The sequence below is a fragment of the Nocardiopsis sp. NPDC057823 genome (genome assembly GCF_042797335.1).
GTDB classification, from domain to species: Bacteria; Actinomycetota; Actinomycetes; order Streptosporangiales; family Streptosporangiaceae; genus Nocardiopsis; species Nocardiopsis changdeensis.
Genome location: NZ_JBHVLR010000006.1, coordinates 226,078 through 311,264, shown reverse-complemented (window position 1 = coordinate 311,264; position 85,187 = coordinate 226,078). Strand labels below are relative to the sequence as shown.

Below are 85,187 nucleotides of genomic sequence, written 5' to 3'. Positions count from 1 at the left end.
CCCGAAGGGCCTTACCGCTCGACTTGCATGTGTTAAGCACGCCGCCAGCGTTCGTCCTGAGCCAGGATCAAACTCTCCATAAAGGTCTTGCACCAAGCCGCTGTGGGCTTGGAAACCTAGAAGAAATCCTGACCGAACCATCTCTGGCTCAATCAAAGGAACCTCGCACACTCGAATCTCACCGATTCTCGTGTGACGGGGCCAAAACAAACTTGGCTGTAAAAATCGAACACGCGCTGTTGAGTTCTCAAGAAGCAACCGCCCTTCCCGTACAAGCCCGGAACCCTGGGTCCCGTGTGCTCTTCCGTGGAAGGCGTCTGCGTTTCCGCTTTGTTGTGTCTTCACTTTATCAGTGTTCCCGTTCCCCGCCAAATCGGCGTTTTCCGGGTCCTTCTGATTTCAGTGAAGGCGTGTGCCTCTTTCGAGGCGACCCGACCGAGTTTACATGGTCGAAGCAGTGCTTCGAACCGCTCACTTCGGAAGGGAGGTTTCGACCGGCCCGTCCGCCCTGATCCCTGGGGATCGGCGTCCGTCTCGCTCGGTCTTCGACAACACTACCCCCGTCCGGGAGTGCTCGTGACGTGTTTGCCGATCCTTGCCCGTGTCGTGTCTTACAGGCGACGGACAAAAACGACGAAGGCCCACAGAACACCGTCTGTGGGCCCTCCGGGCCGGTGTCAGGTCGCGGTCACAGCTTCTCGATCGGCGCGTACTTGACCATCAGGTCCTTCTCCCCGATGTCCGCGCCGAAGTCGATGCGGGCCTTGGTGCGGTCGCCCGTCCCGTCGACCAGTTGGACGCGGCCCATGCCGAACTTGTCGTGGTTGACCAGGTCCCCCACGCTCAGGGTCGGCGCCTCGGCCTTCTGCCGGCTCCGGCCGAAGGTGCCGCCGAAGCCCTCGCCGCCGAAGGAGCGGCCCGACGGGCCGCGGCGCAGGGCGGGCGGGGCGCTCAGTACCGGGGACTCCCCGCGGCGCCAGTCGACGAGGGACGAGGGGACCTCGTCCAGGAAGCGGGAGGGCGGGTTGTACGACGGGCTCCCCCACGCGCTGCGCACCGCGGCGCGGCTCACGTAGAGCAGGCGCTCGGCGCGGGTCAGCCCCACGTACGCCAGCCGGCGCTCCTCCTCCAGCTGGGTCTTGTCGCCCAGGGTGCGCATGTGCGGGAACACCCCGTCCTCCAGCCCCGTCAGGAACACCACCGGGAACTCCAGCCCCTTCGCCGAGTGCAGGGTCATCAGCGTGACCACCCCGCCCTCGTCGTCGGCGTCCGGGAGCTGGTCGGTGTCGGCGACCAGGGAGATCCGCTCCAGGAAGTCCACCAGCGTGGGCTCGGCGCCCTCCTCGACGACCTCCTCCCCCTCCAGGGCCGCCTCGTCCTCCAGCAGGGCCGTGAAGGTGTTCTCGAACTCCCGCGCCACGTCCACGAACTCCTCCAGGTTCTCCACCCGGCTCTCGTCCTGGATGTCCTTGGACTCGGCGAGCTCGGACAGGTACCCGGTCTTGTCGAGGACGGCCTCCACCAGCTGCGACGGGCTGGACGCCTCCACCAGCGCCGCCAGCTCGTCGAGCAGGGCGGTGAAGTTGCGGACGGCGTTCACCGAGCGGGTCGCCATCGCCGGGACCTCGTCGACCCGGCGCAGCGCCTGGGCGAACGTGATGCGCTCGCGGGCGGCGAACAGCTCCAGGGACTCCTCGGCCCGGGCGCCGATGCCGCGCTTGGGCACGTTGATGATGCGGCGCAGGCTGACGGTGTCCTCGGGGTTGGCGAGCACGCGCAGGTAGGCCAGCACGTCGCGGATCTCCTTGCGCTCGTAGAAGCGCACCCCGCCGACGATCTTGTACGGCAGGCCCATCCGGATGAACACGTCCTCGAACACCCGGGACTGGGCGTTGGTCCGGTAGAACACCGCCACCTCGCCCGGGGTGATCGCCCCGTCGTCGGTGAGCTTGTCGATCTCCCCCACCACGAACGCGGCCTCGTCGTGCTCGTTGTCGGCGACGTAGCCGACGATGGGCGTCCCCTCGCCCTGCTCCGACCACAGGTTCTTGGCGGGCCGGCCCTCGTTGCGCTCGATGACGGCGTTGGCGGCCGACAGGATCGTCTGGGTGGAGCGGTAGTTCTGCTCCAGCAGGATCGTGCGCGCGTCGGGGAAGTCGCGCTCGAACTCCAGGATGTTGCGGATGGTCGCGCCGCGGAACGCGTAGATGGACTGGTCGGCGTCGCCGACCACGCACAGCTCCGAGGGCGGGACGACCGGCGCCTCCTGCTCCGCCCCGACGAGTTCGCGGATGAACACGTACTGGGCGTGGTTGGTGTCCTGGTACTCGTCGACCATGACGTGCCGGAAGCGGCGCCGGTAGTGCTCCGCGACGTCGGGGAACATCTGGAGCAGGTTGACGGTGACCATGATCAGGTCGTCGAAGTCCATGGCGCCGGCCTCGTGCAGGCGGCGCTGGTACAGCCGGTACGCCTCGGCGAGCTTCTTCTCCTGCTCGGTCTGGGCCTGCTCGGCGAACGTGTCGTAGTCGACCAGCTCGTTCTTGAGGTTGGAGATCTGGGCGGAGAAGGACTTGGGCGGGAACCGCTTGGGGTCCAGGTCCATCTCCTTGCAGACCAGCTGCATGAGCCGTGCGGAGTCGGCGGAGTCGTAGATGGTGAAGCCGCTCGGGTACCCGAGGCGGTGGGCCTCCCGTCGCAGGATGCGCACGCACGCCGAGTGGAACGTCATGATCCACATGCTGGCGGCGGCGCGCGCGCCGAGCAGGGCCTGGATGCGTTCGCGCATCTCGGCGGCGGCCTTGTTGGTGAACGTGATCGCGAGGATCTCCCCGGGGCGCACCCCCCGCGCGGCCATCAGGTACGCGATGCGGTGGGTGAGGACACGGGTCTTGCCCGAACCGGCTCCCGCGACGATGAGGAGCGGGCCGCCGCCGTGGGTGACCGCCTCGCGCTGGGGACCGTTCAGACCTTCGAGAAGCTGCTCTTGGGAGGACACGGATCCAGGTTACGGCCGGTCGGAGACAGGGCCCGCCGGGCGCGGTGCTTCACAACCCGATCGGATGTTCGTCCCGTTTAGGCTGTTCCTCTGATGACTCTGGGCCTCCGCACGGGCGGGGGCCGTCGCTCGTGTTCGGGGGTTCTTGTCATGCGCGTGTTCGTCGACTGCGATCCGGGGATCGACGACGCGGTCGCGCTCGCCTATCTGGCGGCGCGGCCGGAGGTGGAGATCGTCGGGGTCGGCGCGGTCTTCGGCAACGGCGGTGTGGACGTGACGGCGGACAACGCCCTGCGTCTGCTGGAGCTGTACGGGCGGCCGGAGGTGCCCGTGGCGGTGGGCGCGTCCCGGCCGCTGGTGCAGGAGCCGAGGCTGGCCCCGCACGTCCACGGCGACAACGGGCTGGGCGGGGTGGAGCTGCCCGAGCCGGCCGGGGCCCCGGTGGACGGGAGCGCCGCGGAGCTGCTGGTGCGGCTGGCCCGCGAGTACCCCGGCGAGCTGGACGTGCTGGCGGTGGGCCCGCTGACCAACCTGGCGATCGCCCTGGGCCTGGAGCCGCGGCTGCCGGAGCTGGTGCGCAGACTCGTGGTGATGGGCGGCGCGGTGCGGGTGCCGGGCAACGTGTCCTCGCACGCCGAGGCCAACATCAACAACGACCCGGAGGCGGCCGAGGCCGTGTTCGGCGCCGGGTTCGACCTGGACCTGGTGGCGCTGGACATCACCATGGAGACGGTGGCCACCGGCGGGTGGCTGGAGGAGCTGAAGGCGGTGCCGGGTGTGCGGGCCGCGCGCACCTCGGAGTTCCTGGACTTCTACGCCGACTTCTACAAGGGCATCTTCGGGGTGCGCCAGTGCGCGATGCACGACCCGCTGGCGGCGGCGGTGCTGGTGGACCCGCACCTGGTGACGGAGGCCGTCGAGGTGCCGGTGCGGGTGGAGCTGTCCGGGTCGCTGACCCGCGGCATGACGGTGGCGGACCTGCGGCTGCGCCCCGGCGGGGACGGCCGGCGGCCGGTGCGGGTGGTCACGGCCGTGGCCGGCGAGGAGTTCCTCGGCCGGATGCTCGACGCGCTGCGCTGATCCCGCCCCCCGGGTCCGCCGGGCCCGGGGGCGTCAGACGAGCCGGCGGGCGGTGGCCCAGCGGCTGAGCTCGTGCCGGTTGGAGAGCTGGAGCTTGCGCAGCACCGACGACACGTGGGTCTCCACGGTCTTGACGGAGATGAACAGCTCCTTGGCGACCTCCTTGTAGGCGTAGCCCCGGGCGATGTGCCGCAGCACCTCGCGTTCGCGCTGGGTGAGGCGGTCCAGCTCGGGGTCCACGGGCGGGGCGTCGGTCGCCGAGAAGGCGTCCAGGACGAACCCGGCCAGGCGCGGGGAGAACACGGCGTCGCCGTCGGCGACGCGCACGATGGCGTCGGCGAGCTCCTTGCCGGAGATGGTCTTGGTGACGTAGCCGCGGGCTCCGCCGCGGACCACGCCGATCACGTCCTCGGCGGCGTCGGACACCGACAGCGCCAGGAAGCGGATCTGCGGGTGGCGGGCCAGGACGCGGCGCAGGACCTCCACACCGCCGCCGCCGGGCAGGTGGACGTCGAGCAGGACGAGGTCGGGCTGCGCCCGCTCGATCACCTGCACGGCGGAGTCCACGTCGCCCGCCTCGCCGACCACGTCGACGGCGTCGCCGAGTTCTCCCCGGACCCCGCTGCGGAACAGGCGGTGGTCGTCCACGATCACGACGCGGGGTGGCGCGCCGCCGTCACTGAAGGTCGTGCTGCTGTCGTCTCCCACAACGGGAACTCTACCCACGGCCCGGCCCGCTCCACATCCCGGTCCCTCCTCCGCCGTGCCTTTCCGGTGCGTCCGCAACGCCCTACACCTCGGGGATGCGCGGCATGCGCAGCTGGACCTCGGTGCCCTCGCCCGGGGCGGTGCGGATGCGCGCGGAGCCGCCGTGGCGGTCCATGCGGCCCAGGATGGAGCCGCGCACGCCCATGCGGTCCTCGGGGATGGAGTCGAGGTCGAACCCGGCGCCCCGGTCGCGCACGAACACCAGCACCTCCTCGGGCTCGACCTCCCCGAACACGGAGATGGCGTCGGTGCCCGCGTACTTGGACGCGTTGACCATGGCCTCGCGGGCGGAGCGCAGCATGGCGTGCAGGCCGTCGTCCACCGGGCAGTCGCCGACGCAGACCACCTCGATGGGGATGCCGTGCTCCTCCTCGACCTCGGCGGCGACGCGCTCCAGGGCCGGGGAGACGGTGGTCTCGGCGTCGGCGGGGCGCTGGTAGAGCCAGCTGCGCAGGGCGCGCTCCTGCACCCGGGCCAGGCGCTGCACCTCGCGGGGGTCCTCGGCGCGGCGCTGGATGAGGGTGAGGGTGTGCAGCACGGAGTCGTGGATGTGGGCGGCCAGCTCGGCGCGCTCGGCGTTACGGATGCGCTCGCGGCGCTCGGCGTCGCGTTCGCGGACCAGGCCGACGATCCACGGGGCGACGATCAGGGCGACGCCCGCGAGCAGGGTGAACGCGAAGGTCAGCCCGGCGCGGGCGTTCTGGAGCTGCTCCTGGAAGACGAGGAACCCGATGACCCCGACGACGACCAGGAGGACTCCGGCCAGGGCGCGCATGAGCCCCTTGCCGCGGCCGACCGTGCTGGTCATCCACTCGTCGCGCTGGCCGGGGTTGGCCTGCTGCCACAGGATGACGGCGCCCAGGGTGCCGAACACCACGAACCACAGCAACGGGTCGAAGACGCCGCCGAACAGCAGGAACAGGAAGCCGAGCCCGGCGGCCAGGCCGACGTAGGCGACGAGCTGGGAGATGTCGCGGCCCTTGCGGCGGCCGTCGGCGGCGCGCGCCTCGTCGTCCTCCCCGCGTCCGGTGTCCTCGGCGGGGACGAAGAAGAAGAGGGCGACGTACACGGCGATCCCGATGCCGCCGACGGAGAGCGCCATGAAGGCGAGGCGGACCACGACGGGGTCCACCCCCAGGTGGCGGGCGAGCCCCGCGGCGACACCGCCCAGCAGTCTCCCGTCGGCCGCCCGGGTGAGCCTGGGGGTGTCGTCCGCGACCGGTGTCACCCGGTCGCCGCTTGCTTTGTCCATGTCTTCCGTCCGTGCGCGTTGCCGGTCCGGGGCGCACGGGTGCCCCCCGTCGACTCCAGCATGCACCGGGCCGCGGGCATCGGGCATCGGGGTGGAGCCCCCGGATGTGCCGGGGCGGGCGGTCAGGGTGGGGTCAGGGTCGTCCCGGATTCCCCTGATCACCGCCGGCGGGTGACCATGGGTGTGTGAGGAGAGTGCGGTGAGCGACCATGAGTGAGGATTCGGCCCCCACGGGATCCGACGCGCCCGCGGCCGGGACGGTTCCCGTCCCGGAACGGGAGCTGCGCAAGGCGGACGACGACCGGGTCCTGGCCGGCGTGTGCTCCGGGCTGGGGCGCTATACGCGGACCGACCCGGTGGTGTGGCGGGCGGCCTTCGCGCTGACCTCGTTCGCCGGGGGCACCGGACTGCTGCTGTACCTGGTCGCGTGGATGCTCATGCGGGACGCGCGGGGCGGGCCGGCGACGATCGAGCAGATGCTGAACCGGAGCATCCCGCCGCGGACGGTGCTGAAGCTGCTCGCGGTGGGGCTGGCGGTGGCGACGGCGTTCAGCCTGGTCGGTGGTTTCGGCTGGTCGACTCTGGTGCTGGCGGTGCCGCTGGTGCTGGGGGTGCTGGCCGCGCGCGGCCGCGGGGTGGACCTGCGGTCCGCGTTCACCGGTCTGGGCGAGGAGCTGCGGGCCAAGGCGCCGCCGCCGGAGACGCCGGTCGCGGGTCCGAGCCCGAGCTACTACAACCCGGCGCAGCCGTGGGCGTCGGCCCCCACCGGGCCGGTGGACCTGGCGGTGGTGGCCGAGCGGACGATGGGCGGCGACCGCTCGGACGGCGGGGACGGGGACGAGGGCCCCGGCCACGGGGACCATGACGGCGGGGACCGCGGTCCCGGCGGGGGCCGTGGGAAGGCGAAGTCCCGGCGCGGGGCGCCGTTGGCGGTCATGGCGCTGTGGACGCTGCTGGCCGTCGCGGTGGTGGCGCCGGTCGTGGCGTTCGGCGGGGACTCGTCGGTGTGGAGCGCCGACACGGCGCGGCTGCTGCTGGGCCCCGAGACCGGCGTGTACTTCCTGGCCGGCGCGCTGGGGCTGGTCGGGCTGCTCGCGGTGGTGGGCACCTGGGCGGGGAACCCGCGGGGGCTGGGCTTCCTGGGCCTGGTGCTGACACTGGCCCTGGTGCTGGTGTCCGCGGTGGACGTGACCCGGGTGCGGATCGGCGAGGACGTGTGGCGGCCGACCACGGTCGCGCAGGCGGAGGCCGGGGGCGCCCCCCGGTTCACGGTGGGCGACCTCACGGTGGACCTGACCGCGATCGGGGACCTGGAGCCCGGGGAGACCGTGGACGTGCGGGCGGGGATCGGCCGGGGGCGGCTGGTCCTGCTGCTGCCCGAACAGGCCCGGGCCCAGGTGCGGGCGGACGTCGGCCTCGGGGCCCTGGTACCGCTCGGCGGGAACGGGGAGAAGGAGGAGCAGTTCGGCATCACCCGGGAGTTGAGCGAGGTGTTCGAGCCGGTCGGCGGGGCCGGGGACGACGAGGTCCCCCTGATCAGAGTGGACACCGACATCCGCGTCGGGACTGTGGAGGTACGGCATGGCGAAGCGTAGAACGGACTGGGGGTCGCTGGTCGCGGGGCTGCTGTTCCTCGGACTCGCCGTCGCGTTCGTCGTGCGGGGCACCGGGGAGTGGGAGTTCGGTGTCTGGTGGGCGGTGCCGGTGGTGCTGGCGGGGCTGGTGCTGGCCGGGGTGGTCCGCGCGGTACAGCGTTCGCGGGCCCGCGCCAGGGAACGGGCCCGGGACCGCGCCGAGGCGGCCGGGACGGCCGTCTCCGACGGGGGCGGGGACAGGGACGACGGCCCGCCCCGGGGGTGAGGCCGGGGACACCGAGGGGGCGCGGCGGATGCCGCGCCCCCTCGTGCGTGTCCGCCGGTCAGCCGTCCGCGGCCGGGCGGTGCTCGGCGATGGCCGCGAAGTCCTCCACCCGCAGGGACTCCCCGCGGGCGCCGGGGTCGACCCCGGCGGCGCGCAGCGCCCGCTCGGCGGCCGGGGCCGAGCCGGCCCAGCCGGCCAGGGCGGCGCGCAGGGTCTTGCGGCGCTGGGCGAAGGCCGCGTCGATCACCCGGAAGACCTCCTCGCGGGTGGCCCGCGTCTCGGGCGGGGTGCGGCGGACCAGCTCCACCAGCCCGGAGTCGACGTTGGGGGCGGGCCAGAACACGTTGCGGCCCACCGCCCCGGCCCGGCGGGCCGCGGCGTACCAGGCGACCTTGGCCGAGGGCACCCCGTAGATGCGGCCGCCCGGGGCGGCGGTGATCCGGTCGGCGACCTCCGACTGGACCATCACCAGGACCCGTTCCAGGCTCGGCAGCAGTTCGAGCAGGTGGAGCAGGACGGGGACGGACACGTTGTAGGGCAGGTTGGCGACCAGCGCGGTGGGGGCCGGGCCGGGCACCTCGGCGACGCGCATCGCGTCGTCGCGGACGACCGTGAGCCGGTCGGCGAGCTCGGGCGCGTGCTCGGCGACGGTGCCGGGCAGCGCCTCGGCGAGCACCGGGTCGATCTCGATGGCGGTGACACGGCGCACGTGCGGGAGCAGCGCCAGGGTCAGGGAGCCCAGGCCCGGCCCGACCTCGACCACGACGTCGTCCTCGCCGACCCCCGCGACCCGGACGATGCGGCGCACGGTGCCGTGGTCGATCACGAAGTTCTGCCCGAGGGTCTTGGTGGGCCGGACTCCGAGCCGCTCGGCGAGCACCCGCACGTCGGCGGGGGTGAGCAGGCGGGATCGGTCATCGGGTGCGGGTGTCTGTGTCACCCCCACATCTTGCCAGCCCGGCGGGGGTGGGGGCCGCGGCCGCGGGGCCCGCTCACTCGAAGAGGTGGACGCCGCAGTGCGGCCACTGGCTCTGCCAGTTCCCCCCGACCGCGTCGTAGAGCCGCTGGGCGCGCTGCGTCTGCTCCTGGGCGCTGGCCTCGGAGGGCAGCCCGGTACCGCCGACCGAGTTCCAGGTCGGGACGCTGAACTGGTAGAGGCCGTAGTAGCCGCCCGCGGAGTTGACGGCGGCCGGGTTCCCGCCGGACTCGCACTGGGCGAGGCCGGCCCAGTTGAGGCCGGCGGCCGCGCCGCCGCCCGCCGGGGCGGGGTCCTCGGGCACCTTGGTGCCGATCTCCACCACTCCCTCGACGGGCTCGGTGACGACCTCCTCCTCCAGGACCTTCTCGACCTCCTCGCCGTGGTGCAGGACGGTGGCGGTGGTCACCCGTTTGACGCCGTCCTCGGGCTCGGTGACGACCTCGCGCTCCCCCTCGGGCAGGTCGGGGTTCTCGCGTTCGGTGGTCTTGGCCTCGATGGGGACCTCCTCGGTGACGGGTTCGCCGATGACCGGGGTGATCCGGACGGTCATGTCGGGGACGGCGGGCTCGTCGGGGGCCGGGGAGACGAGGTCGTGCTCGCCGGGGTCGACCCCGGCGGCGGCCAGGACGTCGGCGACGGTCTCACCGGTGGAACGGGTCTCGGTGCGGACGGTGTCGCGCAGGACGACCATGCGCGGGGCGCGTTCGGCGGTGACGGTGAGCCCGTCGGCGGGGATGGGGGTGTCGTGCCCGGCGGAGAGGGAGACCCCGTCGGGGTCGAGGCCGAGCTGGTGCAGGGCCTCGCCCAGGGTGGCGGCGTTGACGCTGCGGGCCAGCGGGTGGCCGTCGAGTTCGACGGTGATGTCGCGCGGGGAGCGGACCAGGACGTGCTCGCCGGAGGCGACGGGGGCGTCCGGCGCGGGGGCCACGAGGTCGCCGTCGGCGAGGGTGACGCCCGCGGCGTCGAGGGCGTCGGCGACGGTGCCTCCGAAGGTGTGGACGGTGCGCTCGGTGCCGTTGACGTCCACGACGACGGCCCGGTGGGCGGCCAGGGCGGTGCCGCCCGCGGTGAGGGCGAGGAGTCCGGCGGCGGCCGCGGCGAGCAGGGGCAGCGGGGCCCGGCGCCGCGCGCGGCGCCGGCCGCGGGAACGGCGGGGGGAGGTGGTCCTACGGGGCATGGCGGTTCCTGGGATCACACGGAGGAAAGGGGATGCCCGGGGCGCGGTCGGGCACTCCCCGCTTTTCCGGCACCGGCATAGCGGCAGGTCGCCGCGGGTGCGCGGCCCGTCGGGCATCGGACACATTAGCACCGGGCCATTGTTCAATTTTTGGACTCGCCGAAAAAGGAGGTATCCGAAAACGGAAAGGTGGTCTTTTTCCGCATTATCCTTTTCGACCCGCGAGCGCCCCGGGCACCGCCCCCGGAGCGCCGCCCTGGTGCCGCACCGCCCGACCCGGCACAATGAACCCGAACGTCGTTCTAATCCACCCCTCCTGGAGGCCTTGCACATGGGACCCCTCAACGGAATCCGCGTCGTCGAGTTCACCGGCATCGGGCCGGCTCCGATGGCCGCCATGCTCCTGGCCGACCTGGGCGCCGACGTCGTCCGCCTCGACCGCCCGCAGGCCGCCGAGGCGATGAACGCCGGGCTCCCCGGCCCGCACATGAGCGAGGGCCGCACCGTGCTGGGCGCCGACCTGAAGTCCGAGGAGGGCCGCGCCCTGGCCCGCGACCTCGTCGAGCGCGCCGACGTCCTGCTGGAGGGATTCCGCCCCGGGGTCATGGAGCGGCTGGGCCTGGGCCCCGACACGTGCCTGGAGCTCAACCCCCGGCTGGTCTACGCCCGCGTCACCGGCTGGGGCCAGGACGGCCCCCTGGCGAGGACCGCCGGGCACGACATGAACTACATCTCCGTCAACGGCGCCCTGCACGCCATCGGCCGCGCGGACGGCCCGCCGGTACCGCCGGCCAACCTGCTCGGGGACTTCGCGGGCGGCACCATGTTCACGGTCACCGGCATCCTGGCCGCCCTGGTGGAGCGCGGCGCCTCCGGGCGCGGACAGGTCGTGGACGCCGCCATGGTCGACGGGTCGGCGCTGCTGATGTCGATGATCCACGAGGACCGGGCGCGCGGGTCCTGGAGCGACGAGCGCGGCACCAACTACCTGGACACCGGCGCCCCCTGGTACGACGTCTACGAGTGCGCCGACGGCCGGTACGTGTCCGTGGGCTGCATCGAGCCGCAGTTCTACGCCGCCTTCCTGGCGGGCACCGGCCTCGACGGGGAGGACCTGCCCGATCAGTGGGACCGCTCGGGCTGGCCGGTGCTGCGGGAGCGGTTCGCCGAGGTGCTGCGCACCCGCGGCCGCGACGAGTGGGCGGCGGTGTTCGAGGGTGTGGACGCCTGCGTGATGCCGGTCCTGTCCCTGGAGGAGGCGCCCGACCACCCGCACGTGCGCGCGCGGGGCACGCTGGTCCGCGAGGGCGGCCGCGTGGTCCCGGGCCCGGCGCCCCGCTTCTCGCGCACCCCGGGCGGGGTGACCCGGGGGCGGCCGCAGCCGGACACCGCCGAGGTCCTCAAGGGATGGGGCCTGGGCACCTGAACCGGTCCGTCCGATACCCGGCTCCCGGGCCCGCGGGAACGGAGATCCGAAGGGGGATCCCCCGGCGGATTCGGACGGGTCGGGCGAGTATCCCCCGATGGGCGCTCCGGGGTCGCTAGGGTGGCGAGCTCAGGTCGAGCGCGCGACGGGGGGTCCGCGATGCCACGACGGTTCGTCAGTGCGGTATCGGCGCTTCGGGGGGCGGCCGGAGCCGCGGGGGCGGCGCACCGGAGGGCGGCCGGCACGGTGCCGGCGCGCTGGTGCGCAGTGGTGGTGGCGGTCGCCGCCCTGCTGTGCGCCGCCCCGTCCTCGTGGGCGGACCCGGGCCCGACCGGCTCGGGGGCGCCCGTCCGGCAGCCGGACGTGCCGGTCCCGGCCGGGGAGCCCCTGGTGCTGGTCGGGGTGCCGGGCCTGCTGTGGGAGGACATCACCCCCGGGCACACGCCCACCCTGTGGGAGATGGCGGAGCGGTCGGCCATCGGGAACATGTCGATCCGCACCGCGACCTCGCGCACCTGCCCCACCGACGGATGGCTGTCGGTGTCGGCGGGCGACCGCGCCCTGGCCGCACGGGAGGACTTCGGGGTCTGCGAGCCCGCGCCCCGGCCCGAGCGCACCGGGTCCGGCGCCGTCGTCCCCGGGTTCGACTCGTACGTGCGCCAGAACGCCGAATCGCAGTTCGCGGCGCGGGTGGGGCTGCTCGGCGACACCGTGCAGCGGTACGGCGGGTCCACGCTGGCCGTGGGCCCGGGGGCGGCGCTGGGCGTCGCCGACGGTCAGGGGCGGGTCGACCACTACCTGGCGGGGGTGGGCGACCTCGACACCGAACGCCTGGAGGGCGTGGCCCTGGCCGCGGTGGAGCTGCCCGACCTCACCCGCCTGTACCCCGAGGACGACCCCTTCTCGACCGACCCCGACGGCCCCGACCGGGACGACGTCCCGCAGGTGGACCGCGAGGAGGCGCTGGAGATGCTGGACGGGCGGCTGCGCACGCTCGTCTCGATGCTGCCCACCGGGTCCTCGCTCATGGTGGTGGGCGTGTCCATGGACAGCGCGCCCTCCCAGCTCACCGCGGCGCTGAGCGCGCAGGTGGCGCAGGAGGGCCCGGCCGGGCCCATCGGGTTCCTGGCCTCGGAGTCGACCCGGCGGCGGGGGCTGGTGGTGCTCACCGACGTCACCGCCACCGTCCTGGCCGAACTGCGGATGGACCCGCAGGCGGCGGTCGCCGGGCGGGCCTGGCACGTGACGAACCGCCCCGCGGACACCGGGGAGTCCGTGCAGCGGCTGATGGACTTCAACACGGCCGCCGTGGTGGTCGGGGCGGCCATCCCCGGATTCTTCAGCGGGCTGGTGGCGGTCCAGCTGCTGATCTACGCGGCCGCCGCCTACGCCCTGCACCGCTACTCCGACGGGCAGCGCGGCAAGCGGGTCCTCGTGCTGTCGGTGACCCGGATCGTGGCCCTGGCCGGGGCGGCGTTCCCGGTCGCCAGCTACCTGGCCAACCTCATCCCGTGGTGGGCGGCCGAATCACCGCCCACGGCGCTGCTGCTGTGCGTGCTGGCGGCGGACGCGCTGGTGGTGGTGCTGGCGGTGGCCGGCCCCTGGCGGCGCACGGTCCTGGGACCGATGACGGTGGTGGCGGGGGCGACCACGGCGGTGCTGTTCCTCGACCTGTGCTTCGGCGCGCACCTGCAGATGAACTCGCCCACCGGGTACTCGCCGATCGTCGGCGGCCGGTTCTACGGGATCGGCAACATCGCCTTCGCCACCTTCGCCACCGGCATGCTCATGGCGGTGGCCGGGATCGCCCACGGGCTCATCGTGCGGGGGCGCCGGCGCGCCGCCGTGGCGGTGGCCCTGGTGGTGGGGGCGGCGTCGGTGGCGATCATCGGCTGGCCCGGCCTGGGCACCGACTTCGGCGGGGTGATCGCGCTGGTGCCGGGCCTGGCGGTGACGACGATGATGATCGCCGGGGTGCGGGTGACGTTCCTGCGGCTGTCGGCCGTGGTCGCGGCGGCGGTCGCGGCGATCACGCTGCTGTCGTGGCTGGACTACCTGCGCCCGCCCCAGGAGCGCAGCCACTTCGGGGCGTTCGCCGCCCAGGTGCTCAACGGGGAGGCGGGCACGGTGGTGGCCCGCAAGCTCGGGGCGATGCTGGGCACGCTCGGCAACTGGCAGCTGACCCTGCTCGCGGCCTGCGCCCTGGTGTTCCTGTTCGCGGTGCTCTACCGGCCCACCAACTGGCGGATCGGCGCGCTCCAGCGGGCCTACGAGTACGCGCCGACGCTGCGGGCCGGCCTGACCGGGTCGCTGGTGACCGCGCTGGTGGGGTTCGCCGTCAACGACTCGGGCGTGGCGATCCCGGCGATCGCGCTGACGGTCGCGGTACCGCTCACGCTGTCGGCGTGCGTGTGGGCGCTCGAGCAGGAGGACGAGGACCCGGCGCCGGACCCCGAACCCACCGAGAACGCCCACTGCCTGTGACGCTTACCTCATCGACGCCACGCGGTGCAAACGGCAACGAACACGACCTTGCGTCGCTCACGTCACGAAACGGCCACGGCACTGTGGTAAAGTCCGAGGCTGAGCGGCTGATGCGAGGGACAGCCGGGACCCCGAGGGGGCCGGGCGGTCACCGTCTCCCGAAGATCCCGGCCACCGATCCGGCCGCCGCACCTCCCCCAGGGAGGGAATGACCGCCCCCAGGGGCGGGTTCTTGTTGTCGTGAAGGGTGCGGGAGTCACCCGGCACGGCACGCCGCCGATCTCCGGTCCCGGTGACCCGCGGACCGCCGGGGAACTTCCGACCCGCACTCGGACGTTCCCAGGGTGGCCGCGCTCCGCGCAGGCCCCGTTGCGGAGGAGAAGGCGTCACATCCCCGGCCCCGTACCACCGGGGCGGCACGCGAGGACATGATGAACCATCAGCTTGGCTACCGCGGTAACGCACTGAACGTACCGGTCGACGCCCGCGCCCGGCGCGGGATGCGGCCCGCCTCGCCTGCGCGGCGGGCACGTCCCGACTACGCCGGAGTCGCCATGCCCGCACTCACCATCTCGTCCACCCTGCACGACAGCGGCCGGGTGCTGGCGCTGGACGGCGAGATCGACCTGGCCACCGAGGGCCGGTTCCAGGACGCGGTCACCGAGGCGCTCGTCACGCAGCCGCGCGGGCGCGTCGTCCTGGACTGCACCGACCTGCGCTTCATCGACTCCAGCGGGCTGCGCGTGCTCATCCGCGCGCACAAGACCGCCCGGGAGCAGCGCGCGGTGCTGGCGATCGCCGCGCCGGCCCAGCGGATCATGCAGACCCTGCGGATCACCGCGCTGGACACCCGCATCCCGGTGTTCGGCACCGTCCCCGAGGCGCTGGCCGCGCCCCGGGCCGACAACGGCTGAGGCCGCGGGCCGGGCACGGCCACGACGGACACAAGGAAGGGGCGCGACCGCACGGGTCGCGCCCCTTCTTCCGTGCGCCGGGGGCCGGGGGCGGCGTCAGGCCAGGAGCAGCATCCACACGCCCAGGCCGGTGACGGCGAGGTTGACCAGGCCGAACACGACCACCCACAGGGTGCCGGGCAGGCCGGTGAGCCGGGCCAGCTGGTCGGCGTCGGAGTGCGGGGAGGGCTGGCGCACGCGCTGGCGCTGGAGCTCGAACACCGGGCGGATGCCGGCGAACAGCAGGAACCAGATGAACAGGTAGGCGAAGGCCGCCTGGACCTCGCTGGGGGTGAACCAGCTGATCCCGAACACGACCGCGCCGGTGCCCACCACCGAGAGCACGCCGTAGAGGTTGCGGATCATCAGGAGCATCGCGGCCAGCACCACCAGGCTCAGCCACAGCAGCGCGGTGATGTGGTCGGTCATGAGCACGACGATGCCGAGCAGGCCGATGACCGACGAGGCGACGTACCCGGCGAAGACCGTCAGGATCATGCCGACGCCGGTCGGCTTGCCGCGCGAGACGGTGACACCCGAGGTGTCGGAGTGCAGGCGGATCGCCGTGAGCTGGCGTCCGCTGAGCAGCGCCACCAGGGCGTGGCCGCCCTCGTGGGCGATGGTGACGACGTTGCGGGCCACCCGCCACACGGGGTTGAACAGCACGGCCGCCAGGGCGAGCACCGCGGCGCCGATGACGATCCACTGCTCCGGCTCGGGTTGGGTGGTCAGCACCTCCTGCCAGACGTCACCGAAGGTCGTTTCCACCAGTGGTCCCCCAACTGCGTCTCGACGGCTCTCCCGGCCCGGACGGGCCGGGGCACTGCCCGAACTCTAGCGATCCGCCGGGACGGGCCCGAACGGCGCGGATCGGTGCGGAATGTGAGACGGCCGCGGCGGGTCGGCGGTTCGTCCGGACGCCCGAAAGCGGCGGACGGGAACGGACGCGTGCCACGCTTCGTCGGAGATGTGTCCCGAACCGGGGCGATGAACTGGCCAAACCACTCCGCGCGACCTACAGTCGCAACCGTTGGCTATTGACCAACTACTAAGAGTGAGGATCTTCCGTGAAACGGATCGCTGGAATCGCCCTGATGACGCTCACCGCCGGTGCGGCCCTCGGCCTCGCCGCGGCGCCCGCCTCGGCCGGCGGCCACGACGGCTACGGGTACGACCACGAGCGTCCCGCCCTGGCCCAGGGCCACGAGGGCTACGGCTACGACCTCGAGCGTCCCGCCCTGCTCCAGGGCCACGGCCACGAGGGCTACCCCGGCTACGGCGACATGCGTCCCGCCCTGCTCCAGGGCCACGGCCACGAGGGCTACCCCGGCTACTACTAGCCGCACCGGTGGCAGAAGGCGCGGCCCGGCTCCGGCCGGGACCGCGCCCCCTCCGGTCATCCGCGCTCGGCCAGGTCCTTCAGGCGCACCAGGGTCGCCTCGATGCCCCGGGCGTTGCGCGCGGGCATCCCGCCCAGCACGTAGAACAGCGGGAACCCCCTGGAGTAGTCGAAGGTCTCGGTCACCCGCGTCCCGCCCCCGGGCAGCTCCTCCAGCTCGTAGCGCCACCGGTGCGGGCCGAAGTGCCGCCAGGCGATGAGGCGGTCCTTCTCGTACTCCACCACCCGGTTGGTCATCCTGTACGGCAGGCCGAACATCTTCATGTCCATGCCGAACCGCGCGTCCTGGACCAGCTCCGGCGGACCGAAGAGGCTGCCGCGCACGGTCCCCGATCCGTCGATCTCCGGGTGCCGGGCGGGCGACGCGAGGATCTCGAAGATCCGGGCGGCGGGAGCGTCGACCACCACGCTCCGGGAAACCTTGTATTCAGCCATGCGGCCATCATGGCAGCACGCCCTGAAGGGATCCTTCCCGCCTCCCGGGCCACACCTATCCCCGGACCGCGTGCCTCTCCACGCCGGCCAGCTCCCCGGCGGCCACGTGGACCACCCAGAACGACCCCTTGCGCAGTCCCAGCTGCTGGGTGATCGGCGCCCCCAGCCGAGTGAGCGCCTCCTCCATCAGGTCCGGGATCAGCTCCCCGTGCGTGCACACCACCGTGGGCCGCCCCGCGCCGAGAATCTCGGCGAACGCCTCGCGGGCGCCCTTGACGTCGTAGGGCGGGGTGCCCTCCCGGACCGTGAAGGCCCGTTCGGTGCGCATCTGCACGTCCGCCTCCACCGTGTACGGCAGCATCGACTCGGTGCAGCGAGCCGCCGCCGACGACACCACTTCGGGCCGCCCGTAGGCGCTCAGCACCCGCGGCAGGGCCAGGGCGTCGGCCCGGCCGACCTCGTCCAGGGGGCGCAGCAGGTCGCTGTCGTCCCAGGTGCGCTTCTCCCCCGCCGACAGGTGCCGGAGCAGGATGACCGGGAAGGTCGCCGCGGGTCCGGCCCGGAAGTTGTCCAGGACCTCCACGTCGTGGTCGTAGGTGAGGCGTTCGCGCGCCTCCCCCACCGGGACCCACTCGACCCGGTCGACCTCCTCGTTGGCCTGGTAGTCGATGGCCCCGCCGGCTTCGGCGGGGGTCGCCGCCCACCACTCGACCTGCTTGGGCCAGCCGTCCTTGAGGTAGCGCTGCGGGGGCAGGCGGCGGCCCAGCACGGGGTTCAGGCCGGTCTCCTCCTGCACCTCGCGGACCGCGCCGATGATGGGGTGCTCACCGTTCTTGAGCTTGCCCTTGGGCAGGGTCCAGTCGTCGCGGGCGGGCCGCCGGATGAGGACGACCTCGGTCCCGGCCTCCCCCTCGCGCCACAGCAGGGTGCCGCCCGCCCGGATGGGCTCCAGGTAGCCGCCGACCGCCGCGGTGCGGGGCGGGAAGGCGCTGGTCACCCTGACCTCGCCGGCCCCCTCCGCGGGGGTGTCGCCCTCCGCGCTCATCCGCCCTCCACCACTCGCAGGTGGCGGTCGCCGCGCAGGCTGTCCTGGAGGTCCACCAGGGGCTGCCCGTCGGGGGCGTGGGTGACCCGGTCCCAGATGCCGTCGGGCTGCAGGCGCCACGAGGACGTGTCGTCGGACATCGCCAGGTCCATCAGGCCGATGAGCCTGCGGCACTGCTCCCCGTCGGAGATGCGGACCAGCGCCTCCACCCGGCGGTCGAGGTTGCGGGGCATGAGGTCGGCGCTGCCGATCCACACCTGGGGGCGCCAGCCGTTGGCGAACACGAAGATCCGCGAGTGCTCCAGGAAGCGGCCCAGGATGCTGCGGACCCGGATGTTGTCCGAGAGGCCGGGCACCCCGGCGCGCAGGACGCAGCTGCCGCGCACCCACAGGTCGACGCTGACCCCGGCCTGGGAGGCGCGGTAGAGGGCGTCGATGATCTCCTCGTCGACCAGCGAGTTGACCTTGATGCGGATGTGCGCGGGCTCGCCCTTGAGGGCGTTGTCGGTCTCGACGGAGATCTGCTGGAGCAGGCCCTCGCGCAGGGCCGCGGGCGCCACCAGCAGCCTGCGGTAGTGCTTCTTGCGGGAGAACCCGGTGAGGCTGTTGAACAGGTCGCTGACGTCCTCGCCCACCTCGGAGGAGGCGCTGAACAGGCCGAAGTCCTCGTAGATGCGGGCGGTGCTGGGGTTGTAGTTGCCGGTGCCGACGTGGCAGTAGCGGCGCAGCAGCCCGTCGTCGTCCTTGCGGATGACCATGGACAGCTTGCAGTGGGTCTTGAGGCCGACCACGCCGTAGACGACGTGGCAGCCCGCGTGTTCGAGCTTGCGGGCCCACTGGATGTTGTTCTGCTCGTCGAAGCGGGCCTTGATCTCGACCAGGACCACGACCTCCTTGCCCTCGCGGGCCGCCTCGATGAGCGACTCCACGATGGGCGAGTCGCCGCTGGTGCGGTAGAGGGTCTGCTTGATCGCGACGACCTTGGGGTCGCCGGCGGCCAGGGCGAGGAACCGCTCCGTGGTGGTGGCGAAGGACTCGTAGGGGTGGTGGACCAGCACCTCGCGCTCGCGGATGGTGGCGAACAGGTCCCCGGAGGTGAGCGCGCGCGGCTCGACCGGGACCATCGGCGTGTAGTGCAGCTCGGGGCGGTCCAGGTCGGCGATCTGGGCCAGGCCCGCCAGGTTCAGCGGGCCGGGGACCCGGTAGATCTCCTCCTCCTCGGCGCCCAGTTCCTCGACGAGGATCGCCAGCGTGTCGTCGCTGATGTCCTCCTCGACCTCCAGGCGCACCAGCGGCCCGAAGCGGCGGCGCAGCAGCTCGTTCTCCAGGGAGGTGACGAGGTCGTCGGTCTCGTCCTCGTCGACCTCCAGGTCGGAGTTGCGGGTGACCCGGAAGGCGTGGTGGTCCACGACCTCCATGCCCTCGAAGAGCTGGGGCAGGTGGGCGGCGATGATGTCCTCGACCGGCACGAAGCGGCCGCCGCCCTTGGTGCTCAGCTCGATGAACCGGGGCAGCGAGCCGGGCACCTTGACGCGGGCGAACATGCGGCGCTCGTCGCGCGGGTCGCGGACGGTCACGGCCAGGTTGAGCGACCGGCCGGAGATGTAGGGGAAGGGGTGGGCCGAGTCCACCGCGAACGGCGTGACCAGCGGGTAGATGGAGCGGCGGAAGTACCCGTGCAGGTACTCGCGTTCGGCGGCGTCGAGGTCGTTCCAGCGCACGATGCGGATCCCGACCTCGCGCAGGGCGGGGGCGACGCTGTTCTGGAAGCAGGCGGTCTGCCGCAGCATGAGGTCGTGGGTGAACTCGGAGATCCGTTCGAGCAGGTCGCGGGGGTGGTGTCCGCTCGACGAGGCGACGGAGAGCCCGGTGGCGAGCCGGCGCTTGAGGCCGGCGACGCGGACCATGAAGAACTCGTCGAGGTTGCTGGAGAAGATGGCCAGGAAGCGGGCGCGCTCCAGCAGGGGGATGTCCTTGTCCTCCGCCAGTTCGAGGACCCGCTGGTTGAAGCGGAGCCAACCCTCCTCGCGGTCCATGAAACGATCGGCGGGGAGGCCTCGGGGCTCGGTGGTGCTGGGACCGGCTGGCGTCGATACGGGTTCCGTGCTCACAGCTGGCAGACTCCCCCCTTTTCATGACCGGCCGGTGACATCCCCGTGAGGGGGAAATGACCGCGACACGACCGCTATGGACCTTCTGTACCCAGATGCACACGAACACCTGCACTTACCGAGCATAGATTGCGCAGGTTTCGGCCCATGCACGTGACAACGGCCGGAATAGGGAAGAAAAGGCGAGCCGACACACCGGACCGCCGACCGGGCATTCGGACTTTTCGGACCTCAGGGGTGATTTCGCCCTACACCATCATGGGCTCCAAGTCGGGGGGCGTGAGGATGAGGAACACGCCGATCCGCAGCAGCACGTTGAGCCAGGTGTTGCGGAAGCACAGCCACAGGTAGCCGTAGAGCAGGCTCGCCGTGCCGTAGGTGAGCAGGGCCAGGCCCAGGTCGTAGACCAGGCCGTCCCCGGGGAGCTGGGCCACCGGGTCGTAGGGCTGGATGATCGCGTACATGAGGGCGAAGAGGATCGAGGTGGCCACGATCCCTCCCCACGGCCCCATGATGATCTCCAGCCTCGTCTGCACCATCCCGCGGAAGAAGATCTCCTCGCACACGGAGATCAGCGCGAACGCCAGCACGAACCCGAAGAGCGGGAACGACGGCTCGGGCAGGCCGTTGGCGGGCACCAGGATGTAGCCGACCAGCGCCAGCACGAGGACGACCGGGACCAGGCCCAGCCACCGCCAGGGCTGCTCGACCTTGAGGGCGATGGAGGGCATGGCGGTCCCGCGGCCGTCCAGGACCACCCCCGAACGGTCCATGACCAGCAACGGCAGCGTGAACAGGAACAGCAGCCGCGACACCAGGGACGACGACATCTCGAGGTCGGCCCCGATCTCCGACCCGTACAGGTGCAGGATGGTGCTGAGCACGACCATGCACAGCACGAACCCCACCAGGAAGAGGGCCAGCCAGCCGAGTTCGCGGTTGATGGGGTGGGTCTGCATGGCGGCGGCGATGCGCCGGTCCAGTTCCGCCCGCCGGCCGAACGCCCCGACCAGCCCCCAGGCCACCAGGCCCCCCAGGAGCATCGGCCCCCAGGAGATCAGGAACACGACCGGGGTTCCGAAGGTGTCGTGGCGCAGGCCGGGGTCGACGGCCATGGTCACCGCGATGACCAGGAGGGCCGCCGCCGTCCACCCGGCCAGCCCCCATCTTCGCACCATGGTCACAAGAGTCCCCCCTGCCTCAGAACACCCATTCTGCCCAGGAGGAAACTAAAAGCTACTTTACGACTACGGTATGTCGCCATCGAAGGCCCCGGGGGCGGGGGGGGGGGGGGCCCCCCCCCCCCCCCCCCCGCCCCCGGGGAACGGCGCTCCGGTCAGTGCCCGTTGTCCAGCACCGAACGGAGGAACTCCTTGGTGCGGTCCTCCCTGGGGTCGCCGAAGATCTCGTCCGGCGTCCCCTCCTCGGCGATCCGGCCCTTGTCGAACATGAGCACCCGGTGCGACACGTCCCGCGCGAACCCCATCTCGTGGGTCACGCACAGCATCGTGATGTCCGTGGTCTCGGCGACCGTGCGCAGCACGTCGAGCACCCCGGCCACCAGCTCCGGGTCCAGCGCCGAGGTCACCTCGTCCAGCAGCAGGATCTCCGGCCGCATCGCCAGCGCGCGGGCGATCGCCACCCGCTGCTGCTGGCCGCCGGAGAGCTGGGAGGGGTGGGCGTCGATCTTGTCCGAGAGCCCCACCAGGTCCAGCAGCTCCTCGGCCCGGGCGTCCGCCTCCCCTCGGGACAGGCCCAGCACGTGGACCGGGGCCTCGGTGAGGTTCTTGCGGACCGTCATGTTCGGGAACAGGTTGAACTGCTGGAACACCATCCCGATCCGCTTGCGGCGCGGGCGCAGGTAGGCCTCGTTGGCCGGGACCAGCCGGCCCCCGCGGGACATGTGGCTGAACGGCTCGCCGTCCACCTCGATCAGGCCGTCGGTCACCTTCTCCAGGGTCATGAGCAGGCGCAGGATGGTCGTCTTCCCCGAGCCGCTCGGCCCGATCAGGGTGACCCTCTCGCCGGGGGCGACCGAGAAGTCCAGGTGGTCCAGCACGGTGAGGTCGCCGAAGCGCTTGACCACCTGGTCGAAGTTGATCAGCGCCGAAGTGTCAGACGGCGGCATAACGTCGCTCCAGTCGTCGGATGATGATCGCGGAGGGGATGCTGACCAGGAGGAACAGGAACCCGACCACGGTGTAGGCCTCCACGATGCGGAAGTCCGCGCTGCCGACCTGGCGCGCGGTGGCGAGCAGCTCGACCACGGTGATCGCCAGCAGCAGCGGGGTGTCCTTGAACATGGCGATGAGGTAGTTGCCCAGCGCCGGGATGACCTTGCGGATCGCCTGGGGCAGCACCACCGCGCCCCAGGTGCGCGAGGCGGGCAGGCTGAGCGCCCGGGCCGCCTCCCACTGGCCCTTGGCCACGCCCTCGATCCCGGAGCGGTACACCTCGGCGGTGTAGGCCGCGTAGTGCACGCCCAGTACCACGATGCCCACGGTCAGCGCCGACACCGTGGAGGGCGCCAGCGCGAACACGAACACCAGCTGGACCAGCAGCGGGGTGGTGCGGACGAACTCCATGACGGCGTGCACGGCGGTCCCGACCACCGGCACCCGGCGGACCATCGCGATGGCCAGCCCCAGCACCAGGGCGATGAGGTAGCCCAGCAGGGTCGCCTGGACGGTGACCGCCAGGCCCCGCATGAGGTCGGGCAGGACCCGGAAGGTCCATTCGAAGTCCCAGAACATCTACTTCGCACCCCCCGACGCGGTCAGCGCGGGCGGCCGCAGCAGGCCCAGGACCCCCCGGCCACCCGGCGGGACGCGCCCCAGCCGGTGGTTGGCCCGGCGCTCCAGCAGGCGCACGCCGAAGATGAGCACCTGGGCGATGAGGAAGTACAGGACCAGCGCGCCGCTGAAGGCGAGCACCGTCTCCCCCGTCGCCTGGCGCATCCGCTCGGCGATGGCGCTGATGTCGGCGACACCGATGAGGTAGGACACGGCGGTGGCCTTCATCAGCTCGATGGACAGGTTGCCGAAGGTCGGCAGCATCTGCGCCCAGGCCTGCGGCAGGATCACCAGGCGCATGCGCTGGAACCAGGTCATGTCCAGGGCGACGGTCGCCTCGAACTGGGCCTTGGGCACGGCCTTGATCGCACCGCGCACGACCTCGGCGCCGTAGGCGCCGACGTTGAGGCCCACCGCGACGATCGCCGCGAACCGGCCGTCCAGCTGGTAGCCGGTGAGGACGGGCAGCGCGTACGCCATCCAGAACATCAGCACCAGCGCGGAGACCCCGCGGAAGACCTCGACGTAGGTCGTGGCCACGGCCCGCGGCAGCCACTCGGGGCGGGTGCCCAGGATGCCGAAGAACATGGCGAGGACGAACGCCAGCGCGATTCCGCCGGCGGTCAGCTGGATGGTGACCCAGGCGCCGTCCAGGTAGATCGGCAACCGCTCGATGAGGAAATCCACGAGGGATCAGCCCTCACAGAGCTCGGCGGTGGTGGTGCCGTCGGGCAGGTCGGCCTCGGTGAAGCCCCACTCCTCGCCCAGCTCCAGCAGGCGGCCGCTCTCGGTGAACTCGGCGATGACCCGGTTCATCTCCTCCAGCAGCCCCTGCTCGGCGGGGCGCACGCACAGGCCGCCCCAGCCCTTCTCCTCGCGGCCGTCGATCTCCGGGAAGAAGGGCTCGGTGACGTCGAAGTCGCCGCCCCGGTCCTGGAGCAGGTAGTGGTGGGAGACGCTCAGCATGGAGACGGCGTCGACCCGGCCCGACTCCAGCAGCTCGTAGCCGGTGGTCTGGTCGGGGATCAGCTCCATCTGGCCCGCCGGGACGCCGAAGTGCTCCGCGTAGCCCTGCTCCACCGAGGCGTTGAGCACCGCGAGCCGCAGGTCGGAGTTGTCCACGAAGTCCGTGAAGTGGCTGATGTCGTGCGGGTTGCCGGACTCCACCATGAACGCCTCGGGCGAGGTGGCGGTGGGCTCGGTGAAGGCGACCTGTTCGCAGCGCTCCGGGGTGATGAACATGCCCGCGGCGATCACGTCGAACTGGCTGGCCTGGAGGCCCGGGATGAGCCCGTCCCAGGCGACCGGGTTGGCCCGGATCTCGGGGACGCCCAGCTCCTCGAAGACCGCCTGGGCGACCGCCGGGGACTGGCCCGCCGGGTTGTTGTCGCCGTCCACGAAGCCGAACGGGATCTCGTTGGCCAGCCCGACGTTGACGAAGCCCTGCTCGCGCAGCCTGTCCAGGAGTCCGGTGTCGGCCTGTCCGCCGCCGCCGGCGCCCCCTCCTCCGCCGTTCTCGACGCGTGTGCACGCGGCGAGCCCGAGGGTGATCGCCCCCACGCCGGCCAGGCGGAACGCGTCCCGGCGCCCGGGGGCCCGTCGACTGTTCGCTGATACCTGCATCTTCACTCTCACTCCTCGCATCGCTCGCGCGGTCCGTCGCGCTCCGCGGGTGGTCCCGCTCGGCGCCGCGCCGTGGAGTCGCGGCCCCGCCGCTGGTCGGCGGCCGGACCGGCTCCGGTACGGGGGTCTCCCTCCCCGAGGCCCTCCGGAGGTAACGACCCCCGGGTGGTCCGTTATGTACTGGTTATTCAATGGGCGGTACAACGATCACGGATGCACCGGTATCTACCCCGTCGCAGCACACCCGTCACCCCGGGTGACGGAAAGCGGGAGCGGTCCCGGGCGGACCCGGGACCGCTCCCGCGGGGGCCTCCCTGCCGGGAGGGCCCGGTCAGTCCGTTTCCACGACCAGCGGGTAGACGCCGTTCTCATCGTGGACCTCGCGGCCGGTCACCGGCGGGTTGAACACGCACAGCACCCGGAAGTCGGTCTTGGGGCGAACGGTGTGCCGCTCGTGGCCGTTGAGGAGGTAGAGGGTGCCGGGGGTGATGATGTGCTTCTCCCCCGTCTCCTCGTTGGTCAGCTCGGCCTCGCCCTCGATGCAGTGGACCAGCTCGACGTGGTTGGCGTACCAGAACGTCGACTCGGTACCGGCGTAGAGCACGGTCTCGTGGAAGGAGAAGCCGACCTTTTCCTTGGCCAGGACGATGCGGCGACTGCGCCAGTTCTCCGTCTTGATGTCCGCCTCGGTGTCGGTGATCTCGTCCAGGCTGCGAACGATCACGGGATTCTCCTCCTCATCGGTGCGCTCGTGTGCGCACATGGCTGTCGTGTACGGCACGGGGCCGGCCGGCCACCCCCACGGGCGGCCGACCGACCCCGAGCGGTGTCCGTGTGTCAGGCGGGCTGGGCGACCTTGACGGCGGCGCGCGCCGCGTCGGCCATGATGTCCAGGCCCGCCGTCAGCTCCTCCTCCGTCATGGTGAGCGGGGGCAGGAGCTTGGCGACCTCGTCCTCGGGACCGGAGGTCTCCAGCAGCAGGCCGCGCTCGAAGGACTCGGCGGCGACCCGCTTGGCCACGGAGGTGTCGGTGAACGCCAGCCCCCGGGCCAGGCCCCGGCCGCGCACGTGCGCGCCCAGGTCGACGTGCTCGGCGGCCATCTCGTCCAGGCGGGCGGCCACGAGGTCGCCCTTGGCCTTGGTCGCGGCGCTGAAGGCGTCGTCCGTCCAGAAGCGGCGCAGCGCCTCGGTGCCGGTGACCATGGCCGGGTTGAAGCCGCGGAAGGTGCCGTTGTGCTCCCCGGGCTCCCAGACGTCGAGCTCGCGCTTGAACAGCGTCAGGGCCATGGGGAGACCGTAACCGCTGATGGACTTCGACAGGGTGACGATGTCCGGAACGATGCCGGCCTCTTCGAAGCTGAAGAAGTCGCCGGTGCGCCCGCAGCCCATCTGGATGTCGTCGACGATCATGAGCATGTCGTGCTCGCGGCACAGCTCCGAGAGCTCGCGCAGCCACTGGGCGCCGGCCACGTTGATGCCGCCCTCGCCCTGGACGGTCTCGACGATCACCGCGGCGGGCTTGTCCAGGCCGCTGCCGCTGTCCTCCAGCAGGCTGCGCAACCACAGGAAGTCCGGGGTGCGCCCGTCCATGTAGTTGTCGAACGGCATGGTGGCCACGTGGCCCAGCGGCACGCCCGCGCCGCCGCGCTTCATCGAGTTCCCGGTGACGGCCAGGGCCCCCAGGGTCATGCCGTGGAAGCCGTTGGTGAAGTTGACGATCGTCTCGCGGCCGGTGTACTTGCGGGCCAGCTTGAGCGCGGCCTCGACGGCGTTGTTGCCCGCCGGGCCGGGGAACTGGACCTTGTAGTCCAGGCCGCGCGGCCGGAGGACGACCTCCTCGAAGGTCGCGAGGAAGTCGCGTTTGGCGACGCTGTAGGCGTCCAGGCTGTGGACGATGCGGTCCTCGGTCAGGTAGCGGATGAGCGCGGTCTTCAGCTCCGGGTTGTTGTGCCCGTAGTTGAGCGATCCGGCTCCCGCGAAGAAGTCCAGGTAGGGACGGCCCGACTCGTCGTAGACATGGCTTCCGACGGCCCGGTCGAAGACCGCCGGCCAGTTCCGGCAGTATCCGCGGACTTCGGATTCCAGGCGCTCGAAGGTCTCCATCGTGGGTTCCTCGGTTCCTTTCCCCAGGTTCGTGGGCTCATGGCGTGGCCGCTCGATGGGTTGGTCGACGCGGTGCGGATGGCCGGTCACACGTGTGCTTCGTCGGGGAGACCCAGGGGTCCGATGCGCACGAGGTCTTCGGGCTCGTGTGAGTCTCCATTCTCCTTCGGGAAGTGCTCCTCGGAGAAGAGTGCGGACCATGTGATCCGGGCCCGGCGGTCGCGCGCGAACGATGCGAAGAGCGCTCGCGACGCGGTGTTGTCCGGGGTGACGGTCGCCTCCAGGTGGTCGATGCCCCGTTCGACGATCCGGTCACCGATGAAGTCGAGCATGAGTCGGGCCAGTCGGCGGCCCCGGTGGGCCGGGTCCACGGCGACCTGCCACAGGAAGTAGGTGTCCGGGCTGTCAGGTCGCACGTAACCGGTGACGTAGGCGATGGGACGACCGGCCTCGTCGCGGGCGACGACGCTGGTCGCGGCGAAATCCCGGCACCAGAGGGCGTAGGCGTACGGGGAGTTGACGTCCATCCCCGCCTCCCGCGCCAGGGCCCACATGTGCGGGCCGTCCTCGGGGCCGGGATGTGCCAGGCGCACGTCCCCACGGCCCGCGGCCCCGGCGCTCTGCGCGGAGCCGTGGGCTCCCTCGTCGGTTCGGTCGCGGGCTTGGAGATTCGTTCGTAGATGCGGCACGTCGATTGAAACTAGCGAACGAAAGTCAATGGGATGACGAGATGGTCCGCCGCGGATGTTTCATCGAAAGGCGACCGGGTAGGGCTTGTTTCTTTAACCCGATTCCAAGGCCGTGACCAGGGCTTTCGCGGACCGCGCGATGGAGCGCGCAAAGTCGGCGCACACGCCGCCCAGCAGGGGATTCGGTACCACCTCCGCGCGGCGGCCGCGTGTCGGCGCCGTGCCGGGGCGCCGCGGGCGGAAGAATGCGCGTGGTGGTCGTCAGGGTCAAACATAGAGCCTGGACGAGCAATATTAAGCGTGCGTTAAGTCACATCAATTCGGTGGAAACCTCGCGACATAACGTCTTCCCGACGCGGGGGAGGCGACGCCCGGATGTCACGCCCCCGTAACGCGGATGTCACGGAGACCGCCCCGGGTTCGGCGAAAGCCGCTCTGCGCAGGGGGTTCGCCCCGGCGCGGGAACGGGGCCGCCGCGCCCCGGCCGTGACCCTGACCCGGCCGCCGCCGGGCCCCGTGCGCCCCGGAATCCGACCAAGGTCCCTGGAGAAAAGGCGGAGTTCCAGGAAGACCCCCTGTAGTACGACCCGATGTAGTACTACACTTAGTCGCATCGCTTCGCCGCAGTTCCGGAGCGGCCGGACACCCTACGGCCGTCCCCGGTGCTCCGACCTTCGGAGCCGCGGCACGGCGCGAGACTTCCGCCGACCCGGCCGTGGAGGACACGGCGCGGGCCACCGGCCACGGACCGACAGCCACGGATCGGAGGCGCCCGTGAACCGCCTGTACCACGAGAGCGAGGACTGGGTCACGCAGGGACGTTGCCGTGCGTACGACCCCGAGATCTTCTTCCCGGTGAGCTCCACCGGTATCGGCAGGGCCGATACCGAGCAGGCCCTCGCCGTCTGCCGCAGCTGTACTGTTCGCCCGGAATGCCTGCGGTGGGCGCTGCGATCCGGGGAGGCCCACGGAGTCTGGGGTGGGACCACCCCGGAGGAGCGGCGCTACATGCGCCGCGAGTTGGCCCCCGCGGTCTGAGACCGGCCCGGGAAGAAGGACCCGTCCCACGACGGGGAGGCCGCCGGATGCGCGGGGGATCGCATCCGGCGGCCCGTCGTGCCCTTGCGGGCGAATCGGACAGGATCTAGGTTTTCTCACGTGCGACCCGCCCATGGCACACTCCGTCTGCTGCGCACGGCCTCCCTGGCCGGTGCGTGCACGGGGCTCGCCTGGGTCGGGCACAACCTGTGGGCCGCCGAGCCCGCGGGGGCGGCCGGGTTCGCCCTGGCGACCGCCTTCCTCACCCCCGTGCTGTGGCACTTCACCCGCATGATGCGCGGCTTCGGCGAGATCCTCGCCGTCATGGCCTGCGCCCAGGTCGTCCTGCACTTGATCCTCCAGGGGTCGGCCGACCCCGCCTTCGCGACCTTCGACACCGGCGCCGACCATTCCGGCCACGGGGTGCTCGCGCACGCCTTCGGCCTCGCCCCCGGCATGCTGCTGGCGCACCTGTGGGCGGCGCTGCTGGCATCGGCGCTGCTGGCGCGCGGGGAGGCGGCGCTGTGGTTCCTGGCCGCCCTGCTCTCGCGCGCGCTGCCCCCGGCGAGCGCCCGCGACCTCTCCCTTCCTCCCGCTCCCGCGGCCGTCGCACCCGCCCCCGCGGCGGCGCCGGCCGCACCCGCGCTCACGGCGCACCCGCCGCGCGGCCCGCCCGCCCCTCCCCCGCCGCACGAGTCCCGGGACCCCGCGTCCCGCGGACTCCGGGCGGCCTAGGAGACGAGACCGGGAGGCGCCGCCGCGCGGCCGCCCCGGTGCGGAACGAGCCCGAGAGAAGAAGAGAAGAATGACCCGCAACCACACCTCCCCCCTGCGGCGCGCCCTGGTCCCGGCCGCCGTGCTGGCCGCCGCCCTGGTCGCGGCGCCCGCGCCCGCGCTGGCCCACGACGTTCTGACCGGGTCGAACCCGGAGGACGGCGCGACCCTGGACACCGCTCCCGAGGAGGTCGTGCTCTCGTTCAACAACGCGCCCATGGAGGGCGGCTCCGGCAGCGCCGTGGTCGTCACCGGCCCGGACGGGGAGACCACCTACGAGGACGGCGACCTGGTGTTCGACGGGCTGGACGTGTCCGTGGGCCTGTCGCCGCTGGACGAGGCGGGCGAGTACACGATCGGGTACCGGGTGGTGTCCTCCGACGGCCACCCGATCCAGGGCAGCCTGACCTTCACGGCGACCGAGGAGGCCGTCGCGGCCGCCGCCCCGGCCGAGGAGTCCGCGGAGCCGACCGAGGACGCCGGCGCGTCCGCCGCGGAGGAGTCCCCCGCCGAGGTCGAGGCCTCCGAGGCCGCGGCCGAGGACGAGGGCGGGAGCTCCCTGCCGGTGGGCCTCATCGCCATCGTCGCGGTGGGAGTGATCGCGATCGCCGCCGTCGCGGTGGTCGCCCTGCGCCTGCGCAAGGGCTCCTCCTCCCAGTAGGGGTCGGAACCGGAAGGGCCCGCACACCGGTCGGTGTGCGGGCCCTTCCGGCGTTGCGGGATACGGGGCGGCGGCCGTCAGACGCGGCGGGCGAGCAGGATGCTGATGTTGTCCTTGCCGCCCGCCTCCATGGCGGCCTGCCACAGGGCGTGGACGGCGGCCTCGTCGCTGCCGGCCTCGGCGATCATCCGCTCCATCTCCTCCGGGAGCACCAGGTCGGAGAGGCCGTCGCTGCACATCAGCCAGGCGCTGGGGTCGGCGGCGTCGTCGCGGCCCACGTGCGGGACCATGCTGCCGCCCGAGCTCCCGCCCAGGGACTGGGTGATGAAGTTGGTGGTGACGGGGCGGCCGTCCTCGGAGGGGGGCAGCGCCGGGGAGTCGTCCTCGGAGAGCTGCACCAGGCGGCGCCCGTCCAGGCGGTAGGTGCGGGAGTCGCCGACGTTGAACCAGAAGTTGCCGTCGCTGTTGAGCAGCACGCCCGCGACGGTGGTCCCCATCCCGGCGAACTCGGTGTGCTGGAGCGCGTGGTCCTTGATCTCCTCGTCGATGTTGCTCAGCAGCTGGGCGATCTCGTCCGGGCCGCCGAGCCGCGGCCCCATCTCCGCCATGCGGTGCACGGCGTGCTCGGAGGCGATCTCACCGGCCGCCTGGCCGCCGATGCCGTCGGCGACCGCCAGGATGACGGGTTCGCTCACCGGCAGCACGCAGCGGACCGGAGAGGTCATGTTCGCACTGGCGACGGTCAGGGCCCCCATGACGATGGCGTCCTCGTTGGCGGGACGGATAGCGCCCCGGTGCGTGAGGGCCGTGACGATGACTTCCCCACCAGCGACACCCATACGCCCTTCCTCCCGTTTCGTCGGCCGTGGCCGCTGCCCGACTCGTGCGCCGGACCCTTGGTCGAATCCCGTTCAACGTCTGGATTCTGCAACCGTACCGAGCCACTGCCGGGGTAGGTCAAAATCCGGGTACATCATGACGGAAAACACCCGGATATGCAGTTCCAGCACGGGATTCGAGTGCCGAAAGCGCTGCCCGGAGTACGTGTTGCTCCGCATTGACAGTAGCGGCCGCGGCGGGTGTCCGGCAGGGCCCCCCGTACCCTGCTTCACGGGCGGCCGCGATCCTTCGGTTCGCGGTGTCCGACAGCGGCCGGGAGCCCTCCTCCGGTTGTCCCCGGCGGCGGAGTCTGGCACAATGACCTCGTTGGGTGTCTAAGACGCAGACACACACGACCACCACTGTGCATCCACATACGGTCACGCACGGTGGCGAACGGTATCCCTTCGAACAGGTCGTCTGGTGTGGTTCCCGTGCGTCTGCCCTTCTCCTTCCTTTCTCTTTTCCCCCTCCCCTTCGACGGGTGCCCCGCACCCGTCCCCCGGGCCGTCGGGCATCCACCGCCGGGCGCCCTCCTTCGGCGTGCCCGCCGACGGTGAGCCGACCGCCCTTCGAACCATCCGCCCGTCCCGGGGGACTCCGACCCCGCTCCGGAGTCCCCCGGGCATCCCGACGGGCACCCGCCCTCGCCTAGGAGTCCAGCCTCGTGAAGATCGCGATGATCGCCGAACACGCCAATCCTCTCCCCGCCCACCGGGGCGAACCGGCCTGCCCCGCGAGCCTGCACCTGTGCGCCCTCACCCGACAGCTGGCCAAACGCGGCCACAAGGTCACCGTCTACGTCCGCCGCAGCGACCCGGACCAGCCCGAGGGGCGCACCCGGATGGCGCGCGGCGTCTCCGTGACCCACCTCGACGCGGGCCCGGCCAGGCCGCTGCACGAGCAGGAGCACGCCGAGCACACCGGCGCGTTCGGGACCGCCCTCGCCGCCGTCCTCGACGAGGACCGTCCCGACGTCCTGCACGCCATCGGCTGGACCAGCGGCCTGGCCGCCCTGCACGCCCAGGCGCACAGCGAGCGCGACCAGAGCTCGATCCCCCTGGTGCAGACCTTCCACTCGCTCAACGCCGGGGAGCAGCGCTCCGGCCTGGACAGCGACCCCCAGCGCGCCCGGATGGAGTCCATCCTGGCGTCCCGCGCCGACCGTGTGCTGGTCGGCTCCACCGACCAGCAGAACGAGCTGGCCCGCCTGGGCGTGCCCCGCCACCACGTGAGCGTCGTGCCGTTCGGCGTGGACACCGACCACTTCACCGTGGAGGGCGGCACCTCCTCCGAGCACTGGCGGTCCTCGCGCGGCGAGCGCCCCCGCCTGGTGGCGGTCACCTCCCCGGACCGCGCCGGCGGAGCCGAGCGCCTGGTGGACTCCCTGCTGCGGCTCCCCGAGGCCGAGCTGCTGCTGGTCTCCACCACCGCCCACACGAACGTCTCCCTGGACGAGGACGCCCGACGACTCGAACTCCGGGCCAAGGAGGCGGGCGTCGACGACCGCCTGCACCTGGTCGGCCCGGTGGAGCGCAAGGAGCTCCCGCGCCTGCTGCGCTCGGCGGACGTGTACGTGTCCGCCTCCTCCTACGACCCCTACGGAGGGGCCGTCCTGGAGGCCATGGCGTGCGGCCTGCCCGTGGTGGCCACCGCGACCGGAGCCGTCCCCGGCGCGGTCCTGCACCGCACCAGCGGCGTACTGATGCGGTTCGGCCACCCCGACGAGGTCGCCCGGGCCGTGCGCTCGGTGCTCGGCACCCCCACCATGAGCACCGCGTACGGCATCGCCGCGGTGGACCGAGCCCGTTCCCGGTTCACCTGGCAACGGATCGCGATCGAGACCGAGATCGCCTACGACCGCGCCCGGCCCCGTCCTGCCGAGCGCGACGAACTCGACGGGGAAGCGGACGGCCTCGTGCTGTCCGCCGCCGCGCACTGACCCTCGTGGCCCGCCTCGCTCCGCGTCCGCGTTACCGGCCCCCCGGTGTTCTCCCCGGGGGGCCGCAGCGGGTACATCTCGGACGGCGGTTCCCGCGCCCGGGAGCCGTGACCCCCGACCCGCCGACCACGGACCCATGACCTTCGAACACCAGGGCCTCCTCTTCCGCCGCGACCGGTGGTTCCGCGAAACGGTGACCGGGCTGCTCCGCGACGCCGGGGACGCCCGCACCCTCCTCGCCGTCTCCGACGAGCGCGCCGACGCGCTGCTGTCCGCGCTGCCGGAGGACGCCCGCGCGCGCGTGCGCGCCGTGGACCGCGCCCGCCTGTACGCCTCCCCCGGGCGCGCCCTGGCGGCGCTGCACCGGCTCGCCTCGGCGCACCCGGAGGGCGTCCTCGTCATCGCCGAGCCCCCGGCCGTCCACGGGACCCTGGAGACCCGCGAGTGGCGGCGCTGGGAGTCGGTGCTGTGCACGGCCCTGGCCCCCGTGCGGATGCGCCTGGTGTGCGCGCACGACGAGCGCGCGCTGACGCCACGCGACCGGGCCGCGGTGCTCGCCACCCACCCGGTGCTCATCGGCGCCGACGGGCCGTACCCGAACCCGTCGTACCAGGGGACGGCCGCGTTCGGCACGCGGCCGCGCGCCCCGGAGCCGCTCCCGGTGCACGGGGCCGTCCACCGGCTGGAGATCGGCCCGTCGCTGCCGCGCCTGCGCCGGGAGCTGGCCGCGCTGGGCGAGGCCGAGGGGATGGACGCCGACCAGGTGGAGCGCCTGGTGACGGCGGTCAACGAGCTGGCCGCGAACGTGCTGGAGCACGGCGCGGGCAAGGGCGGCGTGCGGGTGTGGCGGACCGGGGACCGCTGGGTGTGCGACGTCTCCGACGAACGCGGCGGGCCGACCGACCCGCTGACCGGCTACCGGCCCTCGGACGGGCTGCGCCCCCGGGGCTACGGGCTGTGGATCACCCGGCAGATCTGCGACTTCCTGGAGATCACCGGCCGCGGCGAGGGGTCGTCGGTGCGCCTGCACTTCCTGGACCGCCGGGTGGAGGACGTCCCGCTCGACGGGGCGTGGGGGGAGAAGGACCGCGAGGGCGTCCGCTGAGGGCGGTCCTCAGTCCTGGAGGTCCTCGACGGCCCCGCCGACGGTCTCGGCGATCGGGATGACCTGGTCGATCCCGGCGATCATGAACAGGCGCATCACCTGGCGCTGCGGTTCGGCGACCACCAGGCCCAGCCCCAGGTCGCGGGCCTGGCGGTAGGCGGCGACCAGGACTCCGATGCACCGGGAGTCGCAGAACCCGACCTTGGTGAAGTCGACGACCACGCCGTGCGGCGGGTCCGGCGACAGGATCCCGTCCAGCACCTCGGCGAGCGCGGGCGAGGTCACCGCGTCCATCTCCCCCACGGGGGTCACGACGACGATCCCGTCCTCGCGACGGATCGAGATGTCTGATGACGTCACGCTCGCCACTCCTTGCCGTCGGATCGGCCGGTCACGGCACCCGGCCCCTGCCCATCATGGCGTCTTTCGATCACGCTCGGGACTCGTCCGCCCCCGCGGAGGGTTCGGGACACCGCTCCGGGTCCCCCGGCTCACTCACCCGAGGGGGCGGAGGGCCTGGCGCCCGCGTTCTCGGCGACGAGGTCGCGGGCGACGTCCACGACCCGCTTGCGGTTGCGCTGGGCGACCTCGCGCAGCGCCGCGAAAGCGGTGTCGGCGTCGCAGCCCCGGGCGTGCATGATGATGCCCTTGGCCTGGTCGATGACGGTGCGCGCGGACATGGCGCGGCGCATGTGCGCGCTCTGGCGCGCCTCGTCGGTACGCCGCCCCACGTTGGCCAGCGACGCGGCGGCGTGCTCGGCGAGCAGCGCGGTCAGCGGGGCGACCACCCCCTCGTCGAAGGCGTCCGGGCGCACGGAGTGCACCCCGAACGTGACCACCCGGTCCGCGTCGGCGCCGTCTCCGGGCAGCGGGCTGGGCAGGGTGAGGGAGGAGCGGTCCCCGCACTGCACGGCCATGCTGGTGTAGCGCGGCCAGCGGTGGGACTCGCGCAGCACGTCGCCCACCCGCACCTGGCGCATCTCGCGCACCGCCTCCACGGCCGGCCCCTGGTCGGTGGTGTACTGGTGCTCGAAGGCCGCGGCCAGGTCGGCGTGGGAGGCGCCGTAGTCGACGACGACGTGGCGCACCGAGCCGTCGGGCCCCGCCACCTCCCGCCAGACCACCACCAGCGCCGCCGAGCACCCGGGCACGCCGAGCGCGGCGGACCGGCCCATCTGGTCCAGAGCGCGTTCGAGGGTCGTGCCCTCGCTGTGCCCCAGCGCGCCGATGTCGCGGGCCAGGCGCTCGATCCACACGATCCGGCCTCCTTGCTTCTCCCAGGACCACGGTAGCCCCGTGCCGCCGCGGGAGGGCACATCCGTTAGCGTCGTGATGGTCATGGCCGACCGCGACGACAGGGAGTGCCCGCGTGCACCTGGCGGAGCTGCAACGAGAGATCACCGCTCTGGGCGAGCGCATCGCGGCCCTGCGCGATACGCACACCATGTACCCGGACGACGGGCAGAGCACGGCCGAGGCCGCGCTCGCCGAGCTGGAGTACGCCGAGCGCCTGCTCGGCGAGGCCGGCGGCCGACTGGCGCAGGCGCACGCCGAACCGCCCGAACAGCGCCGCCAGGGCGACGACGGCGACCGGGCGCTGCTGCGGGCCATGTTCACCGAGCTGAGCGTGCCGGTCGTGCTGCTCGACCACGAGGGGTACATCCGGCGGATCAACCACGCCGGCGCGACCCGGCTGGGCAGCGGCCCCGGGTACCTGACCGGCAAGCCGTTCGTGCACTTCGTGGACCTGCGGCGGCGGGCCGCGATGCGGTCGTGGCTGGCGGCGGTGGTGCGCGGGGACGGCGACGCCGACCTGGAGTCCCGGCTGGCCCAGCGCGGCTGGGCCGAGGACGTGCACCTCACCCTGACCCGGGTGGAGCTGCCCACCGAGCCGAACCCGCTGGTCCTGGTGGCGATGTCGCCGCCGATGAACGGAGGCGAGGAGGAGGGCCCCGCCCCGCTGGAGCCGGAGGTGGAGGACCAGGTGGTGGTGCTGGCCGCGCGCCGGCTGGACGTGCTCACCCGGATGACCCGGCTGCTGCTGCGCTCGGCCGGCCCGGGCGGGGCCGGGAAGCCGCTGGCGCTGGCCGACGCCGCCGAGCTGCTCGCCGACTCCTACGCCGACTGGGTGATCGTGGACGTGTGCGACCTGCCGGACCCGCGGGCGGCGCGCCGCGCCGTGGTGGCCGGCCCGCCCGACGCCACCGACGAGCAGCGGGAGGAGGTGTCCGGGGCGGTGCCGGAGGACGCCGACATCCCCGGCGAGGTGCTGGGGCGGGGCCAGTCGCTGCTGTTCCCCTTGATCGAGGAGGAGGGCGTGCTGGGCCGCGCCTCCTCGGGGGCGCCGCTGCTGTCGGTGCTCGGCGCCGGCTCGCTGCTGTCGGTGCCGCTGCGCGGCAGCCGGGGCGTGCGCGGGGCGCTCACCCTGATCCGGCGCAGCAACCGGGGCAGCTTCCGCCTGGCCGACCTCGGCCTGATCGAGGAGATCGGCGAGCACATCGGCCTGGCGCTCCCGCCCCGGCCGCGGTAGCCCGGCGGCGGTGGCCGGGGCGGCGGGCGCCCCGGCGCCGGGCCGGGGTCAGTCCTCGGGGCCGTGGAGGGTGTCGATGAGGGTGGACAGGCGGGAGAACGCGCGGTCCACCCGGCGCACCCCGTCCACCAGCGGCTGGTCGGTGTCCTGGTAGGCGTCGACGATGTGGCGGCGCAGCTCGGCCAGTTCCTCCTGCACCTGCCCGGAGCGCTGGGCGAGCTGCTCGGCCAGGACCTTGCCGGGCTCCCCGGTCTCCTGGCCCAGGTCGCGCTGGAGGGTGCGGGCCTGCTCGCGCATCTGCGCCTTGAGCTGGTGCAGCTCGACGAACACCTCCACCTTGGAGCGCAGCACCCACGGGTCGAACGGCTTGAGCAGGAAGTCGACCGCGCGCGAGGCGTAGCCGCGGAAGACCTGGTGCCGGTCGATCTCCTGGGCCGTCAGGAAGATGATCGGCACGTCCTTGGTCTTCTCGCGCTGCTTGATGTGCGCGGCCGTCTCGAAGCCGTCCATCCCCGGCATGACCACGTCCAGCAGGATGACCGCGAAGTCCGTGCCCAGAAGGTGTTTGAGCGCCTCCTCCCCGGATCCGGCGCGGATCAGGTTCTGGTCCAGGGACGTGAGGGCCGCCTCCAGCGCGATGAGGTTCTCGTCGCGGTCGTCCACGAGGAGGATGTTGGCCTTCTGGGTCACGGCGGTCACTCCAGGTCTTCGGTCGGGTCGTTGCCGGTGTTCCCCGTGGGGCCGGTGTCATCCCCGAGACTGCTGCGGCTGCTGTCTCCTTCCGCGCCATTGTGCCGGTTCACGGCGCCCACCGCCGCCGCGGCCCCGGGGTCGGTGGCGGATCCGGGCGTGCTGTCCGCCGGGTCGACGGTCAGCCAGTGCCGCATGACGTCCAGCAGGTGGTCCAGGTCCACGGGCTTGGTGACGTAATCGGAGGCGCCCGCCTCCAGGCTGCGCTCGCGGTCGCCCTGCATGGCCTTGGCCGTCAGCGAGATGATCGGCAGGTCCGCGAACTGGGGCATCTGCCGGATGCGCTCGGTGGTCTGGTTGCCGTCCAGGTCGGGCATCATCACGTCCATGAGGACGAGGGAGATGTCCTCGTTGGCCTCCAGCTTGGCGATGCCCTCGTGGCCGTTGTCGGCGTACAGGACCTCCAGGCCCTGGGCCTCCAGGGCGCTGGTCAGCGCGAACACGTTGCGCACGTCGTCGTCGACGATGAGGACCCGGCGGCCGGCCAGCACGGCGCGGCGCTCGGGATCGGTGCGGGGCTCGCCCTGCCGCTCCGACTCGGACCCGCCGGAGGCCGCCTGCGACTCCGCGGCGGGTTCGGGCGCCTTGAGCACGGGCACGGCGGGCAGCGCCTCGGTGCCCGGGTCGGTCAGCGCCGCCACCGCCGCGTCGAACTCCTCCGGGGGCATCCCGAAGTCGTCGTCGCGGCCGGACTCCAGGGCGGGCACCGAGTCCAGCCCGGTGTCCTCCCCGGCGCGCTCGGCGGCGTCCTCGGGCAGCCGCACCGGCAGCAGCAGGGTGAAGGTCGAGCCCTGGTTGGGGACGCTCTGCACCCGGATCTCGCCGCCGAGCAGGCGGGCGAAGTTGCGGCTGATGGACAGGCCCAGCCCGGTGCCGCCGAACCGGCGGGAGGTGCCGCCGTCGCCCTGGTGGAACGCCTCGAAGATCACCTGGAGCTTGTCCTCGGCGATCCCGATGCCGGTGTCGGCGACGGTGAACGCGATGATCTCCTCGTTCTCGACGAACATCTCCAGGTCGGCGTCGTCCAGCGCCCACGCGGGCTCGATGAGCAGCCGCACCTCGCCCTGCGGGGTGAACTTGACCGCGTTCGACAGCAGGTTGCGCAGGATCTGCTGGAGCCGCTGCTCGTCGGTCCACAGGACGTCGGGGATGTCCGGGGAGACGTCCACCGCGAACGCCAGCCCCTGGTCGCTGGTGACCGGCCGGAACGTCGCCTCCACGTAGTCGACGAGCTGGTCGATGGAGACCTCGCTGGGCGAGACCTCGGCCCGGCCCGCCTCGACCTTGGACAGGTCGAGGATCTCGTCGATGAGCAGCAGCAGGTCGCTGCCCGCCTTGTGGATGGTCTGGGCGAACTCCACCTGCTTGGGGGTGAGGTTCTGCTCGGCGTTGTCGGCCAGCAGCCGGGCCAGGATCAGCAGGCTGTTGAGCGGCGTGCGCAGCTCGTGCGACATGTTCGCCAGGAACTCCGACTTGTACTTGGAGGAGACCTGGAGCTGGTGGGCGCGCTCCTCCAGGGCGTTGCGGGAGCGCTGGATCTGCTGGTTCTGGAGCTCGATGGCCCGGTTCTGGTTGGCCAGCTGGGTGGCCTTCTGGCGCAGCTCGGCGTTCTTGTTGCGCAGCTCCTCCTGCTGGCGCTGCAGCTCGTTGGAGCGCTCGCGCAGCTGGTTGGTGAGCTGCTGGGACTGCTCCAGCAGGTCCTCGGTGCGCTTGTTGGCCAGGATCGTGTTGATCGTGGTGCCCAGCAGGGCGACCAGCTGGCGCAGGAAGTTCTTGTGGATCTCGCGGAACTCGTCGTAGGAGGCGAACTCCAGGACGCCCAGCGCCCGCTCCTCCGACACGATCGGCAGGATGTACAGGTGGCGCGGCTGCGCGCCGCCCAGGCCGGAGTCGATGGTGACGTAGCCGTCGGGGATGTTGCCGACCTCGAGCTCGATCTGCTGGTCCAGGGCCTCCCCCGCCAGGCCGACGCCCTTGCGGATGCGGCGGCGCGCCTCGGAGGGCTCGAACCCGAACCCGGCGTAGAACAGGAACGCCTCCTGGTCGTCCATGTCCTCGGGCAGGTAGCAGGCGGCGTGCTGGGCGTTCATCAGCGGCGTCACCTCGGTCATGATGAGGCGGGCCAGCTCGTGCAGGTCGCGGTGCCCCTGGATGTGGCCGGAGATGCGGGCCAGGTTGGACTTGAGCCAGTCGGCGTCGCGCTGGGTGGCGGTGGTCTCGCGCAGGTTGGACACCATCAGGTTGATGTTGTCCTTGAGCTGCTCCATCTCGCCGCGGGCGTCGACCTGGATGTTGCGGGTCAGGTCGCCCTTGGCGACGGCGTTGGCGACCTCGGCGATGGCGCGCACCTGGGTGGTGAGGTTGCCGGCCAGCCCGTTGACGCTGTCGGTGAGCTGCATCCACGTGCCCGAGACGCCCTCGACCTTGGCCTGGCCGCCCAGCTGGCCCTGGCTGCCCACCTCGTGGGCCACGCGGGTGACCTCGGTGGCGAACGCAGACAGCTGGTCCACCATCGTGTTGACCGTCGTCTTCACCTCCAGGATCTCGCCCTGGGCGTTGACGTCGATCTTCTTGGTGAGGTCGCCGGCCGCGACCGCGGTGGTGACCTCGGAGATGTTGCGCACCTGCGTGGTGAGGTTGTGCGACATCGAGTTGACGTTCTCGGTGAGGTCCTTCCACATGCCCGAGACGCCCTTGACGTCGGCGCGGCCGCCCAGCTTGCCCTCGGTGCCCACCTCGCGGGCCACGCGCGTGACCTCGTCGGCGAACGCCGACAGCTGGTCGACCATCACGTTGATGGTCTCCTTGAGCTCCAGGATCTCGCCCTTGGCGTTGACCGTGACCTTCTTGGTGAGGTCGCCGGCCGCGACGGCGCGGGTGACCATGGAGATCTGCCGCACCTGGTAGGTGAGGTTGTTGGCCATGGAGTTGACGTTGTCGGTCAGGTCCTTCCAGACCCCGGACACGTCGCGCACGTGCGCCTGGCCGGCCAGCTTGCCCTCGGTGCCCACCTCGCGGGCCACACGGGTCACCTCGTCGGCGAACGCGGACAGCTGGTCCACCATCTTGTTGATGGTGTCCTTCAGCTCCAGCATCTCGCCCTGGGCGTCCACGGTGATCTTCTTGGTGAGGTCGCCGGCCGCCACCGCCGTCGTCACCTGCGAGATGTTGCGCACCTGGTAGGTGAGGCTGTTGGCCATGGAGTTGACGTTGTCGGTCAGGTCCTTCCAGATGCCCGACACGCCCTTGACGTTCGCGCGGCCGCCCAGCTTGCCCTCGCTGCCGACCTCGCGGGCCACGCGGGTGACCTCGTCGGCGAAGGAGTCGAGCTGGTCGACCATGGTGTTCACGGTGTTCTTGAGGGCGAGCATCTCGCCCTGGACGTCCACCTGGACCTTCTGGGTGAGGTCGCCGCGGGCCACCGACGTCGTCACCTGGGAGATGTCCCGCACCTGGTTGGTGAGGTTGTCCGCCATGGAGTTGACGTTGTCGGTCAGGTCCTTCCAGATGCCCTGGACGCCGCGCACGTTGGCCCGGCCGCCGAGCTTGCCCTCGGTGCCCACCTCGCGGGCCACGCGCGTGACCTCGTCGGCGAACGTGGAGAGCTGGTCCACCATCGTGTTGACGGTGTCCTTCAGCTCCAGCATCTCGCCCTGGACGTCGATGGTGATCTTCTTGCTGAGGTCGCCGCGGGCGACCGCGGTGGTGACCTCCGAGATGTCGCGCACCTGCACGGTGAGGCGGGAGGCCATCTGGTTGACCGCCTCGGTGACCTCGCGCCAGGAGCCGGAGACGCCCTCGACGCGGGCGCTGCCGCCGAGCTTGCCCTCGGTGCCCACCTCGCGGGCCACACGGGTGACCTCCTGGGTGAAGCCGCTCATCTGGTCGGCCATCCGGTTCACGGTGGTGGCCAGGCGCAGCAGGTCGCCCTTGAGGTCGCCCCGCCTGCCCTGGGTGGAGGCGCGCATGGTCAGCTGGCCGGCGGCGACCGCGTCCAGGACCCGGGCTACGTCGGTGACCGGCTCGGCCACCTCGTCCAGGAGGGTGTTGAGGGCGGTGGCGCTCTCCGCCCACGCGCCCCGGGAGGGGTTGACGTTGATGCGCTCGTTGAGCCTGCCCTCGTTGCGGACGACCCCGCCGACCCGCTTGAGCTCGCTGCTGAGCTGTTCGCTGTGGTCGACGACCTCGTTGAACACCGAGGCGATCTCCCGGATCGTCCCGCTGCCGCGTTTGCGCAGACGCACACTGAAGTCCCCGTCGCGCATCCGGTAGAGAGCGCGCAGGATCTCGTCCAGCTGGTCGTCGGCCACTGCACCGACCGCCTCGGGCATCGAACCCCTCCTCCGTGACCCTGGCATCGGCCACCATCGGGCTGTGAGCGGACGTATCGACTTACACTAACCGCCCGAGTCGACCCGCACAGGAGGGTTCGCCATGTCGATCCCGCCACGGACCTGCCCGGGTACGGGGCCGTACGGACCGGCCCGGGCGGCCGGGTCCGCGTATCGTGTCAGTGTCCACCCCTCTCCCGAGTCCGTATCCAGCGACGAATCCAGCGATGAAGGACCTGACGGTTTGCCGGCACATGACACCTTGAAGGTCGCTCGACGGGAGTTCCCGCCCGCGCCCGAGACCGCGGCGGCGGCCCGCGAGTTCGTCCACGACACCCTGCTGTCCTGGGGGGTGCCCCATCCGTTCGACGACGTGATCCTGTTGGTCAGCGAGCTGGTGACCAACGCGGTCATCCATGCCCGCTCGTCCCTGGAGGTGACGGTGCGCCGCCTGGAGGGCACCGTCGAGGTGATGGTGACCGACTCCGCGCCCGAGCGCGCGGTGCCCCAGGCCGGCCCCCTCGCCGTGGACGCCTCCCCCTCCCGCGGCGAGGAGCGCAGCGGCGGGCTGGGACTGGCCCTGGCCTCGGCGATCGCGTCCAGCTGGGGCGTGAGCTACGGGCGCACGGACAAGGCGGTGTGGTTCCGCATCGACGACGCGGGCGACGGGGTGTCGGCCCTGGAGGCCCCGGCCGCGGTGCGCCGCACCCCCAGCCGCCCCACCCGGCCCGCGCCGTGGTCGTCGCTGGACGCCGCGCTGGGCTCCCGGCTGAGCCTTCCCCAGCTGCTGGAGCGGACGGTCGAGTACGCCGCGACGGCGCTGGGCGGCGACGCCGCCTACATCGCGCTGGCCACCTCCGACGAGACCATGTGGGAGGTGCGCTCCGCGGTGGGGCTCACCTCCGGCGGCGCGCCGTGGCGGCCGCTGCGCATCCGCACCGAGGAGGCGTTCCCGTCGGCCGCGCCCGAGCCCGGCGCGGTGATCAACGACGACCTGATGATCGCCCGCGCCCACCGGGGCCGGCTGTCGCGGGCCGGGATGCGGTCGCTGGTGACCGCCCCGCTCATCGTGGACGGCCGGGTCACCGGTCTGCTCGGGGTGGCCTCGCGGCGGGCCCGGCACTTCGCCGCGGCCGCCGCCAAGCGGCTCCAGGAGGGCGCCGACCTGATCGCCCTGCCCGTGGAGCGCGCCCGGCTGGCCGAGGTGGAGCTCAACCGGCGGGCCTCGCTCAGCTTCCTGGCCGAGGCCAGCGACCTGCTGGCGGGCACCCTGGACGAGCGGATGACGGGGGCTCTGGCCGCGCAGCTGATCACGTCCCGGCTGGGCCGCTGGTGCGCCATCCACACCATCAACGAGCTGGGCGTGCCGCGGCTGACGCACGTCATGCACGGCAACGAGAACTACAACGACGTCCTGCGCGAGCTGCTCGCCGGTGAGCCGCCGCGCGAGCAGCGCGACCCGCACCCGCTGTGGGGCCCGGCCGACTTCACCGGCACGGACGGCGAGGAGATCGACGACGGGCTGGTGCGCGAGCTGGTGCGCGGCCCGGCGATCAGCATCCCGCTGGTGGCGCACGGGCGCGAGCTGGGCCGGATGACCATCGGCAAGAACGAGTCGGACGACTTCACCCGCGAGGAGGTGGACGTCGCCGACGACCTGAGCCGCCGGGTGGCCTCCGCGATGGAGAACGCCCGCCTGCACGAGCGGCAGGCCTCCATGAGCGTGGCGCTGCAGCGCAGCCTGCTGCCCGCCAAGGAGAAGGAGCCGACGATCCCGCACGTGGACCACGCGGTGTTCTACCGTCCGGCGGACGAGAAGAACGTGGTCGGCGGCGACTTCTACGACGTGTTCGCGGCCAGCGGCCGGTGGTGCTTCGCCATCGGCGACGTGTGCGGGACCGGCCCGGAGGCCGCGGCGGTGACCGGCCTGGCCCGGCACACGCTGCGCGCGCTGGCCAAGGAGGGGTTCACCCCCTCGCACATCATGCAGCGGCTGAACATGGCGATCCTGGACGAGAACACCTCGACCCGGTTCCTGACGATGCTGTACGGGGAGATGACCCCGGCCACCGACGGCGGGGGCGGGATGCGGGTGCGCATGGTGTGCGCCGGGCACCCGCTGCCGCTGCGGCTCAACCCCAAGGGCGAGGTGGAGCAGTTCGGCACCTCGCAGCCGCTGCTGGGGGCGTTCGAGGACGTCGGTTTCACCACCGAGAACGTGGACATCCGCCCGGGCGAGGTGGTGCTGGCGGTCACCGACGGTGTGACCGAGCGCCGCAGCAACTCCGACATGCTCGGCGACACCGGCCTGGAGCGGATCTTCTCCGGCTGCTCGGGCCTGTCGGCCCAGGCGGTCATCAGCCGCATCGACCGGGAGCTGGAGGAGTACGCCCCCGGCGGCCACACCGACGACACCGCCATGCTGGTCCTGCGCTTCCTCTGAGGGCCCCGGCCCCGGCCCGGTGCCCCGGGCGGGGCCCGGGCGGGCGCGCCCTCAGAGCCAGCCCATGTCCTGCGCGGTGCGGATGGCGGCCATGCGGTTGTCGGCGCCGACCTTGCCTATGGCGTTGGAGAGGTAGTTGCGGACGGTGCCCTCGCTGAGGTGGAGGGCGGCGGCGATGCGGGCGACGGTGGCGCCGTCGGCGGCGGCGCGCAGCACCTCGGTCTCGCGCTCGGTGAGGGGGCTCTCGCCGCCGACCATGGCGGCGGCGGCCAGGTCGGTGTCGATGTAGCGGCCGCCCTCGTGGACGCGGCGGATCGCCCCGGCGAGCTGGTCGACGGGCGCGTCCTTGGCGAGGAACCCGCGGGCGCCCGCGGACAGCGCGCGGCGCAGGTAGCCGGGCCGGCCGAAGCTGGTGAGGATGACGACGCCGCAGCCGGGGGCGGACTCCTTGAGCCGGGCGGCGACCTCCAGCCCGGTGGCCCCGGGCATCTCGATGTCCAGCACGGCGACGTCGGCGCCGTGCTCGCCGACGGCCCCGGCGACGAGGTCGCCCCGCCCGACCTCGGCGACGACCTCCAGGTCGTCCTCCAGGCTCAGCAGGGCGGCGATCGCCCCTCTGACCAGGTGCTCGTCATCGGCCAGCACGATCTTGATCAAGGTCGGCCCTTCGGTCTGTGTCGGTTCGGTCGCGGCGCGGTAGTGTTCCGGACATCTCGGTGCATAGGCCACAGGGGCCACCGATCCGGGCAAGGGGGTGTCCTCTTCGAGGGCTCTCCGGAGGAGAACGGACTCGAAACCCCGGTATATCGGGCTCTCACCCTGTTCTAACCCATGCGCCGCATGATGGAGCACAAGAGATCGGAACATCGTCCCGCCAGCCGGAGGATGAGTTGAACCCCAACGAACCCACACCAGGTACCGAACCCGACGCCTCGGAGAACCTGCCCGGGACCGACGCCGCCGGGCCGGTGGGGGACGCCTCGGGCGAGCACGGGACCTCCGGTCCGCAGGGGCCGGAGCCCTCCGACGGCCGGGGCGCGGGGGCCCCCGGACCTGCGGAGGGCACCGGCCCCAGGTTCGCGCCGCACGACGTGCCGCAGGACCGGACGCCGCGCTGGGCCACCGGCCCCAACGAGGCCGACCGGGTCGCCTTCTCCTTCCCGCCCGAGGGCGGGGAGGGCGTGCGGCCGGGCGGGCCCGAGCCCGGCCCGGTGCCGCACGCCGCCGCCCAGGGGGGGTTCGCGGCTCCCGGCGGGCAGGCTCCGCAGGGGCCGCCCGCGCAGGGGCAGGCGCCGCACGGCCTGCCGCCGCAGGCCCCGCACGGGCACGCTCCGCACGGCCAGGGCCCGCAGGGCCCCGGCGGACCCCAGGGCCCCGGCGGGCCGCAGGGTCCGTTCGGCTCCCCGCACTTCCCGGGCGGGCAGCCGCCCTACGGCGGGCACGGCGCCGCTCCGGCCGCGCCGCAGCCCGAGCGCAAGAAGGGCTCGGGCCGGGTCGTCGGCATCGCCGCGGTCACGGCCCTGGTCACCAGCCTCATCGTCGGACCGGCCGCCGCGCTGGGCACCGCCGCGCTCTTCCCCGACGGCCTGAGCGGCCCGGTCAGCTCCCTCACCGGTGAGCAGGGCGGGACCGCCACCGAGGGGGAGGTCGGCGAGGTCGCCGAGACGGTGCTGCCGAGCGTGGTGTCCATCCAGACCGCCAACGGCGGCGGCAGCGGTGTGGTCATCTCGTCCGACGGCCAGATCCTCACCAACGCGCACGTGGTGGACGCCGCCCAGGGCGGGCCGCTGGAGGTGCTGTTCAACGACGGCACCTCGGCGCCGGCCGAGATCCTGGGCTCGGACCCGGTGTCCGACATCGCCATCGTCCAGGCCGAGGGCGCCAGTGGACTCCAGCCCGCCGTGCTGGGCGACTCCGACCAGGTCGGGGTGGGCGCCGACGTGGTCGCGATCGGCTCCCCGCTGGGGCTGTCCGGCACCGTGACCACGGGTGTGGTCAGCGCGCTGAACCGGCCGGTCAACACCGGGGCCACCGAGAGCGGCAACGGGCAGACCTCGACGGTGATCAACGCCATCCAGACCGACGCGGCGATCAACCCCGGCAACTCGGGCGGCCCGTTGGTGAACATGGCGGGCGAGGTCATCGGCATCAACACCGCGATCGCCGGCCTGTCCCAGGAGAGCGGTTCGGTGGGCCTGGGCTTCGCCATCCCGATCAACCAGGCCAAGCCGATCGCCGAGCAGCTGGTCGCCGAGGGCAGCGCGAGCTACCCGGCGATCGAGGCCACCATCACCAACAGCCCCGACGGCGGCGCCGCCATCGTCGAGGTGACCGAGGGCGGCGCGGCCGACGAGGCCGGGCTGCGCGCGGACGACGTGGTCGTGTCCGTCGACGGGACGCAGGTCACGACGCCGGACCAGCTCATCGCGCAGATCCGCTCGCACCGCCCGGGCGACGAGATCACGCTGGGTGTGCGGCCCGGGGGCACCGGGCAGCCGCGGGAGGTCACGGTGACCCTGGGCGAGCAGAGCTCGGCCTCGGTCGAGCAGGAGGCCGAGGAGGACTGACCCCGGAGGGAGGGGTTCTCTGGAAGGACACGGACACGGGAAGACCGCGGGGCGGGGCCGTACGGCCCCGCCTCGCCGTGTGTCCGGGCCCGGAGTGGGGATGGCACCACCGCCGGGGGCGGGGCAGCGCCACCGCGGCCGTGGTGTGCGCCTCCTCGTACCGCGCGGCGGGCCGGATTACCGTCGGTCGTGACAGGTGGGGACCGCGCCGCGGTCGTCCGAGGGGGCGGGACGGCCGGCGGGAGGAGGACCGGCGGGATCACCGGTCGGCAACGGCGCGGTGATGAAGAGTACACAGAAGATCACTCAGGGTATCGTTCCCTGCGTCGTGTGCTCGTCCGTCGCCACTCCGTCACCCGGAGGTCGGCGGTGGTCAACGCGGGTGCCCCACACTCGTGCGTACACGGCGACCCGATGTGCACCGGCTCAGGAGACACCCCGATATGACCACCTCGTTCCTTCCCGAATCCCCTCCGGCGGCCGAGGTCCGGACGGCCGCCGCGGGGCACCGCACGACCGTGCTCATCGGCACGGACACCTACCCGCCCGACGTGAACGGCGCCGCCTACTTCACCGCCCGGCTGGCCAGGGGCCTGGTGCGGCGCGGGGTGGCCGTGCACGTGGTGTGCGCCTCCCCCGACGGGCGCCCGCACGTGGTGGAGCGCGGCGGGGTGGTCGAGCACCGGCTGCGGTCGATGTCGTCCCTGGTCCACGACAGCGTCCGGCTGGCCCTGCCGCTGGGGGTGCGCGGCCACCTGGACCGGCTGCTGGAGCGGCTGCGCCCCGACGCCGTCCACATCCAGAACCACTTCCTCATCGGGCGGATGCTGGCCTCCGCGGCCCGGGCGCACGGCGTCCCGGTCGTGGCCACCAACCACTTCATGCCGGAGAACCTCTTCGACTACGTGCACGTCCCCGGCCCGCTGCGCCCGTACGCCGCCCGGATGGCCTGGCGGGACCTGGGCGCGGTGCTGTCCCGGGTGGACCACGTCACCACGCCGACCCCCGCGGCCGCCCGGCTGCTGTGGGAGCAGGGGTTCACCCGTCCGGTGGAACCCGTCTCCTGCGGGATAGACCTGGCGCGGTTCCGGCCCGTGGAGGGCGGGGAGGAGCGGCGCGAGCGCATCCGGGCCCGGCTGGGCGTACCCGACCGGACCACGGTGGTGTTCGTGGGCCGGTTGGACGAGGAGAAGCGGGCGGACGAGCTGATCCGGGCCGTGGCGCGGACCGAGGCGGACGTCCAGCTGGTGCTGGCCGGGCACGGCGCCTACCGCAGGAGGCTGGAGGACCTGGCCGCGGCCGAGGGGGTCGCCGACCGGGTCGTGTTCCTGGGGTTCGTCGCCCACGAGGACCTGCCGGACGTATACCGGGCCGCCGACGTGTTCGCCATCGCGGGCATCGCCGAGCTCCAGAGCATCGCCACCCTGGAGGCCATGGCCTCCGGGCTGCCGGTGGTGGCCGCCGACGCCATGGCCCTGCCCCACCTGGTGGAGGAGGGCGCCAACGGGTTCCTGTACCCGCCGGGGTCGCCGGAGGCGCTGGCCGCCCGGCTGGACGAGGTGGTCGCCGACGAGGCGCGGCGGCGCGCCATGGGCGCGCACAGCAGGGAGATGGCCTCCGCGCACCGGCTGGAGGACTCCCTGGCCCGGTTCGAGCGGATCTACCGGGAGGCGGCCGCCGAGGGCGTGTCCCTGCCCGTGGGCGGGCTCGCCGTCAGCCGGTAGGCGGTCCGGCCGGCCCGGGTGGTCCCGGCGGCCCGGCCGGCCCCGGGGGCGGCGGTGCGGCGGGTGGCGGTGCCGCGGGTGCGATCACCGGGAGCGTGAAGCCGATGGCGGCCCCGCCGCCCTCCCGGTTGCGGGCGAACACGTCGCCGCCGTGGGCGCGGGCGATCTCCCGGACCATGGACAGCCCCAGGCCCGAGCCCGGCAGCCCGCGGGCCGAGGTGGCCCGGTAGAAGCGCTCGAAGATCCGCCCCGTCTCGGCCGGGTCGATGCCCGGCCCCCGGTCCAGCACCTCCACGGTGCCGTTGCGGATGCGGATCGCGATGGGCGCGGAGCCGTCGGGATCGAACTTCGCCGAGTTCTCCACCGGGTTGGCCATCGCACGTTCCAGCGCGCTCGGGCGCCCGTGCACGGTGCTGTCGTCGGCGTCCACGACGATCTCCCGGCCGGTGCGCCGCCGGGTGCGGGCCGCCACCTTCTCCGCCACGTCGGCCAGGCGCACCGGGCTCGGTGTCTCGTCCTCGTGGTCGCCGGTGGCCAGCCCCACCAGCTCGTTGACCAGGGTCGTCAGCTCCCGGGTCTCCCCGCGCAGGTCGTCGATGAGGCTGGAGCGCGCCTCCGGCGTGAGCCGGTCGGCCCTGCCCAGCACCTGGATGTTGGTGTAGAGGCTGGTCAGCGGTGTGCGCAGCTCGTGGGCGGCGTCCTGGACCAGGCGCCGCTGCTCCTCCTGGGAGCGGGCCAGCCGGGCCAGCATCGCGTTGAAGGCGTCGCCGAGGCGGTCCACCTCGTCGTGCCCGCCCTCCCCGGCGGAGGAGTCCCGGTGCCCGGCCAGCGGGTCGAGGCGGCCGGTGGAGCTGACGTATTCGGCGGTGTCGGTGAGCCGGGCCAGGCGGCCGGTGGTGCGGTGGCCGATCAGCCACCCCGCGCAGGCCGCGAACAGGGCGACGAGCAGGCCCACCCACAGGATCTGGGTGGCCAGGCGGTCGAGCATCCGCTCGGTGGGCGACATCTGCTGGATGACCTGGAGGGCGCCCGCGCCCTGGCCCAGGGACACCGTCGCCACCCGGTAGGCCTGGCCGTTCACGGCCTGCTCGCGGGTGGCCACCTCGCCGGGGCCGTCGGCCATGACCATTTCCATGTCCTCGTCGCTGGGAGCGAAGAGCACCACCTCGGAGGTGGCCGACACCTCGACCTGGCGTCCGCCGTCCGGGGTCAGCAGGTGGATCTGGAGGTCCTTGCCCGCCAGGATCGGACTGCTGACCGACGCGGCGGCACCGGTCCGGCTCTCGCGCAGCGAGACGATCTGGTCGGACAGGGCGGTGACGACCCGGTCGAACTCGTCGCGGACGTCGGCGCGGATGAGGGCGGCCGCCGTGGTGTAGGCCAGGGTGCCGACCAGGGCGATGGTGACCGCCACGACCAGCGCGAACATCACGGCGAACCGGGTGCCCAGGCGCCAGCCGCTCGGGTGGAGGAGCATGCGGGGCGGGGTCCGGCCCTCGGACACGGCCCTCACCCCTGCGGACGCAGCGTGTACCCGACACCGCGCACGGTCTGGATGAGCGGCGGCCCGCCGTCCTCCAGCTTGCGGCGCAGGTAGCTGATGTAGACGGCGAGGTTCTTGGACTCCGGACCGAAGTCGTAGCCCCAGATGCGGTCGTAGATGGTGGCGTGGTCCAGCACGATGCCCGCGTTGCGGACCAGCAGTTCGAGCAGGTCGAACTCGGTCTTGGACAGCTCGATCTCGCGGTCGCCCCGCCACACCCGGCGGGCGCGCGGGTCCAGGGCCAGCTCGCCGACGCGCAGCGTCCCGCCCTCCGGGTCGCCCGGGACCGGGGCGGCGCGGCGCAGCAGCGCGCGCAGCCGGGCCAGCAGCTCGTCCAGCTCGAAGGGCTTGGCCAGGTAGTCGTCGGCGCCCGCGTCCAGGCCCGCGACCCGGTCGGGGGTCTCCACGCGGGCGGTGAGCATGAGGATCGGGGTGCGGTCGTGCTCGGCCCGCAGCACCCGGGCCACGCCCAGCCCGTCCACGCCCGGCATCATCACGTCGAGGATGAGCAGGTCGACGGGGTCGGAGTGGACGGCGGCGAGCGCCTGGACCCCGTCGGCGACGGTCCGGACCGTGTAGCCCTCCAGCTGGAGCGCGCGCTCCAGCGACTCCCTGATGGCGCGGTCGTCGTCGGCGACCAGCACGGTGGCGGTGGTGGCGTCCATGGGCCTCATGCTGCCGTATCCGGGTGAGAGGCCGGTAAGAGGCGGTTCGGGCGCGTGTCAGAGCCGCGGCCGCGTCCTCCCCGGCCGGGCGCCGTGCCCTCCCGGCCGGGCTCCGGCCCGGGGCCGGTTCGGGCGCGTGTCAGGCGGGCGGGGTGAAGGAGCGGGTGCGGGCGAGCCCCGCGGCCCGGCCCTTGCCCGCGATGACCAGGGCCATCTTGCGGGACGCCTCGTCCAGCATCTCCTCGCCGAGCATGACGGCGCCGCGCCGCTCCACCTCGGTGGCGTGGGCGTAGGCGTCCAGGATGAGCTCGGCGTGGTCGTAGTCCTCCTGGGAGGGGGCGAAGGCCTCGTTCGCGGCCTCGACCTGGAGCGGGTGCAGCACCCACTTGCCGTCGAAGCCCAGGGCTGCGGTGCGCCCGGCGGCGCGGCGGAACGCGTCCACGTCGCGGATCTGGAGGTAGGGCCCGTCGATGGCCTGCAACCCGTGGGCGCGGGCGGCGGTGAGGATGCGCATGAGGACGTAGTGGTAGGCGTCACCGGTGTCGTAGCCCGGCGGCTGCTCGCCCACGACCAGGGTCTTCATGTTGAGGGAGGCCATGAAGTCGGCCGGCCCGTACACCAGGGTCTCCAGGCGCGGGGAGGCGGCGGCGATCTCCTCCACACAGGTCAGGCCGCCCGCGTCCTCGATCTGGGCCTCGATGCCGATCCGCCCCACCGGCAGGCCGACGGCGCGCTCGATCTGGGTGAGGAGGGTGTCCAGCCACTGGACGTCGCGGGCGGCGGTGACCTTGGGCAGCACCAGGGCGTCCAGGTTCGCGCCCGCGCCCTCCACCACCTCGATGACGTCGCGGTAGGCCCAGGCGGTGGTGGCGTCGTTGACCCGCACCGTGCGGACCCTGTCCCTCCAGCCGCCGTCGTTGAGGGCGGCGACCACGGTGGCGCGGGCGGCCTCCTTCTCGGCGGGGGCGACCGCGTCCTCCAGGTCGAGGAAGAAGGCGTCCGTGTCCAGGCCGCGCGCCTTCTCCACGAACCGGGGGTTGGACCCCGGCACCGCGAGCACCGACCGTCGCGCCCTGAGCCCGCCCATACCGCTCCCCCTGTCGTCCCGCACGTCCCACCTGGTGCCGGGCCCATCATGGCATCACCGCGTGCATAGAGTGGGACGGGGCCCCGTGGGTCCCCAGAACCGGGAGGAGCCGCCGATGTCCACCACGTCGTACCCGACCAGCGCCCACTGGGGCAGCTACCGGGTCCTGGTCCGCGACGACCGGGTGGTGGGGGTACGGCCGGACCCGGACGACCCGGCGCCGTCCCCCGTCATGGAGAACACGCCCGCCGCCCAGCACCACGGGTCGCGCGTGGCCCGGCCCGCCGTGCGGCGGCGCTGGCTGGAGCACGGGCCCGGGCCCGACCCGCGCCGGGGCGACCCCGACGACGAGTACGTCGAGGTGGGCTGGGACCGGGTGCTGGACCTGCTCGCCGGGGAGCTGGACCGGGTGCGCACCGCGCACGGGAACGCGGCGATCTACGGCGGTTCCTACGGCTGGGGCAGCTCCGGGCGGGTGCACCACGCGCAGAGCCAGCTGCACCGGTTCCTCAACAGCATCGGCGGTTACACGCGCTCGCGCACGACCTACAGCCACGGCGCGGTGGAGACCCTGTTCCCGCGCATCATCGGCACCCCGGCCGCCAACCGGCTGCTGCACCGGGCCCCCTCCTGGGAGGTCATCCGGGAGCACACCGACCTGGTGGTGACCTTCGGCGGGCTGCGGGTCTCCAACATGTGGATGACCTCGGGCGGGCGGGCCGCGCAGACCGCCGGGCCGTCGATGCGGGCGGCCTCCGACGCGGGGGTGGGGTTCGTGTCGCTGTCGCCGCTGCGCGACGACACCCCCGACGACGTGAAGGCCGAGTGGGTGCCGCTGCGGCCGGGCACCGACACGGCGGTGCTGCTGGCGCTCATGCACGTGCTGTTCACCGAGGGCCTCGCCGACACGGCGTTCCTGGACCGGTACACCGAGGGCGCCGACGTGGTGCGCTCCTACGTGCTGGGCGGGCGCGACGAGCGCGGGAACCGCCCCGGCCTGCCCCGCACCCCCGAGTGGGCGGAGCGGATCAGCGGGGTGCCCGCCGACGACATCCGGGATCTGGCCCGGCGGATGGCGCGGGGCCGGACCCTGGTCAACGTGGGCTGGTCGGTGCAGCGCGCGCGGTACGGCGAGCAGCCGCTGTGGGCGGGGCTGGCGCTGGCCTGCTGCCTGGGCCAGGTGGGCCTGCCGGGCGCCGGGTTCGCGTCCGGGTACGGGTCCATGGGCAACTACGGCGGCGGGTCGACGCCGCTGGGGCTGCCGGTGATGCCGCAGGGCGACAACGCGGTCAAGGACTTCATCCCGGTGGCGCGCGTGTCGGACATGCTGCTGAACCCGGGCGGGACCTACCACTACGACGGCGAGGAGCGCCGCTACCCGGACATCCGGCTCGTCTACTGGGCGGGCGGCAACCCGTTCCACCACCACCAGGACCTGGCCCGGCTGACCCGGGCGTTCGGGCGGCCGGAGACCGTGGTGGTGCACGAGACGCACTGGACGGCGACCGCCCGGCACGCCGACATCGTCATCCCGTCCACGACGGTGCTGGAGCGCGACGACCTGACCGCCAGCCGGGGCGACCTCAGCCTGCGGGCGATGCCCCGCGCGGTACCGCCGCACGGGGAGGCGCGCGACGAGTACGACACCTACGCCGACCTGGCCGAGCGCCTGGGCGTGCGGGAGGAGTTCACGGAGGGCCGCACCTCGGCCGACTGGATGCGGGAGATCTACCGGCGGTGGCGGTCGCTGGTGACGCGGCGCGGGATCGAGGTCCCGGACTTCGACGCGTTCTGGGCGGCGGGCCGGGTGGCGATGCCGGGCCGGGTCGAGGACGAGGCGCTGCTGGGCGGGTTCCGCGCCGACCCGGAGAAGAACGCGCTGCGCACGCCGAGCGGGCGGATCGAGCTGTACTCGGAGACGATCGCGTCGTTCGGGTACGAGGACTGCCCGGGTCACCCGGTGTGGCTGCCCGGCCCGGTGCTGTCGGACCGCGGCGGCGAGTTCCCGCTGGTGCTGGTGGCCAACCAGCCGACCGGGCGCCTGCACGGGCAGCAGGACATGGGCGCGCACAGCATGCGCGAGAAGGTCGGCGGCCGCGCGCCCGTCCGCCTGCACCCGGCCGACGCCGCCGCCCTGGGGATCACCGGCGGCGACCTCGTGCGCGTGGTCGGCCCGCGCGGCTCCTGCCTGGCCGGCGCGGTGCTCAGCGACGCGCTGATGCCGGGGGTGGTCCAGCTGTCGACGGGCGCCTGGTACGACCCGTCCTCGGCGGAGGCGACCTGCGTCCACGGCAACCCGAACGCCCTCATCGCCGACGAGGGCACCTCGTCCCTGAGCCAGGGCTGCACGGGGCAGCTGGCCCGGGTCCGGGTGGAGCGCTTCGACGGCACCCCGCCGCCGGTCCGCGCCTTCGTCCCGCCCTGCGGCACCACCCCGGCCTGACGGGGGGCGGGCCGGGCGCCCCGGCGATACGGGTGGACGCCCGGCCCTCCCCCGTCTAGGGTTCCTGGGATGAAGCTCAGACCAGGCGGTCCCGACGACCTCTCCACCGTTCTCGGCATGCTGGACGGCGCCGTCGAATGGCTCGTCGCCCACGGGCGCACCGGGCAGTGGGGCACCGAGCCCTGGTCCTCCCGGCCCCGGTCCGTCGAACGGATCAGGAAGATGCTCACCGAGGCCGAGCCCTGGATCGCCGAGGCCGACGGCGGGCCCGCGGGCGCCCTCGTGCTCGACGGCGCCCCCGGCCCCGAGCTCCCGCCCGCCGACGAGCCCGAGGTCTACGTGCGCCTCCTGGTCACCGACCGGCGCTTCGCCGGCCGCGGCGTGGGCGCCGCCCTCCTGGAGCACGCCGCCGAGGAGGCCCGCCGCCGGGACGTCTCCCTCCTGCGCGTGGACTGCTTCGCGGGTGGCGGGGGCCGCCTGGTCGCCTACTACACCGGCCAGGGCTTCACCCCCACCGAGACCTTCACCGTCGGCGACTGGCAGGGCCAGGTCCTCGCCAGGCGCGTCGGACCGCACCCGGCCGGGGAGGCCCCGGCCGGCCGGTAGCCGACCCCCGGCGGAGGCGTCCGCCCCGCGAGGGCGCGGCGGGCGCCCTCGCGGGGCGGCGGCTCCGCGGACGGGTCGGCGGGGCTCAGTACTCGAGCTCCGGCCGCAGCGGCCCGCCCACCCGGTGCAGGTGGCGCAGCACCTCGGCGTAGGAGCGCAACAGCCCCGTCTCGTGGTACTCCAGCCCGAACCGCCCGCACGCGGCCCGCACCAGCGGCCGCACACGGCGCAGGTTGGGCCGGGGCATGGACGGGAACAGGTGGTGCTCGATCTGGTAGTTCAGCCCGCCCATCAGCAGGTCGACCACCGGGCCTCCCCGGATGTTCCGCGAGGTGAGGACCTGGCGGCGCAGGAACCCCGACCTCGTCCCCTCCGCGATCACCGGCATCCCCTTGTGGTTCGGGGCGAAGGAACACCCCATGTACAGCCCGAACACCCCCTGGTGCACCAGCACGAAGCACAGCGCCTGCAACGGGGTGAGCGTCGTCAGCACGACCGCCAGGTACCCGCCGAAGTGCACCGCCAGCAGCGCTCCCTCGACGGCCCGGGTCCGCGGCGGCAGGCCGGTGCGCCGCGCGACCCCGGCGACCGAGGCGAAGTGCAGGTGGAAGGCCTCCAGGAGCAGCATCGGGAAGAACAGCCACGCCTGGCTCCGGGCGAGCCACCTCCCCGGCCACCGGCGGCGCCTCAGGGCCTGCTCGCGGCTGAACGCCAGGGCCGCCCCCGCGATGTCGGGGTCCCTGCCCTCGTGGTTGGGGTGGGCGTGGTGCCGGTCGTGCTTGTCGACCCACCACCCGTACGCCAGCCCCACCAGCAGGTCCCCGTGGATCCACCCGATGACCCGGTTGGCCCGCTCGCCCTCGGCGATCTGGCCGTGCCCCGCGTCGTGCCCGATGAAGGCCGTCTGGGTGAAGAGCAGGCCGAGCACCACCGCCGTGACCAGCTGCCACCACGACGGCCCGACCAGCACGAAGACCGCCCACGCCGCCAGCAGCAGGGACAGCGTGACGGTGATCCGCACCGCGTAGTGTCCTCGGCGCCTGCGCAGCAGCCCGTGTTCGCCCACCTCCCGGGACAGGACCGCGAAGTCGCTCCCCCTGCGCTGTCCCGGGAGGACCCCGTCGGCCCGGCTCATCCGGCCATCGCCTCCTCCACCGTCGCGTGGAAGGGCGGGAGGCCGTGCGTTCCGGTGAGCTCGATGAGCCTGGTGATCCGGTCCGGGGGCGCGGCCAGGCGGAGGTCGGTCCCCGCCCGTTCCGCCCGGGCCCGGACCTCGGCCAGGAGGGAGAGCCCGGCGGCCCCGAAGAAGGTCACCCCGGACAGGTCGACGACCACCCTGTCGCCGCTGTCCCCGCGGGCGCGCAGCACCTCGAACAGCCGTGTCCGGTACCCCGGGGCCGTGACCAGGTCGATGTCGCCGGAGATCCGGACGAGTGTCCCGCGGGGGTGCCTCCGCCACGACACCGCGCCGCGGTGTGAGACGTGAACGGTCCCCTCGGCCTTTTCGTAGAGTCCGCCCCCCTCGGACTCCCAGTCCGTTTCCGGGGGCGTGCGGGGCGGCGGCGCGAGCAGGGAGGCCACGTCCATGATCTCGGCGGCCTGTTTCGTGTTCGTGGACAGGATGGCCAGGTCGAGCGCGGACCAGGCGGAGAACGCCGTCACACCGGGCGGTACGACCAGCAGGCGGGTGCGCGCACCGTTCTCGCCGACCGCGACCAGGAGGTCCGGCGGGGTCTCCAGCGACCAGGAGAGGCGGACCGCGCGACCGGCCACCGCGAGGAGCCCGGGCCGGCGCGACCAGCCGGTGACGCCGAGTTCGACCAGGTGGACCGGGCCCCGCCGGTCGTCGATGGCCAGGATGAGCCCGGGCAGTTCGGCGACGGGGTCGCCCGACCTGGGCCACCACCCGCCGTCCAGGACTGCGCCGTGGTGCGGGATGGGATTGAGCCTCAGCCGGGGGACCGACGGAGGGGTGTCGGAGACGGCGGGCGGGTGAGGTGTGAAGAAGGCCATGGTGGACTGCTCTGCGATCCCCGGCCCGGGGAGTCCTGCTCGTCCCGGTCCGGATGGGAGCGCGGCGCGGAGAGCGCGCCGCGCGCGGCGGGAGAGGGGCAGGTTCCAGACCTGCACCGAAGTGGCATGGCAACGCGGAACGGAGGTTCCGAGTCCTGCCCTGTCGTCACACCCTCGTCCCGGCGTACCGGGCTCTCTCGGAACGGGACGTTGTCCCCGTTCCCCTCCAGTCTACGCCCCCGTCCGCCGCCGTGCAGGGTGTCCGCTCCCGCCCGCCGGCTCAGCGGACGAGGAGGCGGTCGGCGGACCGGGGCAGCAGCAGGCCCGCGAGGCCGACGGCCGCGTACACCACCTGCCCCGGCGCGAGCATGCCCAGGACCGCCCCGCCGTTGGCCGAGGGCGAGCGCAGGAAGTCCCGCATGTCCGGGTGGGCGCGCGGCACCCCGTTCCCCGACACCAGCAGGAGCAGCACCGCGCACAGCAGCACCGCCGCCCACACCGCGTCGAACGCCGACAGCCCCCCGAACCAGGTCTGGAACCGCTCCAGCGCCAGCAGCGCGTACCCCGGCTCCCCCGCCGGGACACCCGGCGCGGCCACCGGGACCACGGCGACCGCCACCGCCGCCGCGCCCGCCATCGCGGTGACCCCGCCCGTGGCCGCCAGCCCCAGGCGCCTCGCCAGCTCCCGCGCGGTCCGGGTCAGGTCCTCCTGCGACGGGTGGTGCCGCCACGGCCGCCCCGCCGACCGGGCCTCCCCCATGGCGTTCGCCCGCCGCTGCCGCAGGAACCTCCAGGTGTCCCCCAGCACGGCCGGCCCGCGCCGCGCCGCGATGGTGCACGCCGCCAGCTCGTGCACGATCATCGCCAGCGTCGTCGTCAGCGTGACCGGCAGCTCCGCCCAGGCCAGCGCCGCCCGGCGGAACCCCGTCGCGATGTCCCCCGGCACCCGCACCCGCGTCGCCACCGCGCGTCCGCGCGCCCGCCGGCGCAGCCCCGCCAGCGGCGGCAGCCCCGGCAGCGGCGGGGTGCTCTCCGCCGCCGTCGCGATGAGCCGGTAGTCCAGCGCCACCGCGCACAGCACCAGTACCACCAGGAGGAACGGCGTCAGCCTCCCCCCGCCGAGCAGCCCCAGCACCACGCCCGACGCCGGGTGCAGCGCCGCGCCGGCCAGGACCGCGTTCAGGTTCAGGTGCTCCAGGAACGCCAGCAGCACCGCCAGCGGGGGCAGCGCCCACAGCCACCGCCCCCGTCCCACGACCGCCAGCCCCAGCGCCGCCCCGACCAGGCCCGTGGTCACCGCGTGCCCGGAGAACACCGCGACCACGGCCCCGGTCCCCCGGTCCACGAGCTCGCTGCCGCCCGGCAGGAACCACCCGCCGCCGCCGGAGCCGCCGACCGCGAGCGCGGTGACCAGGTGCTCGGCCAGCTGGAACCCCGCCCCCGACGCGGCCGCCAGCAGCGCGAAGTCCACCGCCGCGAGCCTGCGCGCCCGGCGCGGCGCCACCAGCGTCAGCAGGAGCAGCGGCAGCAGCTTGCCGACCTCCTCCACCGTCACCGCCACGTAGGTGTACGGGACCACGTCGTAGGTGTCCGCGCCCAGCGCCCCCGCGACCGCCCGCTCGGCCAGCCCCATCGGCCACAGCAGCAGCGCCCCCAGCGCCGCGACCCGCAGCAGGGAGGCGAAGGCCACCGTGCGGGACCGCGCGAGCAGCGCCAGCTGGAACAGCACGGCGAAGAGCGTGACCACCGCCGGCAGGACCGGGGCCGCCACGGCGGAGACCGCCAGCGGTGCGATGGCCGCCACCGCCAGCGCCGTCCAGCCCGCCGCCCCGCGCAGCGCCCGCAGGCCGCGGGCGGCCCGCCCGCTCCGGACGCGGTCGGCCCCGGCGGCGACGCGTTCGTAGAGGTCGGGGCCCGGGGCGCGCCGGGGCCCCGCGCCGGAGCACCGGTACAGCGCCGCGGCCCGCACCAGGTCCGGGGTCTTCTCGATCTCCGCCCGCGACGCGAAGTGCGCCCGGGCCTGGGGGATGTCCGCCCCCACCAGTTCGCGCACGAAGTCCGCCGGGCCCGCCGCCACCGTCAGGTCGTCCGCGGTGATGAGCACCGCCGCCGAGAAGTCCTCCACGCACACCAGGAAGTCGGTGGGGTCGGGCCCCCACCCGCGCACCAGGTCGATGAGGGTGTCGGTGTGCAGCGGGATCTCGGTGACGGGCTCGTAGGAGAACTCGGGCCGGGTGCGGCACACCAGCAGCCGCTCCACCCCCATGGACCGGCCGGCGGCGATGACGGCGCGCACGAGGTTGCGGTCGCGCGGCACGAGGAACGGCGTGGTGACCTTGCCGTCGGCCCGGATCCACTGCGGGTCGAGCTCGGTCGCTCCGGCGCACACGCGCAGGACCAGGTCCCGCGCGAGCATGGCCTGTTCTTCCATCTGGGGATCCTCGGCCGTCTGGGGGTGGGGAGGTCGGGGCCGGGCGCCCGCGGGGCCCGCGGCCCCGCGGCGTTCCGGCCCGACCGAGCATAACGGCGGGACCCCGGCCCGTCAGGGGGCGGGCTCGGGCGCGGAGCCGGGCACCCGGGCGGGCCGCGGACCGGCCCCGAAGGCGTCGGCGGACAGCTGCGCGAAGTGCCGCACCCCGGGCAGGTCCAGCGCCCAGCCGGTGAACGCCCAGCCCAGGTGGAGGTGGTCGAGCGCGCGGGCCAGGGCGGGCACCCCGCTCCAGCGGACCCCCTCCGGGTTCTCGTAGGTGAGCCGGTACAGGACCTCGGAGTGTTCGTGCGCGTCCCGGATCCGGAGCGCCACCGGCGACCGCGCCTCGATCCACGCCCGCAGCCCCTGACACAGCGAGCAGTCGGCGGCCACGTACAGGGTCCCGGCGGCCCGGTGCGGCCAGGGCCTCCAGCGGGGCAGCCAGGCCCGCACCCCGGAGCGGTAGCGGTCCCACTCGGGGCCGAAGGACTCGCGCAGCCGCTCGCCCTCGTGCCAGGCCGCGAACCCGGCGCCGTAGGCGAACGCGACGAGGGCCCCGTACAGCGGCCGCGGGTCGGCCAGGACAGCGGCCAGGACCAGGTAGACGGCGACGACGGTGGTCTGCATGGGGTTGCTCAGGTAGGCGTAGGGACCGCTGGTGACCAGGCGCTCGGGCGGGTCGTAGGGCAGCGGGGTGCCGCCGCCGACCCGGGCGAACTCGCGGGCGGCGGCCAGCCCGGGCAGCGCGGCGAACCCCAGCAGTTGCAGGGCCGCGGGGAGGCCCCCGGGTACGGCGAACCCGTCGCCGGGCAGGATGCCCAGGGCCGTGACCGGCAGCACCACCATCAGCCCGAAGGACAGCACCGCCTGCGCCCACATGCGCGCCCGCACGGCCTGGCCCCGGCGGGTCCAGTGCGCGAGCACCAGCGCGGGGATCAGGCACAGCGCCGACCCGGCGAACTCGCCGAGCAGCCAGGTGCCGTGGAGGACGACGACGGGCTCGGCCAGCGGCATGGCGATGATGTCCGCCCACACCAGCAGCGCGGTGAGCAGCGGCACCGGCAGGAACCGGAGCAGCACCGCGGGCAGGGCGCCCCACAGCAGCGCCCAGGCGAGCAGCAGGTCGACCGGGATGCCCGCCCACACGGCGCCCTCGGCGTGGAAGGACCACCAGCCCGCGTGCAGGGCGTAGAGGTTGAGCGGGATGAGGGTGAGCAGCGCCCAGGCGGTGGAGACGATCATGGCGGCGGTCTCGCGCGGCCGGGGCGGCCGCCACAGGCACAGGGCCACGAGCGGCAGGACGGGGACCGAGAGGCCGACGCCGCGGACGAGGAGGGCGGGGAGCTCGGGGCCCATCACCGGTCCTCCGCCGTGGACGCGGCGGCCCCCGCGCCGACGGTGAAGGTCTCCGCGAGGTAGGACGCGGCCAGGTCGGTGGCGTAGGCCTGGATCGGCCCGAAGTACCAGGACGGCTCGTAGGTGCGGTCGTAGTCGATGGCCCAGTCCATGCGGGTGCCGTCCCCCTCGGCGGTCCAGGTGGCGGTGGCGCGGTGCATGTCCATCCACTTGGCGAACGCCGCGTCCTCGGTGACCTCGAACACGACCCGGCCGCCGTCGGCGCGGACCTCGCTCTCGACCACCTCCAGCTCCATGTGGCGGGGGGTGGGCTCGGAGCCGATCTGGAGGGTGGTGCGCGGGGTGAACTCGATGCGGCGGGTGTCGCCGACCTCCAGGCCGGTCCCGGTGGCGGCGACCGGTTCGGGGAAGGGGACGGCGCGCAGGAACACGGCCTCGAAGGGCCCGTAGGCGGGCGGGGCCGACAGCGCGGCGGCGACCTCGGCGGGGTCCGCGCCGGTGGAGGCGCCGCCCTCCCCCCGGTCGGCGCGGGGCAGGAAGGAGATCCCGGCGACGCCCTCCAGGGTGAGGACGAACAGCAGCGGGACGGCGAAGAGGGCCTGGTGGGACCGGGGGCCGCCGCGGGCGATGGCGGTGGCGACCGCGGTGACGAGGGCGACCACCCCGTAGAGCAGGGGCGCGGCGATGACCAGGCAGACCATGCCCTCGCCGAGGATGACGGCGGACATGGCCAGGACCACGGTGAGGACCGCCATGGAGACGCCCATGGCGCTGCGGGGCCGGGCCGTGAACACCACGAGCAGGGCGATGCCGGTGGGCAGGCCGAGGTAGAAGAGGGCGGTCTGGTCGAGGGCTCCCCAGTGGGTCAGCCGGATCGCGACGACCGCCACCGGCAGGACCAGGACCAGGGCCGCGAGCAGCCAGCGGGACCCGCTGGCCAGGGGGTTCTCGGACACGGCGATCTCCTTCATCGTTCGGTTGAATCAACCGGTTTAATCACTTGATTAAACCGTATGATGAAGAGGATCGGCAACGGCGGAGGAGCGAGGGCATGGCCAGGAGCGGCGGCGCGGGGCGGCGGACCAGCGAGGAGACCCGGGAGAAACTGATCGCGGCGGCGGCGGAGACGCTCCGCGAGGAGGGGTACGCCGGGGCGTCGGCCCGGGCCATCGCCACGCGGGCCGAGGCCAACTCGGCGCTGGTCTTCTACCACTTCGGGGGCGTGGACCAGCTGCTGCTGGCCGCGCTGGACCGGTCCAGCGCCGAGCGCATGGCCATGTACCGGGAGCTCACCGCGCCCGCGCGCACCCTGGAGGAGCTGGTGGAGGCGGCCGTCCGGATCTACCGCACCGACCTGGAGCGGGGCTACATCACCGAGTTCTCCGAGCTGGTCGCGGCGGCGGTCACCAAGCCCGAGCTGCGCGATGAGATCCGAGACCGCGCCGAGCCGTGGATCGCGTTCATCGAGCAGGAGTGGGAGCGGGTGCTGGGCGGCTCCCCGCTGGCCCGGCTGCTGCCCGCCCGGGAGGTGGCCTACGGGGCGATCACGTTCTACCTGGGGGTCAACCTGTTCTCGGTGCTGGACGAGGACCACTCGCGCACCGAGGGGGTGTTCGAGCTGGCCGGGCGGCTCGCCCCGCGGGCGAAGCTGCTCACCCTGCGGCTGCCGCGCCGCGGTCGGGGTGCGGCGGAACCCCCGGAGCCCGAGGGGGCCGAGGACGCGGGCGGGGCCGAGGACGACCGGATGGAGTGACCCGGACCGTGGGGAGCGGACGCCGTCGGCTCCGGGGCCGAGGAGACCCGCGGGGACTCGGCGACCTCGCGAACGGGGACCGGACGGCCGGCGAAGGTGAACGTCCGAGCCGCCCGGAGGGAGCCGGAGGTCGGGAGGCCTCCGGTCAGGGCGGCACGGCCGAGCGCCCCGGGAAAGGGAGCGACCACGGGACGTTGCACGGCCGACCCGCCCTCCCCCGAAGGCGGGGGCGGCCGAAAGGCCGAGGGGGAAGATCATCCGGAAGGCCGAGGTCGGCGGCACCGGCGGACCATAAGGTGGAACCCACAGTCGAGCACGGGAGAGCCATGACGCACGGGATCGACGACATCGAGGTGGCGCCGGGGATCGTCTTCCCCGACACCTCCGACGGACGCACCCACGTGGCGGGCGCGATCATCGCCGCCCCGGACGGGCGGATCTTCGCCCAGCGGCGGTCCCCGCACCGCAAGGTGTTCCCGCACTGCTGGGACATCGTCGGCGGGCACGTCGAGCCCGGCGAGACCATGCTGGCCGGCCTGGTCCGCGAGGTCGAGGAGGAGACCGGCTGGCGGCTGCGCCGGGTGGAGGCGGAGCTGTTCCGCCTCGACTGGGACCCGGGCGACGGGCTCACCCGGCACGAGGTGGACTACCTGGTGCGGGTGGACGGCGACCTGGAGGCGCCGCGGCTGGAGGCGGACAAGCACACCGAGTTCATGTGGGTGGACGAGGAGAAGGTGCCGCTGCTGCGCGACGCCCGCGACCCGGGCGACTACTTCATCACCGACATCGTCAAACTCGGCCTGGACGCCGCCCGCCCACGCTGACCCGGGCCCCCGGGCGAGGCCCGGGACGACCCGCCCCCGAGGACGGCCAGGGCCGCGAGGCCGGCGCCGGCCCGGGCCGGGCCGGGATCAATCGGTGATCCGCACGCTGGTGGGGTCCTCCGGGTCCCACTCGACGGGAACACCACCCCGGGCGTAGTCGCCTGGAACCTCCTCGACATAGGGCAGACCGTCGACCGCATAGGTGATGGTGAGGTAGGTGGTGCATGATGCGCCCCGCCCCCGGGGCTCGCAGCGCACGTCGACGATCTCGGCGGTACCCGCCTCCCAGCGCTCGAGGCGGTCGGCCACCGGGGAGGCGAGGCCCCACAACGTCGTGGCCGCGCACACCGCGAGCGCAGGGAGCCAGAACCAACCGGGACTCAGCAGGCGGAACGGGCGCGGTGGACGGGGCGCGGAGACGAGTTCGGCCCACCGGTAGGCGGCGCGGACCGCCACCGTTCCGGCACCGACGACGCACACCGTGGCGGGCACCAGCAGGATGAGTCCGGCAGGATCCGCCGCCAATCCGGGGAGGTCGCCCAAGAAGACGGGAAGCGCGGCAAAAGCCGCGGCCGACACGAGCAACACGGCCGCGCCCGCCGCCGGGCGGAGCAGGGTACGACGGGTCCACCCGCCCGGTCCGGGCCCCTTGACATGGGTTCTCGCCCTCCGCCAGACCCATCCGCCGCGGATCCCGGTCGGCGCCCACCGGGCATGCACGGCGAACGCCGCCGCGGCCCCGGCCACCAGCACCCACCAGGGAGCCCAGCGGTGATCGGCCATGGCCACCGCTCCAGGATCTTCGATCAGATATCGGGCGCCGACCTCGCGGGGCCCGCCGCGGCGGTACTCGCCGTGGGCCACCGCCGTGACCTCCTCGCCCGCGGCGGTGGTGAAGGCGACCACGGGGTCGCCGTGGCGGATCTGGACCACGGTCGCCGTGACGGCGTGCGACCGGTGCTCGAAGGCGGCCCGGCGCACAAAGTCGGCAGTAGTGAGGTACACCGAGGCGCCGAGCAGCCCGCCCAGGACCACGACGGCGACGAAGGCGAGGAAGGGATGGGCCCGGGGGCCGCGGGGATGCCACAGGGCAGGCCCCGTTCACGCTTGAGGCGCTCCAGGAAGTCGACCAGGTCGGCCCGCTCCGTGGTCATCGCACCCACTCCACGTACTCGGGGGCACCGGCGGCCCACCGCACATCGATCTCACCCGCCGCTTCCAGCACCCGCAGGTCCGCACACTCCACGTGCAAGGTCGTCCGGTAGGGAAGCCCCACTGCCGTGTACCCCACCAGCGCCCGCCCCAGGCACGCACCGCTGCGGGACTCCGCAGACCAAACGTCGACGACCTCGGCGGTGCCCGCCTCGACCGGGCCGACAGGCGGGCGTGGCTCCGCGAACGCGGCGATTCCGCCCGCGAACCCGACGACCAGCGCGGCGGCCCGGAGCAACAGCACGGCGCGGCGCGGGAGCACCCGGACACGGGCCGGAGGGCGGACGTTCACCGGTGCGCGTTCCGCGTACCGGTACAGGGTGTGGACCGCGAGCACGGCACCGGCGGGGACCAGCAGCCAGGCGAGACACAGGAGCAGCAGGGGGCCGGCGACCGGCCACCCCGGGGAGACGACACCGCCGAGGGCACTGCCGAGCACCCCCGCGGCCGAACCGGCGACCAGGCACATGGCGGCCGCGCCCGCCCGCAGCGTGACCGGGACCCAGAGTTCGGCGCCCCGGACCCGCCCGCGGCGGGGATGGGTCCGCCGCCTGCGCAGCCATGAGGCACGCAGGCCCTTCGGAGCCCACACCGCGAGAACGGCCAGGCAGAGCAGGACCGCCAGGGCGACCAGGAGCCCCGGCGGGACATGGTCCCCCATGACCGCGGCCTCGGGCACGAACGGGGGATGCCGGACGGTGACCTCCAGGGGGTCGCCCGGCGTGTGAGACCCGTGGGCCACCACCCGGAGGGGCTCCCCGGAGCCGCCATCGACCACCACGACCGGGTTCCCGTCTTCTATGGCCACGACCCGCCCCGCCCGGGGCACCACCGCGAACCAGCGCCCGGTCCACGGCACGGCGAAGAAGCTCAGGACGCTGAAGAACACGGCAGCCCCGACCGTGTAGCCCACGACGGGCCATAGGCTCCGGGACGCCAGTGAACCCCCCGCACTCGCGGCCTCCGCGCGCAGGATCTCCCGCACCGAGCGCTGCGGAACCGGGCGAGGGCCGCTGGGACGCCCCCGCCGCTGGTCGCGCTTGCGGCTCACCGAACGCCCTCCACGCGGACCAGGGTCGGGTCGTCGGCGTCCCAGGCCACCAGGGCCTCGTCGCCGGGGGCGAAGTCGAAGCCCACGTCGTCCGTGGTCTGGGTGTAGCGCAGGCCGTCGACCTCGTACTCCAGGGCTACCAGGTCCCGGCACCCCCGGGAGTTGCCGATCACGTCGCCGCAGCCCGCGGCCACCACCCGGGCGGTGCCCTCCTCGGGGGTCTCCACGTCGGCCGCGACGGACACGAACACCAGCAGGACGATCGGTGCCGTGCAGGCCACGCCGAGAAGGCCCATGTACAGGCCGCCGTGGAACAGCCGGGGCGGAACCGGCTCGCGCCTGCCGGGAACGCGCTCCAGGTAGCGCAACCGCCCCTGGAAGAGCATGTCGAGGCCGGGCGGCAGCAGGGCCGCGCCGATCAGGCCGAGCACGGGGAACAGCTGGCCGTCGTCCCAGGTGTCGAACCCGTACAGGGAGGCCGCGATGAGGGCCAGGGCGCAAACCGTGAAGACGGTCCCGGAGACCGACCAGAGGACCACCGGCGGGCCGAACGCCCCCTCCGGCGGGCGGCCGTGTTGCCGGGCGCGGACCCGGGCCCGGTAGGCCCGGGCGCGGGGCCCGTTCGGGTGGCGCAGGAAGAGGAGGACGGCGACCGGGAGGAGGGGCAGCGCGAAGAAGAGCGGGGGCACCCACAGGGCGTCGCCGACCGTCGCCTCCCAGGGGTCGTGGGACAGGTAGCGGACCGTGACGCCGAGGGGGTCGCCGCGCCGGTACTCGCCTCGCGCGGTGGCGGTCACCTCGGTCCCGTCCGCGGTGGTGAAGACCACGACGGGCCGTCCGCGTTCGACCTCCACGACGGTGCCGGAAGCGGTCGCCGAGTCCGTCTCGTAGGCCAGCCGGGTGACCACGTCCCCGGCACCGAGGGCGCCGAGGAGGGCGAGGGCGACGCCGAGGAACGGCATGAAGACGAAGATCCGCGCGAAGACCGCACCGGGCTTCGGGGTCTCTTCCACGGGGGCGGGGTGGGGGTTCAGGGGCGGGCCTCCTCGTCCACTCGACCGAAAGCAGGGGGCAATGCATCCGTTTCGTCCTTATTCGTGGACGCACCGGCCATCGGAACGGTTTCCTTGCCGTTCGGAAAGCCCGCGGGCCCCAGGGGCACCGGCCGTCGGCGGTCGGCGCCCGAACAGCGGCAACGAGGAACCATGGCCGACGTGAAGGCATGGTCGGCACGGCACTGTCCGTCACCGCCCCTGCGGATCACAACGGGCCCTCCAGCAGGACCAGGCTCGGGTCCTCGGCGTCCCAGACCACGCGCACCTCCTCGCCGGGTTCCAGGGCCAGGCCCAGCATGTCGGCGGTCGCGGTGTGGGGGAGGCCGTCGACCTCGTAGGCGAGCGCCACCCCGTCCTCGCAGCCGCGGCCGTTACCGATGACGTCGCCGCAGCCCGCGGCGACCACCGTCGCGGTGCCCTCCTCGGGGTCGTCGACCTCCCCTTCCGCCACGGACCAGGCCACGAGCAGCGTCAGCGGGACCACGAGGAAGGCCAGGCCGATCATGACCGCGTACGCCTCCGTGCTCCAGAGCCTCGGCGGGGCCGGAACGGGGCGGGAGGGGCCGCGCTCCAACCGGAGCAGCCTCCCCCGGAACAGCAGGTCCAGCCCGGGCGGGAACAGGGCGGCGCCGACCACCGCCAGCGCGGGGAAGAGGTCGGAGGACCGCCAGGACTCGAAGGCGGCCAGCGCTACGACGACCAGCGCCGCCCCGCCGACGGTGAGGAGCGCACCCGAAAAGAGGAGGGGGGTGAGGCCGGGGGGCCGCTCCGCCGGCTCGGCGCCTGCGAGGCCCCGGAGCCGGGCCCGGTACAGGGCCGCGCGGGGACCGTGCGGATGGCGTAGCACCAGAAGCACGAGGAGCGGGGCCGCCGGAAGGAAGAACAGGATCGGCGGAATCCAAGAGGAGCCGTCCAGCATGGCCTCGGTCGGCCGCTCGGGGAGGTAGCGGACCGTGACGTCGATGGGGTCGCCGCGGCGGTGGTCGCCGCGGACCTCGGTGGTGACCTCGGTCCCGTCCGCCGTGGTGAAGGCGACGACGGGCCTCCCCTCGCGGATCTCCTGGACGGTGCCGGGAGCGGTCGCGGAACCGGTGGCGTAGTGGAGGCGCGTGACCGCGTCCCCCACCCCGAAGGAGAGTACGAGGGCCGTCAGCAGGCCGAGGAAGGGCAGGACGACACAGGTCCTGAACAGCGCGCGCCACCGGGTGCGGCCGTCGCTGTGCCCATCGGACCGCCTCCGCGCGTTGGGGGAACGGGTCACCGGCCTCCCTCCAAGAAGACCTTTACATCCTTTTCGTCCTTTTCAAGGACGCGCCGGGGACCGGAACGGTTTCCTTGTCGTTCGGGAACCCCGGCGCCCGGTGAGCACGGTGCTCCGAGGCCGAGCGCCGGAGCACTCCCCCTTCCGGGGCCGGGTCCCTGCGCCTCACCCCCCGAGGACGGCCAGGGCCACGAGGCCGGCTCCGGCCCAGGCGAGGGACAGGTCCAGCGGGAACGTGCGCTCCCGTTCGGGGCGGCGGCCGCCGATGCCCGCGGTGGCCGGGCGGGCGCGGGCGGCGAAGTCGCGCACCCGGTCGGCGGTCCACCGGCGGCGGCCCGGGGCGCGCGCCCAGGTGGTCGAGGAGACCTCGGTGCCGTCGGTGAGGTGCACGGTGATGCCGCGCCGCCCCGGTTCGACGCGGGCCACGTGCTCGACCGGGACGACCGCGGTCCCGCGGCCCCCGTACAGGTAGAGGTGCGTGCCGTCCAGGAGGATGCGCGGGAGCAGCAGCCCCTGTGCGACCGCCCCGCCCGCGGCGGCCAGGACGACGATCGCCACCGCTGCGGGCCATCCGCCGACGAGGGCCCCGGCGACCGTGGCCGCGACCAGTACGGCGAGCAGGACGCTCCCGGCCGCCCGGCGTCCGCGGTCGGCGAGCATGCGCGAGGGCAGCGGGCGGGGTTCGGGGCGGCCGCCCGGCCCGAGGCCGGAGCGCAGGCGGCGCAGCCGCCGGTCGACGGACGGGGAACCGAACGCCGCGAGGACCACGGGCACGGCCAGGGCCGGGTATCCGGGCACCGGCCCCAGGACCCACATCGCCGCCACCCCCAGGTAGAAGCGCGCGCAGGAACGCGCTAGCGGCACGGATCTCAACAACAGGAGGCCCATCCGGCCCACGGGCAGACCGGAGAGCGCGCGGTCCCCACGGATGATCCACGCCTCCACCGCCAGGGCCGCCGCGAGCCCGAGAAGGAAGAGGGCGGCACCGATCAGGGTGGGGGCGGCAGGCATGGGGGATCCGTTCCGTCGGTCGTCGACCCCCATCGTGCCAGGACGGGGCGGGCCGGCCGGAGCCGCGCGGTGCCGGTCCCCCGAGCCCCGTACGCCGGGGCGGAGGTCAGGGGGTGGCGGAGGCCCGGATGGCGAGGAGGGCGGCGGGGATGCCGTCGAGGAGGTCCGAGGCGCTGACGGGGGCGCCCGCGCGGACCAGGGTGGCGGCGCGCCCGTGCAGGTGGGCGCCGCAGACGGCGGCCTCCGTGGCGGGCAGGCCCGCCGCCATGAGCGCCCCGACGATCCCCGACAGGACGTCGCCGGAGCCCGCGGTGGCCAGCAGCGGGGTCCCCGTCGCGTTGACGGCGACCGGCGAGCCCGGGTGGGCGACGAGGGTCGTCGAGCCCTTGAGCAGCACCGTGCAGTCCAGTTCGCGCGCCGCCCGGGTGGCGTGCTCCAGGCGCCGCGCCTCCACCTCCTCGCGGTCGGTGCCCAGCAGCCGGGACAGCTCGCCCGCGTGCGGGGTGACCAGGGTCGGCGCCGTGCGCTCGCGCACCAGGTCCGCCAGGGCGTCATCGGCCAGGAGCGTGATGGCATCGGCGTCCGCGAGGACCGGCAGGTCGCTCTCCAGCACCACGCGGAGCTCGTCGGCGTTGCCTGGCCGGGTCCCGCGCCCCGGGCCGATGACGGCCGCCGCGGCCCGGCCCGGGTCCAGGCGGGTGCTGCTCAGCGGGTCGTTGACCTCGGCGACGACCTCGGGCCAGCGGGCGAGCACCTGGTCGACGACCGGCTCGGCCCCCGCGTAGCGGACCATGCCCACCCCGGTGCGCAGCGCCCCGCCGACGGTGAGGACGGCGGCGCCCCGGTAGGGGGCCGAGCCCGCCCGGACGGCGAGGACGCCGCGCCGGTACTTGTCGGACTCCGGCCCCGGGGCGGGGAGCAGCGCGGCGACGTCGGCGTCGTCGAAGGACAGCAGGGCCGGGCCCGGCAGCTCGGGCCCCAGGCCGATGTCCACCGGGTGCACGCGCCCCGCGCGGGCGGCCCCCGGGTCGACGAGCAGGCCCGGCTTGTGGGTGCCGAACGTGACGGTGACGTCGGCGCGGACGGCGGCCCCGGCCACCTCGCCGGTGTCGGCGTCCACCCCGCTGGGCAGGTCGACGGCGACCACCGGCGCCGGGGCGTTGGCGGCCAGCACCGCGAGGGCGGCGAACGGGGGCCGCAGCCCGCCGCGGCCGCCGATGCCGAGCAGGCCGTCGACGATGAGGTCGGCGTCGAACAGGGTGTCCTCGGCGCGGTCGGCCGGGACGACGCGCCCGCCCGCCGCCCGCAGGGCGGCCAGGCCCCCCTCGTGGGCGCGCCCGGCGGCCGGGAAGGCGCGGATGGCGGCTCCCCGGGCGGCCAGGTCGGCGCCCGCGTAGAGGGCGTCGCCGCCGTTGTCGCCCGGGCCGACGAGCAGCACGACGCGCGCCCCGTACACGCGCGGGAGGAGGCGGGCGCATTCCACCGCGAGGCCGGCGGCGGCGCGGCGCATGAGCGCCCCGCCGGGCAGCCGGGCCATGAGCGCGGCCTCGGCCTCGCGGACGACGCCGACGGTGTGTGCGTAGCGCACGGGCGGACCTCCCGGGAAGGTGGCGGAAGCACCATCGTGCCGTATGGGGGCGGTGGGGCACAGGGGGCGCCACGCGGGGGATTTTCCGACCGGATATCACCATTCCGCTACACAACGGAGTGTCTTCTTGACACACTGGAGTCATGCCACGACCGAGCAAGTACGTCTCCCGGTCCGACCTCGGCTGGGGTCCCTCTCCCGCCGGGCACGCCGATCCCAAGAGCGGCCTGGTCGTCCACTACGACAGCGTCGACCAGAACCTCGCCAACAGGGACCACTCGGCCTGCATCGCCTATTGGAAGAGCACCCGCCGCTTCCACACCGGCCCGAGCAGGGGCTGGGCGGACATCGGCTACTGCGTGGACGAGGACACGCAGATCCTCACCGAGGACGGGTGGCGCCCCTTCGACGCCATCGCCCCCGGCGACCTCGTCCTGACCCTGGACCACACCACCGGCCTGTCCCGCTGGCAGCCCCTGCTGGCGGTGAACGTCTTCCCCGCGGTGCCGCGCGAGCTCCTCCTCATGGAGGGCCGCGGCCACTCCTCCCTCAGCACCCCGGGCCACCGCTGGCCGGTGGAGCGCAGGACCGGCAGACCGGGTCGCGACCCGCGGCCCGGCAGCGGGTTCGCCCCCGCCTGGACGACCAGCGGGGAGCTGACCGTCCGCGACCGCATCCGCACCGCCGCCCCCTGCGCGGACCTGCCCGGCCAGGCCAAGTGGTCCGACGCCCTGGTGGAGCTGGTGGCCTGGGCGTGGTCGGTGCCGGGTCCGGGAACGGTGATCCGGCGTCCGCTGCGGCGCGGCACCGAGGACGCGGCCCGGGTGCGCGCCCTGCTGCACGGCCTGTTCGGCGCCGCGGCCGCGGGCGCCCCCGAGTGGTCGGACGCGGTGGCCTGGTGGGAGGAGCACACCTCGGCGGAGGCGGTGTTCCGGCTGTCGGCGGGCGCCGAGGGGGCGCTGGCCGAGCAGATGCCGGGGGGTGTGCCCTCGCACGGGTTCCTGAGGTCGCTGACCCGGGCCCAGCTCGACCTGTTCCTGCGGGTCGTCATGGCCTCGGCCGGCCGGGACGACCGGTTCCTGGACCTGCCGGACGAGGCGGGCGCCGAGGCGTTCCGCTTCGCGGCGGTCCTGGCCGGGCGGACGGCGTCGGTGCGCGGCGTCCCGCTCGGGGGGTGGCGGGTGGAGCTGTCGGCGGAGCAGACCTTCAGCCCCAGGGCGGTGGCGGCCCGCACCGACGGGTTCACGGTCGAACGCGTCCGCCACACGGGCCGGATCTGGTGCCCCACCACCCCGGACGGCACCTGGCTGGCCCGGCGGGCGGGCACCGCCTACTTCACCGGGAACTCGTTCATGGCCTGCCCGCACGGCCATGTGCTGGAGGGCCGCGGGCTGTACCGCGTCCAGGCCGCCCAGCCCGGCGGCAACTCCTCGCACTACAGCGTCACCCTGGCCACCGGCCCCAAGGACCCCGTCACCCCGGAGCAGATCGAGGCGGTCCGGCAGCTGCGGCAGTGGCTGATGGAGCCGGACACCTCCATCTCCGGGAAGGTCCTGGGGCACCGGGACTTCATCGCCACCTCCTGCCCCGGAGACAAGGCCTACCGGATGGTCCGGGACGGCACCTTCAGCAAGCCCCCGAGCGGATCCGAAGGAGACGACGACATGCCCAGGCACCGCAGGTTCGAGAAGGACAGCGCCCAGGAGCTTCCCGCCGGGACGTGGACGTCCCTGAAGTTCGACCGGCTCCACGACGGGCGCACCGGGGAGCTGTACTCGCTGGTGGGCGTGGACGAGCCGGACGGCGCCCTGTACGACCTGTCGGTGGGGGTGGTGCTGGAGGACCTGCCGGCGGGCACCGAGGTGCAGCTGCGCGCCACCGAGTACGAGCAGGACGGGGACGGCGGCTGGAAGGTGGCCCGCAACCGGCCGATCGACTCCCCCCTCCAGGCGGCGGGGTTCGGGCACTTCACCTACACGTGGAAGGGGAACCTGGCGGCGGGCCGCCGGGTCCGGGTGCGCGTGGCCCAGTACGGCGAGCGGCCGGCGCGGATCAAGGAGGCCACCGCCGAGGTCTTCTACTGGCCCAAGTGACACGGGCGCGGGGTGGTTGATCGGTGACCCCCGGGGCCGGATGCTGGACCCGACCGGCGACCGGCCCCGAGGAGTCCGCATGCCCGAGCACCACCGTTTCACGAAGGACACCCGCGTCACCCTGGCCCCGGCGACCTGGCACGACATCGGGTTCGACCACCGCGGGGACGGGACGGCGGACGTCCGGGTGCTGGCGCTGGAGGGGCGCTACGACCTTTCGGTGGGGGTGACCCTGATGGGGGTCACCCCGGGCACCGAGGTGCAGCTGCGCGCGGTCGAGTTCGACGCGGGCGGCGGCGCGCTCTCCGAGCGGCCGGCGGGCAGCGCCGTGCACGCCATCGGCCGGGGCCGGTTCGCGTACTCGTGGAAGGGCACCGTCCCCGAGGGCGGCTGGGTGGGGGTGCGGGTGATCCAGTTCGGCCAGTCCGACGCCCACCTGGTGTCCGCCGAGGCCGACGTCTTCACCTGGCCCACCTGACCCCGGGCGCCACTCGCGGCCGCCCCGTCGCCGTCCCGGTCCGGGTGCCCCCTGGCCCGGGCCCCCGCGCCGGACGGGCACCGCGGTTCCGGTGGTACCCGGGGGCTCCGCACCAGGCACCCGCGTCCGCCCCGCACGGGAACGCCCCCGCCGCCTGTCGGCGGACGGCCCCGCACGCGAAGGCCGCCGCTCCCCGCGCCGGCGGCGGGCACGGGGACGCCCCCCGCCCGAGGGGAACGGGGGGCGTCCGCGGGGAGGGGCGGGGGCCTACAGCCGGTCCCAGGCCTCGGTGAGGACCTTGCGCAGGATCGACTCGATCTCCACGAAGTGCTCCGGGCCGCAGGTGAGCGGCGGGGAGAGCTGGATGACCGGCTCGCCTCGGTCGTCGGCGCGGCAGATGAGCCCGGCGTCGAACAGCGCGCCCGACAGGAAGCCCTTGAGGAGGCGGTGCGACTCCTCGTCGCTGAACGTCTCCTTGGTCTCCTTGTCCTTCACCAGCTCGATGCCGTAGAAGTACCCGTCGCCGCGCACGTCGCCCACGATCGGCAGGTCCAGCAGCTTCTCCAGGGTCGCCCGGAACACCGGGGCGTTGCGGCGGACGTTGTCGAGGATGCCCTCGCTCTCGAACAGGTCGAGGTTGGCCAGCGCCGCCGCGGCCGCCACCGGGTGGCCGGCGAAGGTGATGCCGTGCAGGAAGGAGGACCCCTTCTCCTTGAACGGCTCCATGAGCTTCTCGCGGGCGATCATGCCGCCCAGCGGGACGTACCCGCTGGTGGCGCCCTTGGCGAAGGTGATCATGTCCGGCACGTAGCCGTACCTGGTGGCGCCGAAGTACTCGCCCAGGCGGCCGAACGCGCAGATGACCTCGTCGGACACCATGAGCACGCCGTACCGGTCGCAGATCTCGCGGACCCGCCGGAGGTACCCGGGCGGCGGCGGGAAGCAGCCGCCGGAGTTCTGGACGGGCTCCACGTAGACCGCGGCGATGGTGTCCGGGTCGTTCTGGACGATCGCCTCCTCGATCTGGTCGGCGGCCCAGCGGCCGAACGCCTCGATGTCGTCGCCGTGCCGGGGCGCCCGGTAGAAGTTGGTGTTCGGCACCTGGAGGGTGCTGGGGACCAGCGGCTCGAACGGGGTCTTGATGCCCTGGAGGCCGGTGATGGACAGGGCGCCCATGCTGGTGCCGTGGTAGGCGATGCGCCGGCTGATCACCTTGTGCCGGGTGGGTTCGCCGATCGCCTTGAAGTACTGGCGGGCCAGCTTCCAGGCGGACTCCACGGCCTCGGAACCGCTGGTGGTGAAGAAGACGCGGTTCAGGTCGCCGGGCGCCAGGGAGGCGATCCGCTCGGCGAGCTCGACGGCCTTGGGGTGCGCGTACGTCCAGATGGGGAAGTACGCCAGCTCGCGGGCCTGCTCGGCGATGGCGTCGGCGATCTCGGCGCGGCCGTGGCCGACCTGGCTGACGAAGAGTCCCGCGAGCCCGTCGAGGTACCGCTTGCCCTTGTCGTCGTAGACGTACACGCCCTCGCCGCGGCTGATGACGGGGACGTCGGCGTCGTTGTAGGCGGCCATCTCCGTGAAGTGCATCCACAGGTGGTCCTTGGCGGCCTGCTGGAGGTGCTCAGGACTCATGTGCGCTGCCACTTGATGCTCCAAGCTCGTCGGTAACGCGGGGACCACGCTCGGGTCGACCCGGGGGTCACATGCTCGACCCTCTCAATAGAAATAGTCGCACCGTTCCATGTTCTGTCAAGTATCCGTTGGGAAATCTAATCTTTACAACGGAATCCATTGGCAGATCTTGATCTCGCCGTTGCCGGATGGCAGTGTGACAGATCACAGCGCTATGCGCGCGCGCATCAACAGCCAGTCGGCGCACCGACGCGCCCGACCGACCCGGGAGCAGAGCACCGTGACCCAAGACCTGCGCAACTTCGTCAACGGCGAGTACGTGGACACGGCCGACGGGATCCGCAGCGACCTCGTCGACCCGGCCACCGGGAAGGTCTTCGCCACCGCCCCGGTCTCCACCGCCGAGGACGTCGACGCGGCGTTCCAGGCCGCCCGCACCGCCTTCGAGAAGGGCTGGCGCGACTGGACCCCGGCCGAACGGCAGATCGCCCTCAACAGGTTCGCGGACCGGGTGGAGGAGCGCGCGGACGAACTCGTCGCCGCCGAGGTCCGGAACTGCGGCAAGCCCGTCGAGCTCACCAAGAGCGAGGAGATCGCGCAGGTGCTGGACGCCCTGCGCTTCTTCGCGGGCGCCACCCGCAACCTGGAGGGCCGCGCCGCCGGGGAGTACCTCGCCGACCACACCTCCTGGATCCGCCGCGAGCCCATCGGCGTCGTCGGCCAGATCACCCCGTGGAACTACCCGATGGCCATGGCGGCCTGGAAGATCGGCCCCGCCCTGGCCGCGGGCAACACCATCGTCCTCAAGCCCTCCGACACCACCCCGGTCTCCACCCTGCTGCTGGCGGAGATCGCCGCCGAGTTCCTGCCGCCGGGCGTGTTCAACGTGGTCGCGGGCGACCGCGACACCGGCCGCGCCCTGGTCGAGCACCCGGTCCCGGGCCTGATCTCCCTCACCGGCTCCACCCGGGCCGGGTACGAGGTGGCGCAGTCCGGGTCCAAGGACCTCAAGCGCCTGCACCTGGAGCTGGGCGGCAAGGCCCCGGTCATCGTCTTCGACGACGCCGACATCGAGCGGGCCGCCGCGGGCATCGCCGAGGCGGGGTACTTCAACGCCGGCCAGGACTGCACCGCCGCCACCCGGGTGCTGGCCGCGCCGGGCGTCCACGACGACCTGGCAGCCGCCCTGGCCGAGCAGGCCCGCAACACCGTCACCGGCCCGCCGAGCAACACCGACGCCGCGTTCGGCCCGGTCAACAACGCCAACCAGCTGGCGCGGGTGAGCGGCTTCCTGGACCGGGCGCCCGACCACGCCGAGGTGCTGGCGGGCGGCTCCCGGGTGGGCGACGAGGGCTACTTCTACGCCCCGACCGTCGTCTCGGGCCTGCGCCAGGGCGACGAGCTGGTCACCGACGAGATCTTCGGACCGGTCATCACGGTGCAAAGGTTCACCGATGAGGACACCGCGGTCGCGTGGGCCAACTCGGTGGAGTACGGGCTCGCCTCCAGTGTGTGGACCAGGGACCACGCCCGGGCCCTGCGGGTCTCCCGCCGCCTCGACTTCGGGTGCGTGTGGATCAACACCCACATCCCGATCACCGCCGAGATGCCGCACGGCGGCTTCAAGCACTCGGGGTACGGCAAGGACCTGTCCATGTACTCCTTCGACGAGTACACCCGCGTCAAGCACGTCATGAGCTACATCGGCGAGTGACACGCCCCGGCCGGTCCGCCCGGGCGGACCGGCCGCCTCCCGGTACGGCAACGAGCAAGCGACAGGACCACCCCCACCATGGCCACTACCAGCACCACAGCACCGGAGACGCCCGACGTGGAGACCGCAGCCGCGCGGCAGCCCGCGATCAGCCTGGAGGGGGTGTCCAAGTCCTTCCGCTCCGGCTCCGAGACCGTGAACGCCGTCGACGGCGTCGACCTGGCCATCGAACAGGGCGAGTTCTTCTCCCTGTTGGGCCCCTCCGGCTGCGGCAAGACCACCACCATGAGGATGATCGCGGGTTTCGAGGAGCCCACCCGGGGCGTCGTCCGGCTCAACGGGCAGGACGTCACCGGGGTCCCCGCCAACCGCCGCGACGTCAACATGGTCTTCCAGAGCTACGCGCTGTTCCCGCACATGAGCGTCGCGGACAACGTCGCCTTCGGCCTCAGGCGCAGGGGCGTCGCCAAGGACGAGATCAGGCGGCGCGTCGGCGAGATGCTCGAACTGGTCGAACTCGGGCACCGGGCCAAGCACCGGCCGTCCCAGCTCTCCGGCGGGCAGCAGCAGCGGGTGGCCCTGGCCCGCGCCCTGGTCAACCAGCCCGCCGCCCTGCTGCTCGACGAGCCCCTGGGCGCCCTGGACCTCAAGCTCCGCCAGGCGATGCAGGTGGAGCTCAAGCGCATCCAGCGCGAGGTCGGCATCACCTTCGTCTACGTCACCCACGACCAGGGGGAGGCGCTGACCATGTCCGACCGGATCGCGGTGATGAACCACGGCCGGGTCGAGCAGCTGGGCACCCCGGCGCAGGTGTACGAGCGGCCGGCCACCCGGTTCGTGGCCGACTTCATCGGCACCAGCAACCTCATCAAGGGCACGGTGCTCGGCGGGGCCGACGGCGCGTGGCGGGTGGAGGTCGCCGACGGCGCCACCGCCCTGCTCGCGGAGCTGCCCGCGGCGCTGGCCGCGCAGGGGTCGGAGGCGGCCGGATCCGCGGTCTGCCTGACCGTGCGCCCGGAGAAGATCCGCATCGGCGCCGAACGGCCGGACGAGGGTGTCAGCGCCGTTCCCGGCACCGTCACCGAGACCGTCTACCTGGGGTCGGCCACCCACTACCAGGTGGATATCGGCGGCGGCGAGACCGTCACGGTGTACCTGCAGAACTCCTCCGACTCCACCCTGGCCGCCGACCGCGGCGACCGCGTGTGGCTGTCCTGGCCCGCCCACCACTCCTACCCCCTGCTGGCCTGACCTCTGCGGCCCCACTCCCCCGAGGCGCCGACCGGGACCGGCGCCACCGGCCACGAACCCCCCGCTCTCCCCGGCGGAACACCGGAAGACCAAGGAACGACCCATGAACAACCGCTCGCGCGCCGGCATCGACCCCGCACTCCTCCGCGGCCTCACCCGGGCACGCCGCAGCCCCCTCGGGCCGCCCGGCCTGACCCGGCGGCGCACCCTCCAGGCCGGCGGAGCGGCGGCCGCCGCCCTCGCCCTGTCCGCGTGCGGGGTCGGGGGACAGCAGCGCGACCCCGCCGCCGACGCGAACTTCTGGGAGGGCAAGGAGCGCACCGGCAACCTGCGCTGGGCCAACTGGCCGCTGTACATGGACTCCGAGCGCACCCAGATCCAGCAGTTCACCGAGGCCACCGGCATCGAGGTCGAGTACAAGGAGGACGTGCAGGAGGCGGCCTCGTTCTTCGGCCAGATCCAGCCCAAGCTCGCCAGCGAGGACGACCTCGGCTACGACCTGATCGTGCTGCCCAACGGGTTCGAGCTGGCCAAGCTCATCGAGCTGGGGTACCTGATCCAGCTCGACCACTCGCAGCTGCCGAACTTCGCCGAGTACGCGGGCGAGATCTACAAGAACAGCGCCTTCGACCCGGGCAACAAGTACACGGTCCCCTACGCCTCCGGCATCACCGGCATCGCGTACAACCCCGAGTTCATCGACCGGGAGATCACCAGCGTCCAGGACCTGTGGGACCCGGCCTTCGAGGGCAAGGTCGGCATGTTCTCCGACCCCCAGGAGATCGCCAACTTCGGTCTGCTGGCCACCGGCGTCACACCGGCCGACTCCACCTCCGCGGACTGGGAGGCGGCCGCCGACAGGCTCCGCGAGCAGCGCGACTCCGGCATCGTGCGCGCCTACTACGACCAGGACTTCATCCAGCCGCTCACCAACGGCGACCTGTGGATCACCATGGCCTGGTCCGGCGACATCTACCAGCAGAACTCCGAGGAGGGGACGAACCTGAAGTTCGTCATCCCCGAGGAGGGCGCCACCCTGTGGACCGACAACCTCATGATCCCGTACACCACCCAGGCCCCGGTGGACGCGATCGAGCTGATGAACTTCCTGTACGAGCCGGAGATCGCCACCGGCCTCACCGAGTACATCGCCTACATCTCCCCGGTCCCCCACGCCCAGGAGGTCATGCTGGAGTGGGCGGCGGCCGAGGGCGACAGCGACCGCGGCGCGGCGCTGACCGAGATGGCCGAGAGCCCCCTGGTGTTCCCCACCGAGGAGGACTACCAGAGGCTGCACAACTTCGTCGTCCTGCCGACCGAGGAGCAGGACGGGTTCTCGTCCCTGTTCCAGGCCGTCACGCAGAGCTGACACCGAGCGATCCCGAGTCTCCCCATGAGAAACCGCAAGCTGACGCCCTACGTGCTGGTGCTCCCGGCGTGGACCTGGTTGGCGCTGTTCTTCGTGGTCCCCATCGGCGGGATGCTGTCGCTGTCGCTGACCACGGGCAACGTGATCACCGGCTTCCAGCAGACCTTCGAGGTGGGCAACTACGCCGAAGCCATCGGGACCTACTGGGAGCAGATCCTGCGCTCCCTGTTCTACGGCGGCTGCGCCACCCTGGTGTGCATCGCCGTCGGCTACCCGATGGCCTACTGGATCGCCTTCCGCGGCGGTGCCTACAAGTCCACGTACCTGCTACTGCTCCTGCTGCCGTTCTTCGTGTCGTTCGTGCTGCGGACGATCTCGTGGCGGTTCTTCCTGTCCGACAACGGCGTGGTGCTGGGGCCCCTCAAGGACCTGGGGCTGCTCCCGGACGGGTTCGCGGTGCTCAACACGGCGCCCGCCGTGATCCTGGGGCTGGCCTACAACTTCCTGCCGTTCATGGTGCTGCCGATCTACGCCGTGCTGGAGCGGATGGACCCGCACCTGGTGGAGGCGGCGCACGACCTGTACTCGAACCGGCTGCGGGCGTTCGCGCACGTGATCCTGCCGGTGTCGCTGCCGGGCGTGTTCGCCGGCGTGCTGATGACCTTCATCCCGACCAGCGCCGACTACGTCAACGCGTCGGTGCTGGGCGGCACGCACAACACGATGATCGGCAACGTCATCCGGACCCAGTACCTGGTCAACAACAACTACCCGATCGCCGCGTCGATCACCTTCGTGCTCATGGGGCTGCTGCTCGTCGGCATCTTCAGCTACGCCAGGGCTCTGGGCACCGAACGGGTCATGGAGGTGCACACGTCGTGAGCGCCACGTTCGAGACCGAGGGCCGGACCGGCTCCGCGCCGCGGCCCCCCGCACCCGCGGTCCGGCGCCGGACCGACTGGGGCCGCTGGTACACGTGGGCCGTGCTGGCCTGGCTGTTCGTGCCGATCCTGTTCATGATCGTGTTCAGCTTCAACGACCCGGCCGGCCGGCACAACATCACCTGGCAGGGGTTCACCCTGGAGTGGTACGCGAACGCGTTCGCCTACCCCGACCTCAACGAGGCGATGTTCAACTCGGTGACCATCGCGCTGCTGACGATGGTCATCGCCGGGGCGCTGGGCACCCTGCTGGGGATCGCGCTGGGGCGGTTCACGTTCCGCGGCAAGCAGCTCACCAACCTGGTGATGTTCGCGGCGATCAGCGCGCCCGAGGTGGTGCTGGGCGCGGCCCTGCTGTCCACGTTCCTGATGCTGAACATCACCACCGGGTACTGGACGACGGTCATCGCGCACGTGATGTTCTGCGTGTCGTTCGTCGCCATCACGGTGCGGGCGCGGGTGATCACCCTGGACCCGAGCCTGGAGGAGGCCGCTCGCGACCTGGGCGCCGGGCCGTGGGAGACGTTCCGGCTGGTGACGCTGCCGATGCTGTTCCCCGCGGTGATGGCGGGCGGGCTGCTGGCGTTCGCCCTGTCCATCGACGACTACATCATCACCACGTTCGTGAGCGGCGACGTGAACACGTTCCCCCTGTGGATCTGGGGCGCCACGCGCGTCGGAATCCCCCCGCAGGTGAACGTCATGGGCACGCTGTTGTTCGCGGTCGGGCTCACCATGGCCGTCATCAACATCATCGCGGCCAGGCGCCGGGCCTGACGTCCGTCCCCGGGGCACCGGTCGGGCGCTCTCGCCCGGCCGGTGCCCCGTTCCGTATCCGAGTCCTTTCCCACGACCGACGAAAAGTGTGTGATACCCATGGCCGACGCGGTCACCGCAGGGGCCCGCGAGGCGCTGAAGGGCGCCCGCCCCCGGGTCTTCTGGCTCGATCCCGACGTGCCCGGGCACGATGTGCCCGAGGCCGCCCCGGCGCTGGAGGGCGACGCCTTCGCCGACCTGGCCGTGGTCGGCGGCGGGTTCAGCGGGCTGTGGACGGCGCTCATCGCCAAGGAGCGCGACCCCGGCCGGGACGTGGTCCTGGTGGAGGCGCGCACCGCCGGGTGGGCGGCCTCCGGGCGCAACGGCGGGTTCTGCGCCGCCAGCCTCACCCACGGGTACGACAACGGCGCCGAGCGGTGGCCGGAGGAGATCGCGGAGCTGGAGCGCCAGGGGTACGCCAACCTGGACGCCATCGGCGAGGCGGTGGAGAAGTACGGGATCGACTGCGAGTTCGAGCGCACCGGCGAGCTGCTGGTGGCCACCGCGCCCTGGCAGGCCGAGGGGTTCGCGGAGTCCGCCGCGGCGATCACCGCCCTGGGGCACCGGGCCGAGGTGTGGGACGCCGCGCGGACCCGGGCCGAGATCGACTCCCCCACCTACGTGGGGGCGCTGTACGAGCCCGACGGGGTGGCGATGCTGCACCCCGCCAAGCTGGCCTGGGGGCTGCGGGCGGCGTGCCTGCGGCTGGGGGTGCGGATCTTCGAGAACACCCCCGTGCGGGCGATCCGGTCCACCCCGGCGGGGCTGCGGCTGGAGGCGCGCGGCGGGTCGGTGCACGCGCCCCGGGTGGCCTGGGGCACCGGTGCCTTCCCCGGGCCGCTGCGGCGGCTCAAGCACTACCTGGCCCCGGTGTACGACTACGCGCTGATGACCGAGCCGCTGAACGGGGCGCAGATGGAGTCGCTGGGGTGGAGGGGGCGCCAGGGGGTGGGGGACGCGGCGAACTTCTTCCACTACTACCGGCTGACCGCGGACGACCGGATCCTGTGGGGCGGGTACGACGCGGTCCACCACTACGGCGGGAAGGTGCGGCCGGAGTACGACCAGCGGCCGGAGACGTTCCGGACGCTCGCCGAGCACTTCTTCGAGACGTTCCCGCAGCTGGCGGGGGTGCGCTTCACCCATTCCTGGGGCGGGGTGATCGACACGTGCAGCCGGTTCTCGGCGTTCTTCGGGACCGGGTACGGGGGCAGGCTGGCCTACGCCGCCGGGTACACCGGGCTGGGCGTGGGGGCGACGCGGTTCGGCGCCCAGGTGATGCTGGACCGGCTCGACGGGCTGGACACCGAGCGGACCCGGCTGCGGATGGTGCGGGAGAAGCCGCTGCCGTTCCCGCCCGAGCCGGTGCGCTCGATCGGCATCGGCCTGACGCTGCGGGCCACCGCCGCCGCCGACCGCAACGAGGGCAGGCGCAACCTGTGGCTGCGGACCCTGGACGCGCTGGGCATGGGCTTCGACAGCTGACGTTATGCGGCGGTTCGTGCGGCGTGTCGGGAAAAGGGTCGGTAGGGCGGGGTAAGGGATTGCCCGGGGCGGCGCGGCGTACGCGCCCCCATCCCGCGGTGGGACAGGATGGGTCCGGTCACGGGACGTCTCCCGTGCCCGCCCCCGCAGACCACCGCGCGGCCGCCCACCGGCCCGACACGTGAGGCTGCGCGGTGTCGGTCCGCTCCGGCCCGGGTGTGCCCGGGCCGGAGCGCCGGACCGGCACACGGGCCCCTGGGCACCGGCCGCAGGCCGTCCGTACGCGGGAAGGTCGTCGGCCGCAGGCCGTCCGTCGAGGGTGGTGGCGGGTGACCGGTGGGTAATGGCGGGTGACGGGCGGGCGGTGGAAGGCACCGGAGCACCAGCCCGGAAGGGACGGCTAGTAGCCGCGCCAGGCGCCCTGGTGGTAGGCGATGATACGCGGGTGCATGAGCGTGGACGCCTCGACCTCCCCGTCCTCGCGGCGGTCCCGCGGGAAGACCTGGGCGGCCTCCAGCAGGGCCTCGTCCAGGAAGCGCAGCGGCGGCGCGTCCTCGGGGATGTCCAGTTCCGGGGCGCTCCGCACGGACGTCAGGTAGAAGCCCCAGTTCCCGAACGAGGGCACGTCCACGTTGTAGGGGGTGCCGAACAGGCCCGCCTCCTCCAGGGAGCGGCCCACGCTCCAGTAGGCGTCCGGGGCGAAGAACGGCGACCCGGCCTGCACCACCATCCGCCCGCCGTCGGCCAGGGAGTGGCGGGCCAGGGAGTAGAACTCCACCGAGTACAGCTTGGACGGGCCCACGTCCTGGCCGTCGGGCAGGTCGGCGACGATCACGTCGAAGTCGCCGCGGTTTTCGCGCAGCCACTGGAAGGCGTCGGCGTTGACCACCTCCACCCGCGGGTCCCGGAAGGAGTCCTCGTTGAGCTCGGTGATGACCGGCTCGCTGGAGGCCAGCTCGATCACCGCCGGGTCCAGGTCCACCAGGGTCACCGACTCCACGTCCTCGTAGGCGAGGATCTCGCGCAGCGCCAGCCCGTCGCCGCCGCCCAGCACCAGGACGTCCTCGTGCGGGCCGGCCATCGCCGGGTGGATCAGCGCCTCGTGGTAGCGGTACTCGTCCAGGGTGGAGAACTGCAGGTCGCCGTTGAGGAACAGCCGGACGTCCCGGCCGTCGATCGAGCGGGTGAGCACGATCTCCTGGTAGGCGGTGCGCTCGGCGTGCACGATCGGGTCCCGGTACATGGCCTGGCGCGCGTCCACCTCGAACCGGTCGGCGTACAGGTACGCCAGGCCCAGGAAGCCGAGGATGAAGGCCAGGCCCACCGCCAGCCCCGCGTACGCGCGGCGCGACAGCTCGGCGCGGAACAGCCACAGCACCACGGCCATGCCCACCACCGCGTTGAGCGCGCCCACCGCCAGCGCGCCCTTGGGCAGGCCCAGCAGCGGCAGCAGCAGGAACGGGAACGCCAGACCGCCGATGAGGCCGCCCACGTAGTCGGCGGCGAAGAGGTCGGCGACCGCCTCCGACGCGTCCTGCCTGCGGATGCGCTGGATGAGCGTCATCAGCAGGGGGATCTCCATGCCGATGAGCACGCCGATGGCGAACGCCAGGAACACCAGGGCGGGCTGGTAGGCGGAGAACCACGCGAACGCCCCGTACAGCAGCAGCACCGACAGGCCGCCCACCAGCGACAGCAGGCCCTCGATGACCGCGAACGACACGGCCGGGCTGCCCTGGAAGCGCTTGGACAGCAGCGACCCGATGCCCATGGCGAACACCATCACCGACAGGACCACGGAGGCCTGGGTGATGGTGTCGCCCAGCAGGTAGCTGCCGATGGCGACCAGGGCCAGCTCGTACACCAGGCCGCAGGCGGCGCACACGAACACCGCGGTCAGGACGAGGAACCGGGCCACCCGCGGCGGTACCGGAAGTCGGGGCCGCTGCGGGGCCGGTGACTCGATCACGATGGGGTGCTGCTTTCTCTACGGGCGGGGCCGGACGGGCCCCGCGAGGGGGCGCGCCGCCGTCAGGTCAGTGCGGCGGCGACGACCGCCGCGATCGCGAGGTGGGCGGAGGCGCTCACCCAGGTCGCGGGGTGCGGTTCGGGGTTGCTGATCATGTGGGCGATCTTGGCCGGGATGAGCAGGTCGATGAGCACGAAGGCCAGGGCCATCACGCCCAGGCCGATCAGCCCGTACACGGCGGTGGACAGCAGGCCGGCGCCCAGGCCGATCTCCGAGTCGCTGGAGAGGATGGCCGTGGTGACGATGACGGCCACGCCCAGGGTGTTGGCCGACACCAGGATGACCGCGTTGGGGTTGCGCTCCTCCCAGATGAGCTTGTGCAGCTTGCCCGGGGTGAGCAGGTCGATGAGCAGGTAGCCGACCGCGAGGACGACCACGCCGACCCCGGCGTAGGCGAGGGCCGCGAGGCTGTTGAAGAGGATCTCGTTCATTGTCCGGTCTCGTTAGGGGATGGGGGGTTCGGTTCTGGTCGGATGGGTCACTTGCCGAAGCCGCTGCCGCCGCCGCGGAAGCCGCTGCCCCCGCTGGAACCGCTGGAGCCGCCGCGGTAGCCGTCGTCGTACCTGCTGCTGGTCCCGCCGAAGAAGAAGAACCCGCCGCCCCCGGAGGTGCCGGAGGACGACTGCTCGCACTCGTCGTCGTCGTAGGCGGGGTCGGAGACGTAGTCGTCGTCGGGGCAGTAGGTGTTGTTGGAGCTGTTGTCGCAGGCCGCCAGCAGGATGAGCAGCAGCACGATACCGCCGATCACCACGAACAGCGTGACCACGGTCTTGTTGTTCTTCGCCGGCTCTGCGTGGCCGTGCTGGTGGGTCATCTGGTCTCTCCGCATGGGTGGGCGGACACGGTGGAGTGGGTGGTCACGAGTTCTCCGCTCTGGGGGTAGACGTGCCAGGTGCGCCAGTGGAGCGGGTTCCCGTCACCGTGTGCGCCACCGGGGTCCAGGTGCAGCGCGGTCACGGCCAACGGGTCGCCGGGGAAGGCGACGAGGAGGCCGCCGGGGTCGTCGGCGACCTCGCGGTGGAGGTCGTCGACCCGGCGGGCGAGTCCGGTGCGGGTGAGGTTCTCCACCCGCGAGTCGAACCGGTACCGGCCCGTCCCGTGGGAGCGCTCGGCACTGCCCGGCAGGGCGCCGTCCACTCCCGGCAGGCAGGCCACGGTCTCCACCAGGACGCCCGCCGCCGACGTGATGACGACCTGGTGGGAGGCGCCGAGCACGCGCAGCTCGACCCCGGCGCCGCCGACCCGCAGGGAGCGGACGGCGAGGGGGTCGATCAACGGGTGCCCGAGCGCCCAGACCAGGTCGTCGGCCCGGGTGTCGACGAAGGGTGCGCTGATGCCGACTCGCATGGGGTGGATCAGCTCCCCGGGTAGATGGTGAAGGTGCCCTCGGCGACCTTGGTGCCGGTGCTGACCTCCCAGGGGCCGTGGTCGAAGCGCTCGAAGGAGAGCAGGCTGCCGTCCGCGGCCTCGTAGTCGGCGTAGTCGAAGCCGCCCTCGGCCTTGAGGCCGGTGGTGCCCTCGGA

At 73.1% G+C, this 85,187-nt stretch carries 71 protein-coding genes and 1 rRNA gene (1 of these 72 running past the window's edge); 28 read left to right on the top strand and 44 right to left on the bottom strand.

Annotated features, from left to right (window positions below; all coding sequences use genetic code 11):
- Both ACFVNO_RS13870 and pcrA read right to left on the bottom strand, forming a co-directional pair.
- A 16S ribosomal RNA gene (locus tag ACFVNO_RS13870) occupies positions 1 to 83 on the bottom strand; the annotation flags it as partial.
- Between the two features lie 605 nt (positions 84 to 688).
- Entirely contained in the window at positions 689 to 2,998 is a 2,310-nt protein-coding gene (gene pcrA / locus ACFVNO_RS13865) for a DNA helicase PcrA (protein WP_355262463.1), read from the bottom strand.
- A 150-nt stretch (positions 2,999 to 3,148) separates the two neighbouring features.
- On the opposite strand from pcrA, the gene ACFVNO_RS13860 reads away from it, so the two are divergent.
- Complete coding sequence (locus ACFVNO_RS13860; RefSeq protein ID WP_355262466.1) at positions 3,149 to 4,078, top strand: nucleoside hydrolase; 930 nt, start codon at positions 3,149 to 3,151, stop codon at positions 4,076 to 4,078.
- Between the two features lie 33 nt (positions 4,079 to 4,111).
- Here ACFVNO_RS13860 and ACFVNO_RS13855 read toward each other — a convergent pair whose 3' ends face one another.
- Both ACFVNO_RS13855 and ACFVNO_RS13850 read right to left on the bottom strand, forming a co-directional pair.
- Positions 4,112 to 4,786 (bottom strand): response regulator transcription factor, encoded by a 675-nt coding sequence (locus ACFVNO_RS13855; protein ID WP_220563287.1) that lies wholly within the window; start codon positions 4,784 to 4,786, stop codon positions 4,112 to 4,114.
- Between the two features lie 82 nt (positions 4,787 to 4,868).
- The gene (locus ACFVNO_RS13850) at positions 4,869 to 6,098 is read right to left on the bottom strand and encodes a PspC domain-containing protein (RefSeq protein ID WP_355262469.1); all 1,230 of its coding nucleotides are present in this window, start codon (positions 6,096 to 6,098) and stop codon (positions 4,869 to 4,871) included.
- A gap of 209 nt (positions 6,099 to 6,307) precedes the next feature.
- Between ACFVNO_RS13850 and ACFVNO_RS13845 the strand changes: the two genes are divergently transcribed.
- Complete coding sequence (locus tag ACFVNO_RS13845) at positions 6,308 to 7,693, top strand: PspC domain-containing protein (RefSeq protein WP_378892390.1); 1,386 nt, start codon at positions 6,308 to 6,310, stop codon at positions 7,691 to 7,693.
- A complete protein-coding gene (locus tag ACFVNO_RS13840) occupies positions 7,680 to 7,958 on the top strand; it encodes a hypothetical protein (RefSeq protein ID WP_355262475.1) in 279 nt (92 codons plus the stop codon). Before ACFVNO_RS13845 ends, ACFVNO_RS13840 begins: the two co-directional genes overlap by 14 nt.
- Before the next feature lie 58 nt (positions 7,959 to 8,016).
- Here the strand turns inward: ACFVNO_RS13840 and rsmA are convergent, their stop codons facing one another.
- Both rsmA and ACFVNO_RS13830 read right to left on the bottom strand, forming a co-directional pair.
- Positions 8,017 to 8,904, bottom strand: a complete 888-nt coding sequence (gene rsmA, locus ACFVNO_RS13835) for a 16S rRNA (adenine(1518)-N(6)/adenine(1519)-N(6))-dimethyltransferase RsmA (RefSeq protein ID WP_378892387.1) — start codon at positions 8,902 to 8,904, stop codon at positions 8,017 to 8,019.
- A 46-nt stretch (positions 8,905 to 8,950) separates the two neighbouring features.
- Entirely contained in the window at positions 8,951 to 10,114 is a 1,164-nt protein-coding gene (locus ACFVNO_RS13830; protein WP_378892384.1) for a ubiquitin-like domain-containing protein, read from the bottom strand.
- A 331-nt stretch (positions 10,115 to 10,445) separates the two neighbouring features.
- On the opposite strand from ACFVNO_RS13830, the gene ACFVNO_RS13825 reads away from it, so the two are divergent.
- The 3 genes from ACFVNO_RS13825 (at position 10,446) to ACFVNO_RS13815 (ending at position 14,938) form a co-directional block, all read left to right on the top strand.
- Positions 10,446 to 11,540: a CaiB/BaiF CoA-transferase family protein gene (locus ACFVNO_RS13825; protein ID WP_355262484.1), complete on the top strand. Its 1,095-nt coding sequence runs from the start codon at positions 10,446 to 10,448 to the stop codon at positions 11,538 to 11,540.
- Positions 11,541 to 11,786: 246 nt separating this feature from the next.
- A complete protein-coding gene (locus ACFVNO_RS13820) occupies positions 11,787 to 14,024 on the top strand; it encodes a hypothetical protein (RefSeq protein WP_378892380.1) in 2,238 nt (745 codons plus the stop codon).
- A 554-nt stretch (positions 14,025 to 14,578) separates the two neighbouring features.
- A complete protein-coding gene (locus tag ACFVNO_RS13815; RefSeq protein WP_220563294.1) occupies positions 14,579 to 14,938 on the top strand; it encodes an STAS domain-containing protein in 360 nt (119 codons plus the stop codon).
- A gap of 96 nt (positions 14,939 to 15,034) precedes the next feature.
- Here ACFVNO_RS13815 and ACFVNO_RS13810 read toward each other — a convergent pair whose 3' ends face one another.
- A complete protein-coding gene (locus tag ACFVNO_RS13810) occupies positions 15,035 to 15,745 on the bottom strand; it encodes a M50 family metallopeptidase (RefSeq protein ID WP_355262491.1) in 711 nt (236 codons plus the stop codon).
- A 299-nt stretch (positions 15,746 to 16,044) separates the two neighbouring features.
- On the opposite strand from ACFVNO_RS13810, the gene ACFVNO_RS13805 reads away from it, so the two are divergent.
- Positions 16,045 to 16,317: a hypothetical protein gene (locus ACFVNO_RS13805; RefSeq protein WP_378892375.1), complete on the top strand. Its 273-nt coding sequence runs from the start codon at positions 16,045 to 16,047 to the stop codon at positions 16,315 to 16,317.
- Positions 16,318 to 16,373: 56 nt separating this feature from the next.
- Here the strand turns inward: ACFVNO_RS13805 and ACFVNO_RS13800 are convergent, their stop codons facing one another.
- The 11 genes from ACFVNO_RS13800 to ectA form a co-directional block, all read right to left on the bottom strand.
- Positions 16,374 to 16,811 (bottom strand): SRPBCC family protein, encoded by a 438-nt coding sequence (locus ACFVNO_RS13800; RefSeq protein WP_355262497.1) that lies wholly within the window; start codon positions 16,809 to 16,811, stop codon positions 16,374 to 16,376.
- Between the two features lie 55 nt (positions 16,812 to 16,866).
- Positions 16,867 to 17,856 (bottom strand): NUDIX hydrolase, encoded by a 990-nt coding sequence (locus ACFVNO_RS13795; protein WP_355262500.1) that lies wholly within the window; start codon positions 17,854 to 17,856, stop codon positions 16,867 to 16,869.
- Positions 17,853 to 19,967 carry an RNA degradosome polyphosphate kinase gene (locus ACFVNO_RS13790; protein WP_355262503.1) on the bottom strand — a complete coding sequence of 705 codons (2,115 nt, stop codon included), beginning with the start codon at positions 19,965 to 19,967 and terminating at the stop codon, positions 17,853 to 17,855. The genes ACFVNO_RS13795 and ACFVNO_RS13790 overlap by 4 nt, the downstream gene beginning before the upstream one ends.
- 248 nt (positions 19,968 to 20,215) lie before the next feature.
- Positions 20,216 to 21,145, bottom strand: coding sequence for a CPBP family intramembrane glutamic endopeptidase (locus ACFVNO_RS13785; protein WP_355262506.1), 930 nt, complete (start codon positions 21,143 to 21,145; stop codon positions 20,216 to 20,218).
- 158 nt (positions 21,146 to 21,303) lie between these two features.
- A complete protein-coding gene (gene ehuA, locus ACFVNO_RS13780) occupies positions 21,304 to 22,095 on the bottom strand; it encodes an ectoine/hydroxyectoine ABC transporter ATP-binding protein EhuA (protein WP_355262509.1) in 792 nt (263 codons plus the stop codon).
- The gene (gene ehuD / locus ACFVNO_RS13775; protein ID WP_220563302.1) at positions 22,082 to 22,720 is read right to left on the bottom strand and encodes an ectoine/hydroxyectoine ABC transporter permease subunit EhuD; all 639 of its coding nucleotides are present in this window, start codon (positions 22,718 to 22,720) and stop codon (positions 22,082 to 22,084) included. Before ehuD ends, ehuA begins: the two co-directional genes overlap by 14 nt.
- Entirely contained in the window at positions 22,721 to 23,446 is a 726-nt protein-coding gene (ehuC, locus tag ACFVNO_RS13770; protein WP_355262513.1) for an ectoine/hydroxyectoine ABC transporter permease subunit EhuC, read from the bottom strand.
- Between the two features lie 6 nt (positions 23,447 to 23,452).
- Entirely contained in the window at positions 23,453 to 24,319 is an 867-nt protein-coding gene (ehuB, locus tag ACFVNO_RS13765) for an ectoine/hydroxyectoine ABC transporter substrate-binding protein EhuB (protein ID WP_355262938.1), read from the bottom strand.
- 394 nt (positions 24,320 to 24,713) lie between these two features.
- Positions 24,714 to 25,106: an ectoine synthase gene (locus ACFVNO_RS13760; protein WP_220563305.1), complete on the bottom strand. Its 393-nt coding sequence runs from the start codon at positions 25,104 to 25,106 to the stop codon at positions 24,714 to 24,716.
- A gap of 113 nt (positions 25,107 to 25,219) precedes the next feature.
- Positions 25,220 to 26,485: a diaminobutyrate--2-oxoglutarate transaminase gene (gene ectB, locus ACFVNO_RS13755; RefSeq protein ID WP_355262517.1), complete on the bottom strand. Its 1,266-nt coding sequence runs from the start codon at positions 26,483 to 26,485 to the stop codon at positions 25,220 to 25,222.
- 86 nt (positions 26,486 to 26,571) lie between these two features.
- Complete coding sequence (gene ectA / locus ACFVNO_RS13750; protein WP_355262520.1) at positions 26,572 to 27,078, bottom strand: diaminobutyrate acetyltransferase; 507 nt, start codon at positions 27,076 to 27,078, stop codon at positions 26,572 to 26,574.
- A gap of 870 nt (positions 27,079 to 27,948) precedes the next feature.
- On the opposite strand from ectA, the gene ACFVNO_RS13745 reads away from it, so the two are divergent.
- The 3 genes from ACFVNO_RS13745 to ACFVNO_RS13735 all read left to right on the top strand — a co-directional run bounded on the left by ACFVNO_RS13745 (position 27,949) and on the right by ACFVNO_RS13735 (position 29,647).
- Entirely contained in the window at positions 27,949 to 28,212 is a 264-nt protein-coding gene (locus ACFVNO_RS13745) for a WhiB family transcriptional regulator (protein WP_220563308.1), read from the top strand.
- 120 nt (positions 28,213 to 28,332) lie between these two features.
- Positions 28,333 to 28,947, top strand: a complete 615-nt coding sequence (locus tag ACFVNO_RS13740) for a copper resistance protein (protein WP_378892364.1) — start codon at positions 28,333 to 28,335, stop codon at positions 28,945 to 28,947.
- A gap of 70 nt (positions 28,948 to 29,017) precedes the next feature.
- Positions 29,018 to 29,647, top strand: coding sequence for a copper resistance CopC family protein (locus ACFVNO_RS13735; protein WP_355262527.1), 630 nt, complete (start codon positions 29,018 to 29,020; stop codon positions 29,645 to 29,647).
- A 77-nt stretch (positions 29,648 to 29,724) separates the two neighbouring features.
- Here ACFVNO_RS13735 and ACFVNO_RS13730 read toward each other — a convergent pair whose 3' ends face one another.
- Entirely contained in the window at positions 29,725 to 30,486 is a 762-nt protein-coding gene (locus tag ACFVNO_RS13730; protein ID WP_220563310.1) for a PP2C family serine/threonine-protein phosphatase, read from the bottom strand.
- Positions 30,487 to 31,193: 707 nt separating this feature from the next.
- Between ACFVNO_RS13730 and ACFVNO_RS13725 the strand changes: the two genes are divergently transcribed.
- Positions 31,194 to 32,468 (top strand): glycosyltransferase, encoded by a 1,275-nt coding sequence (locus ACFVNO_RS13725; RefSeq protein WP_220563311.1) that lies wholly within the window; start codon positions 31,194 to 31,196, stop codon positions 32,466 to 32,468.
- A gap of 136 nt (positions 32,469 to 32,604) precedes the next feature.
- Positions 32,605 to 33,573, top strand: a complete 969-nt coding sequence (locus tag ACFVNO_RS13720) for an anti-sigma factor RsbA family regulatory protein (protein ID WP_378892359.1) — start codon at positions 32,605 to 32,607, stop codon at positions 33,571 to 33,573.
- Positions 33,574 to 33,582: 9 nt separating this feature from the next.
- On the opposite strand, the gene ACFVNO_RS13715 is transcribed toward ACFVNO_RS13720, so the two are convergent.
- Positions 33,583 to 33,933, bottom strand: a complete 351-nt coding sequence (locus tag ACFVNO_RS13715) for an STAS domain-containing protein (RefSeq protein WP_355262534.1) — start codon at positions 33,931 to 33,933, stop codon at positions 33,583 to 33,585.
- A gap of 131 nt (positions 33,934 to 34,064) precedes the next feature.
- The gene (locus ACFVNO_RS13710) at positions 34,065 to 34,829 is read right to left on the bottom strand and encodes an ANTAR domain-containing response regulator (protein ID WP_378892355.1); all 765 of its coding nucleotides are present in this window, start codon (positions 34,827 to 34,829) and stop codon (positions 34,065 to 34,067) included.
- Positions 34,830 to 35,017: 188 nt separating this feature from the next.
- On the opposite strand from ACFVNO_RS13710, the gene ACFVNO_RS13705 reads away from it, so the two are divergent.
- Complete coding sequence (locus ACFVNO_RS13705) at positions 35,018 to 36,103, top strand: GAF domain-containing protein (protein ID WP_355262941.1); 1,086 nt, start codon at positions 35,018 to 35,020, stop codon at positions 36,101 to 36,103.
- 48 nt (positions 36,104 to 36,151) lie between these two features.
- Here the strand turns inward: ACFVNO_RS13705 and ACFVNO_RS13700 are convergent, their stop codons facing one another.
- A complete protein-coding gene (locus ACFVNO_RS13700) occupies positions 36,152 to 36,793 on the bottom strand; it encodes a two-component system response regulator (protein ID WP_220565350.1) in 642 nt (213 codons plus the stop codon).
- Between the two features lie 5 nt (positions 36,794 to 36,798).
- Entirely contained in the window at positions 36,799 to 41,184 is a 4,386-nt protein-coding gene (locus ACFVNO_RS13695) for a HAMP domain-containing protein (protein WP_355262540.1), read from the bottom strand.
- Positions 41,185 to 41,446: 262 nt separating this feature from the next.
- Between ACFVNO_RS13695 and ACFVNO_RS13690 the strand changes: the two genes are divergently transcribed.
- Positions 41,447 to 43,627 carry a SpoIIE family protein phosphatase gene (locus ACFVNO_RS13690; RefSeq protein WP_355262543.1) on the top strand — a complete coding sequence of 727 codons (2,181 nt, stop codon included), beginning with the start codon at positions 41,447 to 41,449 and terminating at the stop codon, positions 43,625 to 43,627.
- A gap of 51 nt (positions 43,628 to 43,678) precedes the next feature.
- Here the strand turns inward: ACFVNO_RS13690 and ACFVNO_RS13685 are convergent, their stop codons facing one another.
- Positions 43,679 to 44,284 carry a response regulator transcription factor gene (locus tag ACFVNO_RS13685; protein WP_220563318.1) on the bottom strand — a complete coding sequence of 202 codons (606 nt, stop codon included), beginning with the start codon at positions 44,282 to 44,284 and terminating at the stop codon, positions 43,679 to 43,681.
- A 233-nt stretch (positions 44,285 to 44,517) separates the two neighbouring features.
- Between ACFVNO_RS13685 and ACFVNO_RS13680 the strand changes: the two genes are divergently transcribed.
- Together ACFVNO_RS13680 and ACFVNO_RS13675 are read left to right on the top strand one after the other, a co-directional pair.
- Positions 44,518 to 46,194, top strand: a complete 1,677-nt coding sequence (locus tag ACFVNO_RS13680; protein ID WP_378892350.1) for a trypsin-like peptidase domain-containing protein — start codon at positions 44,518 to 44,520, stop codon at positions 46,192 to 46,194.
- A 443-nt stretch (positions 46,195 to 46,637) separates the two neighbouring features.
- Positions 46,638 to 47,918, top strand: a complete 1,281-nt coding sequence (locus ACFVNO_RS13675) for a glycosyltransferase (RefSeq protein ID WP_378892347.1) — start codon at positions 46,638 to 46,640, stop codon at positions 47,916 to 47,918.
- Here ACFVNO_RS13675 and ACFVNO_RS13670 read toward each other — a convergent pair.
- From ACFVNO_RS13670 to ACFVNO_RS13660, 3 genes are all read right to left on the bottom strand, one after another.
- Positions 47,908 to 49,395, bottom strand: coding sequence for an ATP-binding protein (locus ACFVNO_RS13670; protein ID WP_355262552.1), 1,488 nt, complete (start codon positions 49,393 to 49,395; stop codon positions 47,908 to 47,910). The two genes, ACFVNO_RS13675 and ACFVNO_RS13670, sit on opposite strands and share 11 nt — an antisense overlap.
- 32 nt (positions 49,396 to 49,427) lie before the next feature.
- Entirely contained in the window at positions 49,428 to 50,126 is a 699-nt protein-coding gene (locus ACFVNO_RS13665) for a response regulator transcription factor (RefSeq protein ID WP_220563322.1), read from the bottom strand.
- A gap of 139 nt (positions 50,127 to 50,265) precedes the next feature.
- The gene (locus tag ACFVNO_RS13660; RefSeq protein ID WP_378892342.1) at positions 50,266 to 51,213 is read right to left on the bottom strand and encodes an HpcH/HpaI aldolase/citrate lyase family protein; all 948 of its coding nucleotides are present in this window, start codon (positions 51,211 to 51,213) and stop codon (positions 50,266 to 50,268) included.
- A 115-nt stretch (positions 51,214 to 51,328) separates the two neighbouring features.
- Here ACFVNO_RS13660 and ACFVNO_RS13655 point away from each other — a divergent pair, with 115 nt between their 5' ends.
- A complete protein-coding gene (locus ACFVNO_RS13655) occupies positions 51,329 to 53,656 on the top strand; it encodes a molybdopterin-dependent oxidoreductase (protein WP_378892339.1) in 2,328 nt (775 codons plus the stop codon).
- A gap of 69 nt (positions 53,657 to 53,725) precedes the next feature.
- Complete coding sequence (locus ACFVNO_RS13650; protein ID WP_355262561.1) at positions 53,726 to 54,262, top strand: GNAT family N-acetyltransferase; 537 nt, start codon at positions 53,726 to 53,728, stop codon at positions 54,260 to 54,262.
- An 85-nt stretch (positions 54,263 to 54,347) separates the two neighbouring features.
- Here ACFVNO_RS13650 and ACFVNO_RS13645 read toward each other — a convergent pair whose 3' ends face one another.
- The 5 genes from ACFVNO_RS13645 to ACFVNO_RS13625 form a co-directional block, all read right to left on the bottom strand.
- Positions 54,348 to 55,397, bottom strand: coding sequence for an acyl-CoA desaturase (locus ACFVNO_RS13645; protein ID WP_355262564.1), 1,050 nt, complete (start codon positions 55,395 to 55,397; stop codon positions 54,348 to 54,350).
- Positions 55,394 to 56,275 carry an STAS domain-containing protein gene (locus ACFVNO_RS13640; RefSeq protein WP_378892334.1) on the bottom strand — a complete coding sequence of 294 codons (882 nt, stop codon included), beginning with the start codon at positions 56,273 to 56,275 and terminating at the stop codon, positions 55,394 to 55,396. Before ACFVNO_RS13640 ends, ACFVNO_RS13645 begins: the two co-directional genes overlap by 4 nt.
- A gap of 280 nt (positions 56,276 to 56,555) precedes the next feature.
- Entirely contained in the window at positions 56,556 to 58,706 is a 2,151-nt protein-coding gene (locus ACFVNO_RS13635; protein ID WP_378892331.1) for a PrsW family intramembrane metalloprotease, read from the bottom strand.
- Between the two features lie 111 nt (positions 58,707 to 58,817).
- Positions 58,818 to 60,101, bottom strand: a complete 1,284-nt coding sequence (locus ACFVNO_RS13630; RefSeq protein ID WP_355262573.1) for a methyltransferase — start codon at positions 60,099 to 60,101, stop codon at positions 58,818 to 58,820.
- Positions 60,101 to 61,057 carry a hypothetical protein gene (locus tag ACFVNO_RS13625; RefSeq protein WP_378892328.1) on the bottom strand — a complete coding sequence of 319 codons (957 nt, stop codon included), beginning with the start codon at positions 61,055 to 61,057 and terminating at the stop codon, positions 60,101 to 60,103. Before ACFVNO_RS13625 ends, ACFVNO_RS13630 begins: the two co-directional genes overlap by 1 nt.
- Before the next feature lie 95 nt (positions 61,058 to 61,152).
- On the opposite strand from ACFVNO_RS13625, the gene ACFVNO_RS13620 reads away from it, so the two are divergent.
- A complete protein-coding gene (locus ACFVNO_RS13620; RefSeq protein WP_378892325.1) occupies positions 61,153 to 61,854 on the top strand; it encodes a TetR/AcrR family transcriptional regulator in 702 nt (233 codons plus the stop codon).
- 326 nt (positions 61,855 to 62,180) lie between these two features.
- Positions 62,181 to 62,678 (top strand): NUDIX domain-containing protein, encoded by a 498-nt coding sequence (locus ACFVNO_RS13615; protein WP_220563328.1) that lies wholly within the window; start codon positions 62,181 to 62,183, stop codon positions 62,676 to 62,678.
- Positions 62,679 to 62,765: 87 nt separating this feature from the next.
- Here the strand turns inward: ACFVNO_RS13615 and ACFVNO_RS13610 are convergent, their stop codons facing one another.
- The 6 genes from ACFVNO_RS13610 to ACFVNO_RS13585 form a co-directional block, all read right to left on the bottom strand.
- Positions 62,766 to 63,713 carry a hypothetical protein gene (locus tag ACFVNO_RS13610; protein ID WP_378892322.1) on the bottom strand — a complete coding sequence of 316 codons (948 nt, stop codon included), beginning with the start codon at positions 63,711 to 63,713 and terminating at the stop codon, positions 62,766 to 62,768.
- Between the two features lie 115 nt (positions 63,714 to 63,828).
- On the bottom strand, positions 63,829 to 64,803 hold the full coding sequence (locus ACFVNO_RS13605) for a hypothetical protein (protein WP_378892318.1): 975 nt from the start codon (positions 64,801 to 64,803) through the stop codon (positions 63,829 to 63,831).
- Between the two features lie 134 nt (positions 64,804 to 64,937).
- On the bottom strand, positions 64,938 to 65,954 hold the full coding sequence (locus tag ACFVNO_RS13600; protein ID WP_378892315.1) for a hypothetical protein: 1,017 nt from the start codon (positions 65,952 to 65,954) through the stop codon (positions 64,938 to 64,940).
- A 247-nt stretch (positions 65,955 to 66,201) separates the two neighbouring features.
- Positions 66,202 to 67,257, bottom strand: a complete 1,056-nt coding sequence (locus ACFVNO_RS13595) for a DUF3592 domain-containing protein (RefSeq protein WP_378892312.1) — start codon at positions 67,255 to 67,257, stop codon at positions 66,202 to 66,204.
- Positions 67,258 to 67,422: 165 nt separating this feature from the next.
- The gene (locus tag ACFVNO_RS13590) at positions 67,423 to 68,268 is read right to left on the bottom strand and encodes a hypothetical protein (RefSeq protein ID WP_378892309.1); all 846 of its coding nucleotides are present in this window, start codon (positions 68,266 to 68,268) and stop codon (positions 67,423 to 67,425) included.
- Positions 68,269 to 68,374: 106 nt separating this feature from the next.
- The gene (locus ACFVNO_RS13585) at positions 68,375 to 69,856 is read right to left on the bottom strand and encodes an NAD(P)H-hydrate dehydratase (RefSeq protein ID WP_378892306.1); all 1,482 of its coding nucleotides are present in this window, start codon (positions 69,854 to 69,856) and stop codon (positions 68,375 to 68,377) included.
- Positions 69,857 to 69,999: 143 nt separating this feature from the next.
- On the opposite strand from ACFVNO_RS13585, the gene ACFVNO_RS13580 reads away from it, so the two are divergent.
- Together ACFVNO_RS13580 and ACFVNO_RS13575 are read left to right on the top strand one after the other, a co-directional pair.
- Positions 70,000 to 71,949: a hypothetical protein gene (locus tag ACFVNO_RS13580; RefSeq protein WP_378892303.1), complete on the top strand. Its 1,950-nt coding sequence runs from the start codon at positions 70,000 to 70,002 to the stop codon at positions 71,947 to 71,949.
- 79 nt (positions 71,950 to 72,028) lie between these two features.
- Positions 72,029 to 72,427, top strand: coding sequence for a hypothetical protein (locus tag ACFVNO_RS13575; RefSeq protein WP_378892300.1), 399 nt, complete (start codon positions 72,029 to 72,031; stop codon positions 72,425 to 72,427).
- Positions 72,428 to 72,694: 267 nt separating this feature from the next.
- On the opposite strand, the gene ACFVNO_RS13570 is transcribed toward ACFVNO_RS13575, so the two are convergent.
- Positions 72,695 to 74,059 (bottom strand): aspartate aminotransferase family protein, encoded by a 1,365-nt coding sequence (locus ACFVNO_RS13570; protein WP_355262595.1) that lies wholly within the window; start codon positions 74,057 to 74,059, stop codon positions 72,695 to 72,697.
- A gap of 214 nt (positions 74,060 to 74,273) precedes the next feature.
- Here ACFVNO_RS13570 and ACFVNO_RS13565 point away from each other — a divergent pair, with 214 nt between their 5' ends.
- From ACFVNO_RS13565 to ACFVNO_RS13540, 6 genes are all read left to right on the top strand, one after another.
- Positions 74,274 to 75,773, top strand: a complete 1,500-nt coding sequence (locus ACFVNO_RS13565) for a gamma-aminobutyraldehyde dehydrogenase (RefSeq protein ID WP_378892297.1) — start codon at positions 74,274 to 74,276, stop codon at positions 75,771 to 75,773.
- A gap of 78 nt (positions 75,774 to 75,851) precedes the next feature.
- Positions 75,852 to 77,024, top strand: a complete 1,173-nt coding sequence (locus ACFVNO_RS13560; RefSeq protein WP_355262601.1) for an ABC transporter ATP-binding protein — start codon at positions 75,852 to 75,854, stop codon at positions 77,022 to 77,024.
- A gap of 103 nt (positions 77,025 to 77,127) precedes the next feature.
- On the top strand, positions 77,128 to 78,393 hold the full coding sequence (locus tag ACFVNO_RS13555; RefSeq protein WP_355262604.1) for a spermidine/putrescine ABC transporter substrate-binding protein: 1,266 nt from the start codon (positions 77,128 to 77,130) through the stop codon (positions 78,391 to 78,393).
- Between the two features lie 24 nt (positions 78,394 to 78,417).
- Positions 78,418 to 79,275, top strand: a complete 858-nt coding sequence (locus ACFVNO_RS13550) for an ABC transporter permease (protein WP_355262607.1) — start codon at positions 78,418 to 78,420, stop codon at positions 79,273 to 79,275.
- Complete coding sequence (locus ACFVNO_RS13545) at positions 79,272 to 80,111, top strand: ABC transporter permease (RefSeq protein ID WP_378892292.1); 840 nt, start codon at positions 79,272 to 79,274, stop codon at positions 80,109 to 80,111. The genes ACFVNO_RS13550 and ACFVNO_RS13545 overlap by 4 nt, the downstream gene beginning before the upstream one ends.
- Before the next feature lie 99 nt (positions 80,112 to 80,210).
- Positions 80,211 to 81,635 carry an FAD-dependent oxidoreductase gene (locus ACFVNO_RS13540; protein WP_355262610.1) on the top strand — a complete coding sequence of 475 codons (1,425 nt, stop codon included), beginning with the start codon at positions 80,211 to 80,213 and terminating at the stop codon, positions 81,633 to 81,635.
- 400 nt (positions 81,636 to 82,035) lie between these two features.
- Here ACFVNO_RS13540 and ACFVNO_RS13535 read toward each other — a convergent pair whose 3' ends face one another.
- The 5 genes from ACFVNO_RS13535 to ACFVNO_RS13515 all read right to left on the bottom strand — a co-directional run.
- Positions 82,036 to 83,604 carry a polyamine aminopropyltransferase gene (locus ACFVNO_RS13535; RefSeq protein WP_355262613.1) on the bottom strand — a complete coding sequence of 523 codons (1,569 nt, stop codon included), beginning with the start codon at positions 83,602 to 83,604 and terminating at the stop codon, positions 82,036 to 82,038.
- A 62-nt stretch (positions 83,605 to 83,666) separates the two neighbouring features.
- Positions 83,667 to 84,095 carry a DUF350 domain-containing protein gene (locus ACFVNO_RS13530; RefSeq protein ID WP_355262616.1) on the bottom strand — a complete coding sequence of 143 codons (429 nt, stop codon included), beginning with the start codon at positions 84,093 to 84,095 and terminating at the stop codon, positions 83,667 to 83,669.
- Between the two features lie 47 nt (positions 84,096 to 84,142).
- Entirely contained in the window at positions 84,143 to 84,478 is a 336-nt protein-coding gene (locus ACFVNO_RS13525) for a hypothetical protein (RefSeq protein ID WP_220563341.1), read from the bottom strand.
- Positions 84,475 to 85,011 (bottom strand): DUF2617 family protein, encoded by a 537-nt coding sequence (locus tag ACFVNO_RS13520; RefSeq protein WP_378892285.1) that lies wholly within the window; start codon positions 85,009 to 85,011, stop codon positions 84,475 to 84,477. The genes ACFVNO_RS13525 and ACFVNO_RS13520 overlap by 4 nt, the downstream gene beginning before the upstream one ends.
- An 8-nt stretch (positions 85,012 to 85,019) precedes the next feature.
- Positions 85,020 to 85,187: the 3' portion of a DUF4178 domain-containing protein gene (locus tag ACFVNO_RS13515; protein ID WP_378892410.1), read on the bottom strand. The gene runs 384 nt beyond the window's last position; only the last 168 of its 552 coding nucleotides appear in the window; its start codon lies off the right edge, out of view; it ends in the stop codon at positions 85,020 to 85,022.

Bases quoted from the DNA above. Each gene is read 5' to 3' on its own strand.
- ACFVNO_RS13860 (WP_355262466.1), top strand. From the start codon at position 3,149: ATGCGCGTGTTCGTCGACTGCGATCCGGGGATCGACGACGCGGTCGCG.
- ACFVNO_RS13850 (WP_355262469.1), bottom strand. From the start codon at position 6,098: ATGGACAAAGCAAGCGGCGACCGGGTGACACCGGTCGCGGACGACACC.
- ACFVNO_RS13845 (WP_378892390.1), top strand. From the start codon at position 6,308: ATGAGTGAGGATTCGGCCCCCACGGGATCCGACGCGCCCGCGGCCGGG.
- ACFVNO_RS13840 (WP_355262475.1), top strand. From the start codon at position 7,680: ATGGCGAAGCGTAGAACGGACTGGGGGTCGCTGGTCGCGGGGCTGCTG.
- ACFVNO_RS13830 (WP_378892384.1), bottom strand. From the start codon at position 10,114: ATGCCCCGTAGGACCACCTCCCCCCGCCGTTCCCGCGGCCGGCGCCGC.
- ACFVNO_RS13825 (WP_355262484.1), top strand. From the start codon at position 10,446: ATGGGACCCCTCAACGGAATCCGCGTCGTCGAGTTCACCGGCATCGGG.
- ACFVNO_RS13815 (WP_220563294.1), top strand. From the start codon at position 14,579: ATGCCCGCACTCACCATCTCGTCCACCCTGCACGACAGCGGCCGGGTG.
- ACFVNO_RS13800 (WP_355262497.1), bottom strand. From the start codon at position 16,811: ATGGCTGAATACAAGGTTTCCCGGAGCGTGGTGGTCGACGCTCCCGCC.
- ACFVNO_RS13795 (WP_355262500.1), bottom strand. From the start codon at position 17,856: ATGAGCGCGGAGGGCGACACCCCCGCGGAGGGGGCCGGCGAGGTCAGG.
- ACFVNO_RS13785 (WP_355262506.1), bottom strand. From the start codon at position 21,145: ATGGTGCGAAGATGGGGGCTGGCCGGGTGGACGGCGGCGGCCCTCCTG.
- ehuA (WP_355262509.1), bottom strand. From the start codon at position 22,095: ATGCCGCCGTCTGACACTTCGGCGCTGATCAACTTCGACCAGGTGGTC.
- ehuD (WP_220563302.1), bottom strand. From the start codon at position 22,720: ATGTTCTGGGACTTCGAATGGACCTTCCGGGTCCTGCCCGACCTCATG.
- ectB (WP_355262517.1), bottom strand. From the start codon at position 26,485: ATGGAGACCTTCGAGCGCCTGGAATCCGAAGTCCGCGGATACTGCCGG.
- ACFVNO_RS13735 (WP_355262527.1), top strand. From the start codon at position 29,018: ATGACCCGCAACCACACCTCCCCCCTGCGGCGCGCCCTGGTCCCGGCC.
- ACFVNO_RS13730 (WP_220563310.1), bottom strand. From the start codon at position 30,486: ATGGGTGTCGCTGGTGGGGAAGTCATCGTCACGGCCCTCACGCACCGG.
- ACFVNO_RS13720 (WP_378892359.1), top strand. From the start codon at position 32,605: ATGACCTTCGAACACCAGGGCCTCCTCTTCCGCCGCGACCGGTGGTTC.
- ACFVNO_RS13705 (WP_355262941.1), top strand. From the start codon at position 35,018: ATGTACCCGGACGACGGGCAGAGCACGGCCGAGGCCGCGCTCGCCGAG.
- ACFVNO_RS13695 (WP_355262540.1), bottom strand. From the start codon at position 41,184: ATGCCCGAGGCGGTCGGTGCAGTGGCCGACGACCAGCTGGACGAGATC.
- ACFVNO_RS13675 (WP_378892347.1), top strand. From the start codon at position 46,638: ATGACCACCTCGTTCCTTCCCGAATCCCCTCCGGCGGCCGAGGTCCGG.
- ACFVNO_RS13670 (WP_355262552.1), bottom strand. From the start codon at position 49,395: ATGCTCCTCCACCCGAGCGGCTGGCGCCTGGGCACCCGGTTCGCCGTG.
- ACFVNO_RS13665 (WP_220563322.1), bottom strand. From the start codon at position 50,126: ATGGACGCCACCACCGCCACCGTGCTGGTCGCCGACGACGACCGCGCC.
- ACFVNO_RS13660 (WP_378892342.1), bottom strand. From the start codon at position 51,213: ATGGGCGGGCTCAGGGCGCGACGGTCGGTGCTCGCGGTGCCGGGGTCC.
- ACFVNO_RS13655 (WP_378892339.1), top strand. From the start codon at position 51,329: ATGTCCACCACGTCGTACCCGACCAGCGCCCACTGGGGCAGCTACCGG.
- ACFVNO_RS13650 (WP_355262561.1), top strand. From the start codon at position 53,726: ATGAAGCTCAGACCAGGCGGTCCCGACGACCTCTCCACCGTTCTCGGC.
- ACFVNO_RS13645 (WP_355262564.1), bottom strand. From the start codon at position 55,397: ATGAGCCGGGCCGACGGGGTCCTCCCGGGACAGCGCAGGGGGAGCGAC.
- ACFVNO_RS13640 (WP_378892334.1), bottom strand. From the start codon at position 56,275: ATGGCCTTCTTCACACCTCACCCGCCCGCCGTCTCCGACACCCCTCCG.
- ACFVNO_RS13635 (WP_378892331.1), bottom strand. From the start codon at position 58,706: ATGGAAGAACAGGCCATGCTCGCGCGGGACCTGGTCCTGCGCGTGTGC.
- ACFVNO_RS13630 (WP_355262573.1), bottom strand. From the start codon at position 60,101: ATGGGCCCCGAGCTCCCCGCCCTCCTCGTCCGCGGCGTCGGCCTCTCG.
- ACFVNO_RS13620 (WP_378892325.1), top strand. From the start codon at position 61,153: ATGGCCAGGAGCGGCGGCGCGGGGCGGCGGACCAGCGAGGAGACCCGG.
- ACFVNO_RS13615 (WP_220563328.1), top strand. From the start codon at position 62,181: ATGACGCACGGGATCGACGACATCGAGGTGGCGCCGGGGATCGTCTTC.
- ACFVNO_RS13590 (WP_378892309.1), bottom strand. From the start codon at position 68,268: ATGCCTGCCGCCCCCACCCTGATCGGTGCCGCCCTCTTCCTTCTCGGG.
- ACFVNO_RS13580 (WP_378892303.1), top strand. From the start codon at position 70,000: ATGCCACGACCGAGCAAGTACGTCTCCCGGTCCGACCTCGGCTGGGGT.
- ACFVNO_RS13575 (WP_378892300.1), top strand. From the start codon at position 72,029: ATGCCCGAGCACCACCGTTTCACGAAGGACACCCGCGTCACCCTGGCC.
- ACFVNO_RS13570 (WP_355262595.1), bottom strand. From the start codon at position 74,059: ATGAGTCCTGAGCACCTCCAGCAGGCCGCCAAGGACCACCTGTGGATG.
- ACFVNO_RS13565 (WP_378892297.1), top strand. From the start codon at position 74,274: ATGCGCGCGCGCATCAACAGCCAGTCGGCGCACCGACGCGCCCGACCG.
- ACFVNO_RS13560 (WP_355262601.1), top strand. From the start codon at position 75,852: ATGGCCACTACCAGCACCACAGCACCGGAGACGCCCGACGTGGAGACC.
- ACFVNO_RS13555 (WP_355262604.1), top strand. From the start codon at position 77,128: ATGAACAACCGCTCGCGCGCCGGCATCGACCCCGCACTCCTCCGCGGC.
- ACFVNO_RS13550 (WP_355262607.1), top strand. From the start codon at position 78,418: ATGAGAAACCGCAAGCTGACGCCCTACGTGCTGGTGCTCCCGGCGTGG.
- ACFVNO_RS13540 (WP_355262610.1), top strand. From the start codon at position 80,211: ATGGCCGACGCGGTCACCGCAGGGGCCCGCGAGGCGCTGAAGGGCGCC.
- ACFVNO_RS13530 (WP_355262616.1), bottom strand. From the start codon at position 84,095: ATGAACGAGATCCTCTTCAACAGCCTCGCGGCCCTCGCCTACGCCGGG.
- ACFVNO_RS13525 (WP_220563341.1), bottom strand. From the start codon at position 84,478: ATGACCCACCAGCACGGCCACGCAGAGCCGGCGAAGAACAACAAGACC.
- ACFVNO_RS13520 (WP_378892285.1), bottom strand. From the start codon at position 85,011: ATGCGAGTCGGCATCAGCGCACCCTTCGTCGACACCCGGGCCGACGAC.